Consider the following 85,707-nt stretch of genomic DNA (forward strand, 5'->3'; position numbering starts at 1 on the left):
ATGGTGGCCGCAGCAAATAAAACGCTTGCAATTGCACTATAGGCCGCTAACCCATGCCGTAAGCCAGCCAAGGCTGCGGATTTCATCGAGAGTGCTAATTGTTTGCTCAACTCCTCTCGCCGCTCAATAAACTTATCGTATTTCGCCTCAAATTCTTCTACTAACGATGTCTGCGTATGAAAATCGCTCATGGAGGCATCCAGCGCTTCTCTTGAGCCGGTTTGCACGAAGATGGCGTTAATTGCATCGGTACACAAAGCTTCTAATTCTTTTGCGCAAATTGCAAACTCAACTTTAGCCTGACTTTGCTTTAGCTTTTGTTGATAATCATACTCCTCATACATTCGCGTGAAGATACAAGCGATGGTAAACACAACACAAATCACAGCCATCGCTATAAAAAGCTGTGGTGCCAACACAGATAACCCTAAAACGCCCATGTATAAATAAAGTCCATCAACAACGCCACTATAAAACTGGGAAGCTAATCCTTTGTAGCAAATCGATTTTAAAAACTGATTTTGCTCATTAAACGCTGATTCAATCGTGACATGTTGATGATTTGAGGCTTGTGAAATAATCTTTAATTCTTCTTCAGATAATAACCTTGCCTCAGCTTGAGGATTAAGACGAGCTTCAAGAGCTAAACATTGTTCGGTGGTTAGGTTTATTTCAATACACTGGTCAAATAATTTATTAATATAAAAAAGCTTTTGGTCGCAAAAAATATAAGCCGCGTTTTTCTTAATCGGCAAATTCTTTAAAGAATCTTTATTGGGCGGCTTATCTACCACTAAGATTTGACAACCTTCGGGCTCCCAACGAGCCTGCAATTTGATGTTTTTAAGTAGCGTATCATTTATATCCATCATCGCTTTACGTTGGCTAATCATTCGCCGATACCATAAGCGATTTAATACCGAAAGACCTCCAAGAAGCACGCCAACTGGAATGATCATGAACGCCATACTCTGACCAGAAAGCAGGCTCGCAGCAATCATGGTGCTGCGCACCCCTTTATAGCCGTTTTTCAACCCTTTCATAGCATCGCGAAAGTACGGCCATAAGGTGGCGATGTAGCGTTTAAACGCATTGGGATCTTCATCACTGAATTTATTAGCCAGCAATGAAAAACCGATGATGGTTACTGCCTCGGTTGCGGCTATCAAAGCACCGCCCGGAGTACACATCCAGTCATGCATTAAATCAGAGGTTGATGCAGCATTATCGGCACACAACACATCAAAACTGTACTTGATCATGCTGTAGGAAAGACTTAGACCATCCAGTGCGCCATATAATGCATAAATATAAGCGTTTTTATGTAAAAATTGGGCGAATTCTTTATAGAGCAGGGTATTATTATCGCTCGCAGATTGGCTTTTAGAGACAGATGCATCCCTTTGAGAAGAACTTGATGTGGTATCGCCTTTCACACCATCACTCATGTGCTTTGCAGGTAGGGGCCAAGATGGTGCAAATTGTAACGTGTTAAGCCTCACATGGCAAGTAAATTTTCAAAATGAATCAAAATGAAACAAAAAATCATCGGCCATCATTAAGTTTACCATAGGTATATAGAGAAAATAAAAAATAAAATGCATTTGCGAATATGAATTGCCTTCAGGTGTCCTGTTTAGCGAAGAAAATTTAACTCTCAATTTAGCGGATAGGAAGCTGTGCCAAACGTCTTAAACCTGATACGATTAGTTATTTTTGAGTCGTGTTTTGGAGGGTAAATGCGATTATTATTTTTTTTTCTTTTTAATCTATTAACCTTTGGATCTGCAATGGCTGATAATGATAAAACCGTCTATGGCTATGTTGAAAAAGTCGTATTAGTCGATCAAAATCTTCCTGTTTCTGCCAAATTAGATACTGGAGCTAAATCAGCTTCATTAAATGCAACCAACATTCGTGAAATCACAGAGAATAATAAAACCTTTTTAAAATTTACTGTTCCCTCAAAAGAGGGGGATATCGAATTTATGGGTGAATACGTCGGGAACGTTAAAATAAAAGTTCGAACCGGGGAAAAGCAGGTTAACCCTTTGTTAAGAAATACACATAAACGTCCGCTGGTGCTCATGAAAATGCGGCTAGGAAATAAAGAGCAATTAATACGTGTTAACCTCACCAATCGAAAAAACTTCATATATCCTTTATTGTTGGGGCGCGAAGCCATCATTGCATTTGATGGACTGGTTGATCCAAGCTTAAGCTTCACCGTTAAAACAAAAACAACCGTGGAAAAAACATGACTTCTAATAAACGTCATTTATATGGATTAATTGTCGTATTATTTATGGTTGGCTTTAGTATCTTTTTTTATCGTTATGCCATATTGGGTGTTCCATTGACGGAAACAGAAGATATAAATACGTGGACGGTTGAAGCCAACCTTAAATTCATAGCCGATAAAAACGTCCCCGTAAAAGCAAGTTTTACCATCCCCTATATGCCTCCTTATTACTCAATATTGGATGAATATTTTGTTTCGCAAAACTATGGGGTTACCACCAATTTAGTGGGCAATAACCGAGTGGCAGTCTGGTCTTTGCGACGTGGTAGCGGTGGACAATCTTTATATTATCGAGCAATTTTTCGTGAATCCGGCATGCCAGATACCCCCCTTTCCAAACCACCCGTAATAAAACCACAACCCTTAGCTGAAAACCAAAAAGCAGCGGTAGAAACGATCACCAACAATGCGCGTGAAGCCTCTGCCGACATTCAAACCTTTGCCCAAAGTACGATTAAAGAACTCAATAAGAAAGAAGGAAATGTCAAACTTTTAACAGGGAATAAGTTTGATGATGAAAGTCTTGTTTCAGCAGCCATTGTCATTTTAAATCAGGCTCGAATTTTTGCCATGCCCGTTAAAGGAATTTCCTTAACCCAGCAAAATAAAGCCGAATTTAATACGATGCTTGTCGTCTATAACGAAAAAGAATGGGTTTATATAAACCCCCGAACCGGTGCTGCGGGCCTACCAAAACATTTTTTGGTTTGGCAATACGGTGATAGACCCGTGTTTGAAGTCAGTGGTGGAAAAAAAGCACAAATGAATCTTACGGTTTCAGAAACGCCAATCAATGCATTAAATCTAGCAAAAGCGCGTGGATTGCAAACTGAGTCCGAGTTGTTACGATTTTCATTACTGCAATTGCCAGTAAGTGCCCAGGAAACGTACAAGATTCTTTTAACTATACCAATTGGCGCTTTTATCATCTTGATTTTGCGAAATTTTATTGGCATGAGCACGTTCGGTACGTTCATGCCTGTGTTAATTGCCCTGGCATTTCGCGAAACCCATGTGATTTGGGGGATTACGTTGTTTACCCTCATTGTTTCATTTGGATTATTAGCAAGATTTTACTTAGACCAATTGCGTTTATTGCTGGTGCCACGATTAACCGCAATTTTGACGGTGGTTATTTTAATGATGATGGCCATCAGTGTTTTCAGTCAAAACTTAGGACTTGAATCCGGGTTATCGGTAGCCTTATTCCCGATGGTAATTTTAACCATGACGATCGAGCGCATGTGCATTACCTGGGATGAACGTGGTCCTTATGAAGCCATTAAGTCCGGTATTGGAAGCTTAATTGCCGCTGTAATCTGTTATTGGGCTATGAGTTATCCACCTTTACAATATTTGGTTTTTGCTTTTCCAGAGCTATTATTAATCTTATTAGCTTTTGTTCTTTGGTTTGGGCAGTATCGTGGTTATCGGTTGTTTGAGCTGTTTCGTTTTAATGTATTAGCGGGCAAATAGTTATGTTTGGACGTTATAAAAACTTATTAAAAAAAGGGGTATTAAGCATTAATCGCCGTAATAGCGATTTTGTGTTGCGTTACAATAAGCGTAAACTTTACCCCTTAGTTGACAATAAGTTAAAAACCAAGCAATTAGCCATTGAAGCCAATATCCCAACACCTCCTTTGTATCAAATTATTGAACGTGAGCATCAGCTTAAAACTCTGGATAAAAATTTAGAAGCTTATTCTGATTTTGTGGTCAAACCGGCACGTGGCGCGGGTGGTGATGGAATTTTAGTGATAATGGATCGTGTCATGGGTCGCTATCGCCAAATTAATGGGAAATTGTTAACCTCCCAGGAATTAAGCTATCACATTTCATGCATCTTATCTGGTGCTTACAGTCTAGGTGGCCATCCTGATGTGGCTTTCATTGAGCATCGCGTGGTGGTTGATCCTGTCTTTGCCCCAGTTAGCTATGAAGGGATCCCAGACATACGGGTGATTGTTTTATTAGGTTATCCTGCTGTTGCCATGCTGCGATTACCAACCCGACTCTCAGGGGGTAAAGCAAATTTACATCAAGGCGCTATTGGTACAGGCATTAATCTTGCCACCGGAAAAACATTGGGGGGCGTTTTTCATAATGATACCATTGATTATCACCCTGACACGCTCAATTCAATCGTCGATATTGCACTACCTCACTGGGATAAGATTTTAGAGATTGCCGCCAAGTCTTATGAACTAACAGGTCTTGGATACATTGGCGCAGACATCGTTTTAGATAAAGATCATGGCCCTTTACTCTTAGAGCTTAATGCAAGGCCAGGACTTAACATTCAAATCGCTAATCGTGAGGGCGTTTTACATCGTTATCACGCAATAGAAGCGCGTTTCGCTGAACAAGGCAATGAGACACCCGAAGAACGCATTGCCTTTAGTAAAGATACCTTTGCTTAGAGCCAATAAAGTAAGAAATAGCCTAAGGCTGTGAGTCCAATTTTCGAATACGCTGCGCTTCTAAAAGCAACACTTTAAAATAATCATAAGTCATATAAAAATCGCCTTGATTACCCACGTTCGTGCCCCAAGAATTTCTTAACGTGAATAGACCTTGATATCGCCGACCCTGATTATCTACTGCGATCGCACCATCGTCATAACCTGTAATAATCATTTCATGACCACCCGCATTATTAAAGGCTTGATTTGATTTTATGTCATTTACAATTTCTGGTGTGAGTACCCACGTATCACTGACCACTTGGTGCTTACCTACTGCACCGATTAATCCTAACTGAATATCAACCAACAAAACACCAAACGTCACGCGATCGCCTTCGCGGATAGAACGTTTCACATCTGCAAGTGTTGTGCTTGTGTCTGTTTCTTTCAAAATAGCCTGCCAGACGTCAATTAAAGAAGACCAGGCTACGCGTTCATCCAATCGTTCACTCAGCGTGTGATATTCAGGCAGTGACATTTCAGAAGCAGGTTCCCCTTTGAATCGTGGATACTCCGTTTCTCCACCACAGCCATAGCGTTGTTGGTTGCTTTTGGTAATCATTCCAAATTTATCCAGTTGGCTTAACACCACAGGACCAAATGAACCTTTCCATCCACTAGGGCTGTAAGCAACGTTAGCCAAATGGCGGCCAAGCTGTAAATGACAAAGCTGGCTGATGTAATCACCCTGCCCAAGAAGCGCATCAATAGCTGCGGTATTCGCAAACGTAGCGCAGGTTCCATGACTGCCTTGATCGAGTACTGGAACATTGTTCATACCTAATTGCACTCGTTGCGTGTCATTCGCTAACGCTATGTCCATACTATTGGAAGAAGTTGAAGCCATTTCAACCCGATGTTTAAGCGTTTCTTTGGCATTATCGGATAAGGCTAATTGTAAGAGTGTGATTTCACGAGGTGGCTCAAGCAGAAGTGTTCTCTTTATGCGCTCTTTATTTGCCTGTGGAAGAGGTTGGTGAAGCTCACCAATCATATCAATCTCTGCTGCAAAAACCGGTAAACTTAAACTGAATACAACATATAACCAAAGTCGTTTCATAAACACTTTCCCAAATGAATAAGGTCGATTTTAGAGTTTATGAACTATATCATAATGATCGCAATTTGGTCACTTAAAATCCATTGCCGCCAGCCTGATTAATAAAAAACCTTTTTATTACTGGCAATTGATTGCATAAATTCAACCCAATCCCTCTGGCCATTGCAATAGGAGGCAAAGGATTAGCAAATAGAGTTTTTAAGCCTTGCATCATTCCAATCACTTTCCACACCTCGTATTTACGAGCGCGTTGATATTCCCGCAAATAGCGACTGCGCCAGATTGGTGCTTTTGCTCTATCTATAATATCTAACCAGCAAGCCACATCCTCTAAGCCAAGATTCAAACCTAATCCTGCTAAGGGATGGATAGTATGCGCAGCATCACCCATTAAAAGCCATCGCGTTCCTTGATATTGATTAGCATGGCGCATCACCAAAGGAAATTGATGCCGTTTATCTATGAGCTCACATAGGCCGAGTTTTGCTGCAAAGGCCTGGGTGAGTTCCTGATTAAATTGTGCTTCATCCAGAGTTAACAAACGCTCAGCCCGTTTTGGGGTGGTGGACCAAACGATTGAACAAGTATGGGGATCTTTTAACGGTAAAAAAGCCAGTGGGCCATCCGCATTAAATACTTGATAGGCTGTTGCCTCATGAGGATACTCCACACAAACCGTCGCCACTAAAGCATGTTGATGATAAGGCCATGTGGTAAGCGTTACTCCGAGTTTATCGCGTGTTTTGGATAAGCCACCATCTGAAACAATTAAAAGTTGGGCCTCGAAATCTCCTTCTTCACACGTTAAACGAACACCCGAATCTAAATGTTGTATAGAGCATACTTTATTATTCGGAATTAAGGTTATCCCTAATGCCACTGCACGCTGTAAAAGGGCATGTTTAATAACGTCCTCCCGAATTATATTTCCTAACCTAGCTTCTCCAATCATTCGAGCATCAAAATCAATGCAAGCGCCGTTTTGAGCATCCCAAATATGCATGTGACGATAAGGCGATACATCGCTTTCAGAAATCTCAGGCCATATGCCAAGATGAGCAAACAAGTTTTCTGAGGATTGATTCACTGCATAGACACGAGTGGTTTTATGCTTTAAATCCGGTGACAAAGATTGAGCATCGATTATAGCTACAAGATAGTGACGTTGTGCTAAGGCAATCGCAACGGACAACCCAACAATCCCGCCACCTACTACAATAACATCCCATTGCTTGCTCATCATAAATTCTCTGCAACTAAAGGAATTTGACAAACGAGATCTGGAATAACTCCCGCAAAACCGCTGGCATAACGCGATAGAATGCGTTTAGCGCTTGGTAAATTATCCAATGCAATTAAGCCTACATTTCTCGCAAAAGATAAACCAAGTCGTTTCGAGGTAAATACATCCACTAAACCGTTTGTGAAAAAAGTAATCGCCGTTTGATCATGTTTTCGATGTTGCTCGTAAATGTCTAAAGCATTGGTGTTGATACCGTACTGAATGAGGCACTGTGCCAATAATGCCACATCACGAAGCCCCAAGTTAAAACCTTGCCCCGCAACTGGATGTAATGTATGAGCTGCGTTCCCAATAAACACCGTCGAACCAAATGTTTGCTGCTTCATGATCACTTGCTTTAAAGGATAAAGCCCTCGTCGACCAATTTTTACAAGTCGGCCCAAGCGATAACCAAATTCTTGATAAAGAGCATGGATAAATGCATCATCGCTTAATTGAAGAATTTGGTTAGCCTTTTCTCTGGGTAAAGACCATACTAAGGAGGAACGATTTTCAGACATCGGAAGCAGGGCCAATGGTCCCGAGGAGGTAAATCGTTCATAAGCATAACCTCGATGAGGCCTTGCCAAACCAACATTAGCCACAATCGCAGATTGATGATAATTTTTAATTTCCGCCTTTAGTCCCAAAAGCTTTCTTACAAAAGAGTCCGCTCCATCGGCTGCAACAATAAGCTTGGCTTTAAGAGTTACAACGTTACCGCCTGACTCCTCAATGGTAGCCACATTGTGCTCTTGATCCAATGCCATTAAAGAGGCGGGGGCAAGAAGAGAATCCATCGCAAGTAAGGGCCAAACCGCGCTATACATATCTTGCATCTCAACCACAAACCCTAATGGTTGCTTGGTTTGACTGCTTAACCGAGCTACCCCAAATCGTTTTTGCTCAGAAACATGGATGTTATTTATGGCTGTGGCCTTTGTCGCGAGCGAAGGCCATACTTCTAACATAGATAAGATGCGCATACTTGCTAAAGATAAAGCAAGACTTCGTGAATCAAAATCAGCTTGCATTTTGATGTCAAAAGAGCTTGCATCAATCAAGAGCGCACGATAACCCGTTTGCTTTAAAGCCAACAAGAGCAAGGCCCCTGTGAGGCCACCACCAATAATTAACACATCCACTGCTTCATCAGCCACGTACAATCGCCTCAAGTTCATCTACTTCCACTGCCAGTGCCGCTGTTAAATTATGATGGCCCATTCGGGTAACCTCTATATCATCTTCAATGCGAATTCCAATGCCTAACCAGCGTTCATCCACATGAGGGTGATCAGGACGAATATAAATTCCTGGCTCAACGGTTAAAACCATACCTTCCTCAAGCATTCGCCAAGAACCATCTCGTTTATAAGCCCCACTGTCATGAACATCAAGGCCTAACCAGTGACCTGAATTATGCATGTAAAATTCTTTATAAGCCCCTTCTTCAATAAGACTATCCACTTCACCATGCAATAGCTTTAAATCAATGAGCCCTTGGGTTAAAACACGCACCATATTCATTTGAATCTCATTCCAAGCTTGGCCAGGGCGCACTTGCTCAAGGCCTGCTTTTTGTGCTTTTAACACCAATTCATAAAGAGCACGTTGTTCTGCGGTGAAAACACCATTTAAAGGATAAGTTCGAGTAATATCGGCAGCATAATTTTGATATTCACCACCCGCATCAACTAACAAAAGCTCACCGCGTTTAAGAGGAGCATTATTCTCGGTGTAATGAAGAATACAAGCATTCTTACCGCCAGCAACAATCGGATCATATGCGTAACTACGACAACCTTCTCTTATAAACTCATAAATAAGTTCCGCCTCAAGCTCATATTCATACTGAGCTTGGCTGCATCGTTTCATAACCCGTTGATGAGCAGCCACGGAAATGCTCGCTGCTTTTTGCATGAGGGAAAGCTCCGCTTCGCTTTTGAATAATCGAAGCTCACTGATAATGGGCGTAATATCACAAAATGCATCGGGAGCCTGAATGCCTTTGCGAATTTGTCCTTTAACTTGATGCCAAGCCTGTTTAATTCGTTCATCCCAATGAGGATAGCGACCAAGGGGAAAATAGACCGCTTTTTTTCCTGATAGTAATTCGACTAAGCGATCATTACATTCTTTTACAGAAAACGCGGCATCAACTCCTAGCTCTGATAAAGCATCCTCTTGACCAAGTCGAAGGCCAGTCCATAATTCTTGAGCGGGATCTTTAGGGCGATTAAACAAAATGCTTTCCGGTGCTCGACCAGAAGTGATAACCAACAACGCGTCGGGTTCATTAAACCCAGTTAAATAATAAAAATCGCTGTCTTGGCGAAATCTGTAATGCGAGTCACCACTGCGAAGTGCTTCTCTAGCGGCAGGAATCAATGCTACAGAGTCGGGCTCCAATTGCATGGCCACGCTTTGACGACGTGTGACGTATTCTTTTTTGGATATCATAAACGATCCTTCTCGAATCAACTAATCTGGCTCACGAGTTTATCCTTAATGCGCTTTCTGAGTCGCATCTTCATGGTGATGATTTTCTTTTAAATCACCGTATATCCTAAGCACCGCCATGCGAGCATATTCACTCACCTCCATTAAAGCTCGTTCATCTTCTTCATCAATATTTAGGCTGTCATAATCTAACTTAGCAAACTCTGCTATGTGTTGAATGGCGTCTTGTACTTCTTCTTCCTCAATTTGCTCCACATCAACACCGGCCATGACTAAGCCCTGTATAAACCCATCACACCATTCGCTAAATGCTTGTGCGCGGGTGGATAACGATTCATCCTCTTCCGGCAACATAAGTTGGAACTCAAAATCAAGGTTCGAAATTTGCTGTTGGCTAACGGCATATACATCAAATAATGCCAAAATAGCTGCGCGCGAAGAGTCATCTTTATTAAGCATCAAAGCTCGGAAATATTCCTCTCCTTTATGGGTGGCTCCTGCAGAAAGATAACCGCACATCATTCCATGCAGTTCACTCCCTGAAATGGGTAGGTCAAGAGAGGAGATGGAATCGATAAACGTTTGGTATTTGGGCAGGTGTGATGACACACGACTTGCAGACATAAGATAACCTATTGCAAAAAATATCTATAATAACTGATTTGCTCACACAAACCAAAATTGTTACCATTTGAACAATCGTTCCCGTCTTATCTTAGGATTTTATTTAGATGGGAATGTCTGCCATTAGAATGTGGCTGTAACATCTTGCATGAGATGACTATGATGAAAACAAAATCCTGTACCATACGCTTGCTCAATAAAGTCTATAACATCAAATGCCCAGAGCATGAGGTGGAAAATCTGACCCATGCTGCCGCGCAATTAAATAATCATATGACTGAAACGAAAAAAAAATTCAAGCAACTAGATGATTTTCAAGCCTTATTGCTTGCAGCACTCCACATCAGTCATGACTTAATTCATTGTCAAGCCAAGCAAGAAGAGCGGCAAAAGCAACTCGCTCAGTTCATTCATTCTTTAGAGACAAAAATTAGTCAAGCAACAGAAGAAGTCTAACGTAAATGCTTTCACACGATTTGGATAGGACTAGGTCAAGTTAGACCTAAATTTTAGCGCGACACAGCGAGGTGATAATGGCTACGTTTACGACGTTTGCGTTTGGGACTGGTGAATCCAGCACCATGAAAAAAAAGAATATTATTTCGCAGTTTTCTGAAGCGTGTACAAATGACAAGCTTGTCCTAGAAGGCCCTGGCATGCTTGGCAAAGAGGTGAAAGCAAACACCAAACTAGCAACCCGCACCATACTCGACTGGCTAGCACAACAACCCTCTCAACAAAACACTCTTAATTTAAGTGGCTTTAGCCGGGGTTCCGTCACCTGCATTCAAATTGCTAATCGCCTTAAGCGTTATGAACGATTTTTAACGGCTCGTGAAGCCCGTTTAACTGCCGAAGGTAAGACGCTTTTAGAGCGTTTACGTGGTTTAGAAATCCATATTTTTGCTATGGATCCAGTCGCAGGATTAGGCGATAAAAATCAGCGTTATGCCAGGATTATTCCGGATAATGTAAAAAGCTATGTCTCTGTATTACAAACCGATGAAATGAGGCGAGATTTTAAACCTCAAGACATCACCCGCGCTATTATCGCATCACCTCAAACGAAGGTATCCATGTTGCCAATGTTTGGCAATCATTCCGATACCACCAAAATAAAAAGTAACACCATGCAAAGCGGAGCAAAACTGTGTTGGTATGCATTGCATGAATTTTTAACCGAGCACGGTACAACGTTTAACGGCAATGTTATGCCACAATTGGTAGATAAAGATATGAATTTATCTACTTTGCCAACAAACCCAAGTACGAAAGACTTATTAAACCTATTTAGTGACCATCATCTAGAGCGCGACCATTATTTGAAATCTGGACAACGAATTAAACTGGTCGATGGAATTCCTCTGCCTCGAAAACAACGAAGCTTAAATAAACATTTGGATTACTATGTTAAAAATGCCGATTTTTTTGTGAATCAACTTGAGCGAGAATTATTTAAGCTTTCTTATCCAAAAACATTTAATTACTTATTCGAACAAAACTTACCTGATCTTCGTTTTCCACAAGCGAGCCACTGTGAAAAAGAAGACGTAATTGCTGAGCTTTTGACGATAAGAAATGAAAACCCAACATTATTTACTAAGCTTTTGACACGCGGTGTAGGTGAAACAGATGAAGGTCTTACTTTAGATGAGCCTGCGGGTGTGTTTTGTCTTGAACCTTCTGAAACCATGCTGCAAGTATTTCCAAATTTAGTGCCCGATGAAGTTAAACTTGGAAACCCTGGCCTTAATAAATTGTGCCACCTAGAACAAGACGTGTATCGCTTAACGTTTCGCTATGAGCGAGAAAAATCAGAATTTTCGCCTTTTTCTCATCGCCACCAAGCGCATCGTTCTCATGCCATACGCCAAGAAATCCAACATATCGTAAACCATCAAGAAGAAGATGCAGCCACGAAATATCATCGAATATTAGATACCTTAGAATACCATTATCGCTATCTCGTAAAAGCCAATAGTGAGAGTGAACTAAGTGCTCTATTAAAAAATGAGCTTAAAAAGCATGGACGCACGTATCAAGTTCAAAGCGTTTCTGTTTCTCGTGAAATTCTGGCGAGTGTTGTGCATGGTTCATTGAGTTTATTAAAAGAAACCATAAGCTTCATTGGTCATCTAGGGTATGTAGGTGGAGGCGTGTTAACGGCCGTTGGCTCTTACATTCAAGATATTGGCCGACGAATCAATGAATCATTAGGTAAGCTTGGGTATAACCCATTAAAATATGTCACTTCAGCCGTTGGATATTTGCTTGAAGGCGTTGGTTTTGCCATTAAACATAGTTTTGGTTTAAAAGATCTAACGAATTTTATCACCAACGGCATTCGAAATTTCCGTGATGCCGTCGTTAACGCGATTGGCCCTAAAACCGTTGAACGTCAACAACCTGTTCCAGTTCAACCGAATGATCTACATGATGTAGAAGCTGATCCTGTGCATCAGTTTAAACAACAAGTTCAAGAGTTACGTCATGAACGAGACGCGAAACTAGAATTGAATCAGCAACCCATTCATGAAGAACGTTCACCTGAACTGATTTAAGGCGATAGGTTCGTGCAAACCAGAGCCGTTGGGTTCTGTAGACCTCGGGGTAATTTATTTCCACGTCGTCCTCTGTCACCTTGATAATGGGCAAGATCATCTTCTTTCAGTGTAAAATGACGTTTGCCAGCATGCACCGTGAGCACATCGCCTTTCTCTAACACTTGAATATCCACAACGTATTCTTCTCTCGCGGCCGCTTTAGGAGCAGGAATATGAATCAGTTTATTACCTTTACCGCGAGAAAGTTCTGGTAATTCGGTAATGGAAAAAATTAAGAGCCGACCCGTATTGGTGATGCATGCGACTCTTGCTTCTTCCTTCACTAAAATTGCCCTAGGCGGCAAGACCTGGCTATGATGAGGGAGCTTCAAACATGCTTTACCGTTCCGGCTTTTAACATAAAGTTCTTTGAGTTGTGTTAAAAACCCATATCCGGCATCGCTCGCTAAGATTATCCACTCTTCGGGTTCACCGCTAATTAATGCGGTAAATGATACACCATCGGCTGGGTTAAGCTTCCCAGTTAAGGGTTCTCCTTGGCCTCGAGCCGACGGTAACGTGTGGCCAGGAAGGCTGTAGACCTTGCCTTCCGCGTCAAAAAATAATACTTGCTGATTGGTGCGAGCGTTAGCTTGGGCTTTAAATTCATCTTGGGCTTTATAATTGAGCTCCTTCCCATCCACATCATGACCTTTTGCAGCGCGAACCCAACCCTTTTGCGAGAGAACTACCGTAATGGGTTCGTTTGGAAGTATGTCTTCTTCTTTTAATGCTTGAGAATCTTGTCGCTCAATAATAGGTGAGCGTCTAGGGTCGCCAAAACGAGAGCAGTCTGATTCGATTTCTTCTTTAACGAGTGTTCGAAGTTTTTGATCGCTTGCTAATACGCTCTCTATAAAATCGCGCTCTTCTTGTAATTCATCCCGTTCTGCTTTTAATTTAAATTCCTCAAGCTTCGCTAAATGTCGTAATTTAGTATCTAAAATGGCATCCGCCTGGCGTTCGGTTAGATTAAAGCGCTTCATTAAAGCCGCTTTCGGCTCATCAGACTCACGAATAATATGAATGACTTCATCCAAATTTAAATAGGCAATGAGCAAACCTTCCAGCACATGAAGTCGGTCTAAGACTTTATCCAGACGAAACTGAAGCCGTTTTTTAACCGTGCTTAACCGGAAGGTAAGCCATTCTTTTATCACAGCAAGAAGATTTTTTACCTGAGGCTTACCATCAAGCCCAATCATGTTAAAGTTGACGCGATAACTTCGCTCAAGATCGGTCGTTGCAAACAAATGAAGCATCACACCTTCAACATCCACACGACTCGAGCGAGGAATAATCACTAAACGCGTAGGGTGCTCATGATCCGACTCATCGCGAATGTCATCAATCATTGGCAATTTTTTCTGCTGCATTTGAGCTGCAATTTGTTCCACCACTTTGGCTCCTGAAACTTGATAAGGCAAAGCGGTAATGACAATATGATGCTTTTCTACGTGGTAGACAGCGCGCATTTTAATGGAACCAAAGCCCGTAGCATATAAGTTTCGAATGGCTTCTTCCGGTGTGATAATTTCCGCTGTGGTTGGGAAGTCCGGACCTTTAATGTAGGTTAAAATATCATCTAAATCGGAGTTAGGATGCTCAAGTACGCGAATACAGGCATTCGCCACTTCTGTGAGATTATGCGGCAGGATATCAGAAGACATACCAACGGCAATTCCTGTTGCACCATTGAGCAACACATTTGGCAATCTGGCTGGTAAAAGGGCAGGTTCTTGTAACGTGCCATCAAAGTTATCGACCCAATCCACCGTTCCTTGTTGTAATTCGGATAAGAGCAAGTCTGCGTAATTAGAAAGACGGGCTTCCGTATAACGCATCGCCGCAAACGACTTGGGATCATCGGCTGATCCCCAGTTTCCCTGGCCATCCACTAGAGGATAACGGTATGAAAACGATTGGGCCATTAAAACCATCGCTTCATAACAAGCCGAATCACCATGAGGATGAAATTTACCTAATACATCCCCGACTGTGCGAGCAGATTTTTTATATTTGGCACTCGCCTTTAACCCAAGCTCACTCATAGCATAAACAATTCGACGCTGCACTGGTTTAAATCCATCAGCAATGCTAGGCAATGCCCGATCTAAAATGACATACATCGAATAATTAAGATAAGCTTTTTCGGTAAATTCGGTTAGCGGCTTTCGTTCAATTGCGTCATTCATCGTCATAGGAGTTTGGGGGGTTAAAATTAATAAGAGAAATTAATTGGATATTGTCACGTTCTAAAATAACCTATTTTAGCAGAAAATGACATAAATAACCCCTCTTAGTTCCCACACCGAGCTCGGGTCGCTTTTAGAAAAAGGTACGCTTCGTCGCGAGCGTAGAAAGAATTTGACTTTTAGACGAGACCGTATCCATACAATCGGTTCTTATCGTTTTGTGCATAACTTATGAAAAATTAATAAACTTTAAATTAAGTTTTTTGTAACCAATTGATTATTAATTGTTTTTGTTTAATTTATCATAAATGAAACTTATTTTATACTGTGGATAACTCTGTGAATGTTACGTTTATTTCTTTTTAATTCGATAGCAGTAATGAATTCGCTTGCTGCGCTTGAAGTCTTCATCAATCGTATCCAACGTTATATCCTCTACCTCATAACGCTCTAATACCTCTGGAGCTATTTTAAAGCGCTTAAAATTGGTTGAAAAATACAAAACACCATTATCTTGGAGTAACCGCATAGCAGAGGCAATCATCGATACATGATCACGTTGAATATCTAACGTTGATTTCATCCGCTTTGAATTAGAAAAACTTGGCGGATCTAAAAAAATCACATCGAACTTGTCTTTGCATAAGTTTAACCATTCCAAACAGTCATATTGAATAAACTGATGACGAGCTAAATCTAAATTATTTAATGCAAAGTTGTCTTTTGCCCAATCCAAGTACGTTTTGGATAGATCTACATTCGTTGTGATAGCCCCAGCCAAAGCAGCATGCACACTAGCCGATGCGGTGTAACAAAAACAATTTAAAAATCGCGTTTTTTCTGGGAGCTTTGCAAAGGTTAATCGAAGCGGGCGATGATCTAAAAATAAGCCTGTATCCAGATAGTCATATAGATTCACTTTAAACTTAGCTTGACCTTCTTGGACCGTAATAAAGCGGTCTGTCTTGCTCATTTTCTCATACTGGCTTTTTCCCTTTTGCATCCGACGCTGTTTCACCACCATATGGTTTGGAGAAACATTTAGGATAGTCGGTACAACTTGCATCACCTCTAAGCTTCGTTGCTCTGCTTTGTGTATTGGTACTGAAGCAGGAGGGGCGTACTCCTGTAACACCACATAACCGTCATAATAGTCAATGGCGAAAGCATATTCAGGGAGATCCGCATCGTATACCCGATAAGAGCTCACTTGATTTCGCTTAGCCCATTTTTTTAGGTGGTTGACATTTTTTTGCAAACGATTTGAAAACATTTGTGCGTTTTCAGACAATCGCCCGCCTGGCTGACCTTTGAGTTGATTATCCCGAATAGACATACAATAGAGTTTACATTCGAGGGCACCATTGAAGAGTGTGTATTGTTTGCTCGAACGAAGCCCAGTTGCCTTAGCAAGCATTGGATTAGAAGTTATAAAAGCCGCTTCCCATCCTTGAAAATGCTCATACATCACATGTCCAAACTTCTGATATAAGGGGATTAATTGGGTGGCATCGCTTAAACGCTCACCATAAGGAGGATTAGAAATCAGTAATCCTTGATCAGCAATGGCTTTAATTGCTTCAATCGGTTTACTCTCAAAGGATACGAGTTTTGCAACGCCTGCACGTTTTGCATTTTCTTCTGCGATTTGAATCAAACGCGCATCAACATCTGTGCCCAAACATTTTATTTTAACCGGTTTAACTTCACTTAATGCTTGGGAGCGAATCTTTTCCCACAGTGAGGACTGATGAGATACCCAATGAATGAGCGATTGATCCGTTCGTAGAAGTCCTGGAGCAATGCGAGCAGCCATCATTACGCCTTCAATGAGTAACGTTCCTGAACCACAAAAGGGATCTTGTAAAGCATAACCACTGGCCGCAAGCTTTGGCCAGTTTGCTCTAAAAAGCATAGCCGCAGCCACATTTTCTTTTAACGGGGCGATGCCTGCTTCTTTTCGATATCCTCGTTGATGTAGGCTATAGCCAGTTAGATCAAAGCTGACCGTTAGTGTGCTTTGCTTTAAGTAAGCATGCAAAAGAATATCTGGCTTATGCCGCTCAATACTTGGGCGCTTATTTTGCAGTTTATGGAAATGATCCACAATTGCATCTTTGACAACTTGTGCACCATACATTGAGTTTCTTATTTGAGAAGACGAGCCATGAAATTCGATGGCAAAGGTTTTGTCGGACGTAAACACCGTTTGCCAGGCAAATTCGCTGCATAATTTATAAATAGTCTGTTCATTATGAGCCTGGCCATTAAAGAGTATCAATTGCACACGATTTGCAAGTCGTGACCAAAGACAAATATGATAAATGATGGCCAGATTCGCCTCACCATACACTCCTTGAGGGCTAACGCGCGTAACATGGAGCCCTAGAGATTTCAGCTCTTCTTCCAAAAGGTATTCCAACCCTCTAGGGCAACTGACAAAGAGTGAATAATTCATGACATGGTTGCCCTTAAATAACGAAACAACGCTTTGCTAGCTCCGGTATTTTTTTGTTTTTGCTGCTCTTCAATAACTTTTTTAATGAGTTGTCTTAAGCCTTGCACATCTTCAGGCTGATAACTTTCGACAAACTCTGTTAATGCCTCGCGGCCACCATGAATTAAACGGTCTCGCCAAAGCTCAATTTGATGAAATACTGCGGTTTTAGCTTTATCTTCAGCCAATAACTGCTCATATTCAGCAATAATCTCTTCGCTGTTGGCTACACGCATTAATTTTCCAATCAACTGCGCTTGACGACGTAAGGCCCCATGACTTTTAATCGTTTTCGCCGTTAAAATCGCTTGTTTTAAAGGCTCAGAAAGAGGTAGCTTATCTAGCTTTTCCGCACTTAATTCTACAAGCTTTACGCCGATCTTTTGCAGCGCTTCGGCTTCGTTTTTAAGTTGTGTTTTACTTTTGGGTTCATCCATAGGTTTTATTCCGCCATCGCCAGATCAGTTGATTATAGTTCTATTCTAATAAATTAAGGATTATGTATCTAAGCACTAACACCATGTTCTAAATCAAAGTGCAATGAGTCTTTGTTTGCGCGGGTGCGAAGATAGGTTCGTCCAATCGCGAAAAAGTTATAGATAAGAATGCAAAGGAGTAGAGAATGAAGCCAAGTCACGGTTAATTTAGTGAATAAGGGAATGGTAATAAAAACCCCGATGCAACCCGACAAGCTTAGAATTAAGGTTTTCTTTAACGGGATTTTATCATGTTTTAAAAACACCAACGTCGTTAAAGGCTGCTGTAATGCACCCGCTGTGGTCATAATAGGAAACGCCACAACAGGAGAAACATTTAAAACAAACAAAACACCTTGTACCATAACAAACAAACCAATCCCAACAGAAGTCAGTGCTCCACAAACAATCATGGCAAAAAAACCAATCACAAGCTTCCAAGAATTCAAGGCAGCAAGCTCACCACCAACCGGAATAATTCGAAATTGATGACATAGCAATAAGGCAATTAATATTAAAAAACAACACACCATCGCAAAACGAATGGCTTGTTTACTTAATCGACTCACAATCGTCCCACCCAGCAGTCCACCAATGCAGGTTCCAATCACTAAGGTTAGAAGAGTGGTCATATCCACATCAATGATCTGCATAAAAAACAACGATTCGATGGTGCCTGGGATCACCTGAGCCCCATTATTGACCGCTGGCAACTCATCGTCTTTAAACGTACCTAACATCTTGGCAAGGGCCACATTTACAGCAAAACTACCAACCCCCACTGTATCGGCAATAAAAGCAATCACACCGCTAACCCCTAGTTTTAAATAGTGCGATGGTGTGAGCGGAACTACAGGTTGATGCCTAACCTTATAAAGCATGACCGCCACACAAATCAGGGTCAAAAGGATAATTGAGAAAATAATTAAAGTGATGGCCATTTTAAACTCATAAAAATTTTAAGCCTTAAGGTAAAAGTAAGTAGAAGCGCCTACGGCTACGGCGTGACCACTGGACCACTACGATTCTAATCATTCACTTCGTACTACTGGATACCTCGGTCAAGCCGAGGTACGTAGGGGATTTAGTCGCCTAGTCTTACATAGGAAATTGGCCCTACGTCCTGTGGCTTGACTACAGGACCCACTACGACTCTAATCACTCACTTCGTACTGCTGGATACCTCGGTCAAGCCGAGGTACGTAGGGGATTTAGTCGCCTAGTCTTACATAGGAGATTGGCCCTACGTCCTGTGGCTTAACTACAGGACCCACTACGACTCTAATCACTCAATTCATACTACTGGATACCTCGGTAAAGCCGAGGTACGTAGGGGATTTGGTCGCCTACGTCTTACATAGGAAATTGGCCCTACGTCCTGTGGCTTGACCACAGGACCCACTACGACTCTAATCACTCACTTCGTACTACTGGATACCTCAGTCAAGCCGAGGTACGTAGGGGATTTAGTCGCCTAGTCTTACAGAGAAGATTGGCCCTACGTCCTGTGGCTTGACCACAGGACCCACTACGATTCTAATCACTCACTTCGTACCACTGGATACCTCGGTCAAGCCGAGGTACGTAGGGGATTTGGTCGCCTAGTCTTATGTAGGAGACTGATTCCTACGTCCTGTGGCTTGACCACAGGACCCACTACGATTCTAATCACTCACTTCGTACTACTGGATACCTCGGTCAAGCCGAGGTACGTAGGGGATTGGGTCGCCTACGTCTTACGTAGGAGATTGGCCCTACGTCCTGTGGTTTGACCACAGGACCCATATTAAGTAATCCATAATTTATAAGTGCAGTTCGAGCTAACGTACGGTCACCCTATAAAGCGTCAGAGTCTAACAAACAAGATGATAATTAAGCAAGTAGAAAGTTTAATAAATGAACAAAAAATACCTTTTAACCAAAGAGCTTCTTAGCTAATTTAGCGACATGCTCTCCTTGCGCCCGCGCGAGTCCTTTTTCAAGATCGCTAGGCGTTCGGCTCCCGTCTGCGCCTGCAATAGTGCCAGCCCCATAGGGTGATCCTCCCCGAACTTCGCTGATATTAGTCAACCCTTTTGCAGAATATGGAAGCCCTACAATGATAAAACCATGATGAGCCAATGTGTTCCAAAACGAAGTAATGGTGGTTTCGTTCCCCCCTCCTGTGCCGGTTGAGGTAAAGACACTGCCTACTTTGCCAATCAAATCACCATTCATCCACATTTTTCCAGTTTGATCGAGATAATTACGCATTTGAGCTGCCATGTTGCCAAATCGCGTCGGTGTACCAAAAATAATCGCATCATACTCTTTCAAATCTTGTGGTTTTGAAACAGGAGCATCTTGATCTAGTTTTACCCCAGCCTCTTTAGCCACATCTTCAGGCATGGTTTCCGGTACACGCTTTAAATCCACTGTAACACCATCCACTTTTGTGACCCCTTTAACCACTTCTTTCGCTAGGGTTTCGACATGTCCATAACTTGAATAATAAAGCACCATTACCTTGGCCATAACATCCTCTCTTTTGAGTTTTGTCTCTTGATTTTTGGTTCATCTCGCCAGTATGTCAAGGGAACGAGTGATCTTATACTGAGATTCTTATGGTACAATCGTAAATCTTGATTATTTTCGACAGCTCATATGATTTTTCTTAGAATGCTCAAAACGCTTGGTATGTTATTGGTTCTTATCTATAACAACACGGTATTTGCCGCTCATACACTTCGTGATATTCACGGTCATGAAATTCCTTTAGCGTCTTTAAAAGGAAAATGGGTTTATATCAATTATTGGGCAAGCTGGTGTGGGCCTTGCCTTGAGGAAATTCCAGAACTTAATCGATTTTATAATCGCTATAAATCTCAGAATGTTGTGATGCTGGGAGTCAATTACGATGCTCTTCCTTTGTACGAACAAAAGCAATTGGTTCGAGAAATTGGTATCAAATACCCTAATTTAAGCGAAGATCCATCCTCATTTTTTCACATAAGAGACATTCGAGGGGTTCCTGTGACGTTCGTGTTTAATCCTGATGGAAAGCTTCGAAAAACCTTATATGGCCCGCAAACGATAGAAACATTACAACGAGTCATGTCTTGATGAAGAAGTGCGGGATAAGCTAAAGTAAATTCCTAAAGCTTAAACACCACCTCGCAATAAGCGCTCTTTTTCATCCCGAGTCAACCTAACGGTGATGCGCCAACCGCCCTCTTGAATTTCTTCCTCCGCTAAAACTGCATCCAACTGGTATAACTTCGCACGTAACTTTGCTTCTTCTGGCTTTAATTCAAGCGTCTCTTCCATCACCCCGCCATGAAGCTCTTTTGCGATGGCTTCTTTTAATAATTCAAGCCCTTCGCCTGTAGCTGCTGAAAGCCAAACTTTGCAACCTCCTTCACCACAATCTAATTTTGGCTCCCAACCTTTTTGTCTATCAATTTTATTAAAAACAAGAATGCGCTTTATTTCTTCAGCACCAATTTCTTTTAATACGTATTCAACAGCCATAACGTGATCACGCCAAATGGGATCTGAAACATCAATGATATGCAATAATAAGTCTGCTTCTTTAGTTTCTTCTAATGTTGCGTGAAACGCATCCACCAATTTGTGTGGTAGATCACGGATAAAACCAACCGTATCAGCCAAAATAACGGAAGCGGAACCTGGGAGGTCCAATTTACGCATCGTGGGATCGAGCGTTGCAAATAATTGGTTTGCAGCATAAATTTTTTCACCTGTTAACGCATTAAAAAGAGTAGACTTTCCAGCGTTAGTATAACCAACCAAAGAAACCGTCGGCATGGATGCGCGACGCCTAGCGCGTCGGCTTTGATCGCGGTTTTGACGAACTTTTTCAAGACGTTTGAGAATTGATTTAATCCGCTCTCTTATCAAACGGCGATCCGTTTCTAGCTGCGTTTCCCCCGGGCCTCTTAAACCAATGCCCCCCTTTTGGCGCTCCAAGTGAGTCCAGCCACGAACTAATCGAGTGGATATGTGTTCAAGCTGCGCCAATTCCACTTGTAATTTACCTTCAAAGGTTCGCGCACGCTTTGCGAAAATATCAAGAATTAAACCGGTTCTATCCACCACCCGGCATTTGAACAATTTTTCTAAATTTCTTTCTTGAGAAGGGGATAGTTCATGATTGATTAATACCAATTCTGCGTCAAGCGCTTCAACCTGAGCTCGAATTTCTTCCGCTTTACCTAACCCAATAAAATATTTCGCTTCAGGCGATGCACGTGAACCTTTTATACTCGATACGATCTCTGCATCCGCAGAGTGTGCAAGTTCTTTAAATTCCGCCAAAGCTGTTTCATAATCAATTTCAGGGAGAGCCAGTTGCACTAAAATAGCCCGCTCTCCCCCTTGTGGACGTTCAAACAAGATTTATTTCCAATCAACGTAAAAATTGCGTCAGTCTGCCATATTTTTAATTTAGTCACCAGAGGACAAATTTAGGGCCCTTGAAGGCACTACGGTAGATACGGCATGCTTAAACACCATTTGCGTTACAGCATTTTTAAGCAAGATGACGTGTTCATCGTAATCATCTACGATTCCATGTAATTTGATGCCATTGACTAGAAAGATAGATACGGGCATTTTTTCTCGCACTAATGCCTTAAGAAACGACTCCTGCAACACATGATTGTCAGACATTGCCTGCTCCTTGTAATTATTATTTTGGCAACAACTTGTATTGTATTGTCGAACAAACTTGGAAAAACTTTAGGCTAAACAGTAAAACTAGGTTATGCGTCTTCGTATCGCTGGCTTAGCTGGTCTATTCTCATAATTCTTTCTACACTAATGAAAAGGACGAATGATTAATTAAGGACAGATCATGAACATCACCCTATTTCTTGCAGAAGTCATTGGCTGGTATTTTGTCATTGTCAGCTTATTTGTTCTTGTCCGAAGACGAAAAATGGAAGCAATCTTGTTAAATATCGCAAGCCAGCCTTCGCTGATTCTTATACTTGGCATTATAACGATTATCCTCGGACTATTAATGGTGGTCAGTCATAACATCTGGGTCATGGATTGGCCGGTTCTCATTACACTAATATCTTGGCTAGTGCTCTTAAGTGGATTATTTCGCCTACTTATGCCCGAATGGGGGGTGAATATAGCGAATTGGTGGTTTACTCATCAACCTTATTTGATTGCAGTAACCGTCCTGTATCTTTTAATCGGGTTATTTTTACTTTATAAAGCTTTTACCGTGTAATGAATAAAAAAATCCTTTGAAATTTCACATTTTTATAAAATGTTGACTATCATTACAATCACCAACAACACCAAAAACAAAGGACTGGAAAATGGCAACTACAACAAAAAAAAGAAGTAACAATACCGAAAAAGCACACGTTGCAGAAGCAGCAAATGCACTATTGCATGAGAGCAAAAAATACGCTCATGAGCTTTATGAAGAAGGCGTAAATAAAGTTAATGACGCCCAGCAACAAGCGAAAGAATACAGCGACGAGCTTGCTGAAAAAGTCAAAAAAAATCCAATGACATCGGTTTTAATTGCAGCAGGTGTAGGATTTTTACTGTCTTCTTTACTTCGTAAATAATGAGAGCAGTTGATGAATTAACCGGGCTTGTTTCTAGCAAATACGAGGCAATAAAAACCTTACTTGCCATCGTGAAGCTAGAAACAAAGCTTGCCGGTTTAAGTGTTTTTCCCTTGGTTATGAACGTTGGCATTTTAATTGCTATTGCAATAACCTCGTACTTTACGGCCATGATTTTATTTGGTTATGGATTTTACACCTTGTTTCAAAGTGTGCTCATTGCTCTAGCTGGGGTATTCATTCTGAACCTTATTTTTTTAGGGATCTCAGTAAAATACTTGTTGTATACCTTAAAAAATATGAGCTTTGAGCGAACCAGAAGGTTATTATCCCAACAAGAAGGTAAAGACCAATATGACGACGAGAAGCGAAGTACTCAACACCTTAAAGAGGATGGAAAAGAAATATCATCACGAGCAACAGGAAGCGATGCGTCATAAACAATATTGGATGCAAGTATTTAACCAATACAAGCCTTGGATCATTGCGGCATCCATTCCACTTGCTTTTCTTATCCTCCGCTCAACCAGTAAACAATCAAACATTCAACAAGCCAAACAATACGCCCGTTATATCATTCTGACCATTTTAGCGAGTGTGCAAACCAGAGTTTTGTCGGCCTTGATCAATAAAGCAATTTGAGAGATTTCTTACAAGATTATAAGTCCAAGCTTAGATGACACACTCTGTGAAAAAGTTATACTTGCATTACAGGGATTGACACGGAGTGTCTGACAAGAAGTCAACTAAGGACCAGCACACATAATGCTTTACCGCAAGGAAGCGGGCTTTGAGTAAAATATAAGCTTGTGCACTGGTTTTCATTTCTTCGTTTACCTAATTACAACACTAAAATTTAATAAACCTCAACTCAATTTAATACTCACAGCTTTAGTCATTTTTATACGTTCGAATTCTCGCGATTGATAACAGAATTTATACCATGCTTCCCATCGATACCGCAGTCTAGACCGCGGTAATTCGACGAAAGGGTTATAATTGAAAAAAAAGCCTTTCAACCAATATAAAGAGACTTCTTAAACATCAATATTTTCAGCATCCAGAGCGTTTTCTTCGATAAACTCTCTTCTCGGCTCAACCTGATCACCCATTAAAGTGGTAAAGATTTCATCTGCGGCCACAGCATCTTCAATGGTGACTTGCATCATACGGCGGCTGGCAGGATCCATTGTCGTTTCCCACAGTTGATCTGGATTCATTTCTCCTAAGCCCTTATAACGTTGAATGGTTTGGCCGCGCTTGGCTTCATCCATAAGCCAACTCAAGGCTTGATCAAAGCTTTCCACGGCTAATGTTTTATCATTACGCTTGATGTAAGCACCTTCTTCCATGAGCTCCCCAAGGCTCTTACCAATTCGCACCAATTCTTTGTAATCTTTGGATAAAAAGAGTTCCGTATTTAAATCAACCGGCACATCTACCCCATGCTGAGTGATAATAACACGTGGTAAATAATGATCATTTTCTTGATCATGGATCACTTTTACACGAAACTGATGCGTTTTGGTATTGCATTGTTGGATACGTGTACTTAATTGGTTTACCCATTGCTGAATGATTTCTTCGCGATTGAAATCATCTTTCTGCACTAAAGGCATGTAAGCTAATTGTTTCAGAATCTCAGGATGATAACGCCTGGAGTATCGCTTCACGATTTTTTCCATTTGCCTTATATCGTTCACCAACGTTTCAAGCGCTTGAGCTGTAATTGGCGGTGCGTCTTTAGAAGGATAGAAAGCAGCCCCATCCAGTGCATTGTTCGTAAGATAATCAAACAACGCGTCATCGTCTTTTACGTATTGCTCTTGTTTACCGGTTTTCACTTTATAAAGAGGTGGTTGGGCAATATAAATATACCCTCGTTCAATAAGTTCTGGCATTTGGCGGTAAAAGAACGTTAATAAGAGTGTGCGAATGTGAGAACCGTCAACGTCCGCGTCCGTCATAATGATGATGCGGTGATAACGTATTTTATCAGGATCGTATTCATCCGCCCCAATCCCACAACCTAACGCGGTGATTAATGTAGCGACCTCTTGCGAGGATAACATTTTATCAAACCGTGCTTTTTCCACATTAAGGATTTTACCTTTAAGAGGTAAAATAGCCTGGAATTTACGATCGCGGCCTTGTTTTGCTGAGCCTCCCGCTGAGTCACCCTCTACAATATACAATTCTGATAAAGCAGGGTCCTTTTCCTGGCAATCCGCTAATTTACCTGGAAGGCCCGCGATATCTAACGCGCCTTTTCGTCTTGTCATATCGCGTGCGCGCCTTGCGGCTTCGCGAGCTCTTGCCGCATCAATCATTTTGCCAACGATGGCTTTAGCGGCTGCAGGTTGCTCGAGTAAGAAATCGTTAAATTTTTCTGAAACCAACGATTCGACAACGCCTTTTACTTCGGATGAAACCAATTTATCTTTCGTTTGCGAAGAAAACTTAGGATCAGGGACTTTTACCGATAAAACCGCCGTTAACCCTTCACGCGCATCATCGCCAGTTGTTGCGACTTTTGCTTTTTTAGCTAACCCTTCCGATTCGATATAGTTATTCAACGTTCGAGTCAATGCACCACGAAATCCTGCCAAATGGGTCCCACCATCACGTTGCGGAATATTGTTGGTATAACAGAAAATATTTTCTTGATACGAGTCATTCCATTGCATGGCGACTTCGACGGTTACGCCTTCTTTATCACCGCTCATCGAAAATACGACCGAGTTGATGGGATTCTTATTGCGATTAAGATGCTCAACAAAGGCTTTTATACCCCCCTCGTAACGAAAAGTATCGTGTTTATCGGTGCGTTCATCGTGCAAATGAATGCAAACACCTGAATTTAAAAAAGACAACTCTCGCAAGCGTTTCGCCAGGATATCGTAATGAAACTCAATATTGGTGAAGGTGTTTGCACTGGGTTTAAACCAGACTTGCGTGCCAGTGCTATCCGCTTCTCCGGTGACCGTTAAAGGGGCCTCAGGCACCCCATTCAAGTAATGTTGCTCATGGACTTTTCCATGGCGGCGAATCAGAAGATGTAGCTCTTCAGATAACGCATTCACCACAGAAACCCCAACCCCGTGCAATCCACCAGAGACTTTATAAGAATTATCATCAAATTTACCGCCGGCATGAAGCACTGTCATAATCACTTCAGCGGCTGAGCGGCCTTCTTCTTTATGAATATCAACCGGAATTCCTCGCCCATCGTCTTTAACGGTAATGGATTCATCAGCATGAATTGTGACGTGGATTTCTTTACAATAACCTGCCAATGCCTCATCAATGGAGTTATCCACTACCTCAAAAACCATGTGATGCAAGCCCGTTCCATCATCGGTATCGCCAATATACATACCAGGACGCTTTCGAACGGCATCCAATCCTTTTAACACCTTAATATTACTTGAATCGTAACTGGTCTCAACACTCATAGGGATTCCTCGTATGAAAACCGGGGGGGAAATCGTAGAATTATACCATAAACTAGGGCTATAAAGTAATGCCTTCGTGGGTAGCGCTAATTCAAAGAGTTTAAGATCATCCACACAGACTCTCTTTAGTTATTAAGAATTTTCTTCACTATTCAGCCAGTATTTTTGCTTCTCCCTCAGGGAGCTATCTCTTGATCACATCTCTGCCTACGCCACATGGCTTGACCGAGTAGCCCAGTGTGTTTAGCGCAGTAATTATGGAGTCTGTGGTCAAGTCAAAGAACCTAGAAGACTAGAGCTTGACTAGATTTTGAGTGTTGTGTAGAAGATTCAGCTCAGGAAGAAGGGCGGATGAGGGATCAAAGAACAGGAGTTTCATATATTTGTTACATCTTTTCATCAAAGATGAAATTACCAATGCATGCACCCATAGGACATGGCCTTCAAGTTTTAACTGTATAAACGTCGTGCATGTATAATGGCAAATCTGTTTCACGTGAAACAATTTGCTGAAATTCATGTATTCAGCAACTGGAGCGTGTTTACAATACATCTCTATCATTTAATATATAATCAAAAAACTAAATTATACTTATTAGGAACGTGTCTTTTATGACCATTGTAACTAATTAGGCGATCGTTATGAGCATGAGGCTTATCATTTCTATGTTACTGACATTAGGTATTTGTTGTCTAGCCATTGCTGATAGTAGCAAAGATCATCAAATGACTATCTTTAAAACCAAAGAGGGAAAAGAAATTCGATGCTTCGTGTATCCCAAGGATCAGACGGTCTTAAAACAACTGAAACAAGGAGAACGTGTTCAGATGGATGGCGGTTTAACTTTTCCTAATATTACTCCTAGTAATAATCCTGTAAACTTCACTGATTAACCCTTTATAATAATTTTTGCTTCATAATCATTCTTATAGGATAGTGCCTCATTGGATTCCATTTCTTCAACTTGCCCATGGCGGACAGTAAACACTTTATAATCGCGACCAAGCTCATCCAAAGGCAAGTGGTTAATATCAATAGCCGTGAGAATGAGTTGCCCCTTGACTTCTCTAAGATACTGGAAAATTCGTTGTAAATGGTTACGATCCAGTTCGGCGGCTAGATCATCGAAGAGAAAGACACATTCATTAGGCATTAATGTGGCTTGGGCTAACTTTAAGGCAATAAGAATTATTTTTTGCTGGCCGCGGGAATAGAGCTGCTTAGCTTTTCCTGAGCCCTCAAGCTGAAACAAGAGGTCGGCCTGGTGAGCGCCCGATTGCGTGTATTGGCGTAAGCGATCCGATGCAAATTGCTCGTTTAGAATCGTAGATAAATCGTGCGTGCCTTGTTTTTTCCCCCACCCTTTAAAATACTGAACTGCAGCAGGCGTATCGGTTAATTGCGCTAAGATCGACTGAAACGCATTCATCCATTCACAAACGTAGGGCTCTCGAAACTGGTCCAATTGTTCAGCAAGTGCCACAAGTTGCTTATTCCAGGGGATGAATGCTTTAGGTTCGGCTTTTAGACGCAAAAGTGCGTTTCGTTGTTTAAGCACGCGACGATAGTCTTTCCACAACGAAAGATACTCTTGTTTCACGTGAAACATTCCCCAGTCTAAAAGCGAGCGACGTATGGAAGGGCCAGCATCGATGATGTTAAAAATGTCTTGGTAAAATACCTGGCAAGGAAGAAAGCGAGCTAACTCGCTGCTGCTGTGACAAATCTTACGGTTTATATGCACAACCGTAGGCCCTGAGATTGATTTCTGTATACTTAGGGTTTCATCTTGGGCAAGCTTTGCAAACACAGTGAGCTTAGAGTGCCCTTCATGAATCAATGGATTGGTTTCTCGTGTTCTAAAGGAATGCCCTGTTGCTAGGAGGTAAATGGATTCTAAAAGAGACGTTTTACCACTGCCATTTTCTCCCACAATGAGATTACAGCCTGGATGAAGTTTAAGCCGAGCTTCAGAAATATTGCGCAGATGATGAACATCAAGTTGATTGAGGTTCATGAATGACAAGGTCCTAAATTTTCATCGGCATGATGATGTATTGATACGTCTCATCCTGTAATGACTCCACTAACACACTGCTATCACTATTGGTCATAGACAATTGCAAAGGACCTTCCGGGACAGAGTTTAAAACGTCTTGTAAATATCCAGCATTAATACCAATTTTTAACTCATCGCCCTGGGTTTTAGCTTCTAGATGTTCCATCGCCTCTTCGTGCTCTTGATTATTGGCAACTAGCGTTAATTGCGAGTCTTGCATATGCAGCAATACCGCGCGCGATTTTTCATTGGCCAATATGACAATGCGTGACAGGGCTCGTTTTAACACATCACGTTCCAGCACTACGTGCTTATCTTGCTCTTTAGGAATAGCTTTGGCGTAAGGGGGAAAGCGTGCTTCTATTAACTTTGAAACAAACGTGTATTGCTCAGTCATGACTTTAAAATGGTTTTTGCCAGCAGCGAGTGTCACGCGATCATCCGTGATATTACCAAGCAGTCGCAATACTTCTTGAATCCCTTTTCGTGGAATTAAAAGACGTTGCGATTGTCCCCCAGTATCACACGCTAATTTGCAAATCGCCATACGGTGCCCATCGGTGGCTACAGCGGTGATCTGCTGACCTTCCAGCTCCAATAACAACCCATTTAAAAACACACGAACGTCTTGTTGCGACATCGAAAAGTGCGTAGACTGCAATAAATGCACTAAATCCGTTCGTGCTAAGGTTAATTCCAAATCACTGACTTCATCTTCGCTGTTGGGATAATGATCCGCAGGCAATGTAGCTAATTTAAACTGGCTTCGTCCAGCTTTAATCACAACCCCTTTCTCACCACAAGAAATAATAGGGCTCGCCGTATCTTCAAGCGATCGCATAATATCAACGAATTTTTTAGCTGGAACAGTGATAGCACCGGAAGCTTGATTGGCCTGGCAAGGAATCGTTGCGGTGATCTCAATTTCGAGATCCGTTGCGGTTAATAAAACATGCTCACCTTGTAATGTGATTAAAATATTCGCCAAAATCGCCAAAGACTGCTTTTTATCAACCGCACCAGCAACGGTCAGCAGCGGCGTTAAGAGATGTTGTTTACTAATCGACAGTTCAAACATGGCATTCTCAAATTAAGACGATAAGGTGCGCATGAGATTTTTATAATCTTCTGCAAAATCACCAGCTTCTTGTAATAATTCTTTTACCTTACGGCAAGCATGAATCACGGTGGTATGATCGCGGCCGCCAAAATGATCCCCAATTTCAGGTAAACTATGGTTCGTTAATTCTTTAGCTAATGCCATGGCCATTTGCCTTGGCCTTGCGATTGAACGACTACGTCGCTTTGAAAGCAAATCAGCAACCTTCACCTTATAATATTCTGCTACGGTTTTTTGAATGTTTTCAATGGTTACTAATTTATCTTGTAAAGCTAAAAGATCACGGAGCGCTTCATTCACAAACTCAATGGTAATTGGTTTACCAGTAAAATGTGCATTGGCAATGACGCGTCTTAAGGCTCCTTCCAATTCACGAACGTTGGAGCGAATGCGTTTGGCAATGAAAAAGGCGACTTCATAAGGTAGCTCAATATTGGATAACTCGGCCTTACTGATTAAAATTGCAACGCGCGTTTCCAATTCAGGTGGCTCTACCGCAACGGTTAATCCCCATCCAAACCGTGATTTAAGCCGTTCTTCAACGCCTTCAATTTCTTTAGGATAGCGATCACTTGTTAAAATAATCTGCTGTTGGCCTTCAAGTAAGGCATTAAAGGTGTGGAAAAATTCTTCCTGAGAGCGGTCTTTACCTGCAAAAAATTGAATATCATCAATTAGTAATGCATTGAGTGAGCGATAAAATCGTTTAAACTCATTAATGGAGTTGGTTTGTAACGCTTTGACCATATCCGCAACAAAACGCTCAGAATGCAAATATAACACTTTGGCTTCTGGGTTATTCTTAAGAATAGAATTTCCAATCGCATGCATTAAGTGGGTTTTACCCAATCCAACACCACCATAAATAAATAATGGGTTATAGGCATCCCCCGGGCGCTCAGCCACTTGCAAGGCGGCCGCTTTTGCCAATTGGTTTGAGTTTCCTTCGACAAAGCTGTCAAAAACAAATTTTTTATTAAGATAACTGTTTTTATAATGATCCGCTGTTTTTTTGGGGGAAACTTTTACCGCTGGCGCATCCGATATCTTTTTTTCGTCAAGAACAACAGGGTTCGCTAATTTGCTGCCAATCTCAATACTGACAAGCTTTATTGCATCTGCGCTGAGTTGACCGACCAATTCTAAAATTCGACTATAAAAATGCTTTTTGACCCAGTCCACGACAAAACGATTGGGCGCTAGCAACACCAACGTGCTATCGTCCGCTGCTTCCGCCTGGAGAGGGCGCAACCAGGTATTAAATTGCTGAGCTGGATACTCTTCTTGTAAATACTCTAAACACTTCTGCCAGACAGTTGCAGACACAGATAACTCCTCAAACATGTTTTCTATACGCTTTCTCGAGGTATATGCTAGCGCTAGGATATGCAATACAGTATTTGACACTCAAGCAGGTCTATCAGGCATACAGGCAAACCAAAGAAGCGTAAATCCATCCCTCATACAACCCCATTCAATCTATAAGCTACTTGAAGACGAAACGATTTTAAAGCCCCCCTAATAGAACACAATAGGATCGTGTTAAAAAGGCTCCAGTCGTTACCTCATGTATGTTCATTAAGCACCATTAAAATAGTGCCATTGAATGCGCCTCCAGGGCAAGAAAAAACTGCGAAGAGGTTTTAGGGATGGTTATGAAATGCAAAAAAAATAACCAAACAAAGATTATAACGGAACAAGGACATGAATCGTAGCATTTATTCACAAAAAATAGTGGATAAAGTACAAAAAAGTATAGGAATAGTTAGGGTATAACCCTTAGGAAAAAAGAAAAGACTGGGTTATCCCGATCTTACACGCGCTTACGTTAAGAGATTACAAACAAGAAGAAAGTAAGATTATATGATTGATTTTATTGATTTTTTAAATGTTATCAACTGATTTTTTTGTGCTTATAATAAGTAATAAGTTAAGAAATTAAATCATTATATTAATTACAGCAGACCTTCAGAAACATTTAGCCCATCAAGATGAAGGTATTTCGTTTTTTGTGCTTTAGCATGCTTTTTCTCATTCATCTATTAACTCAACTCTATCAATTTAAAAAATACATCTAGAGGTGAACTGTTATTTAACATTTAATAATAATGTGAATGGATGGGATCTAAAACTACGTGTTAGTGGTGTATAAAACTAAGAATTAAAGAGCAGGATAAACTTATCCAGGATCTAATCCTGAGTAAAAACAGGGCTTTTAAACAAGGTTTGCCTTTAGATAACCATATGATAAATAATACAATATTATAATGATTAACAGGTAAACGCAGACTTATAATAAATATCAAGTAAAAAATATTAAATGATAATAATTACTACGCTTCTGCATAACTTTAAATCTTGAAAAAAAACCTGTTTGACACCTAGTTGAAAGTTATCTATCATTGCCCACTTTGAAAAATTATTTGCAGGTTCATCATGAAACGCACTTTTCAACCTAGTAATCTAAAACGAAAAAGAGATCACGGTTTCCGTGCTCGGATGGCGACTCGCGGTGGTCGTTTGGTCATTAATCGTCGTCGTGCGAAAGGCCGTAAACGTTTGTCCGCCTAAGTGTATTGTTTTAGTAAACGAAGACGCCTGTTAAAAAAGAGTGATTACGATCACGTGTTTGCACAGGCGAAAAAAATGATAACCCCTGAGTTCATTTTTTTATACCGAACAAATTGCCTAGATCATGCGAGGCTTGGTTTAGCTTTATCGAAGAAAGCTGTTCCTAAATCGCATGATCGCAATCGTTTGAAGCGATTGCTTCGTGAGAGCTTTCGAACATGTGCGTTGCCGGCAGTTGATGTGGTTGTTTTGGCCAGAAGCGGTGTGGCTCAATTAGATAAACCAACGCTTTCAATCAAATTAGGTAAAGCATGGGACAGGTTATTCGCTTTATGCAACAAGTAATTTGTGTTCCTATTAGGCTTTATCAGTATATTATAAGCCCTCTTATTAAACCCTGTTGCCGCTATTACCCAAGTTGCTCTCAATACGCACTAGAGGCTATTGATCACCACGGGGCATGCAAAGGGCTTTTAATGACCGTTCGCCGTCTTTTACGCTGCCATCCATGGTCGCCTGGCGGTTATGATCCTGTATTACCAAACACCAAAGAGAAACATTGATGGATACTCGACGATTTATATTATATGCGGCACTAGCCCTGGTTGTTTATTTGTTATGGACAAGCTGGCAAGCTGATTATCCGCCACCCGCTGCTGTGACCCAAACGGCTATGAGCGGAGCTGCTAAACCTCAAGCGGCCGATGATCGCTTATTGCCTAAAATGAGTCCACATCAAGAAGAGCCTGTTGCCCCAACAGAAAGTTCGCCCGTAGAAACCAAGTCAGTAAAAGATATTTCGGTTAAAACGGATGTGCTTGACTTAGAGATTGATCTTAAACATGGAGACATCGTTCAAGCTAAATTATTGGATTACCCCGTAAGTGTTGAAGAAGACCGCCCGATTACCTTGCTTCAAGATAATAAAAACGAACAATATGTAGCCAATAGTAGCTTATTTGTGGTTCGTGGTCATGAGGTCGATAATCTCGATTTTAATTTTACGGCTGAAAAAGATTTTTATCAGTTGGCTTCGGATGAGAAAAAATTAACGGTAACCTTAAACGGCCAAGCGAATGGGCTGCACGCTAAAAAAGAATTTATCTTCACAAAAGGCAGCTATTTAATTGAGGTTCGCTATCACCTGACCAATGAAGAGGATTCTCCCTGGAAAGGGCATATGAATGCGCAATTGTTGCGTAGCTCTCCTAAAGAAGATAAATCGAGCATTTTTCATATTGGATCATATACGGGCGCTTCATATTCCGTTCCTGGGCAACATCGTTATCAAAAAGTACCCTTCAGCAACATGGCAAAAAGCAACCTGGATGTTAAATCCGAAGGCGGCTGGGTAGCTATGCAGCAGCATTATTTCTTAAGCGCTTGGATCCCATTAGTCGATACCACCAATCGCTTCTATACCCGTTCATTAGATAATGATTACACCATTGGCATGGTGACAAAACCCATTGTCGTTTCTCCTAATGAAACGGAAACAGTAGGTGCTAATTTATACGTTGGGCCTGAATTGGATGACCAATTAAGTGCAGCCGCACCAAGCCTTGATTTAACCATTGATTACGGGTGGTTATGGTTTCTTTCCTCATTCCTTTTTTGGATCATGAAAGGGATTCATTCGGTAGTTGGAAACTGGGGTTGGACCATTGTCTTGGTGACGGTATTGATTAAATTAGCGTTTTATCGCTTATCAGCCACCAGTTACAAATCGATGGCGGCCATGCGAAAATTACAGCCTAAGCTTCAGGCGTTGCGTGAGCGATTTGGTGATGATAAGGCTAAAATAAGCCAGGCTACCATGGAGTTGTATCGTCAAGAAAAAGTGAACCCATTGGGCGGTTGTTTGCCTATTTTGATTCAAATTCCAGTCTTTATCGCGCTCTATTGGGTTTTATTAGAGAGTGTGCAATTACGTCAAGCACCGTTCATTTTTTGGATTCATGATTTAGCCTCAGCAGATCCTTATCATGTGCTTCCCATCATCATGGGCGCTACCATGTTAATTCAGCAAAAACTAAATCCTGCGCCACCGGATCCAACTCAAGCAAAAGTCATGATGTTTTTACCCATTCTGTTTACAGCGCTGTTCTGGAATTTCCCAGCAGGTCTTGTGCTGTACTGGATTGTGAATAACACGCTATCGATTTTGCAACAATGGTACATCACTCGTAAATACAGTGATGAAAAACCCAATAATAAGAAGTTAGCCGCTGCCAATAAATGAGCACCGAAACCATTGCAGCCATCGCTACTCCGCCCGGTCGAGGCGGAGTGGGTATTATCCGACTTTCAGGGCCTAAAGCCACAGCTATTGCAAACGCCTTAACAGGAAAAGCAGAGCTTACTCCGAGAATGGCTCATTTTTGTTTGTTTCATGACCGTCATCAAACGTTGGTGGACGAAGGATTGGTGCTATATTTCCCAGCTCCACATTCTTTTACCGGGGAAGATGTGGTGGAATTTCAAGTGCATGGTGCGCCCATCGTACTTGACCGTTTACTCGCCGAAGCTTGCCATTTTGGTGCCCGTCTTGCTCGCCCTGGTGAATTTTCTGAGCGTGCATTTTTAAACGACAAAATGGATCTCACTCAAGCTGAAGCCATTGCGGATTTAATCCACGCAAGTTCCGAGACGGCTGCACGGATGGCTGTTCGCTCTTTGCAAGGAGAGTTTTCACAAACGATTCATGCGTTGAATGATAAAATTATTCATCTTCGGCTTTATGTGGAAGCAGCCATTGATTTTCCTGAAGAAGAAATCGATTTTTTAGCGGATGGTAAAATCGAAACGATGCTTCATGAGATTATGGCTGATCTGTTTCATATCCGTAAAAACGCAACACAAGGTGCTATGCTTCGGGAAGGGTTATCCATTGTGATTGCCGGTCGCCCAAATGCAGGAAAATCCACGTTAATTAACGCCTTATCTGGCCGCGACGTGGCCATTGTTACCGATGTGGCAGGAACCACCAGGGATGTCATGCGAGAGCATGTTGTCTTAGATGATATCCCCGTTCACCTCATTGATACAGCAGGGCTTCATGAAAGTTCTGATCTCATCGAACAAGAGGGCATTAAGCGCGCTTGGCAAGAAGTAAAGCGCGCTGATTGTGTGTTATTCATGATTGATACGAAAGCAGCAGAGCCTGAAGTGAATCAATTGGATGCTGATATCCGAGAAGCTTTGCCCAACCAGGTTCCTATTATTCGTGTGTACAACAAAATTGATGCGCTTGGCTTGGAGCCCAAAACGGAGCCTAATGCGGTGTATCTTTCAGCCAAATCAGGTGTTGGACTTTCGCTTTTAATTGCAAAAATTAAAGACGTGGTCGGTTATCATCCCAATGAAGGACAATTTTTAGCACGCAGAAGACATCTTAAAGCGCTCGAGGATGCCGAAGCGTTCTTAGAATCCGGCCGTGAGCAATTAATGACTTATCGAGCAGGAGAACTCTTAGCGGATGATCTTCGTCAAGCGCATCAAGCGCTATGTGAAATTACCGGCGAATTTACTGCGGATGATTTGCTTGGCAAGATATTTTCGAGTTTTTGTATTGGTAAATAACAACACTGATTATTTATTTCCCTACTGCTCAATCACTCAATGTGAAAAAAATAAATACAAAAAGTCTTGATCTCGAATTAAACAAGATGTAATTTAATAAGCTTTAGCTGATTATTGTTATGGGTTGGGGTAGGATATTATGCCGGAATCACAAGGATTAACTTATCGAGAAGATAAGCAAAGCTTCTTTAAAACAATTGCCACGCCAACGACCACCCCGACCATACATCTAATTCGAGAAGAGGCAAAGAAAAAGGATTATGCTTTTGCTGCAACCTATCTTTCAGACATTGAGCAAGATTTTAATGATTTATTTAATGCATTGCAGCAAAATGGCGAAAATCGCGATAAATTTTGGTATTACTGCTACTACTGCGCGTTAATTCTTCAGTTTTATTATAAAGCCTACGGGAAAAAAGAATTAACTGAAAAATATAAGCAGCTTGCCGAAGAAATAAGTACGCGTTATGAAGATCAAAAATTCGCTAAACCAACATTAGCAAGTGAGTCCTATTTAAATACCTTAGGTAAGCAACTGGCTTCAGATTTAAGCGCTCTAGCCAAAACACCGCTTCATTCCTCAAAAATCAAAGATATGGCTGCATTGGCCAATATAACCAGGATGCAAATTGTTTTTTCACGTATTTTTTTGCAACAAACGCTCATCGTTTTAAAAGAGTCTGAGCTAATCGGTAAGCTTATAGGCAGACGGGGAGCCATTGACGGCATGCTCAATATGCTCGATAAGCCAACGGGCGTATTTAATGTGCTTAGTGTAGGTTTATTTGCTATTCGATTCACCATGAATGTCGGCACACTGCTTAAGCACACATTCTTTCCTAATACCGAAGAAGCTAAGCTTCCCATGGCAGAGCGATTTCGAAAGGAATTTAATAAACGTCATTGCGAAATGCTAAACGATTTAGTCTGGGGAACAGTGAATGGGTTAACCAACTACGCCCATTATTTCAAAATTTCTGCCTCGGCCGCTGGTTGGACCATGGCTGCGTTTTTAGTGTTTGATGTGGCATTACTTATGTATCGTCGCCGCTTAGCGGAAGAAGACTATTTTAATCGCCGAGCGCAATACATTCAGGAATTAGAGAACTATAAAGACGATCCTGACCATCAAGCCGTGATTTTTGAACAAATGGATCTGCTTGATATTCGCTGGCAGGCAACGAATGCGACCTTCTGGTTTAATATTACCGCCGCTATTTTATTGATGGGAGGCTTTTCAGCCGCCCTCATGTTAGCATCCCCTGTGGCCGTACCCGTTTCATTTTTTGTTTGCTGCTTTGCCATTGCGATGTATGTTTCCGGCGATATGTATGGAAAGTACAAAGAAAAAGCTCTCGTTTATGAATATAAAGAAGAGAAAGCGTTAGCCACAAAAGACGATATAGCGGCTGTAAAAAATGCTTGGTCTGATTTTATTATTCACATGGCAAAAAGTGCTATTGTGCCCATGGTCATTATGGGCGTTTTTGCAGTATCATGGCCCGCAGCACTTGCATTAGCAGTCTTATATATTGGCTATGAGTTTGGTAAAGGGTATTTAAACTTAAAAAAGGCACCGGAAGAGCCTAAATTGCCTAGTCCTGAATCAATGAGCCTTGATCATGACTTGGATAAAGAAGAAGATGCGATTTCTGACCAGGAGGAGACCGCACTTCTACTTATTAACTCGAGCTCTTCTTAGAATGCTTCTAATATGCATTGTTGGATTAGACCGCTAGATGGCCCGAACAAGTCGGGCCAAGTGGGCGGGATTGGGTCAAGTAGGTGAGTTCGGGGTGTTAATTTTTCTCCCCCTCAGGACTCTGTCTCTTGATCACATCTTTAGCCTACGCCACACGGCTTGACCGGGTGGCCCAGTGTTTTAGCACAGTGCTTATGGATTCTCTATCAAGCCACATAACCTAGAAGACTAGAGCTGGACTAGATTTTCAGAGATGTGTAGAAGATTAAGCTCATGACTAGCGCGCCACACGGCCCGCTACCCCCAAGTGCCCATTCCATTCATATGGCCCGACTCGTTCGGCCATCCAAAAAGGACTGACCCTCAATTTTTTTTCTCTTTATTTAACCTTAACGCCAAATCATACAATTCATTTTTATTTTTTCCGGTGATATTGCAAGCCAATTTCACAGCTTGTTTGAGAGGCATTTCTTCCATTAAATGTGTTAACAACGTTTCTTCTTCTTGGATATCTTTCTTTGCCAGACGAGGAGGAATGATTAAGACAAACTCGCCCCTGACATGTCCTTTGTCGCTCAACAACCAGTTTTTCACCTCAAGGCACGAGCCTGTCACAAAACGTTCAAACGTTTTGGTCAGTTCTTTAGCCAATACCAGTTCACATGATTCACCAAAAATGTCTGCAATATCTGAAAGGCAATCTACAATCCTGTGAGTGGACTCATAAAAAACTAAGGTATGGAGTGTCTTGCTATATTTTTGAAGTGCTTGCTTACGAGCTGAAGATTTAGCGGGCAGAAAACCTGCAAAGGTAAAGACATCGGTTGGAACACCGGCAGCACTTAATGCACTGATTAAAGCACAAGGACCTGGTATGGGAACTACGGAAATATCTTCTTCTCGAGCAAGTTTCACTAAAGGATAACCGGGATCACTGATTAATGGGGTTCCTGCATCGCTGATTAAGGCGTAACTTTGACCTTGTTGCAGCTGTTCAATAATCACCTTGCTTTTTTCCGCTTCATTAAAGGCATGCAAAGAAACTAAAGGTTTTTTAATGCCCAAGGCAGTCAATAATGGTTGTGAATGGCGCGTGTCTTCTGCCAAAATCACATCCACAGCTTGTAAGGTGTCAATGGCTCTTTTGCTAATATCTTCGAGATTACCAATGGGAGTTGCAACAATATAAAGCGTACCAGGGGTTATTGCTGAAGAGGCTGTCATAGTTTATTCTCTATCTCTTCTTATTTAGGGGTATGGGTTAAATAGGTCAAGCGAATGAAATCCTCAATCTATAAATTAAGTGTATTGTATCTTTGTTTTTTATTGCTGACCGGTTGCGCTAATGTGTCAGATACCCCAATGCAAGTCAACCAACAATTAGCGAGCCCTTACACCATGCCCGCTGCTACTTACTTGGCCCAGGCTAAAGAGAGAAGCGGTGAGGAAGAACAACGTTTGCGGATCATGGCAGCTGGCCGCTTGATTCATGAAGGCCAATGGCAGCAAGGCCAGGCTATATTATCTCGAGTGAATCATTTATCTTCCGATTTAGCGGATAAAAAGAATCTTTTGTTAGCCAAAATTGAAATCATTCGAGATAGGCCTCAATCAGCGGTTAAAACGTTAGCTAAAATTCAAAACATTCAGAATTTACCGATATATTATCAGGCGCAATATCATGAACTCTTAGCAGAGGCGTATAAAAATACCTCAAAAGTTTCTCTGGCCGTGGAAGAACGCATTAAACTCTCAAGACTTTTACCGGATGAGCCTTCTAAAGCCAATAATTTACGTGCCCTTTGGCTTGCCTTAGCAACAGAGCCCACCCAGGAATTAAATACATTAGCTTTGGAAGAAGAAGACGGTTCAGAGCTTAAAGGTTGGATAGAGCTAGCCTTACTCTCTCGCGAGGACTATAGCAACCCAGGTGATATGGTCAAAGCCATTCAAAACTGGAAATCTCAATATACAGCGCATCCTGCCCATTCTTTATTAAATGCCTCAAGCCTTGATCAAAAACTCATTTCTCATCCTCGCCAAGTGGCTTTACTATTGCCTTTGTCGGGTTCTCTAGGAGGGCCTGGGATGGCGATTCGTGATGGATTTATGGCAGCTTATAAAAGAAGTCAAGATTCTGGTGGGTTAACGGTTCGCTTTTATGATACGAACCAATCCGATCCTATCGTTTTATATCAGCAAGCACTTGATGAGGGAGCGGATTATGTGGTTGGACCATTAACTAAATCCGATGTGGCCAAGGTGGCTTCGTTAAATCATCCTGTTCCTACTTTATTTTTAAATGATCTCAATGGTCATGTGAAAGAGAATGCATACCAGTTTGGTCTTTCCCCGACGAATGAGGCTCGCCAGGTGGCTTCTAAAGCGCGACTAAATGGCCATACGCGCGCACTGGTGATAGCACCAGAAGGCGGTTGGGGTGATGAAGTGGTGGCAGCGTTTAGCCAACAGTGGCGTGCCAATGGTGGTCGCGTGGTGGATACCTTACAATATGGATCCAACGATAATTTAAACCAGTCAATCCGCGATTTTTTACATATTTCAAACAGTGAAGCAAGAAAAAAAGCCATAAAAGAAGCCCTTGGACGAAACATTGAAGCCACACCAAGACGTCGCCAAGATTTTGATATGGTCTTTTTATTAGCTTATCCTAGCAAAGCTCGTCAAATCATGCCCTTGTTACGGTATTATTATGCGGGTGATGTTCCTGTTTATTCCACATCAAGTGTGTATGGCGGCCATCCTAACTCATTAAAAGACCGCGATCTAAATGGGATTATGTTTTGCGATATGCCTTGGGTGTTTGAGCATAACTTAGGGTATAAAAGCTGGCCCGAACAATTAAACAGTTATAATCGTTTATATGCACTAGGAATGGATAGTTATGAGCTTTCCAACCAATTGAACCAACTTTTAGTCTTCCCAGCTATGGGTGTTCGCGATAAAAGCGGTATTTTGTATCTTAACCCCAACGGCCAAATTGCTCGCATTTCTGCTTGGGGGCAATTTAAACAAGGCTTGGTTGAGCCGATGAATAAGTTATCGGTGACTTAGGCCCGCTAATGAATCCTTGAAATTGTATTCCTTCTTAAAATACCCCTATACTGATCATTAAAGAGAATAATTCTAATCGCTCTGGGTCATACCATGCCAGATTTTCAATTTACAGCGCGTGATGCGAGTGGCAGCACTGTTCGAGGGGTGCGAAAAGCGCGCTCGGCTGAAGATTTGGCTATGCAATTGCAAAAAGAATCGCTAATGCCTTTGGATATTGAGCAGGCTACTAAAGCGAAAATCCAAGCTGCACAGCCCGCTGCTAAATCATCCGGACTCTTTAAAAAACAAGTCGCGAAAGAAGAGTTACAAATGTTTTGCCGACAGATGTATACGCTTATTAAGTCGGGAATTCCATTAGCCATAGCCATCGCAAGGCTTGCTGAATCTACCCATGATAAAGAGCTTGCAAAAACGCTTCAGCAAATTTTAGTGGGTTTAAATGAGGGACAAAGCCTACATGCCTCGATGAGGCGCTTTCCGAAAGTTTTTTCTGATTTTTTTATTAATCTTGTTAAGCTCGGAGAGGAAATTGGAAAATTAGATGAGGTCTTTTATCATCTATCTGAATATATGTTATTAGAAATTGAAACCGGTAAAAAGTTAAAAAAGGCTATGCGTTACCCTTTAATTGTTTCTTTTGTGACTTTTTGTGCTGTCATTGGAGTTACAGTATTTGTTATTCCTGCATTCGCTAAAATGTTTGAATCATTTCATGCAGAGCTTCCTTTGCCAACACTAATTTTAGTATACGTTGCCAATTTTTTTATTAATTACTGGTATGTCGTATTGATAGGCTTAATTGCTCTCATTTATGGCTTTAGATATTACATAAAAACGCCCGATGGGGCAATCGCGTGGTCTAAGTGGCAATTAAAAATACCTATTTTTGGCTGGCTCATTCATCGCATTATTTTGTCGCGTTTTACACGGCTTTTTGCTTTAGTTTTAAGAGCGGGGTTAAGTGCCGTTGAAGGGATTAATTTGGTTGGTAAGTCTACGAATAATGCCTACTTTGCAGCAAAAATCCAATCGGTGACTCAATCTATTGGACGAGGCAATACCATTGCAACCTCTCTTGCGCAAACCAAACTTTTTCCTCCGTTGGTCTTACAAATGATATCACTTGGAGAAGAAACAGGACGTATTGATGAGCTATTAAATGATGCGGCTGATTTTTATCAACGGGATATTGAATATGATTTAGCTCGATTTAATGATTACATTGAGCCAATTATGATAGTCATTGTGGCTGGTATGGTTCTTATTTTGGCCTTAGGCGTATATATGCCAATGTGGGACTTCGCGGGCAAGGCATTAAAACGATAGAAGGTTACCTACCGCACAATAGAACAAATAACCAAAAAAATAACTGTGGTTTACTTGTATAATTTTTAAACATGTACTATTTTTATTATATATAGATGTTCCTATCTATATGTTTTCATTTTGGAAGGGGATTTGAAGATGAAAATGAAAATGAAAAAAAGCCTTGGTTATGGGTTAATGGAAGTAGCATTAGGTATCGCTATTGTAGGCGCAATAGCCGTAGGTACAGCAGCGACTTATAACAACATAGGCACCGATGCTGAAGCAAATGTTTTAGCAAAATTAGCATCTGATATAGCTGAAGCTGCCAAAGTCAATTATTACGCTTGTCAAAGTGGTGGAGGCACATGTGCGACTTTAGCGGATTGTGATGCTCACAAAACGTTATTTGTCGGTGGGGCTTGGCCATCAGGTGTAACAGTTGCTGATGGAACTACTTCCGGATGCAAGATAACGTATGGAAGTTCTTCATTAGATAATTATGCAGTTCCGGGTGTATAAGTGGGCGCATAAGTTAATTTTAATTATCTAATTATAAAACTCTTGCTTTCTCTCTTTTGGACAAAGCAAGAGTTTATAGGAGATTTTTAAGTTACTTGAATAATATGGAAGTCCGTACTAAATTTATAGTATGGAATCAACATATTTAGAGGATCACTACAATGAAAAGACAATCTGGTTTTACTTTGATGGAACTTGTGGTAGTGATTGTGATTCTTGGAATCCTTGCGGCAGTAGCCGTGCCAAACTATATTGACCTGACCGATGAGGCCGGCGAAGCTGGAGCGAAAGGCGTCGCAGGAGGCTTGACTTCAGCTAGTGCAATCAATTTGGCAGCTTGTAAAGCTGGGTCTGCGAGTTGTTTCACAACTACGGGTCAAACTTGTACACAAATTGCTACTGGCGTATTAGCTGGTGGATTGCCAGATGGCTATACCAGTGGTACAACCGCGGTTACCTTCACCGGTGGCGTTGCTACTTGTACGATTACTGAAGCCACATCTGGAAAAACCGCTACAGCAAGAGTTCATGAAACTTAATCGCTATAATGCATAACTATTTTAAGCCCCGCTTTTCAAGGCGGGGTATTTTTATTCTGGCTGCTTAGCCCAGATCTTTAAGGATAAATGAATGATCGCGTTGTTAGTCGTAGGAGTACTCATCATTGCAATAGGACTCATGATGATTTTTGCACCGGCAACGCTTTATAAAATCAATGCGGCTTTAAATAAAAAAATATTTACCGATAAGGAAATTTTCAAAAATAAAACCACCGTGGCGGTTATTTATATCGCCGTTGGGTTTCTTCTGGTGTTTACCTATTTACAGTATTTTTTTCGATAAGAGAGCGCCCTCGAATAATATTCTTAATATGGGTCCCCGATTGGATTGCAAATTTGTTGATGCGCAGGCCTGGAGATGGCCCGAACGAGTCGGGCCATGTAGGGGTATATTAGTCGGGCCAGGAAGGATTGGGCAATCGGCCAGGTAGGAAGGATTAATCCGGTTAGGTAGAAGGGTGATCTCAGAACCCCCGCCTACTTGGCCTGACTTGTTCAGGCCATCTCTTAGGTGACCCGAATAAATCGGATTAGGTCGGGGGCAGTCGGGCTGGTTTGGTCAAGCGCTCCAATAGAATTATTGATACTCTTGCTGTAATTCTAAGGGCACGACATGATGGAGTCTTGAGTACAGTCCCATCGCTTGCTCGCAAAATACTTGCAGTTGCTGACGATTTTCCCAAATCATATAATCCACACCCTTACGAAACGCTTGTACACGACATAAGGTGGTGACTAATTCCATTTCGTGCTTTGAAAGACCGAGATGATCGTTTAATTCTATCAGCTCAATTAGTTTTACATGTTGTCTAACGGGACGATGTTCATGGAGTAAAAATGCTTTTAAGGTCAACTCAAAAGCAAGGTAGATAAGCGATGTTACAGGCAATAAAGCATCAACACTTAAATGATCATCAAAGGAAACTTCAGCGTTTTGCTGTAATAAGTGCTCAGCGCAATAAGCATGCTGGGCTGCTATTTCTAGCATAGATACCGCCTCAAGGTAATGCTTTTCCATAGTATGCTCCTTTAGTTAGGAGGTTATAAACATACCCTAGCTACACAATACTCCGACCGCCATCAACGCGCAAGATTTCACCCGTAATAAATGGATTATCAATCAGCGAGCACACTGCTTGAGCAATATATATAGGGTCACCATGTTGTTTTAGTGGGGTAGCATTAATAATCTTCGCTTTTAAATCAGGTGTGAGTGTATTGTCTTCTTCTGGCCAGACAATGGCGCCAGGTGCGACGGCATTGACTCGAACAAGAGGCGCAAATTCTCGTGCAAGCGCTTTCGTTTGCATGTTTAATGCCGCTTTGGTTTGGCAATAAACCGCATACCCTTTTAAAGGTTTGTCGCTATGAATGTCAGTAATATTAATGATGCATCCTTTCGTTTCTGAAAGATAAGGATAAGCCTCAAGGCTAAGCCAAAAAGGGGCGCGCACATTGGCGACAAACAACGCCTCCCAATCGCCCTCATTCGGTTTGCTAAAGTCAGTAGGCTTAAAAAGTGACGCGTTATTCACCAACGCATCCAATCGGCCAGCCCAGTCCATGGCTTCCTGAATTAATCGTTTCGCTGTTTCTTTGACAAGAAGATCGCCTGAAACTATCTTTGCACTGTTATTTCTTGTATCATTCAGTCTTTTTGATAGGCTTTCTGCTTCTTTTTTTGATTGCAAATAATGAATGAGCACACGAAAGCCTTGCTTATGCAAATACTCAGCAGTGGCTGCTCCAATTCGTCGAGCCGCCCCCGTGATTAACGCAACAGGTGCTTGTATATGGGGTTTAACCAAGGTATGGTCCTGTTTTTTTTGCATGGTTATATCTCTTAATTGCCATTAAGTTACAGATTTAATATTGTGCTACTTGCTAGGGTCTACGCATGAAAAAGGTTGTTTTTAACTCAATACGGAAAATAACTCGTCTTTGCGAGCACTAGCGAAGCAATCCAGATCGATGCTCCGTTGAAATCCTGTACTGGATTGCTTCACTTCGTTCGCAATGACGGTATATTTTTTCATGCTTAGCCCTGCGCGACTCGGTTAACATAAACTTAATGTAGAGTTGATAGTTTAATTATATGAGCTTAATTGAACGAATTTCCAATCAAATCCGAGAAAAAGGGGATATCTCCTTTGCGGAATATATGCATCTTGCGCTCTATCATCCTAAATTTGGTTATTACAGCGCCGGTTTGCCAAAATTTGGTCGTGGTGGTGATTTTGTAACGGCACCTGAATTAACACCGTTCTTTGGCTATGCGTTGGCTAATCAGTGTGAACCCATTTTACGTGAGCTCGAATCACCTAGTATTCTTGAATTTGGCGCGGGTTCAGGCCGACTGTGTGTGGATATATTGACTCGCTTAAACGCATTAGTTTGCTTACCAGAGGTTTATTATATTCTTGAAGTTAGCCCCAATTTACGCTACCGCCAAGAAGTACTTATTCAAGAACAACTTCCTGACTTGGCTTCTCGCGTGCAATGGCTTTCTAAATGGCCTGAAAAGCCCTTTAACGGGATTTTGATAGCCAATGAGGTACTTGATGCCATGCCGGTTAATCGCTTCGTAGTGGAGAAATCTCAGCTATTAGAGAGCCATATTAGCCTTGATTCAGAGGGAAAGTTGAAAGAAATATATAAACCCTCTGAAAACGAGCGATTAATCCATCATATAGAAACTAGGCTACCATCCGTATCCAATCCTTATCAGTCCGAAGTTAATTTGTTTATCAATGGGTGGATAAACGCTGCTTCAACGATCCTTCTGCATGGCGTAGTCCTCATCTTGGATTATGGCTTCCCAAGGCAGGAATATTACCATCCTGATCGCCAAATGGGTACATTGATGTGTCATTATCAGCATCAATCACATACAAATCCTCTGGCGCATCCAGGCGAAGAAGACATCACAGCGCATGTGGATTTTACGCACGTAGCGGAAGCAGCGGTTGACGCGGGGTTTCAAATCTTAGGATATACTAATCAAGCGGCGTTTTTATTGGCCAATCGAATCCTTGATTTTTTAACCGACGTAGCCAGTGAAACGGAACGCGTTAAACACACCCAAGCCGTGAAGCTCTTGTTGCAAGAGAGTGAAATGGGTGAGCTTTTCAAAGTGATGGCATTGGGGAAAAGATTTGATGAGCCATTATCTGGCTTTCAGTTATTTGATAAGCGAAGCAGTCTTTAAAGAGGCATACGAACATGGGCAAATATTTAACGACGGTTGAATTGCAGAAAGAATCCATGAAATTTTCTGCCGGCCACACAACCATTTTTTCCGCTACAGAACGTGAACCCCTTCACGGGCATCATTACGGCGTTTATCTGGCTTTAACCACGTGGGTTGAAGACAACGGCATGACGTTTGATTATCGCTATTATAAAGAACGAATTCATAAATTATGCCGCCACCTTAATCAAACGTTTCTGATGCCAGAATTCTCCCCGTTTATGACCAAGGAGGAGGATGAGGAATATTTTTATTTCACCTTTAATCAAAAGCGCATTCCTTTTTTGAAAGAAGATGTGACCTTAATGCCTTTAAGCAACATTACCGTAGAAGAACTTTCACGTTGGTTTGTGAATGAATTAATTAAAGACGAAGCCGAGTTGCAACGACATCGCATTGAAAAAATCGTGGTTAAAGTATTTTCTGCCCCAGGCCAGTCGGCTAGCCATGAGTGGGTTCGTGTGGCGTAAAATTGAGCTAGACTCAATGAAGCCCTTCACACCACAATATACGATGGCTAACGATTTTTCAGAACACTCCCTTACAGTCTTGGCTCAGTCACACCGTTTGGAAAATCCTCGGGACTTTGTGCTTCAGTCGATTGATCATTTGAATCGCTTCTCTTATCCCCACTAAAAAGTCCATTTGACGTGATGGAAGTGTCAGACGACTTGACTGGAGCGATCGTTGGGTTTTTTAGAAACGCTTGATATTCACCCTCATCAAATTCAGGAAGGCTTCCTTCTTTAGGTTTATAGCGATTAAGCAGCATGCCAGATAAAGCGGCTAGTGCAAACCCTGCGGCTAATACGCCAAGTCCTATCGGTAAGGGTAAAAACAATAATGTCGTTAGCACCAAAGCAGGAATCATCAAATCAATAAATACAGCTCGGATCACTTGTTTTTTCTGAAAACTGACTACATTGGCGCTGTGCTCGGAGCTAGCCGTAAGGCGCTTGATTTCTAAATACAAGAGTTTTTTATACGATTCATCTTTGGAGCCCTTAAATTCCTCTAAGAGAGCCAAACATTCCTCTTTGGCGGTTTTTCCTTTCGCCTTGCTGTGAAGAATATCAATAAAACCTGAAACAGCCGAGTAGGCAACCGTTAAAGCAAAACAAATTGCCGCTCCTGCTAACATAATAACAAGAGCCGTAGGAGCCACTAAAATACCTGGAGGAATTAAGAAAGCACAGGCCACAAAAAATCCTACCACTAAGGAAACTGAATACGTGAGATCTAAGGACCATCGATACTTTTGATACTTCCAGTCTAAAGTCCGTTCTTTGATGGTGCGCATTAAGCGTTTTTTGTGGTGCTCAAGTTTTTCTTTTTCGTCACCACTCGCTTTATCAATTTTTGAATTTAGATTAACTAGTTCTTGTTGATATTGAAGCATTTCTTTATTAAATCGTGTGCTTTCTTCGTATATTCTCCATATAGTCAGCGACGCATCCACCAAAAGTAAACCAACCGTTAAGGCATTTCCCCAGTACCCCAGCATGCCACTACCGACAAGCCAAGCAAAGGTAACTAAGTTGACCGTTGCCCAGACTAAATCATTTAACAAAGTATATTTTCGCTGGTTCCACTGAGTTAGAAATCGTTCTCCTGCGGGGATATGTTCTTTTTCTCTTTTACTCATCCATGGCCCTTGTAAGGTGTGCTTGAGTAAGAGAGACAAATTTAAGCCAAAACGAGCGTAATAGAGAGACCAGCTTAAGGTTCCAAGGTAATAATCAGGCCTAGTTAATACAAATTGCGCTTGATCCCGTTGTGCCATGGTTTCGGGTAAAACGCTTAAGATGCTTGCGGTCATCCCTTCGCCCCAAACCCAATAAAGTCTGCGCTCATTGATATCATTCATGAAATTTCTAACGGCCACCGCTTGCCCGCCAGTAAACTCATGCACTGCTTCTCCTAACTTATAGCCCATGCTTAAACCCAAGTATTTGCAATGGGTGCCGTAAAACTGGTCTCGTAATTCTCTTAACATGGTTTCTGGGGAATGCGCTTTTGCACTAAAATTCAGTGCGGATATAAGCATTGAGCAAAGAAATATTTTATGACTCAATTCTTCTAAACTGCTTTTACGACCTTCGGTTTCATCCAAATGGTATTGGGCAGAGAAGATGTAAAAAGCAAATAATAGCTCTTCTTCTAGCGCTAGTTTTTGTGTTTGTGATAAAAATTTAAAGCTGGCTGGATTAATTTCAGCAAGACGATTACTTTTTGTAGCAACGGCTTCTCTTAAGGGTATTCGATTTCTAAAAATGGACAGTGTTTCTTTTTCAAAAAGCTCAGCCAGAGAGGATTTTCCTTGTTGCTGAAATAAGGAAACAACCGCTTCTCGACTCTCATCGCTTAACGACGCAAAGATCGCCGTGGTTAATTGTTCGACGATTACCTTATTGGCGCCATGCTCAGGGCTGCTCTTTGAATCCAAAACGTTTTTCCTTTTTGCTTTTATGTTTGAAAAGTACAAAGTGTACTAATTTATAACATAGCATGAGGTGGAAAAACAATCCATTGGTTATAATTAAATCAAATTGACCCCTGGCTTGGTCAGGTTTCAGGTTTCAGGTTTCAGGTATCAAGTATCAAGGCGTTAGTCTGATGTTTAATTAGTCCAACTAGCATCTTGGCTATCTGTTCATATTCATCTCTCCAGGCTTGCCAAATAGACTTCTCTATGTATCCAAGATCAAAACAGTATCTTAACCATATCCGCATCTCATCAGTAGAACCTAATGAAATGTAGATATATCGCCTAAATTCTACTTTTGATTTTTGTTTCGCAAACCCTTCAGCAAGATTAGAGCATATGCTTTTGCTTGCTCGCCTTATTTGGTCTGCTAATGAAAATTGTTCTATTTGTGGAAATTGCAAGCTTACTTTATGTATTTCCAACGAAATCTTATAAGCACGCTGAAATACTTTAAGTTCTTCAACTCTTTGTACCACCCGACCTCCTGATCCCTGATCCCTGATCCCTGATCCCAACTAAACCACTTCCACTTGACGATGATAAGCATCGTCATAGCGAGTAATGTCATCCTCTCCAAGATATTCGCCGCTTTGGACTTCAATCACATACAACGGCTCATGATGGGGATTACTTAACCGATGTAAGGTTTTTTGAGGAATGTAGGTTGATTGATTAACGCTTAGTTGCATTGTTTCTTGTCCATTGACCACTTCGGCAATTCCACCTACCACGACCCAATGCTCAGCTCGATGCTGGTGCATTTGTAACGATAATCGGGCACCTGGCTTTACCATTAAACGTTTTACTTTAAAGGTAGGTCCTTCAGCCAATATTTCATAAAATCCCCAGGGGCGAGAAACACATAAGTGATCGTCTGCCAATTGGCGATGTTCTTCTGATAAAGAATGAACGATGTCTTTGACTTGTTGTGAGTAGCGCTTGTCGGCGACCAAAACGGCATCTCCTGTGGCTACAATAATTTGGTCTTGAATTCCTAATGTGGTAACTAAGGTTCGCTCACTGCTGATGAGGCAGTTTTTACTTTCTTTTGCGATCACATTTCCTTGTAACGCATTGCCATTTTCATCTAAGACATTCGTTTCAGCCACGGCCGTCCAATCCCCTAGATCACTCCATTGCAAGTCAACGGGAATAACGCAGGCTTTATCCGTTTTCTCCATAATCGCGTAATCAATGGATTCACTGTGGCATTGGCTAAATGATTGGGCATCTAGACGCAAAAAATCATGCGCAACCTGGCCTTTGGCAACCGCTTCGAAAGAAGCATCATAAATATCCGAAGCATGAGTCTTAAGCTCATCCAGCCAAATCCCAGCGCGACCTGCAAACATGCCACTATTCCAGTAAAAATTTCCGGATTCAATAAACAGTTTTGCAGTTTGCTCATTAGGTTTTTCGCAAAAGCGCTTAACACGAAACGCTTCATTACCAAACACTTCTTGGGCTTCAATATAGCCATAACCCGTTTTAGGACTAGTGGGTTTAATACCAAAGGTGACAATGGTGTCATGGTGTTGAGCAATTTGAGTGCCTTTAAGAATGGCATCTTGAAAGGCGTTAGCATCACTTATCCAATGATCGGATGGCAAAAGAATCATCATGGCATCGCGACCATATTTTTGACTTAGAAAGTGAGCAGTAGAGGCAATGGCCGGTGCGGTATTTCGGGGGCAAGGTTCTAATAGATAAGTGGGAGATGCATCAAAACTTTGTAATTGCTCTTGTGATAAAAAATAATGCGCTTCATTGCAAACCACAACGGATTGATTTATCGGAAGATTCATGACTCGCTGCATTGTTTGTTGTAGTAGCGAGGTGTCGTTTTGTAAGTTTAGAAACTGCTTAGGAAAGTTTTTTCGTGACAAAGGCCAAAGTCTTGTACCAGAACCACCTGCTAGAATCACCGGGAAAATGTCAGCCATCATATAGGTCTCATCCTGTGGAATTTGGGGGTTCATTTTAGCCTTAATTTGTGATAGGTGGCAAATGTGGTGAAGACTATGCCGTGCTTAATAAATACCTTTTGGACAATTTTGGCAGAGCCTGGATCCCTCACATAAAGCCTGGTCTCTTGATCACATCTTAAACCTACGCCCGTGGCTTGACCCGGGGTCCAGTGTTTTAACGCAGTACCCCTGGATTCCATGGAACGTCGAAGAGTAGAGCGGGACTTGGTTTTCAAAGATGTGTAGAAGATTTAGCACATTAGCTGCTCTCGCGACGATTCAATTGCCGAATTTAGGATAAATTCGCTATAATGGTAAAATTATGCGCTTAATGAACGAACAATGAAAAAAGCTGTTATTTTATTATCTGGTGGATTGGATTCTGCAACGTGTCTTGCTATTGCAAAAGACTCAGGATTTCAGTGCTATGCATTGAGTTTTTCATATGGGCAAAAACATAGCCCTGAATTAGAGGCTGCTCGAGACATTGCAGCCACAATGGGAGTAAACGAGCATAAGATGGTTCATCTTGATCTGGGCCAGTTTGGCGGCTCAGCCTTAACCGACGATGCGATTGCTGTCCCTTCGTTTCAAGAAACCACATCCATCCCTGTAACGTATGTCCCGGCTCGAAATACGATCTTCTTGTCGATTGCACTTGGTTATGCAGAAGTGTTAGGGGCTTATGATCTATTTATTGGTGCGAATGCCGTTGATTATTCAAATTATCCTGATTGTCGTTTCGAGTTTATCGAAGCGTTTCAAAACCTTGCGAATATTGCTACCAAAGCAGGTACTGAGGGGCAACGATTCACCATTCACGCCCCATTACTGACGATGACCAAAAGTGACATTATTAAAACGGGGGTGAAGCTCGGTGTTGATTACGGATTAACGGTGTCTTGTTATCAATTAGATTCTCAAAAAGCAGCCTGCGGCGTGTGTGATAGTTGCACATTTCGTGCGCGCGGGTTTCAAGAGGCAAATGTGCTAGATCCTACATTATATCAATAGCTTATAAGTTTTTTTGTTCTATTTGATTACTTTTCTTTCATTTTTGTAATCATAATGATATATTTTCGCCGAGTTTTTTAATTTAACCCGGAGGGAATTATGTGGGAAAAAATGAAATCTTTTTTTACAAAAGATCTACCAGAGGGCTTTGATCGCTTTGTAGCGAAACCTTTTCTAAATAATTGGAAGTCGATTACAACGGTTGTAGTAGCGGCAACTGCAGTTGCTTTATGCTTGGTTTATCCGCCGATGATTCTATCCTTAGCTGTGTTTGCTTTGGCTTCTAGCCCTGCTATGGCTGCATTCGGCAGCGGTGCGGTTATGGCTGCAACCGCATTGGTGGCGTCAGCCGTAGCACTCACTGTGGCTTCTGTGTTTGGTTTGGCGTTTGGCGCTAAAAAATTGTTCGATACCTTCTTTAAAAAGGGTAGCGATGAGCAACCCGATGAAGAATTCAGCGATAGCGAAGATTCGACCGTTTCACCATCCTTAAGTAATTTAGGAGGTAGAAAGAAGTCTGCTAATGATGAAACACTAGACGCTGAAGAAGGACAACACGCATCGCCTTTGGATTCACATAAAAAATCGCCAGAAGTTAAGCCTGAAACTACACATGTTGCTTCTCCTTCAGCATCGTCCTAATTTTTGTAAGTTTAAAACGCGGCGTTTGCCGCGTTTTTTGTTTGAAGAGCAGCAATTTCAGTGATTTTGCGTTATAATTCGCCATTTTTAGCAATGGATATGGGGTTATGACAAAGGTTCGTACAATGCTGGTTACCAGTGCTCTTCCGTATGCCAATGGCCATTTGCATTTAGGCCATTTAGTGGAGCATATTCAAACCGATATCTGGGTGCGCACGCATAAAATGCTCGGTCATCAATGCATTAGTGTTTGTGGCGATGACGCTCATGGCACACCGATTATGCTAAAAGCAGAACAAGCGGGCATGACCCCCGAAGTGCTCACCGCTGAAATTAAACAAAGCCATGAACGCGATTTTATGGCGTTTGGTATAGCTTATGACAGCTATCATACTACGCATTCCGAAGAAAACTGCAAACTCTCAGAGTTAATATACGAACGGTTGAATGCTCGCGGCGATATTGTTAAAAAAACCATTCGCCAAGCGTATGATCCAGTCAAAGAAATGTTTTTACCCGATCGTTTCGTAAAAGGAACTTGTCCCAAATGCAAAGCGCCGGATCAATACGGGGATAATTGTGAAGCGTGTGGCGCTACGTATCTGCCAACGGACTTACTTGATCCAGTTTCCGCTATATCGGGCGCGAAGCCGATTGAAAAAGAGTCCGAACACTATTTCTTTGATTTGCCTCGTTATGAGACGCTATTAAGAAAGTGGACAAAGAGCGGTCATTTGCAGCCTGAAGTGGTGAATAAGTTGGATGAATGGTTTGAATCCGGCTTAAAACAATGGGATATCTCACGTGATGCACCCTATTTTGGCTTTCTTATTCCAGGAACATTAGATAAATATTTTTACGTGTGGCTTGATGCCCCCATCGGCTATATGGCGAGCTTTAAAAAATACTGCGATGAGCAAGGCCTTTCATTTGATGCATTTTGGGGAGAAGGCAGTGAGGCGGAGCTTTATCATTTTGTTGGTAAAGACATTGTTTATTTCCATGCTTTATTCTGGCCTGCGATGCTTGCAGGAAGCGGCCATCGTCTACCCACAGCCATCTATACCCACGGGTTTTTAACCGTGAATGGTCAGAAAATGTCGAAATCGCGTGGCACGTTTATTGAGGCTCGTCAGTATCTTGAATACCTTAATCCAGAATACTTGCGTTATTATTTTGCCGCGAAACTCAATAGCCGCGTAGATGATTTAGACTTAAATTTTGAAGATTTTATTAATCGAGTGAACGCAGACTTGGTGGGTAAAGTCGTGAATATTGCCAGCCGGTGCGCGGGATTCATCAATAAGCGCTTTGACAACCAATTGGCTAAAGAACTCAGCGAACCAAAGTTGTATGAAGCATTATTAGCGAAGCGCGAGCAAATTATTGAATCCTACGTCTCAAGAGATTATGCCCAGGCCATCCGCTTAATCATGGAAGCCGCTGATCGGGTTAATCAATACATCGACACCGAAAAACCTTGGGTTCTTGCAAAAGATTCTGAAAAACTTGCCGAAGTGCAAGCTATATGCACTATGGGTTTGAATTTATATCGCATGTTGATTACGTATTTAAAACCTGTTGTGCCGCAGATGGCAGCTGCTTCCGAAGATTTTCTAGATTGTGAATCCTTAACCTTTCAAGCGCTTGATACTCCATTGCTGAATCATCGCATTAATTTGTTTAAACCATTAATGGTACGCGTAGAGCGCGAAAAAATTGATGCGCTCTTGGCCGAGGGTCGTTAGATGCCAACGGTTAGCGAGATTGATGCACTTCTTCCACAAACCCAATGTGGGGAGTGCGATTTTAAAGGGTGTCGTCCTTATGCCGAAGCATTGGCAAATGGGAGTGTAACAATCGATCGTTGCCCGCCGGGTGGCGTGGAAACCCTAAAAGCCCTTGGTCGTTTATTAGAGGTAGATTCAACCCCCTATGTAGAACGTGTTTCTAAAAATACTCGTCTCCCTTCTCTCGCCGTGATTCGAGAGCCCGAATGCATTGGGTGCACCAAATGCATTCAGGCGTGTCCTGTGGACGCAATTATCGGCGGCGCGAAACAAATGCATACCGTTTTGGAGCATGAGTGTACGGGTTGTGGGTTATGCGTTGAGCCCTGTCCTGTGGATTGTATTGATATGGTATCTTTACCCGCCCCACAGTTTGATAAAACGATTTCACGAGAGCGTTTTCAGGCGCGAGAGGTGCGATTATTACGCGAGCAGCACGAAAAACAACAGCTTTATCGCGAAAAAAGAAAGCTTGCAGCACTTAAAGCAGGAGAAGAGCAAGATAAGCAGGCTAAGAACCATTATATTTTACAAGCTTTGGCCCGCGTTCAGGCGAAGAGAAATGAATAAAGAAAAACGAACGGCAATTTTCGAGCGCTTTCAAGAGAAAAATCCTCACCCTACAACGGAATTAAACTTTAGTACCCCGTTTGAATTATTAATAGCCGTTATTTTATCGGCTCAAGCAACGGATATCAGTGTAAATAAAGCTACGGAAAAATTATTTTTCGTAGCCAATACACCGAAAGCAATTTTAGAACTCGGTGAAGAGAGACTAAAAGAATACATTAAAACCATCGGGCTTTATAACAGCAAAGCGAAACACATCCTCAGTACTTCTGAGCTATTGCTTGAGCGCTACGATGGTGAAGTACCAGAAGAAAGAGAAGCCTTGGAAGCCTTACCCGGTGTGGGGCGAAAAACGGCTAATGTGGTTCTCAATACCGCATTTGATAAACCCACCATTCCGGTGGATACCCATGTGTTTCGCGTGGCCAATCGGACTGGCCTTGCCAAAGGGAAAACACCACTAGAAGTCGAGAAAAAATTACTCAATAATACCGAAAAGCGATTTTTACACAATGTGCATCATTGGCTCGTGTTGCACGGTCGTTATGTTTGCATCGCTAGAAAGCCTAAGTGCCCAGAGTGTTTGATTAATGATTTATGCGAATATAAGTATAAGACTCAGGGGTCGTAAAGACTCAAAAATTCCTGAACTAATAAAAATTGACCCATGATCTGAGTAAACCGCTAACTCCCAGAGTGGGTGGTGCGGTCAAAGCCGCACCACGTAGGCGAGTTAACCACCATGCGCTATTCCTACGTGCTGTGCTTTAAGCACAGCATCCATGCTAGGAGTTTGGATTTTCAATGAATGCTGTGGTCTCATAGAACATTACTCTAGCGGTCTACATTCGTGAATTTGAACCTAAGATCAGCCAGTTCATCGCAGCTCAGGGAATGTTAGGATTCCTTAACCGGTCGTTTCCAGCCTGAAATGGTTTTTTGTCGATTCTCGGTCAAGGTTAATTCGCCGGGAGGGGCGTCTTTCCGTATGGTGCTGCCCGCGCCGATGGTAGCATCTTTTCCTACCGTTACAGGAGCAACGAGCTGGGTATCAGAGCCGATAAACGCGCCGTCTTCAATTACAGTTTGGTATTTATTGGCTCCATCATAGTTACATGTAATTGTTCCTGCACCAATGTTAACGTGTTTACCAATCGTGACATCCCCTAAATAACTTAAATGGTTGGCTTTGCTGCCTTCATCAAAAACGGCGTTTTTGACTTCGACAAAATTACCGATCTTACAGTTTGAGGCTAAAATCGTGCCTGGTCTTATGCGGGCAAAAGGTCCAATTTGGCAATGATCCCCAATTTGACAATTTTCTAATACTGAATTTGCTAAAACTTGGCAATGTTCACCAATTTTAACGTTTTTAAGTACACAATTGGGGCCGATAACACTTCCTTCGCCGATAGATACTGAGCCTTCAAATACAGAATTTACATCGATGCAAACATCAAGACCGCATTCTAAAATCCCTCGTATGTCAATGCGCGCTGCATCCACGACATGAACTCCCTGTATCAATAATTGTTCGGCCAAGCGTTTTTGGAAAGCGCGCTCCAGCATCTGAAGTTGCTTACGATCATTGACCCCTAAAATCTCTAAGGGATCACTCGCTTCCATGGAGGCAATCTCTACCCCTTCATTAGAAGCCATGGCAATGATTTCGGTAAGATAATATTCTTCCTGAGCATTTTGATTGCTAAGCTTAGGAAGCCATCGGTTTAATGCTTCTCTGTGAGCGAGACAAATTCCACTATAGATTTCATCAATTTTCTTCTGATTGGCAGAAGCATCTTTTTCTTCAACGATGGCATGGATGCGCTCTGCCCCATCGCGCACCACACGACCAAATCCATAAGGGTCATCCACACACGCAACAAGTAATCCTAAATCTGTTACCGTAGAACCGATAGTGCTGGCAATAAGGCCGTGTAACGTCTCAAGTTGGATTAAAGGAACATCTGCTGAGAGGATTAAGACATGGCTATTTTCTGATAAATGAGGCAATGTCTGCAATACCGCATGGCCTGTTCCAAGCTGCATATCTTGCTTTACCCAATTGACCTTGAGATGGGATAATTCATCTTGAATCATCTCGCTATGATGGCCAACAACCACATGAATCGCATTGGGATTAAGCCGTGTTGCGGTGTCTACTACGCGCTCTAACATTGTTTTCCCAGCGAGCTTGTGCAGTACCTTCGGCTTTTTTGAGTGCATTCGTTTCCCAAGCCCTGCTGCAAGAATCACAATATCTAATAACATGATAATTTTATTTCCTGGATGATTACGAAGTGATTAAAATAATGATACTGTTTGAATCAAAATATATTGTATACCCTTTGTAAAAAATTGCGACCAAGGAGTTTTAAGATGACGATTTTTCTAATATTAGCCAAAAAAATCATTTTAGCCGAGCTAAAAGAATTAAGAAATCAATCGATAGGCTCCGATCAAAGTTTACCCAATCGTGTTTTTTCAACCTTTTGGCTAGGCCGCGATGCAGAAGTTTCCGATGCAAAACGCGATATTCTTGATGAGTTAATTCAAAATATCCGATCGTTTAAACCCAAAGAAACAGATGAAGACAATTTAGAAGCGTTGCTTCATCTGATTGCAGAAGGGAAAGAAATGGCTAAAAAAGTGAGTGATGAAAAAGGATTTGTTAATGAAGGTATGACGGGACCTGCTTTAGAGAGCCTTATGAGATTATTAAATTCAGTGCGGGATAAATTGCAGGAACACCAGCTCACCGATTTGGAGTGCAAAAATGATCCTTATGGAATTTTTTGCTTTTTTGCCGCCAAATATTTAGCTACTAAATTGGTAGATGATTTAAAAAAAGGGAAAGTTGCAGACATGCTGGATAACCCAAAAGTTTCCAGTGCTGCGCTAATTTCCAGCAAAAAAGACCTTATCCTAAGGAGAAGGTTATTGCTATGCAAAGTCATGATAGAACGAAGGGACCTATCTATAGATGAATTATCGATCAGAGAATGCGTAAAATCTGCGATTGACAATATTCTTGCTGACAATAGAACTCTGTGTGAGGAAGGAGCTAAGGTCAGCTTACCCTTTGGTGTAACCCTTTTTCGTTCGCTTCATTTAGGTCCAACACTTAACCCTTCCTTAGGAAGGCTGGCTGTTTTTATGAACGCTGCCATGGCGGCTCTTGAAAATCCAGCGTTGTATGATGCCGAACTCAGGGTGCGGAGAGATTCACAAGCAGCCCCGGCTCCAGCCTCTCCCGGTTAATTCACCACGCAAATCCGTTTCTAGCAAGGATTTTATGTGGGAAATATCCGAATATTTGCTCAGCAAATACATTAGCTTACAGTGAGCGGCTTCGGGTGTCATATCATGGCCGCTAATTAATCCCGCTTGTTTTAACGTATAACCTGTCGCGTATTGACTCATTTTAACATGCCCATGCTGGCATTGGCTGCAATTGACAATGATGATGCCGCGTCGGCAGGCGTCTTCTAATAGATTTAAAAAACGGGGATCATTATTTTGCGCGTTTCCAGCACCATAGGTTTCTAAAACCAAACCTCGTATGGGTTGTTCTAGGATATAAGATAACACTTCGGTTGCAAATCCAGGAAATAAACGAACATTTGCAATAAAATGCGGGAGAATGGTTTGAAAACGAAAGGGCTTGGATTTCGGCTTAAGTAATAAGCGTTCTTTTAAATTAATGGTGATGCCTGGCGTAGCTAAAAAGGGAAAGTTGGGTGAATCAAAGGCATCAAATCGTTGCGCACTGACTTTCTGGGCACGATTTCCGCGCAATAGTTTTTGATTAAAAAAAATACATACTTCTTTGATGGGTTCATGAGCACAAAGCCATAATGAGGTAATGATGTTATCAATGGCATCATTTCGCACTTCCGACAAAGGAATTTGAGAGCCTGTCAGAATAACGGGTTTATCGAGGTGTTCGAGCATGAATGATAAAGCGGATGCAGTATAAGCCATGGTGTCTGTTCCATGAAATACTACAAAGCCATCATATTGTTGATAGGCTTCATTAATGTCACTGGCTATTCGATTCCATTCACTCAAAGTCATGTTTGAGGAATCCAGTAAGGGATTATATTCTTTGATAAAAAACTTAGGCATATCTTTGTGTCGGAGAGCGGGAATATCTTGCAATGCTTTCTCAACATAACCCGGTGCAGGTTCATAACCGTGTTTTGTTTTGATGCTGCTAATGGTGCCGCCTGTGTTGATGATTAGTATGTTCTTCTTCATTCCAACCTGATCCTCATCAGACCTTTTATATACTTATCTTTATATCATTGTAATCGTTCTTACCAAAAACCGTGTGATTTATTTGCCAAAGTCTCGTATTTTGTGGAAAAATCAGGGTATTAATGGTTAGTCTAAGCAGTATTGAATGGTAATTGATAGAGCCGGATACCGGTTAAATGTTGGAATCATTCTGGTGAATGATTCGGGTCGTGTTTTTTGGGGTCGTCGCCATGGTCATGATGCTTGGCAGTTTCCTCAAGGCGGCCTTGTCAGCGGTGAATCTGCAACCGAAGCCATGTATCGTGAACTTCGAGAAGAAATAGGTCTCGATCGTGAAGATATTGAAGTGCTTGGGTTTACAAAACGCTGGTTAAAGTATCGCTTACCGAAGCAATATATTCGCCATGGTAGTAAACCTTTAGTGATTGGTCAAAAACAAAAATGGTTTTTGTTAAAGCTTGTGGCCAGTGAACAAAAATTGCGACTGGATCTAAGTGATTCTCCTGAATTTGATAGCTGGCGATGGATTGATTATTACGAGCCGCAAGATCATGTGATTTTTTTTAAAAAACAAGTCTATGCTCAGGCCCTGAAAGAACTTGAGCCATTTCTAAAAAAGCGTAAAACTCCTTACGGGAAGCGCAAAAAGCGAGGTAATCATAGTCATTAGATGTTGAAAGTACTAAACCGCATAGTCCAGAGTGTTACTACGGCTCCTTCTTTAAGTGATGCGTTACACATTTTGGTAGAAGAGCTTCGAAAAGCCGTCGTTGCTGAAGCGGTATCGGTCTTTCTCATTGATAATAAAAGCAGTGAATATGTATTGATTGCCACTGACGGACTTCAGCAAAAAGCCGAGTCACGCGTTCGTGTACCTCTAGATAAAGGTCTAATTGGTCTTGTTGGGCGTCGCGAAGAGCCTATTAACATCGATCAGGCATTTCTGCATGCAGATTTTTATCATAACGCGTTACTGGGTGAAGAAGAGTTAAATTCCTTTTTGGGTGTTCCGATTATTCAGCATCGTAAATTATACGGTGTGTTAGTAGCTCAAAGAGCAGAAGCGCGGTTTTTTGATGATGCTGAAGAAGCGTTTATGATTACGCTCGCCGCACAATTGGGAGGAACTCTATCCCATGCTGAAGCAACGGGCGAGCTTAGCCAGCTTACCTACCCTCAACCAGTCGGATTAGCAAGACCCGAAGTTCATCAATTATCTTTATCAGGAATTGGGTGTGTTCCCGGTGTAGGTATTGGTACGGTGGTTACGGTGTATCCTCCTGCTGATATTGATGCGGTTCCAAAACGGATTGTTGATGATGTGGAAACAGAAGTCGCCATTTTTTATGATGCGCTAGAAGCTGCCCGTGGCGATATGGAGCGTCTTAGTCGGCGTATGAAGTCTAGAGTGTCTGAAAGCGAGCATGCTCTTTTTGATGTTTATCTTAGGATGTTGGATAAGGAAAATATAGGGAAAGAAGTTGAAGAGGTCATCCGAGAAGAACGCTTAAGTGCGCAGGCCTCTTTGTCTTCGGTCGTCAAGAAACATGAAATGCACTTTGAGAGCATGAAAGACGAATATCTTCGTGAGCGAGCGAGTGATTTCCGTGATTTAGGGCGCCGGATCCTAGCCGAATTACAATCTTCCCAAGTTGAAGAAATTGAATACCCTAAGCGCACGATTTTGGTAGGAGATGAAATTACCGCTTCCGCCTTAGCGGAAGTGCCAGAAGGCCAGTTAATGGGCATTGTTTCTGCCAAAGGCTCCAATAATTCCCATGTAGCTATTTTAGCACGTGGTATGGGAGTGCCTACGGTGATGGGCGTTCGGGGATTAAACATTGAGCAGTTGTCCCGCCGTGCTGTGGTGGTGGATGGCTATTATGGCCAAGTATATATCTCGCCTTCTAAACGTTTAGTTGCAGAATATAAAGTCTTAGCAGAAGAAGAAGACGAGCTCAATCAAAGCTTGGTTAATCTTCGTGAAAAGCCTGCTGAAACCACCGATAATTATCGTATCTCTTTGCAAGTGAATACCGGACTTGCAATGGATGCTGGGTTTTCTATGAGTGTTGGTGCAGAAGGGGTTGGACTTTATCGCTCTGAAGTTCCTTTTATGAGTCGAGACCGCTTTCCTTCTGAAGACGAACAATATGTAATTTATCGCCAAATTCTTAAAGCCTTTGCGCCTCGCAAAGTAACCATGCGAACGCTAGATATCGGTGGGGATAAAAAGTTGACCTATTTCCCCGTAGAAGAAGATAACCCTTATTTAGGTTGGCGTGGGATTCGAATCACGCTGGATCATCCCGATGTGTTTTTATTGCAAGTTAGAGCCATGATGCGCGCGAATGAAGGATTAAATAATCTTCGCATTATGTTGCCGATGGTTACAACGCTTGGTGAATTAGATGAAGCCATTTTTTTGGTGGATCAGGCTTTTATGGAATTACTTGAAGAGGGATGCGTGATTGAAAAACCCCAGATTGGCGTTATGATTGAAGTTCCTGCTGCGGTGTATCAAGCGCGCGAGTTTGCCAAGCGGGTGGATTTTTTATCTGTTGGAAGCAATGACTTAACGCAGTATCTTTTGGCAGTAGACCGAAATAATGCTAGAGTGGCAGGGCTTTACAATTCATTTCACCCAGCCATGATACGAACCTTAATGAAGGTTGTGGAAGGTGGGCATGCTGCAGGCGTTGAAGTCAGCATTTGTGGTGAGATGGCCAGTGATCCGTTAGCGGTAATCTTACTCATGGCAATGGGTTTTGATACGTTAAGTATGAACTCGTTCAGTTTGCCGCGAATCAAATGGGTGATTCGCAGTTTTTCCATCGCAAACGCCCGAAAAATATTAGCCGATGTTTTAGAGTTTGAGCATGCAGAAGAGATCCGATTGTATTTGCAAAAAGCGATTGAAGAAGCGGGTCTTGGGGGATTAATAAGGGCGGGAAAATCATGATTTTAACGAGTTTAGTGGAGCATGGTACAGCTTACGCCTTGACTGGAGCATTTACCGGATTTATGTCTGGAATTTTAGGGATTGGCGGCGGCATGATTGTTGTGCCGGCGCTGCTTTATATATTTCATCATGCGCATGTGATTCCCCCAGGCGTGGAAATGCATGTGGCGGCAGGTAGCTCATTAGCTATTATGATTTTTACCGCCATGTCTTCCATTCGAGCTCATCATCGTCAAGGTGAAATTCTTTGGGGGATTTATCATCGACTTTGGCCAGGCATTATTTTTGGAACGATTGTCGGGGCACTCTTGGCTGATCAATTATCGACGAATGTGTTAAAAATTATTTTCGGGGTTTTTTTATTGGTTATCGGGCTTAAGATGTTAGCGGACGTACATGTAGAGCGCCCACAACAAATGCCTAGTAATAAAATCACAGGCGTGGTGAGCTCTTTGATAGGGTTGTTATCGGGGTTATTAGGGGTTGGGGGTGGTACCTTGGTTATTCCCTATTTGAATTTTTGTGGGATTAATACTCGTAAGATCCCCGCTATTTCCGCATTATGTACCCTAGCGGTTTCTATGATTGGTACCATTGTATTTATTATAACTGGCAGCAATGAGTCAGGTTTACCTCCTTTCTGCACGGGGTATGTTTATTGGCCGGCCGTCATTTGGGTGGCAATTCCAAGTATTTTATTCGCGCCTATTGGCGCACATCTGACTTATGCGTTACCGGTGCAGCAATTAAAATATGGCTTGGTTGCGATTTTACTGTTAGCTGGGGTGGATCTGCTCATTTAAGGATTTTGTCGCATGCGAATACTCGTGTTTCCACACATTGATCCCGTTGCTTTTTCTCTAGGTCCCGTGCGTGTGCATTGGTATGGCTTGATGTATTTGGTGGGATTTATCGCTGCTTGGCTTTTAGCTCATTGGCGAGTAAAGCGTTACCATTTAAATTGGACCTCTGAGCAAATTGGCGATTTAATTTTTTATAGTGCGTTGGGCGTTATTATTGGTGGGCGTCTTGGTTATATGGTGTTTTACAATTTGCCAGAGCTCATTCATCAGCCGTTGTCCCTTTTCAAAGTATGGCAGGGGGGCATGTCGTTTCATGGGGGGCTTTTAGGCGTTATCCTCGTGTTGTGGTTGCTGACCTATAAATTTAATAAACGTTTTTTAGAGATTACTGATTTTGTGGTGCCTTTAGTACCCATCGGTTTGGCTGCGGGTCGCTTAGGAAATTTTATCAACGGCGAATTATGGGGGAGACCCACTGATATGCCGTGGGGAATTGTGTTTCCTCATGTTGATCAACAACCTCGTCATCCGTCGCAACTATATGAATTTGGACTAGAAGGCGTTGCGTTATTTATATTGGTCTGGTGGTATGCTTCAAAACCACGTCCTTTAGGTTGTGTTTCCGCAGTGTTTTTTGTAGGGTATGCAATCGCAAGGCTTATCGTTGAATTTTTCCGAGCGCCTGATCCTCAGTTAGGTTATTTAGCATTTAACTGGTTAACTATGGGGCAATTACTTTCTATCCCTATGTTAGTTATAGGGCTTGTATTTTTGTGGATGAAGCGAAATGAAAACGTACCTAAACCTTCTTGAACATATATTAACTCATGGCAGCGAAAAAACGGATCGTACAGGTGTGGGCACTCTTTCAGTTTTTGGATATCAAATGCGGTTTAATCTTGCCAATGGTTTTCCCTTGGTTACGACCAAAAAACTACATACCCGAAGTATTATTCATGAGTTGCTCTGGTTTTTAAAAGGTGATACCAATATTGCCTATCTAAACGAACATGGTGTTCGGATTTGGGATGAATGGGCTAACGAGCAAGGCGAACTTGGGCCTATTTATGGCAAACAATGGCGCAGTTGGCCTACAGCAGATGGTCGTCATGTTGATCAGCTCAGTGACGTGGTGAATCAAATTAAAACCAATCCTCACTCTCGTCGACTAGTGGTGAGCGCTTGGAATGTCGGTGAGCTGGATAAAATGGCGCTATCGCCTTGTCATGCGTTGTTTCAGTTTTATGTGGCAGATAATCGTTTATCTTGCCAGCTTTATCAGCGTTCCGCGGATGTGTTTTTAGGGGTTCCTTTTAACATCGCCTCCTACGCACTTCTCACGCATATGATTGCTCAACAATGTGATCTTTCTGTGGGGGATTTTGTTTGGACCGGGGGTGATTGTCATTTGTATCTTAATCACCTTGAGCAAGCCAAAACACAGCTGCAAAGAACGCCTCTGCCTCTACCAGAATTAAAAATAAATCGTTGTCCAAGTTCATTATATGAATATCGGTACGAGGATTTTGAATTTGAAAATTACGAGTCGCACCCGGCTATCAAAGCGCCGATCGCAGTCTAACGTTTATGTCTTTGTGTTTTCTAACCCCACATAAGCGACCGGTCTCCTTTGATCATACGCTTGACCGAGGTATCCAGTAGTACAGAGCGAATGATTAGAATCGTGGTGGGTCCTGTGGCCAAGCCACAGGACGTAGGCAATTAGTTCTATGTAGACAACCAATCCTTTGCGTAGGAAACTGATCTCCCATGCGTACCAACCAATCTCTTATGTAAGCAATCACCCCCCTACATACGCAATCAACACTCTACGTACACAACCGCCGGCCTACGTATGCAACCAACCCCCTACGTACCTCGGCTTGACGAGTTATCCAGTGGTAAGCGTAAATGATTGGAATCGTGGTGGGTCCTGTGGTCAAGCAACAGGACGTAGGCAATTAATTCTACGTAGGCAACCAATTCTTTGCGTAGGCAACTCATCTCCCCATGCGTATGCAACCAACCACTTAAGTAAGCAATCAACCCCTTACATACGCAATCAACATTCTACGTACACAACCGCCTGCCTACGTATGCAACCAACCCCCTACGTACCTCGGCTTGACCGAGGTATCCAGTGGTAAGCGTAATGATTAGTGCCGCAGTGGGGTCTAGTGGTCAAACATAGGACGTAGGCAATCTCTGTCGGTTAAACTGCAGCACGATTAGAGATATAAAAGCGTGACATCATGACCGTATTTGTGATTTAATACAAGCCTCTTTGTTTGTATTTTGTGTATTTATGAAAAAAATATTTCTTCTTGTGCTTTCATTTGTCTGTATATTCATCCTATCCAGCGCACATGCCAGCAAACTCAGCGACTTTTTTAATAAAATGGAAGCGCGTGATAAAGCTCGTAAGGAAAATGAGATCAAGCAAGATATGAATTTTAGTGATTTTGCATACAAATACGAGCGTCGTTTTACCAATGCCAAAGGTGAATCGTGTCGCGAATATACTTTCCGTTCAAAAAGTAATCCTTACCTGCATGGTACTCATACGATCTGTAATGAGGGTTAAGCACCTCGAGTGTATTATTCGTGGTGCTCAAGTTGTCGCTGTGTCTTTTGGGTGAATTCAAGGCAGCCAGGCTGACGTTTTTTGAAGTGTTCTCGGCATGTTGAAATATACATGTTGTTGCCGCCGATAAGCACTTGTTCGCCTTCAGATAGTACATTTCCTTCAGCATCTAAGCGAAGAATCATGGTTGCTTTCCGGCCGCAATGGCAAATGGTCTTAATTTCAACCAGCTCGTCTGCCCAGGCGAGCAAATATTGACTGCCTTCAAATAACTCACCTCTGAAATCCGTGCGAAGTCCATAAGCGAGAACGGGAATTTTCAATTCATCCGTGATGTCAGTTAATTGCTGCACTTGATTGCGCGTTAAAAATTGGGCTTCATCAATTAATATGCACGCGTAGTCTTTTTTTTCTTTTTGAACAATTGTATATAAATCGTCGTGGCTATGAAACATAATCGCAGGTTCTGATAAGCCGATGCGAGAACTGACGGTGCCTAATTTGAATCGGTTATCAATTGCGGGAGTGAATAATAAAGTATTCATGCCTCGCTCGCGGTAGTTGTAACTGGATTGCAATAAAACCGTGCTTTTGCCGGCATTCATAGCCGCGAAATAAAAATAAAGTTTTGCCATGTGCGTTATCCATAATGATGAGTACGCTCCGTAGTAAAACGTTTGTACGAAGTTAAATCAATTGCCAGAAACTATACACACCCCAATCACGAATGTGAATTCTATTTCTCAATTTTGCGTTCAAAAAGGGAGCGAATTTCCTCAGGCAGTGGGTGGGATTTATTGCTTTGGTAATCCACCCAAACGATTCGGCTAATGCCTTCAGCCATTAAAGTAGCCCCTTGATAAAGCTCATGATGCATTTCCATGCTTGAGCGTCCCATGTGCTGTAAGTTGCTTTTGATGGTTAAGGTAGCTGGGTAAACCACGGGCTTTAAGAAGGTGCAAGCCACGTGAACCACAACAGGGCCTTTATCTTGTTTTAAATCAAAATTAAGACTTTGCAACCATTCGATACGCGCTTCCTGAAAATAATCGAAATATTTGCCGTTATTAACATGCCCTAAGGCATCCATATCGCCCCAGGCTATGGTAAAGGTTTTTTCATGCACATAATTAACTTGATGATTCATGACAAATCCATAGGATCAACGTCTATGTTCCAGCGAACCCGGTTATTCTTATTGTTGATTGTTAACCAGGATCGCAACTCGGTCAATGTAGTTTGCAGTGCTTTTCGAGAAGGTGATTTAATTAATAATTGCATGCGATGATAATCTGATTTTCTAGCTAATGGCGCAGGCGCTGGCCCCAATGTGAGTAATCTTGAATCTTGAAGTTTAAATTTTGCTTTGTGTAAAAACTCTAAGACGCTAGGTAGAGTTTTGCTTTGTGCACGAATGAGCGCTAGAAATTGATAGGGTGGGAGACTAGCGAGACGTCGCTGTTCCAATAACGTTTCAGCAAACGCATCATAGCCTTCTTGGATTAAGCAATTTAGCAAAGGATGATGAGGCAAATGGGTTTGAATCAGCACTTTGCCTGGCTTATCTTCTCGCCCTGCTCGTCCTGCTACTTGAGTGATTAACTGCCCAAGTCGCTCTAATGCACGAAAGTCTTGATTATAAAATCCTTGATCCGCATCTAAAATAACCACAAGCGTTAAATTGGGAAAGTGATGTCCTTTAGCAAGCATTTGCGTACCCACAATCAGCTGCGCATCGCCTTGGTTTATCTGCGCTAAGCAATCGTGCAAAGCATGCTTTCGCCGCACTTCATCGCGGTCTACTCGCAGAAGGGTCGTATTTGGAAAACGCTGAGATAAGTAATCAAAAATCCGCTGAGTGCCTACACCGACAGGGATGAGCTCTGAACTTTTGCAGGCTTTACAGCATTTGGGGATAGGTTGTGCCAGCCCGCAATGATGGCAAATCAATTGTTGAGTGGTTTGATGCAAGGTCAAATGACTATCACAGGCCCGACAGTCCGCCATAAAACCGCATTGGTGGCAAAGAAGAACGGGGGCATAGCCGCGACGGTTAATAAACACCAATACTTGATTACCTTGGTTAAGGTGCGATTGAATCTGTTCTAAGGTGGCCTCGGATAACCCATGATGAAGCAGTTTGCTGCGAATATCCATGATCTGAAATTCTAAGGGAGTAGTGGCGGCTGCCCGATTAGGCAGTAAAAGTCGCTTGTACTTTTGATTGAGGCAGTTATGCAAACTTTCAAGACTAGGGGTTGCTGAGCCCAAAACAATTGGGATTTGATTATCTCGTGCGCGAATTAAAGCGGTATCTCGAGCAGAATAGCGAACGCCATCCATTTGCTTTAAGGACGAATCATGTTCTTCATCGATAATGATTAAGCCGAGTTTAGGTATCGGGGTAAATACAGCGGTTCGCGTGCCGATAACTAACTTTGCAAGCCCTTGATGCGCAAGCTGCCATGCGTGTTGTCGCTCCGTATCATTTAAATTCGAATGAATGACGACCATCGGCTCATTAAGTCTTGCATAAAAACGAGCTAATAATTGCGGCGTCAAACCTATTTCAGGCACCAAAACCAAAACTTGTTGATTACAGGAAAGCGCGCGTTCAATAACACGAAGATACACCTCCGTTTTACCACTCCCCGTGACGCCTTGCAGTAAAAAACACTGGAAACGATTAAAGCTCGCTAAAATAGCGTCAACAGCCGTTTTCTGAGCGTTATTTAATTCTAAGATGGACGTTGAAGTTAAGTTAGGAACATAAGGGAATGCCACTCGCTCTTCTTTAACCAAAATACCCCGCTCCAAGAGTGCATGAATTTGCGTGGTAATAAATCCATTATTCAACAGGGTTTGTTTATCAACAGCGTTGGGTGAGGTGGCCAAAAAATCAATTAAGGCGTGTTGTTTAGGCGCATTAGCGCGCAATGTTTGGTGAGCCGTTGATTGCGACATGGCTAGAGAATAGAACGCTTTTGTTGATAAAGATTCGGCTTTTCCTTCGCGATAGCGTTTGGGCAACATCAACGGTAACACTTCGGATAAAGGGGATTGATAATAGTCCGCCACCCAGCGACATAATGATAATAAATCAGAGGGAATTAAAGCTTCTTTGTCCAGCACGGCATCTATGGCTTTGGTTTTAATGATGCTCGATTCTTTAAGATGGTGTCCAACCACCACGCCTAGTCGTTGCTTATTTCGGAAAGGAACCAGTACCCGAGCGCCTAGGGCCGGACATTCTTCCAGGCAATGGTAATCAAAAAAATCTCGGTTAGTATGGGGAATACAAACCTGAGCGACTTGCCCCATCTATAAATCTCTTTTGTTTGTAGAATAAGAGGTACGGTAACGTTTTTTTATGAATACGGCAATTATTGTCATAGTTGGATCGCCAGATCAGGGCAAGTAAATTATTTTTTTGGCTATAATTACAATAGACCAATTAAGGCATGGGGCAGCCAATGAATCATTATGAAGTATTAGGTGTTCGTCAGGGCGCATCACCAGAAGATATTCGTAAAGCTTATAAAAAGCTGGCACTACAATATCATCCAGATAGATTAGCTGGTAAACCTCAAAAAGAAATAGATGAAGCAACGGAAAGGTTTAAGCACGTTCAATCGGCATATGAAGTATTATCTGATGATGAGAAACGTCGGCTTTATGATCAAGAATTAGCCAATCCAAGAGTCGACTTATCAAGATATAATTTAAAAGAGCGCCACGGACTTTGGGAAGCAGCTAAAGCCTATAAGCAGGAGTATACAAGCGTTGCTGCAAGGCAGCGTGTTGAACCACATATATTGGAGACAATTAATTTCATTGAACAGAGTAGCAACCCACATAACCATAACAGGCCTGAGGAAGTTTTAAGCAAACTAAATAAAATGGGACCTTATCGTGGAAGATTAGGTGTCTTGATTCAACATTTACATCGGCAGCTTGAGGAGAGAATAGCTCAACAAAAAGCCGCAGGGGGGCGTGTCGAGCCGGAAATCCCTCCTGTGCTGCGTACTCTCTTGGATGAATATCAAGCCGCAGATAATAAAGCAAAGTTTTTTCTTAACAAAATAAAACGAGGAGTTGGTGAAGTAGACGCGTTGAGGATGCTTTTAGATGAAACATTGCAAGTACCTGCAGCACAACGTGAGCTTCGGGCTGAAGCGCAAAGGACTTATTTGCAGGCAATGATGGGATGGAATCAAGATCAGTTGAGGCAAGCACTTCATGAATCTAGGTTCGAAGCAGGCAGTGGAGTAGATAGCGCCCACAAGAATAATGGTCCATAAATTTGAATGCTAGGTGCGTTGGCTAGTTAATTTGGCTGGTTGAGTCCTTTACTCCCTTAAATCCGGATTTGTCTCGGCCATCCTCACTGCCTACCTGACCCGGCTTGTCCGGGTCATCTCTAATAAACCCACAGTAATCGGCTCTAATTTTTTGAATTATGTAATCTTGATGCGGTGGATTATAAGAAAATCCATTAGATGACCCGGACAAGCCGGGTCAAGTAGGGATAAGGCCGGTCAAGTGGTGGCCGGCCAAGTCCCAGGTACTAGCTGGTGCCAAGTAGGAGGTAGTAATCGAACCAGAGAATAGTATGCTCCTTTTGATAAAATCTATTTTGTTGAATAAAGGGTACGATAACGTTTGTTACGAATACTGCAATTTTTGTCAAGGTCAGATCTACTACTAAATCCGGATTTGTCTCGGCCATCCTCACTGCCTACTTGACCCGGCTTGTCCGGGTCATCTCTAATAAACCCACAGTAAGTGTCTCTAATTTTTTGAATTATGTAATCTTGATGCGGTGGATTATAAGAAAATCCATTAGATGACCCGGACAAACCGGGTCAAGTAGGGATAATGACCGGCCAAGTGGTGGCCGGCCAAGTCCCAGGTACTGGCTGGAGCCAAGTAGGAGGTAGTAGTCTTGTTAAGTAGACTAATAGTCGAAGCATTATAAGGTCATGTTCATGTTATATCAGTGGATAGGATCTATCAAAAATTGGTAAAAAAGTGTATAATTGCGCGATTTTGTTCATGATGATTACCAACGATGAATCTTGAGAAATGCTATGATGTAATTGTGGTTGGTGGCGGGCATGCTGGCACTGAGGCAGCGCTGGCGGCCGCTCGTATGGGCGTTGAAACCTTATTGCTGACCCACAACATGGATATGCTTGGCCAAATGTCTTGTAATCCGGCCATTGGCGGGATTGGGAAAGGTCATTTGGTGAAGGAAATTGATGCATTAGATGGTGTGATGGCGAAAGCCGCGGATTTTGCAGGCATCCAGTTTCGTATCTTAAACGCGTCTAAAGGCCCTGCTGTTCGAGCCACTCGCGCACAAGCGGATCGCGTGCTTTATCGCCAAGCCATCCGACAAGCCTTACAATCTCAACCGCATTTAACCATTTTTCAACAAGCCGTTGATGATTTGGTGATTGAAAACGACATTGTTACAGGCGTTCGCACTCAAATGGGGTTTTACTTGCGTGCACGGGCGGTGGTGTTGACCGTAGGGACTTTCCTTGGTGGAAAAATACACGTAGGCGCTAGCCAATCCGCAGGCGGGCGTGCAGGTGATCCGCCCGCTATTGCTTTAGCTGAACGCTTGCGTGAACTCAAACTACCTGTTGGGCGGTTAAAAACAGGAACACCTCCTAGAATTGATGGTCGCACGATAGATTACAGTCAAATGACCGTCCAGCCTGGTGATACGCCAGTGCCTGTCTTTTCTTATCTTGGTCATGTTAAAGACCATCCCCAGCAGGTGCCATGCCACATTACCCATACTACCGCCGCCACCCATGATATTATTCGCGAAAACCTCCATCATTCGCCGATGTATGCGGGCGTCATTGAGGGCGTAGGACCTCGCTATTGCCCTTCTATTGAAGATAAAGTGGTGCGTTTTGCCGATAAGTTATCGCATCAGATTTTTGTGGAGCCTGAAGGGTTAACCACGGATGAAATTTATCCTAACGGCATCTCGACTAGTTTGCCTTTTGAAGTTCAGGTTCAATTTGTCCGCACCATTAAAGGGTTCGAACAGGCACACATTACTCGCCCTGGCTATGCCATTGAATACGATTATTTTGACCCCCGTGGTTTAACGCCTTATCTACAGACGAAACCTTTGTCTAATCTCTTTTTCGCAGGCCAAATTAACGGCACAACCGGTTACGAAGAAGCAGCGGCTCAAGGCTTGGTGGCGGGCATGAATGCGGCATTACAGGTGAAAGACCAACCGCTCTGGAGCCCTCGTCGCGATGAAGCTTACATAGGAGTTTTAATCGATGATTTGGTTACTTGTGGCACGCAAGAACCCTACCGCATGTTTACAAGCCGTGCTGAATATCGCTTGCTACTACGCGAAGATAACGCCGATTTGCGATTAACCGAAAAAGGTCGTGAATTAGGTTTAGTGGGGGATGCGCGTTGGAAAGCATTTTCTGAAAAACAAGAAGCCATTGAAAAAGCCAACCAATTACTAAAAAACACATGGATTAGGGTAAATCATAACAACGCCTTAAAAGACGTATTAGAAGCGCCCTTGCTTCATGATTGTCGTGCCTCGGATTTATTAAAACGACCAGAAATTCAATATGATCATTTGCAGCAATTAGACGATACGGCTTTGCCCTTGCTTTCTTTGGAAGTTTCTGAACAAGTCGAAATTCAAACCAAATACGCAGGTTACATTGACCGACAACGAGAAGACATTGAAAGACTGCGAAAGCATGAGCATACAAAATTACCTGATGCCTTAGATTACAGCGAGGTCACAGGTCTTTCTTCGGAAGTGGTTCAAAAGCTTAATCAAATAAAGCCCCAATCTATTGCCCAAGCTAGTCGTATCTCAGGCGTTACCCCTGCGGCTTTGTCTTTATTATTGGTTCATTTAAAAAAGCAGCGGTTATTGGCATGAGTCTTCCTAGAAGCATTCAAGATGAATTGGCACATGGATTAAAGCAATTAGGACTTACACTTCCTATCGAACCATTCTTGGCTTATTTGCAGTTGTTGCACAAATGGAATCAAGCTTATAATCTAACTGCGGTAAGGGATATGTCGGAGATGGTTTCTCGCCATATTTTAGACAGTCTTGCCATCCTACCCTGGGTAAAAGGAAAACGTTTGATTGATGTGGGCACAGGCCCAGGATTACCTGGGATCCCCTTAGCCTTGGCAAGGCCTGATCTCGAGGTGGTATTATTGGATAGCAATGGCAAAAAAATTCGATTTTTACAGGAAGTAAAACGCATGCTTTCCTTAACTCAAATTGAAGTGGTGCATAGCCGAGTTGAGAACTACCACCCAACGCAAGGTTTTGATACAGTAACTAGTCGGGCATTTAGTGATTTAAGTCAAATGCTGACTTGGACAAGCCATCTTATTGCTCTGGATGGGATTTGGCTTGCCATGAAAGGACGAGTCCCTGAAATTGAATTGCAAACCCTCCTGCATCCCTATCAGGTCGAGCCTTATACCGTTCCGGGCCTGGAAGGTCAGCGTTGTTGTGTGATCATTAACCCGAAATAATAATTATTGTAAGTTTATACAAGGAATCATCATGGCGAAAGTCATAGCCATTGCCAATCAAAAAGGTGGCGTTGGGAAGACCACCACAGCTATTAATTTAGCTGCATCTCTGGCGGCACTTCATCAAAACGTGCTGCTTATGGACTTAGACCCTCAGGGTAATGCTACTATGGGATCAGGGGTCAATAAAAACGATCTAGTTCATACCAGCAATGACGTTTTGCTACGCGATTGCTTAGCTGAACAAGCGGCAATTACGACCCATGCTGGGTTTGACCTAATTCCTGCTAATAAAGATTTAACGGTTGCGGAAGTTAGCTTAATGGAACAGAACCATCGTGAGACCTTTTTATTTAAAGCCTTACAACCCCTCCAAAGTCAATATGATTTTATCTTGTTGGATTGCCCTCCCGCCTTAAATACACTAACCATCAACGGATTAGTGGCAGCGGATTCGGTATTAGTTCCTATGCAATGCGAGTATTATGCATTAGAAGGATTGGCGGCGTTGCTCTCAACCATTGAGCAAATAAAATCTTCGGTTAATCCACGGCTTCAAATTGAGGGGATATTGCGCACGATGTATGATGCTAGAAACCGTTTATCATCCGAAGTTTCTAAGCAATTGCTAGAACATTTTGGCAATAAGGTATATCGGACTGTAGTTCCTCGAAACGTTCGACTTGCCGAAGCACCGAGCCATGGTTTAGTGGCCATGCATTATGATAAATCTTCTGCTGGCGCCGCAGCGTATATGGTTTTAGCATCGGAAGTGATGGGTAAGCAGGAAGTAATGAGCACCAGTCATTAGGCGTTCTTTCATACTAAGTAATTAAATTGAGGTATCTACAATGGCAAAACGCGGTCTTGGGCGAAATTTATCAGTGCTTTTGGGTCAAAGTAGCCAGGCTGTTGCAGAAGAACTGAATGAACAAACACTCACAAAGATGCCTTTAACCCAATTGCAACCTGGAAAGTATCAACCGCGCAGAGGTATCGAAGAATCTGGCTTGATGGAGCTTGCTGAGTCGATAAAAAAACAAGGCTTATTACAACCCATTGTAGTTCGAGAAGTAGGTTCAGATCACTATGAAATCATTGCAGGTGAGCGTCGCTGGCGAGCATGTAAATTAGCAGGTTTAACTGAAGTTTCCACCATAATCCGCCAAGTAGACGATGAAACCGCTACGGCCATGGCGTTGGTGGAAAATCTCCAGCGCGAGGATTTAAATGCAATGGATCAAGCCCGTGCGATGCAGCGTTTAATTGATGAGTTTGATTTGACGCATCAGCAAGTGGCTGAACTCTTGTCCAAATCCCGCGCAGCCGTAAGCAATTTTCTAAGATTAATGCAACTGTGTGATGAGGTTAAAACGTTACTTGAACATGGTGATTTAGATATGGGGCATGCGCGTTGTTTGCTCATGTTAACTGCGGAGCAACAACGCCAGGTGGCACTGCTCGTGGTGGCGAAAAGTTTGTCCGTTCGAGAAACCGAAGCCTTAGTCGCTCGTGTAAAATCCGGTGGGTTAGTAAACGATAAAGCTAATCCTAGAAAAAGTGTTTCTCCGCAGTTTGAAGCGAAGTTGCATGATTTGGCCAGGCAATGGAAAACCAAAATTCAATTAAAGCCTGGTAAAGCAGGAAAGGGCTCTTTGGTGATTCATTATGAAGATGAGGACAGACTTTCTGAGCTCTTAAACACTTTACAAGAGCGTGTTAAACGCGTTTAGTAGGATTAGGATAATAACGGATGTCACAACAAATTGGATTTGCCGCTGAAGAAGAAGCAAAAGAGCATCTTATTTCTCAAGGATTAAAGCTCATCGAAACGAATTATCGCAGCAAATTGGGCGAAATCGATTTAATCATGCGGGATAAGGATTATCTGGTGTTTATAGAAGTCCGTGCACGGGCATCGAAAGCTTACGGAGGGGCGCTAGCCAGCGTGAATTATCAAAAGCAGCAAAAATTGATTAAAACCGCCTTATTTTATTTAATGCAGAAAAAAATACACCATAATCTCCCAATTCGTTTTGATGTGGTATCGCTTGAGGGAAAACCCTATCAAATCAATTGGATAAAAAATGCCTTTGGCGTAGGTCTGTAACGTTTCAGAACACCCTGAAAAATAATGAGGTAAGCATGATACAGCTGGAAGAGCGCGTTAAGCATTTATTTGGTGCGAGCATCGAAGCGAAAATTGCCGTTGCCGATACCATGGCCACCGTAATTGCCAAAGCCGGAATGCGTCTTGCCAATTGTTTATTAAATGATGGTAAATTAATACTTTGTGGCAATGGAGGATCGGCTGCCAATTGTCTGCATTTTTCTGCAGCCATGTTAAACCGCTTTGAAGTGGAGCGACCGGCTTTACCTGTGATTACACTCACCTCTGATCAAGGTGCATTGACTTCTGTTGGCAATGATGGTCATTTTGATCAAGTATTTGCAAGGCAAATTCAGGCATTAGGTCATGAGGGTGATGTGTTGGTGGCTATGACGACCTCAGGCAATGCAGATAACATTTTACAAGCAGTGAATGCCGCAAATGATCGTGGCATGGATACGATTGCTTTAAGTGGCCGCGATGGAGGCGTTTTAGCGAATCATTTAGGTCCTGAAGACATCGAGCTTCGCGTAGCAGGGGATAACGCTGCTCGAATTCGAGAGACGCATTTATTTATTTTACATTGTTTTTGCGATTTAATTGATCAGTGCTTGTTTGGACAAATGGTGGGTTAATGCTATGAAAAAAATATCGATTTTATTTTTATCTGCACTTCTATCCGGATGCATCGCAGTCGTTGCGGCTGGGGCTGCTGGAGGGTTAATTGTTTACGATAAACGCAGCGTGGTCATGATTGAAAAAGATGCAAGAATTTTTCACGTGGTGCATAAGACCATTGTGACCAATCCTAAATTTAATGATTCTCACATTGACGTAACCAGCTTTAACCAAGTTGTTCTATTAACGGGCCAAACGCCCGCTGCTTCCTTGAAGGTGTTGGCAGAAAAAATAGCAAGACAAACGCCAAACGTCGAGCGTGTATACAATGAAATCACCATTGGCTACCCCACTTCGCTTTCACAACGAAGCCAAGACACTTGGATCACAAGCCAGGTTCGCACACAAATGCTAACTAAAAAAGGACTTGAGTCAGGCTCTATCCGGGTTGTTACTGAAAACTCGGTGGTGTACTTAATGGGAATCGTCACCCACAAACAAGCCAATTTGGCCGTAGACGTTGCAAGGCAAGTCAATGGGGTTACCAAGGTAGTCAAAGTATTTCGTTATATTACTTAACATGAAACGCAAAACCGCGGTGATTATAGGCGTTCTTCTGTTTAGCTCGGCATTGACTGGCTGTGTCGGTAATATTTTAACGGGTGCCACGTTATTTTACGATCGACACACCTTGTACAAACAGGCGGGTGATTTTCAATTGGGCGCAAACGTGGGTCGCACGCTTTATAAAGATACGACCTTCAAATGCGATCATTGCGCGATTGATTACGCAGTGTTTAATGGTGACATTTTATTAGCTGGTCATGTGCCGAATCGCGCCTTAAAGCAGGAAGCCGAACGTCGTGTAAAGCAACTTAGTGGTTATCGTAGGTTATTTGTCCAAATAAGCCTTGAACAAGCGCCAAGAGATACGCTAGAAGATAGTTGGATCACCGCTAAAATTCGCAGCGGCATCCTTGCGGATTCAGACATTAATCCTAAAAAATTTAAGGTGATTACGTCGGACCAAATTGTTTATCTTATGGGAGATGTGCTTCCTGAGCAAGCAAGAAAAGTAATTTTAATTGCTAGAGAAACCTCAGGTGTACGGCGCGTTGTCAAATTATTTAAGTACTTTCATCTAAGCGACCAGCCAGATCAGAATTAAGTCACATAGAACCTGAGACAATTACCTAAAAAATAAAAGGCCTGAGCATTCTCAGGCCATTTGCTGCTGTTCCCAATCAGGAAAGTGGCAAACCTGATGTGGATACTTATACTTTATCAATTGATGAAACTATTATCCAGTTGTTTATCGGAATTTCTAAAAAAATTATGAGAGAAAAAGCAACAGGTTGGAGGAAATGTTTAGTTGATTGGTCTGATTGCGGGCATCCGTCTCGCAGGTGCGCAAATACTAAACACTCACGATTATCCATTTTTAACGTTGCCAGTTAAAAATGTTTAGATAATTAACGTAAGCTCGACAGAAAAGGTATTTGTGACGTTTGTACGAAATCCATTCAAAGTAAGCTCGCATTAATTAAAACACTGGGATCGATTATCGATTGATCCTGGTATGAGAATGCTGCAAAGCAATCCGTAAACAGATGGTTATATTTATCAAAGTTCTACCAATCACTTGTAAGATTCGTATCATGTTCTCTTTGGGTCATTCACGCAGTCGATGGTCGATGACTTAAATAGATTCCGACTGCGCGAGAATACCAAAAAATCGTTTAACTCACTGTTACCTAGTGGAAACTTCCATTATTTATGCGCTTTCGAACTTTTTTTAATTTATGCGCGCGCAAATGTCCGGTGGATTCACTTAGTTGCGATGTTTCTTCTTTAAAAGATTGTCCTGCTGGGTGGGATCGGTAGTGTTTGCGGTAAGGGTTGTGAGACTTATCGTGTTTATGATCCAATCCGTCTCCATATCGATTGGCCATCTTTTCCCGCATATGAGCCGCGGTGCGCTGTTGCTTTTCTGACATAATGCACATTCCTTCGATTAACTTAGTTAGAATAATGCGAGTAGATGAATGAGTTTTGGGGTTTGATGTTTCTCATCATCTACCTCCCCGATGCTTGGCATCGATATTTAAATTATAGAATACTTAAAGAGTCGTGAACAAATATTGGACAGTAAAGTCTCTGTAAAGAGGAGAATACGTTTAAATTTTTTACGGTTGATTACGGTCGTTGGCGTTGATTATCCATTTTGTTTACTTTATAATCCGCGCCAAAAGATGGGTGTAATCGTGAAAAATAAGCAAGGTGTGCGAGGCGCACGTCGCCTTCTGGCGTGCCAGACTGGGCTAACCTTAATCCTAGCGATAGCGTCTGCTGTTTTTGGCGGATGGGTTGCTGCTCAATCTGCCGCTTTAGGCGGCTTAGTCAGCATCATTCCCAATGCTTATTTTGCTTGGAAAGTATTTCAATACCAAGGTGCAAGAGCCGCCAGGAAAATCGTGAACAGTCTTTATCAAGGCGAAGCGATAAAGATATTCCTGACGCTGGTTCTCTTCGCGTTGGTTTTTGTGCTTTTTTCCGTAAAGCCCTTATTGTTTTTTATGACGTATATAGTGGTGCAAATGGTCTTTTGGTTTGCTCCGCTGATTTTTGATAATAAACACAATAGGCCAGAAAGTGACTGAAATGGTATCAAACACCGAATACATTAAGCATCACCTTACCTACCTAACCTACAATTTGAAGACCAATACACTTGGCGCAAATGGCGGGTTTTGGACTATCAATCTGGATACGTTATTCTTTTCCGTCGTCTTAGGCGCGCTGGCTGTGTTGTTTATGTATGCAGGGGCCAGACGCGTTTCAACCGGCGTTCCTGGAAGGCTGCAAAATTTTGCAGAGATGATGCTGACCTTTGCCGATAATCAGGTGAAGGATTGTTTCCATGGCAAAAACAAAGTCATTGGTCCGCTGGCATTGACCATCTTTATCTGGGTGTTTTTAATGAACTTCATGGATATTGTTCCCGTGGATGTTCTGCCGGCAGTCGCTCAAGCGTTTGGCATTCATTATCTCAAAGTGGTTCCAACGAATGATTTGAATTTAACGTTTGCCTTATCCCTAAGCGTATTTCTTCTGATTATTTATTACAGCTTAAAAATCAAAGGCGTTAAGGGATTTGTTAAAGAGTTGACGCTTCAGCCGTTTAATAACCCTTTATTTATTCCGTTCAACCTGTTGCTAGAGTTGGTTGGTTTAATCGCTAAGCCCATTTCATTGGCACTTCGTTTGTTTGGTAACCTATACGCTGGCGAATTAATTTTTATCTTAATTGCTCTGCTGACACTGCATGCTTCAGCAGATCATATGGCTAGTACGGCGACGTTAGGAGTTGCGCAATTTTTATTATCTCTTGCATGGTCTATTTTCCATATTCTGGTTATAACCTTGCAGGCTTTTATCTTTATGGTCTTGACCATTGTTTATCTGAGTCTCGCTCATGAAGACCATTGATGATGGTTTTAGTTTTTAATTTTTTAATCAATATCCATTAAGGGGAAATTTATGCAAGCTGCAAGTTTAATAGCACAAGTTCAAGGCATGACAGTCATCGCGGTTGCGCTTTTGATTGGTCTAGGTGCTCTAGGTACAGCAATTGGTTTTGGTTTATTGGGTGGTAAATTCTTAGAGGGTTCGGCTCGACAACCTGAAATGGTTCCTATGCTCCAGGTTAAAATGTTTATCGTTGCAGGTCTTCTTGATGCGGTAACCATGATTGGTGTTGGTATTGCACTATTCTTCACATTCGCCAACCCATTCCTAGCCAACTTGGGTTCTTAAGAACGTACAATAGGTAAATAACTGTCCGAATGCTACAGGAGAAAAGACCTTGGATATCAATTTAACCCTGGTCATACAAATGCTGGTGTTTGCCACATTTGTTTGGTTTACCATGAAATTTGTCTGGCCTCCCCTCGCTAAAGCGCTGGAAGAGCGCCAAGATAAGATAGCAGATGGGTTGGCGGCTGCTGAACGTGGCCGCAGAGAGCTTGAGCTAGCGCAGCATCGTGTTAAAGACGAGATGAAGCAAGCCAAAGCCCAGGCGGCTGAAATTATCGAAAAAGCTAATCGTCGCGCTAATCAAATCGTTGAAGAGGCCAAAGAAGAAGCGCGCATAGAAGCGCAAAAACTGGCTGCCATGGCAGAAGACCAGATTGCGCAGGAAGTCAATCGTGCTCGTGATGATTTACGTAAGCAAGTGGCTTCATTAGCGGTTGCCGGTGCTGAAAAAATTCTGAAGCAGGAAATTAACGAAAATACAAACCGTGCACTGCTGGATAACTTGATCGAAGAGATTTGATATGGCTGATACAACAACAACTGCCAGACCTTATGCTAAAGCGGTATTTGAGTATGCCCTGGACGCTCGCGCATTAAGCGCCTGGTCTCAGATTTTGCAAATCTTGGCTGGCGCGGTGCTAGACCGAGTTGCTACGGATTTTATTACGAACCCAACTAGCACGATTGAGCAGCAAACCGAGTTGCTGGTGGCAACCACCGAAGGCACTCAATTTAAAGAACAGCAGCAGGCCATTCAAAACCTAGTGGCGTTGCTTGCTGAAAACAAGCGTCTTTTATTGTTGCCCGATATTTATGCTCAATACGAAGCGCTCCGTGCTGAGCAAGAAAAGACGTTAACGGTTAAGGTTCGCGCATTTGCTCCGTTGACTGAAGCGCAACAGCAACAATTAATCAAGTCTCTTAGTCAGCGTCTGCAACGGCAAATCACGTTAGATGTGACGATTGATGAGTCACTGCTGGGTGGTGCTGTAATCCATGCAGGTGATTTGGTCATTGATGGCTCGGTGAGAGGAAAATTGAATAAACTTCGCACCAGTTTGGCCGCATAATTATTGAGGATACATTCCATGTCAGAACAAATTGCATTAAATCCATCAGAAATCAGTGAGTTAATCCGAAATAAAATAGAGCAATTCAGCGTGGTTTCTGAAGCGCGTAACGAAGGCACGATCGTAAGCTTGAAAGACGGTATTGTTCGTCTGCATGGTTTGGCTGACGTTATGCAAGGAGAAATGATTGAGTTTCCAGGCGGCATTTATGGGTTGGCTCTTAACTTAGAGCGTGACTCAGTTGGTGCGGTAATTTTAGGCGATGCAAGCTCTTTGTCAGAAGGACAAAAAGGTAAGTGTACCGGCCGTATTCTTGAAGTGCCCGTTGGTCGTAATCTGCTCGGCCGCGTGGTAGATGCTTTAGGAAATCCTATCGATGGAAAAGGCCCTATCGAAGCCGATAAATTATCTCCCATTGAAAAAGTAGCTCCTGGAGTAATTTCGCGTAAATCTGTTGATCAACCCGTTCAAACTGGATTAAAAGCCGTGGATGCAATGATCCCTATCGGACGTGGGCAGCGGGAGCTCATTATTGGTGACCGCCAAACGGGTAAATCTGCCATTGCGATTGATGCCATCATCAACCAAAAAGGTACGGGCGTTAAATGCGTATACGTTGCTATTGGCCAGAAAGCGTCATCTATTGCTTCTATCGTTCGTAAACTGGAAGAGCATGGCGCAATGGAGCACACCATCGTAGTCGTGGCGGGTGCTTCTGATTCAGCTGCTTTGCAATTTATTGCACCATATTCAGGATGCTCGATGGGTGAGTATTTTATGGAGCGCGGCGAAGATGCTTTAATTGTGTATGATGATTTAACTAAACAAGCCTGGGCTTATCGTCAAATTTCATTGTTGCTACGTCGTCCACCAGGCCGTGAAGCGTATCCTGGAGATATCTTCTATCTGCATTCTCGCCTATTAGAGCGCGCTGCACGAATTAATGCCGAGGAAGTAGAGCGTTTAACCGGCGGTGAAGTAAAGGGTAAAACCGGTTCATTAACGGCATTGCCAATTATTGAGACCCAAGCCGGTGACGTCTCTGCATTCGTACCGACGAACGTTATCTCTATTACCGATGGTCAGATTTTCTTGGATGTGGATTTGTTTAACTCAGGTATTCGTCCAGCCATTAACTCGGGATTATCTGTATCTCGTGTAGGTGGTGCTGCCCAAACCAAAATTATGAAAAAGCTTGGGGGCGGTACGCGACTTGCGCTTGCGCAGTTTCGTGAATTAGAAGCGTTCTCACAATTTGCTTCAGACTTAGATGAAGCTACTCGTAAACAGTTAGAGCGCGGACAGCGAATTACAGAGCTGATGAAGCAAAAACAATACTCACCGCTTTCCGTTGCAGAAATGGCCTTGTCGTTGTTTACGGTTGAGAAAGGCTATTTGGACGATGTTCCAGTCGCTGAAGTCAGCAGCTTTGAAGCCGCGCTTCGTGATTTTATGCACAGCTCTTATGAGTCGTTGTTAATTAAAATCAATGAAACCGGTGCGTATGATGATGAAATTGAGTCTCAATTACGCAAAGCCGTTGAAGATTTTAAACGAACCGGTAGTTGGTAAGACTTGATGAAGGCCATCCTTGTTGATGGCTTAACTATTTCATGCGTGATGACTCACGCATGCTGTGATAAAGGTGAAGCAAGTTATGGCTGGAGCTAAAGAGATCCGTTCAAAAATTGCGAGCATTAAAAATACGCAAAAAATAACGCGTGCAATGGAAATGGTGGCTGCGAGCAAGATGCGGAAAACGCAAGAAAGAATGCGTGCGTCTAAACCATATGCCAGCAAGATCTACGATGTAGTAAAGCATATTGCGCGTGCGAATTCGGAATATCGTCACCCCTTTATGGGCGCTCGTGAAATAAAGCGCATTGGTGTGATTGTGGTTACCTCTGACCGAGGTCTTTGCGGCGGCTTAAACTCCAATTTATTGCGTGAAACCATTGGTTCGATGCGCGAGTGGCAATCCGAAGGCAAAGAAATTGATTTATGTGTGATAGGCCGCAAGGGTCAAGCATTTTTCAAACGCGTTGGAGGCAATGTGTTGGCCTCTGTTGATCATATGGGCGATACGCCGGGGATTAAAGATCTCATTGGTGTGGTTAAGGTGATGTTGGATGCGTTTTACGAAGGCAGTATTGATGCATTATATGTCGCGCATAACCTGTTTATTAATACCATGACGCAAAAGCCCGTAATGAAGCAACTTTTACCTTTGCCTGTATCGGAAGAAGATACCAAAGTACTGGGACATTACTGGGATTACATTTACGAACCGGATGCTAAAGAGTTATTGGATGAACTATTGGAGCGTTATATTGAGTTGCAAGTGTATCAAGCCGTAGTCGAAAATATTGCATGTGAGCAAGCTGCGAAAATGATTGCGATGAAGAGTGCAACCGATAACGCTGGAGAACTGATTAAAGAATTTCAATTGGCTTACAACAAAGCCCGACAAGCCGCTATTACGCAAGAGCTGGCGGAGATTGTCGGTGGTGCAGCCGCTTTATAAGAGGGTAAATAATGAGCATAGGAAACGTTGTTCAAGTAATTGGGGCCGTGGTTGACGTGGAATTTCCACGTGATGACGTACCAAAAGTTAACGATGCACTGAAATTAACCGATGGCGACTTAGTCTTTGAAGTGCAACAACAGTTAGGCGATGGTGTTGTTCGTACCATTGCGATGGGTTCCACTGATGGCTTGAAACGCGGTGTAAAGGCTAAAAATACCGGTGAACCTATCCAAGTTCCTGTCGGTAAGAAAACCTTGGGACGCATTATGGACGTCTTGGGTCGCCCAGTAGATGATGCTGGCCCAATTGAAGCGGAAGAGCAATGGGCGATTCACCGAGCTGCCCCAAGCTATGAAGAACAAGCGGGTAGCCAAGAGTTGTTGGAAACGGGAATTAAAGTCATTGATTTGCTTTGTCCTTTTGCTAAGGGTGGTAAAGTCGGTTTATTCGGCGGTGCTGGTGTAGGTAAAACCGTAAACATGATGGAGCTTATCCGTAACATCGCAATTGAGCACAGTGGTTACTCAGTATTTGCTGGAGTGGGTGAGCGTACTCGTGAAGGAAACGACTTCTACCACGAAATGAAAGATTCCAATGTATTAGATAAAGTATCGTTGGTGTATGGCCAGATGAATGAGCCACCAGGCAACCGTTTACGCGTGGCATTGACGGGCTTAACCATGGCTGAAAAATTCCGTGATGAAGGCCGCGATGTTTTATTGTTCATCGATAATATTTACCGTTATACCCTGGCTGGGGTAGAAGTGTCTGCGTTGCTTGGTCGTATGCCATCTGCGGTAGGGTATCAGCCTACCTTAGCGGAAGAAATGGGTATGTTGCAAGAGCGGATTACTTCAACCAAAACAGGCTCGATTACTTCGATTCAAGCGGTTTATGTTCCTGCGGATGACTTGACCGATCCGTCACCTGCAACCACGTTTGCGCACTTGGATGCAACGGTTGTATTGTCACGTCAAATTGCTGAGTTAGGGATTTACCCTGCGGTTGACCCACTTGACTCTACCTCTCGCCAGCTTGATCCGTTGGTGGTTGGTCAAGAACATTATGATACTGCTCGACGCGTCCAGCAAACGTTACAGCGATACAAAGAGCTTAAAGATATCATCGCGATTCTCGGTATGGATGAATTATCTGAAGAAGATAAGCGTGTTGTATCGCGTGCTCGTAAAATTCAGCGCTTCTTGTCGCAGCCATTCTTCGTTGCGGAAGTATTCACAGGCTCGCCTGGTAAGTATGTGTCACTCAAAGACACCATTAAAGGCTTCCAAGGTATTTTAGCGGGTGAATACGATGACTTGCCTGAGCAAGCGTTTTATATGGTGGGTAACATTGAAGAAGCTGTTGCCAAAGCTAAAACCCTATGAGAGAGTCTGACATGGCAATAACAACGCACTTGGATATTGTCAGTGCGGAAGAGGAAATTTTCTCCGGCGTGGTTGAACTGATTGTTGCCACCGGAGAAATGGGTGAGCTGGGTATTGTCCCGGGCCACGCTCCTTTGCTGACCTTACTCAAACCCGGCGAAATTCGTCTAACGCTACCCGGTGGTAATGAAGAAGTCTATTACGTTTCTGGTGGCATGCTTGAAGTTCAGCCGCATTGTGTAACGGTGCTGGCTGATGCGGTCCAGCGGGCTGAAAGCTTAGATGAAGAAGCAGCCCTTGCCGCTAAAGCACGAGCTGAAGAAGCCATCGCCAGTAAGGATTCTGATATTGACTACTCGGTAGCCGCCGCTGAATTAGCGCGTGCCGTAGCCCAGATCCGGGCCATTCAAAAAGTCCGCAAAAAAATTAAATAAATCATAATACGCCGTTTAGAATCCTCCTCTATACCCTACCTGCTGTGCTTAAAGCACAGCATCCATGCCAGAAGCCAGCAAGTTAAATGGATGCTGCGGTCAAAGCCGCAGCAAGTAGGCGTTGAGTGAGAGGATGTACTAGCTTATACCCTACCTATGGCTTTAAGCACAGCATCCACGCTAGAAACCAGCAAGTTAAATGGATACTGCAGTCACAGCCGCAGCAAGTAGGCGTTGAGTGAGCGCAAGCACCAGCTTACCCTACCTGCTGTGCTTTAAGCACAGCATCCACGCTAGAAACCAGCAAGTTAAATGGATGCTGCGGTCAAAGCCGCAGCAAGTAG

General features: G+C 42.4%; 84 protein-coding genes (1 of these 84 running past the window's edge). 54 read left to right on the forward strand and 30 right to left on the reverse strand.

Annotated elements, in window-relative coordinates:
- On the reverse strand, positions 1-1,448 hold the 5' portion of the coding sequence (locus tag E1O41_RS11780) for a hypothetical protein (protein ID WP_165481157.1). 892 nt of this gene lie to the left of the window's left edge; the window shows 1,448 of its 2,340 coding nt (coding positions 1-1,448); it begins with the start codon at positions 1,446-1,448; the stop codon falls past the left edge of the window.
- A gap of 291 nt (positions 1,449-1,739) precedes the next feature.
- Here E1O41_RS11780 and E1O41_RS08720 point away from each other — a divergent pair, with 291 nt between their 5' ends.
- Genes E1O41_RS08720 through E1O41_RS08730 form a run of 3 tightly spaced genes read left to right on the forward strand, consistent with a single transcriptional unit; the run spans position 1,740 to position 4,725 of the window.
- Positions 1,740-2,261 (forward strand): ATP-dependent zinc protease family protein, encoded by a 522-nt coding sequence (locus E1O41_RS08720; protein ID WP_131776930.1) that lies wholly within the window; start codon positions 1,740-1,742, stop codon positions 2,259-2,261.
- Positions 2,258-3,778 (forward strand): inactive transglutaminase family protein, encoded by a 1,521-nt coding sequence (locus tag E1O41_RS08725; RefSeq protein WP_131776931.1) that lies wholly within the window; start codon positions 2,258-2,260, stop codon positions 3,776-3,778. The genes E1O41_RS08720 and E1O41_RS08725 overlap by 4 nt, the downstream gene beginning before the upstream one ends.
- Before the next feature lie 2 nt (positions 3,779-3,780).
- On the forward strand, positions 3,781-4,725 hold the full coding sequence (locus E1O41_RS08730) for an alpha-L-glutamate ligase-like protein (protein WP_131776932.1): 945 nt from the start codon (positions 3,781-3,783) through the stop codon (positions 4,723-4,725).
- Positions 4,726-4,747: 22 nt separating this feature from the next.
- Here the strand turns inward: E1O41_RS08730 and E1O41_RS08735 are convergent, their stop codons facing one another.
- The 5 genes from E1O41_RS08735 to E1O41_RS08755 form a co-directional block, all read right to left on the reverse strand.
- Positions 4,748-5,830 (reverse strand): C1 family peptidase, encoded by a 1,083-nt coding sequence (locus tag E1O41_RS08735; protein ID WP_165481158.1) that lies wholly within the window; start codon positions 5,828-5,830, stop codon positions 4,748-4,750.
- Positions 5,831-5,903: 73 nt separating this feature from the next.
- Positions 5,904-7,073: an FAD-dependent oxidoreductase gene (locus E1O41_RS08740; RefSeq protein WP_229669356.1), complete on the reverse strand. Its 1,170-nt coding sequence runs from the start codon at positions 7,071-7,073 to the stop codon at positions 5,904-5,906.
- Positions 7,070-8,272, reverse strand: coding sequence for an FAD-dependent monooxygenase (locus E1O41_RS08745; RefSeq protein ID WP_131776934.1), 1,203 nt, complete (start codon positions 8,270-8,272; stop codon positions 7,070-7,072). The genes E1O41_RS08740 and E1O41_RS08745 overlap by 4 nt, the downstream gene beginning before the upstream one ends.
- Positions 8,265-9,572, reverse strand: a complete 1,308-nt coding sequence (gene pepP / locus E1O41_RS08750; RefSeq protein ID WP_131776935.1) for a Xaa-Pro aminopeptidase — start codon at positions 9,570-9,572, stop codon at positions 8,265-8,267. Before pepP ends, E1O41_RS08745 begins: the two co-directional genes overlap by 8 nt.
- Before the next feature lie 45 nt (positions 9,573-9,617).
- Positions 9,618-10,196, reverse strand: a complete 579-nt coding sequence (locus E1O41_RS08755; RefSeq protein ID WP_131776936.1) for a UPF0149 family protein — start codon at positions 10,194-10,196, stop codon at positions 9,618-9,620.
- 159 nt (positions 10,197-10,355) lie between these two features.
- Between E1O41_RS08755 and E1O41_RS08760 the strand changes: the two genes are divergently transcribed.
- The gene (locus tag E1O41_RS08760) at positions 10,356-10,652 is read left to right on the forward strand and encodes a cell division protein ZapA (RefSeq protein WP_131776937.1); all 297 of its coding nucleotides are present in this window, start codon (positions 10,356-10,358) and stop codon (positions 10,650-10,652) included.
- Between the two features lie 77 nt (positions 10,653-10,729).
- The gene (locus E1O41_RS08765; protein WP_131776938.1) at positions 10,730-12,757 is read left to right on the forward strand and encodes a DUF5621 domain-containing protein; all 2,028 of its coding nucleotides are present in this window, start codon (positions 10,730-10,732) and stop codon (positions 12,755-12,757) included.
- On the opposite strand, the gene parC is transcribed toward E1O41_RS08765, so the two are convergent.
- From parC to wrbA, 5 genes are all read right to left on the reverse strand, one after another.
- Positions 12,754-14,994 carry a DNA topoisomerase IV subunit A gene (gene parC / locus E1O41_RS08770; RefSeq protein WP_131776939.1) on the reverse strand — a complete coding sequence of 747 codons (2,241 nt, stop codon included), beginning with the start codon at positions 14,992-14,994 and terminating at the stop codon, positions 12,754-12,756. The genes E1O41_RS08765 and parC overlap by 4 nt on opposite strands.
- Before the next feature lie 352 nt (positions 14,995-15,346).
- Positions 15,347-17,452 carry a bifunctional 23S rRNA (guanine(2069)-N(7))-methyltransferase RlmK/23S rRNA (guanine(2445)-N(2))-methyltransferase RlmL gene (gene rlmKL, locus E1O41_RS08775; RefSeq protein ID WP_131776940.1) on the reverse strand — a complete coding sequence of 702 codons (2,106 nt, stop codon included), beginning with the start codon at positions 17,450-17,452 and terminating at the stop codon, positions 15,347-15,349.
- The gene (gene yjgA, locus E1O41_RS08780; protein ID WP_131776941.1) at positions 17,449-17,928 is read right to left on the reverse strand and encodes a ribosome biogenesis factor YjgA; all 480 of its coding nucleotides are present in this window, start codon (positions 17,926-17,928) and stop codon (positions 17,449-17,451) included. Before yjgA ends, rlmKL begins: the two co-directional genes overlap by 4 nt.
- A 68-nt stretch (positions 17,929-17,996) precedes the next feature.
- The gene (locus E1O41_RS08785) at positions 17,997-18,908 is read right to left on the reverse strand and encodes a sulfite exporter TauE/SafE family protein (protein WP_131776942.1); all 912 of its coding nucleotides are present in this window, start codon (positions 18,906-18,908) and stop codon (positions 17,997-17,999) included.
- Positions 18,909-19,881: 973 nt separating this feature from the next.
- On the reverse strand, positions 19,882-20,481 hold the full coding sequence (wrbA, locus tag E1O41_RS08790) for an NAD(P)H:quinone oxidoreductase (RefSeq protein ID WP_131776943.1): 600 nt from the start codon (positions 20,479-20,481) through the stop codon (positions 19,882-19,884).
- A 144-nt stretch (positions 20,482-20,625) separates the two neighbouring features.
- Here wrbA and E1O41_RS08795 point away from each other — a divergent pair, with 144 nt between their 5' ends.
- Entirely contained in the window at positions 20,626-21,069 is a 444-nt protein-coding gene (locus E1O41_RS08795) for a TlpA disulfide reductase family protein (protein ID WP_242603903.1), read from the forward strand.
- A gap of 39 nt (positions 21,070-21,108) precedes the next feature.
- Here E1O41_RS08795 and hflX read toward each other — a convergent pair whose 3' ends face one another.
- A complete protein-coding gene (gene hflX, locus E1O41_RS08800) occupies positions 21,109-22,362 on the reverse strand; it encodes a ribosome rescue GTPase HflX (RefSeq protein WP_131776945.1) in 1,254 nt (417 codons plus the stop codon).
- 51 nt (positions 22,363-22,413) lie between these two features.
- A complete protein-coding gene (gene hfq, locus E1O41_RS08805) occupies positions 22,414-22,638 on the reverse strand; it encodes an RNA chaperone Hfq (protein WP_131776946.1) in 225 nt (74 codons plus the stop codon).
- Between the two features lie 184 nt (positions 22,639-22,822).
- On the opposite strand from hfq, the gene E1O41_RS08810 reads away from it, so the two are divergent.
- From E1O41_RS08810 to E1O41_RS08825, 4 genes are all read left to right on the forward strand, one after another.
- Positions 22,823-23,209, forward strand: a complete 387-nt coding sequence (locus tag E1O41_RS08810) for a hypothetical protein (RefSeq protein WP_131776947.1) — start codon at positions 22,823-22,825, stop codon at positions 23,207-23,209.
- Between the two features lie 91 nt (positions 23,210-23,300).
- Positions 23,301-23,558, forward strand: a complete 258-nt coding sequence (locus tag E1O41_RS08815) for a DUF883 family protein (RefSeq protein WP_131776948.1) — start codon at positions 23,301-23,303, stop codon at positions 23,556-23,558.
- A complete protein-coding gene (locus E1O41_RS08820) occupies positions 23,558-23,998 on the forward strand; it encodes a hypothetical protein (RefSeq protein WP_131776949.1) in 441 nt (146 codons plus the stop codon). The genes E1O41_RS08815 and E1O41_RS08820 overlap by 1 nt, the downstream gene beginning before the upstream one ends.
- Entirely contained in the window at positions 23,988-24,200 is a 213-nt protein-coding gene (locus tag E1O41_RS08825) for a hypothetical protein (RefSeq protein WP_131776950.1), read from the forward strand. The genes E1O41_RS08820 and E1O41_RS08825 overlap by 11 nt, the downstream gene beginning before the upstream one ends.
- Positions 24,201-24,595: 395 nt before the next feature.
- Here the strand turns inward: E1O41_RS08825 and gyrB are convergent, their stop codons facing one another.
- Entirely contained in the window at positions 24,596-27,013 is a 2,418-nt protein-coding gene (gyrB, locus tag E1O41_RS08830) for a DNA topoisomerase (ATP-hydrolyzing) subunit B (protein WP_131776951.1), read from the reverse strand.
- A 642-nt stretch (positions 27,014-27,655) separates the two neighbouring features.
- Here gyrB and E1O41_RS08835 point away from each other — a divergent pair.
- On the forward strand, positions 27,656-27,907 hold the full coding sequence (locus tag E1O41_RS08835) for a hypothetical protein (protein ID WP_131776952.1): 252 nt from the start codon (positions 27,656-27,658) through the stop codon (positions 27,905-27,907).
- Here E1O41_RS08835 and recF read toward each other — a convergent pair.
- From recF to dnaA, 3 genes are read right to left on the reverse strand one after another with little or no spacing between them, the layout of a single operon-like run.
- Positions 27,904-29,031, reverse strand: coding sequence for a DNA replication/repair protein RecF (gene recF / locus E1O41_RS08840; RefSeq protein WP_131776953.1), 1,128 nt, complete (start codon positions 29,029-29,031; stop codon positions 27,904-27,906). The two genes, E1O41_RS08835 and recF, sit on opposite strands and share 4 nt — an antisense overlap.
- Positions 29,032-29,044: 13 nt before the next feature.
- Positions 29,045-30,151, reverse strand: coding sequence for a DNA polymerase III subunit beta (gene dnaN, locus E1O41_RS08845; protein ID WP_131776954.1), 1,107 nt, complete (start codon positions 30,149-30,151; stop codon positions 29,045-29,047).
- A gap of 12 nt (positions 30,152-30,163) precedes the next feature.
- Positions 30,164-31,519, reverse strand: coding sequence for a chromosomal replication initiator protein DnaA (dnaA, locus tag E1O41_RS08850; RefSeq protein WP_131776955.1), 1,356 nt, complete (start codon positions 31,517-31,519; stop codon positions 30,164-30,166).
- A gap of 1,110 nt (positions 31,520-32,629) precedes the next feature.
- On the opposite strand from dnaA, the gene rpmH reads away from it, so the two are divergent.
- The 6 genes from rpmH to E1O41_RS08880 all read left to right on the forward strand — a co-directional run bounded on the left by rpmH (position 32,630) and on the right by E1O41_RS08880 (position 38,048).
- A complete protein-coding gene (gene rpmH / locus E1O41_RS08855) occupies positions 32,630-32,764 on the forward strand; it encodes a 50S ribosomal protein L34 (RefSeq protein ID WP_131776956.1) in 135 nt (44 codons plus the stop codon).
- Positions 32,765-32,818: 54 nt separating this feature from the next.
- Positions 32,819-33,109, forward strand: a complete 291-nt coding sequence (gene rnpA / locus E1O41_RS08860; protein WP_229669354.1) for a ribonuclease P protein component — start codon at positions 32,819-32,821, stop codon at positions 33,107-33,109.
- On the forward strand, positions 33,097-33,327 hold the full coding sequence (yidD, locus tag E1O41_RS08865; protein ID WP_373288404.1) for a membrane protein insertion efficiency factor YidD: 231 nt from the start codon (positions 33,097-33,099) through the stop codon (positions 33,325-33,327). The genes rnpA and yidD overlap by 13 nt, the downstream gene beginning before the upstream one ends.
- Positions 33,327-35,006 (forward strand): membrane protein insertase YidC, encoded by a 1,680-nt coding sequence (yidC, locus tag E1O41_RS08870; RefSeq protein ID WP_131776959.1) that lies wholly within the window; start codon positions 33,327-33,329, stop codon positions 35,004-35,006. Before yidD ends, yidC begins: the two co-directional genes overlap by 1 nt.
- Positions 35,003-36,346: a tRNA uridine-5-carboxymethylaminomethyl(34) synthesis GTPase MnmE gene (mnmE, locus tag E1O41_RS08875; protein ID WP_131776960.1), complete on the forward strand. Its 1,344-nt coding sequence runs from the start codon at positions 35,003-35,005 to the stop codon at positions 36,344-36,346. Before yidC ends, mnmE begins: the two co-directional genes overlap by 4 nt.
- A gap of 139 nt (positions 36,347-36,485) precedes the next feature.
- Positions 36,486-38,048 carry a hypothetical protein gene (locus E1O41_RS08880; protein ID WP_131776961.1) on the forward strand — a complete coding sequence of 521 codons (1,563 nt, stop codon included), beginning with the start codon at positions 36,486-36,488 and terminating at the stop codon, positions 38,046-38,048.
- 363 nt (positions 38,049-38,411) lie between these two features.
- Here E1O41_RS08880 and rsmI read toward each other — a convergent pair whose 3' ends face one another.
- The gene (gene rsmI / locus E1O41_RS08885) at positions 38,412-39,272 is read right to left on the reverse strand and encodes a 16S rRNA (cytidine(1402)-2'-O)-methyltransferase (RefSeq protein WP_131776962.1); all 861 of its coding nucleotides are present in this window, start codon (positions 39,270-39,272) and stop codon (positions 38,412-38,414) included.
- A gap of 54 nt (positions 39,273-39,326) precedes the next feature.
- Between rsmI and E1O41_RS08890 the strand changes: the two genes are divergently transcribed.
- From E1O41_RS08890 to E1O41_RS08910, 5 genes are all read left to right on the forward strand, one after another.
- Positions 39,327-41,123, forward strand: a complete 1,797-nt coding sequence (locus E1O41_RS08890; protein WP_131776963.1) for a penicillin-binding protein activator — start codon at positions 39,327-39,329, stop codon at positions 41,121-41,123.
- 93 nt (positions 41,124-41,216) lie between these two features.
- Entirely contained in the window at positions 41,217-42,452 is a 1,236-nt protein-coding gene (locus tag E1O41_RS08895; RefSeq protein WP_131776964.1) for a type II secretion system F family protein, read from the forward strand.
- 138 nt (positions 42,453-42,590) lie between these two features.
- Positions 42,591-42,953: a type II secretion system protein gene (locus E1O41_RS08900; protein ID WP_131776965.1), complete on the forward strand. Its 363-nt coding sequence runs from the start codon at positions 42,591-42,593 to the stop codon at positions 42,951-42,953.
- Positions 42,954-43,114: 161 nt separating this feature from the next.
- Positions 43,115-43,492: a prepilin-type N-terminal cleavage/methylation domain-containing protein gene (locus E1O41_RS11970; protein WP_131776966.1), complete on the forward strand. Its 378-nt coding sequence runs from the start codon at positions 43,115-43,117 to the stop codon at positions 43,490-43,492.
- Positions 43,493-43,583: 91 nt separating this feature from the next.
- Positions 43,584-43,796, forward strand: coding sequence for a hypothetical protein (locus E1O41_RS08910; RefSeq protein ID WP_131776967.1), 213 nt, complete (start codon positions 43,584-43,586; stop codon positions 43,794-43,796).
- A 294-nt stretch (positions 43,797-44,090) separates the two neighbouring features.
- Here E1O41_RS08910 and E1O41_RS08915 read toward each other — a convergent pair whose 3' ends face one another.
- The 3 genes from E1O41_RS08915 to E1O41_RS11975 form a co-directional block, all read right to left on the reverse strand.
- Positions 44,091-44,531, reverse strand: coding sequence for a hypothetical protein (locus E1O41_RS08915; RefSeq protein WP_131776968.1), 441 nt, complete (start codon positions 44,529-44,531; stop codon positions 44,091-44,093).
- A 40-nt stretch (positions 44,532-44,571) separates the two neighbouring features.
- Positions 44,572-45,345: a pteridine reductase gene (locus tag E1O41_RS08920; RefSeq protein ID WP_131776969.1), complete on the reverse strand. Its 774-nt coding sequence runs from the start codon at positions 45,343-45,345 to the stop codon at positions 44,572-44,574.
- Between the two features lie 81 nt (positions 45,346-45,426).
- A complete protein-coding gene (locus E1O41_RS11975) occupies positions 45,427-45,549 on the reverse strand; it encodes a hypothetical protein (RefSeq protein ID WP_268237656.1) in 123 nt (40 codons plus the stop codon).
- Between the two features lie 59 nt (positions 45,550-45,608).
- Between E1O41_RS11975 and E1O41_RS08925 the strand changes: the two genes are divergently transcribed.
- Both E1O41_RS08925 and E1O41_RS08930 read left to right on the forward strand, forming a co-directional pair.
- Positions 45,609-46,721, forward strand: coding sequence for a class I SAM-dependent methyltransferase (locus E1O41_RS08925; protein WP_131776970.1), 1,113 nt, complete (start codon positions 45,609-45,611; stop codon positions 46,719-46,721).
- A 14-nt stretch (positions 46,722-46,735) separates the two neighbouring features.
- On the forward strand, positions 46,736-47,233 hold the full coding sequence (locus E1O41_RS08930) for a 6-pyruvoyl trahydropterin synthase family protein (protein WP_131776971.1): 498 nt from the start codon (positions 46,736-46,738) through the stop codon (positions 47,231-47,233).
- Positions 47,234-47,304: 71 nt separating this feature from the next.
- Here E1O41_RS08930 and E1O41_RS08935 read toward each other — a convergent pair whose 3' ends face one another.
- The 3 genes from E1O41_RS08935 to E1O41_RS08940 form a co-directional block, all read right to left on the reverse strand.
- Entirely contained in the window at positions 47,305-49,209 is a 1,905-nt protein-coding gene (locus E1O41_RS08935; protein ID WP_131776972.1) for a hypothetical protein, read from the reverse strand.
- A gap of 140 nt (positions 49,210-49,349) precedes the next feature.
- The gene (locus E1O41_RS11845; RefSeq protein WP_188668216.1) at positions 49,350-49,727 is read right to left on the reverse strand and encodes a four helix bundle protein; all 378 of its coding nucleotides are present in this window, start codon (positions 49,725-49,727) and stop codon (positions 49,350-49,352) included.
- A 39-nt stretch (positions 49,728-49,766) separates the two neighbouring features.
- Positions 49,767-51,197, reverse strand: coding sequence for a mannose-1-phosphate guanylyltransferase/mannose-6-phosphate isomerase (locus tag E1O41_RS08940; protein WP_131776973.1), 1,431 nt, complete (start codon positions 51,195-51,197; stop codon positions 49,767-49,769).
- A 363-nt stretch (positions 51,198-51,560) separates the two neighbouring features.
- Between E1O41_RS08940 and queC the strand changes: the two genes are divergently transcribed.
- The 5 genes from queC to nth all read left to right on the forward strand — a co-directional run bounded on the left by queC (position 51,561) and on the right by nth (position 55,865).
- Entirely contained in the window at positions 51,561-52,232 is a 672-nt protein-coding gene (gene queC / locus E1O41_RS08945) for a 7-cyano-7-deazaguanine synthase QueC (protein WP_131776974.1), read from the forward strand.
- A 99-nt stretch (positions 52,233-52,331) separates the two neighbouring features.
- Entirely contained in the window at positions 52,332-52,874 is a 543-nt protein-coding gene (locus E1O41_RS08950) for a hypothetical protein (RefSeq protein ID WP_165481159.1), read from the forward strand.
- A 107-nt stretch (positions 52,875-52,981) separates the two neighbouring features.
- Positions 52,982-54,622 carry a methionine--tRNA ligase gene (gene metG, locus E1O41_RS08955; RefSeq protein WP_131776976.1) on the forward strand — a complete coding sequence of 547 codons (1,641 nt, stop codon included), beginning with the start codon at positions 52,982-52,984 and terminating at the stop codon, positions 54,620-54,622.
- The gene (locus E1O41_RS08960; RefSeq protein ID WP_131776977.1) at positions 54,623-55,234 is read left to right on the forward strand and encodes an RnfABCDGE type electron transport complex subunit B; all 612 of its coding nucleotides are present in this window, start codon (positions 54,623-54,625) and stop codon (positions 55,232-55,234) included.
- Positions 55,227-55,865, forward strand: coding sequence for an endonuclease III (gene nth / locus E1O41_RS08965; protein ID WP_131776978.1), 639 nt, complete (start codon positions 55,227-55,229; stop codon positions 55,863-55,865). The genes E1O41_RS08960 and nth overlap by 8 nt, the downstream gene beginning before the upstream one ends.
- A gap of 266 nt (positions 55,866-56,131) precedes the next feature.
- Here nth and glmU read toward each other — a convergent pair whose 3' ends face one another.
- Entirely contained in the window at positions 56,132-57,505 is a 1,374-nt protein-coding gene (gene glmU / locus E1O41_RS08970) for a bifunctional UDP-N-acetylglucosamine diphosphorylase/glucosamine-1-phosphate N-acetyltransferase GlmU (protein WP_131776979.1), read from the reverse strand.
- A 108-nt stretch (positions 57,506-57,613) separates the two neighbouring features.
- Here glmU and E1O41_RS08975 point away from each other — a divergent pair, with 108 nt between their 5' ends.
- Complete coding sequence (locus tag E1O41_RS08975) at positions 57,614-58,495, forward strand: hypothetical protein (RefSeq protein ID WP_131776980.1); 882 nt, start codon at positions 57,614-57,616, stop codon at positions 58,493-58,495.
- On the opposite strand, the gene ansA is transcribed toward E1O41_RS08975, so the two are convergent.
- Positions 58,460-59,494 (reverse strand): asparaginase, encoded by a 1,035-nt coding sequence (ansA, locus tag E1O41_RS08980; RefSeq protein WP_131776981.1) that lies wholly within the window; start codon positions 59,492-59,494, stop codon positions 58,460-58,462. The two genes, E1O41_RS08975 and ansA, sit on opposite strands and share 36 nt — an antisense overlap.
- Positions 59,495-59,639: 145 nt before the next feature.
- On the opposite strand from ansA, the gene E1O41_RS08985 reads away from it, so the two are divergent.
- From E1O41_RS08985 to E1O41_RS09010, 6 genes are all read left to right on the forward strand, one after another.
- Positions 59,640-60,164 (forward strand): RNA pyrophosphohydrolase, encoded by a 525-nt coding sequence (locus E1O41_RS08985; protein WP_131776982.1) that lies wholly within the window; start codon positions 59,640-59,642, stop codon positions 60,162-60,164.
- Positions 60,165-62,456, forward strand: coding sequence for a phosphoenolpyruvate--protein phosphotransferase (gene ptsP / locus E1O41_RS08990; protein WP_131776983.1), 2,292 nt, complete (start codon positions 60,165-60,167; stop codon positions 62,454-62,456). It begins immediately after the preceding gene.
- A complete protein-coding gene (locus E1O41_RS08995) occupies positions 62,453-63,259 on the forward strand; it encodes a sulfite exporter TauE/SafE family protein (RefSeq protein ID WP_131776984.1) in 807 nt (268 codons plus the stop codon). Before ptsP ends, E1O41_RS08995 begins: the two co-directional genes overlap by 4 nt.
- Positions 63,260-63,277: 18 nt before the next feature.
- Positions 63,278-64,072, forward strand: a complete 795-nt coding sequence (gene lgt / locus E1O41_RS09000) for a prolipoprotein diacylglyceryl transferase (protein WP_131777018.1) — start codon at positions 63,278-63,280, stop codon at positions 64,070-64,072.
- Positions 64,047-64,841: a thymidylate synthase gene (gene thyA / locus E1O41_RS09005; protein WP_131776985.1), complete on the forward strand. Its 795-nt coding sequence runs from the start codon at positions 64,047-64,049 to the stop codon at positions 64,839-64,841. The genes lgt and thyA overlap by 26 nt, the downstream gene beginning before the upstream one ends.
- A gap of 723 nt (positions 64,842-65,564) precedes the next feature.
- On the forward strand, positions 65,565-65,843 hold the full coding sequence (locus E1O41_RS09010) for a hypothetical protein (RefSeq protein ID WP_131776986.1): 279 nt from the start codon (positions 65,565-65,567) through the stop codon (positions 65,841-65,843).
- Between the two features lie 14 nt (positions 65,844-65,857).
- Here E1O41_RS09010 and E1O41_RS09015 read toward each other — a convergent pair whose 3' ends face one another.
- The 3 genes from E1O41_RS09015 to E1O41_RS09025 all read right to left on the reverse strand — a co-directional run bounded on the left by E1O41_RS09015 (position 65,858) and on the right by E1O41_RS09025 (position 69,164).
- Positions 65,858-66,478 carry a thymidine kinase gene (locus E1O41_RS09015; RefSeq protein ID WP_131776987.1) on the reverse strand — a complete coding sequence of 207 codons (621 nt, stop codon included), beginning with the start codon at positions 66,476-66,478 and terminating at the stop codon, positions 65,858-65,860.
- A gap of 101 nt (positions 66,479-66,579) precedes the next feature.
- Positions 66,580-66,990, reverse strand: coding sequence for an acyl-CoA thioesterase (locus tag E1O41_RS09020; RefSeq protein ID WP_131776988.1), 411 nt, complete (start codon positions 66,988-66,990; stop codon positions 66,580-66,582).
- Positions 66,987-69,164, reverse strand: a complete 2,178-nt coding sequence (locus tag E1O41_RS09025) for a primosomal protein N' (RefSeq protein WP_131776989.1) — start codon at positions 69,162-69,164, stop codon at positions 66,987-66,989. Before E1O41_RS09025 ends, E1O41_RS09020 begins: the two co-directional genes overlap by 4 nt.
- A gap of 152 nt (positions 69,165-69,316) precedes the next feature.
- Here E1O41_RS09025 and E1O41_RS12035 point away from each other — a divergent pair, with 152 nt between their 5' ends.
- From E1O41_RS12035 to E1O41_RS09070, 9 genes are all read left to right on the forward strand, one after another.
- Positions 69,317-70,144 (forward strand): J domain-containing protein, encoded by an 828-nt coding sequence (locus E1O41_RS12035; protein WP_131776990.1) that lies wholly within the window; start codon positions 69,317-69,319, stop codon positions 70,142-70,144.
- A gap of 770 nt (positions 70,145-70,914) precedes the next feature.
- Positions 70,915-72,789: a tRNA uridine-5-carboxymethylaminomethyl(34) synthesis enzyme MnmG gene (gene mnmG, locus E1O41_RS09035; protein WP_131776991.1), complete on the forward strand. Its 1,875-nt coding sequence runs from the start codon at positions 70,915-70,917 to the stop codon at positions 72,787-72,789.
- Positions 72,786-73,403 (forward strand): 16S rRNA (guanine(527)-N(7))-methyltransferase RsmG, encoded by a 618-nt coding sequence (gene rsmG / locus E1O41_RS09040; protein ID WP_131776992.1) that lies wholly within the window; start codon positions 72,786-72,788, stop codon positions 73,401-73,403. The genes mnmG and rsmG overlap by 4 nt, the downstream gene beginning before the upstream one ends.
- Positions 73,404-73,434: 31 nt before the next feature.
- Positions 73,435-74,214, forward strand: coding sequence for a ParA family protein (locus E1O41_RS09045; RefSeq protein ID WP_131776993.1), 780 nt, complete (start codon positions 73,435-73,437; stop codon positions 74,212-74,214).
- A gap of 40 nt (positions 74,215-74,254) precedes the next feature.
- Entirely contained in the window at positions 74,255-75,136 is an 882-nt protein-coding gene (locus E1O41_RS09050; protein ID WP_131776994.1) for a ParB/RepB/Spo0J family partition protein, read from the forward strand.
- 20 nt (positions 75,137-75,156) lie between these two features.
- The gene (locus E1O41_RS09055; RefSeq protein WP_131776995.1) at positions 75,157-75,513 is read left to right on the forward strand and encodes a YraN family protein; all 357 of its coding nucleotides are present in this window, start codon (positions 75,157-75,159) and stop codon (positions 75,511-75,513) included.
- Between the two features lie 35 nt (positions 75,514-75,548).
- Positions 75,549-76,148: a D-sedoheptulose-7-phosphate isomerase gene (locus E1O41_RS09060; RefSeq protein WP_131776996.1), complete on the forward strand. Its 600-nt coding sequence runs from the start codon at positions 75,549-75,551 to the stop codon at positions 76,146-76,148.
- A gap of 4 nt (positions 76,149-76,152) precedes the next feature.
- Complete coding sequence (locus E1O41_RS09065; RefSeq protein WP_131776997.1) at positions 76,153-76,710, forward strand: BON domain-containing protein; 558 nt, start codon at positions 76,153-76,155, stop codon at positions 76,708-76,710.
- Between the two features lies 1 nt (position 76,711).
- Positions 76,712-77,299: a BON domain-containing protein gene (locus tag E1O41_RS09070; RefSeq protein WP_131776998.1), complete on the forward strand. Its 588-nt coding sequence runs from the start codon at positions 76,712-76,714 to the stop codon at positions 77,297-77,299.
- Positions 77,300-77,885: 586 nt separating this feature from the next.
- Here E1O41_RS09070 and E1O41_RS09075 read toward each other — a convergent pair.
- Positions 77,886-78,128 (reverse strand): hypothetical protein, encoded by a 243-nt coding sequence (locus E1O41_RS09075; RefSeq protein ID WP_131776999.1) that lies wholly within the window; start codon positions 78,126-78,128, stop codon positions 77,886-77,888.
- Between the two features lie 267 nt (positions 78,129-78,395).
- Between E1O41_RS09075 and E1O41_RS09080 the strand changes: the two genes are divergently transcribed.
- From E1O41_RS09080 to E1O41_RS09120, 9 genes are all read left to right on the forward strand, one after another.
- Positions 78,396-78,791: a F0F1 ATP synthase subunit I gene (locus E1O41_RS09080; protein WP_229669353.1), complete on the forward strand. Its 396-nt coding sequence runs from the start codon at positions 78,396-78,398 to the stop codon at positions 78,789-78,791.
- Between the two features lies 1 nt (position 78,792).
- The gene (gene atpB / locus E1O41_RS09085) at positions 78,793-79,620 is read left to right on the forward strand and encodes a F0F1 ATP synthase subunit A (RefSeq protein WP_131777019.1); all 828 of its coding nucleotides are present in this window, start codon (positions 78,793-78,795) and stop codon (positions 79,618-79,620) included.
- A 51-nt stretch (positions 79,621-79,671) separates the two neighbouring features.
- Positions 79,672-79,947, forward strand: a complete 276-nt coding sequence (gene atpE, locus E1O41_RS09090; protein ID WP_131777001.1) for a F0F1 ATP synthase subunit C — start codon at positions 79,672-79,674, stop codon at positions 79,945-79,947.
- A 49-nt stretch (positions 79,948-79,996) separates the two neighbouring features.
- Positions 79,997-80,467: a F0F1 ATP synthase subunit B gene (locus tag E1O41_RS09095; RefSeq protein ID WP_131777002.1), complete on the forward strand. Its 471-nt coding sequence runs from the start codon at positions 79,997-79,999 to the stop codon at positions 80,465-80,467.
- Between the two features lies 1 nt (position 80,468).
- Positions 80,469-81,017: a F0F1 ATP synthase subunit delta gene (locus E1O41_RS09100; protein ID WP_131777003.1), complete on the forward strand. Its 549-nt coding sequence runs from the start codon at positions 80,469-80,471 to the stop codon at positions 81,015-81,017.
- Between the two features lie 18 nt (positions 81,018-81,035).
- Positions 81,036-82,589, forward strand: coding sequence for a F0F1 ATP synthase subunit alpha (gene atpA, locus E1O41_RS09105; protein WP_131777004.1), 1,554 nt, complete (start codon positions 81,036-81,038; stop codon positions 82,587-82,589).
- 85 nt (positions 82,590-82,674) lie between these two features.
- Positions 82,675-83,541, forward strand: coding sequence for a F0F1 ATP synthase subunit gamma (atpG, locus tag E1O41_RS09110; protein WP_131777005.1), 867 nt, complete (start codon positions 82,675-82,677; stop codon positions 83,539-83,541).
- Positions 83,542-83,552: 11 nt separating this feature from the next.
- Positions 83,553-84,929, forward strand: coding sequence for a F0F1 ATP synthase subunit beta (gene atpD, locus E1O41_RS09115; RefSeq protein WP_131777006.1), 1,377 nt, complete (start codon positions 83,553-83,555; stop codon positions 84,927-84,929).
- 11 nt (positions 84,930-84,940) lie between these two features.
- Positions 84,941-85,363: a F0F1 ATP synthase subunit epsilon gene (locus tag E1O41_RS09120; RefSeq protein ID WP_131777020.1), complete on the forward strand. Its 423-nt coding sequence runs from the start codon at positions 84,941-84,943 to the stop codon at positions 85,361-85,363.
- The last annotated feature ends 344 nt before the right edge of the window (positions 85,364-85,707 follow it).

It is taken from the genome of Legionella impletisoli (assembly GCF_900639875.1).
Taxonomy (GTDB): Bacteria; Pseudomonadota; Gammaproteobacteria; order Legionellales; family Legionellaceae; genus Legionella_A; species Legionella_A impletisoli.

What these genes read in the sequence shown, in the direction of transcription:
- E1O41_RS08720 (WP_131776930.1), top strand. Translation starts at nt 1,740, where the DNA reads ATGCGATTATTATTTTTTTTTCTTTTTAATCTATTAACCTTTGGATCT.
- E1O41_RS08725 (WP_131776931.1), top strand. Translation starts at nt 2,258, where the DNA reads ATGACTTCTAATAAACGTCATTTATATGGATTAATTGTCGTATTATTT.
- E1O41_RS08730 (WP_131776932.1), top strand. Translation starts at nt 3,781, where the DNA reads ATGTTTGGACGTTATAAAAACTTATTAAAAAAAGGGGTATTAAGCATT.
- E1O41_RS08735 (WP_165481158.1), bottom strand. Translation starts at nt 5,830, where the DNA reads ATGAAACGACTTTGGTTATATGTTGTATTCAGTTTAAGTTTACCGGTT.
- E1O41_RS08740 (WP_229669356.1), bottom strand. Translation starts at nt 7,073, where the DNA reads ATGATGAGCAAGCAATGGGATGTTATTGTAGTAGGTGGCGGGATTGTT.
- pepP (WP_131776935.1), bottom strand. Translation starts at nt 9,572, where the DNA reads ATGATATCCAAAAAAGAATACGTCACACGTCGTCAAAGCGTGGCCATG.
- E1O41_RS08755 (WP_131776936.1), bottom strand. Translation starts at nt 10,196, where the DNA reads ATGTCTGCAAGTCGTGTGTCATCACACCTGCCCAAATACCAAACGTTT.
- E1O41_RS08760 (WP_131776937.1), top strand. Translation starts at nt 10,356, where the DNA reads ATGATGAAAACAAAATCCTGTACCATACGCTTGCTCAATAAAGTCTAT.
- E1O41_RS08765 (WP_131776938.1), top strand. Translation starts at nt 10,730, where the DNA reads ATGGCTACGTTTACGACGTTTGCGTTTGGGACTGGTGAATCCAGCACC.
- parC (WP_131776939.1), bottom strand. Translation starts at nt 14,994, where the DNA reads ATGAATGACGCAATTGAACGAAAGCCGCTAACCGAATTTACCGAAAAA.
- rlmKL (WP_131776940.1), bottom strand. Translation starts at nt 17,452, where the DNA reads ATGAATTATTCACTCTTTGTCAGTTGCCCTAGAGGGTTGGAATACCTT.
- yjgA (WP_131776941.1), bottom strand. Translation starts at nt 17,928, where the DNA reads ATGGATGAACCCAAAAGTAAAACACAACTTAAAAACGAAGCCGAAGCG.
- E1O41_RS08785 (WP_131776942.1), bottom strand. Translation starts at nt 18,908, where the DNA reads ATGGCCATCACTTTAATTATTTTCTCAATTATCCTTTTGACCCTGATT.
- wrbA (WP_131776943.1), bottom strand. Translation starts at nt 20,481, where the DNA reads ATGGCCAAGGTAATGGTGCTTTATTATTCAAGTTATGGACATGTCGAA.
- E1O41_RS08795 (WP_242603903.1), top strand. Translation starts at nt 20,626, where the DNA reads ATGCTCAAAACGCTTGGTATGTTATTGGTTCTTATCTATAACAACACG.
- hfq (WP_131776946.1), bottom strand. Translation starts at nt 22,638, where the DNA reads ATGTCTGACAATCATGTGTTGCAGGAGTCGTTTCTTAAGGCATTAGTG.
- E1O41_RS08810 (WP_131776947.1), top strand. Translation starts at nt 22,823, where the DNA reads ATGAACATCACCCTATTTCTTGCAGAAGTCATTGGCTGGTATTTTGTC.
- E1O41_RS08815 (WP_131776948.1), top strand. Translation starts at nt 23,301, where the DNA reads ATGGCAACTACAACAAAAAAAAGAAGTAACAATACCGAAAAAGCACAC.
- E1O41_RS08820 (WP_131776949.1), top strand. Translation starts at nt 23,558, where the DNA reads ATGAGAGCAGTTGATGAATTAACCGGGCTTGTTTCTAGCAAATACGAG.
- E1O41_RS08825 (WP_131776950.1), top strand. Translation starts at nt 23,988, where the DNA reads ATGCGTCATAAACAATATTGGATGCAAGTATTTAACCAATACAAGCCT.
- gyrB (WP_131776951.1), bottom strand. Translation starts at nt 27,013, where the DNA reads ATGAGTGTTGAGACCAGTTACGATTCAAGTAATATTAAGGTGTTAAAA.
- E1O41_RS08835 (WP_131776952.1), top strand. Translation starts at nt 27,656, where the DNA reads ATGAGCATGAGGCTTATCATTTCTATGTTACTGACATTAGGTATTTGT.
- recF (WP_131776953.1), bottom strand. Translation starts at nt 29,031, where the DNA reads ATGAACCTCAATCAACTTGATGTTCATCATCTGCGCAATATTTCTGAA.
- dnaN (WP_131776954.1), bottom strand. Translation starts at nt 30,151, where the DNA reads ATGTTTGAACTGTCGATTAGTAAACAACATCTCTTAACGCCGCTGCTG.
- rpmH (WP_131776956.1), top strand. Translation starts at nt 32,630, where the DNA reads ATGAAACGCACTTTTCAACCTAGTAATCTAAAACGAAAAAGAGATCAC.
- yidD (WP_373288404.1), top strand. Translation starts at nt 33,097, where the DNA reads ATGCAACAAGTAATTTGTGTTCCTATTAGGCTTTATCAGTATATTATA.
- yidC (WP_131776959.1), top strand. Translation starts at nt 33,327, where the DNA reads ATGGATACTCGACGATTTATATTATATGCGGCACTAGCCCTGGTTGTT.
- mnmE (WP_131776960.1), top strand. Translation starts at nt 35,003, where the DNA reads ATGAGCACCGAAACCATTGCAGCCATCGCTACTCCGCCCGGTCGAGGC.
- E1O41_RS08880 (WP_131776961.1), top strand. Translation starts at nt 36,486, where the DNA reads ATGCCGGAATCACAAGGATTAACTTATCGAGAAGATAAGCAAAGCTTC.
- rsmI (WP_131776962.1), bottom strand. Translation starts at nt 39,272, where the DNA reads ATGACAGCCTCTTCAGCAATAACCCCTGGTACGCTTTATATTGTTGCA.
- E1O41_RS08890 (WP_131776963.1), top strand. Translation starts at nt 39,327, where the DNA reads ATGAAATCCTCAATCTATAAATTAAGTGTATTGTATCTTTGTTTTTTA.
- E1O41_RS08895 (WP_131776964.1), top strand. Translation starts at nt 41,217, where the DNA reads ATGCCAGATTTTCAATTTACAGCGCGTGATGCGAGTGGCAGCACTGTT.
- E1O41_RS08900 (WP_131776965.1), top strand. Translation starts at nt 42,591, where the DNA reads ATGAAAATGAAAATGAAAAAAAGCCTTGGTTATGGGTTAATGGAAGTA.
- E1O41_RS11970 (WP_131776966.1), top strand. Translation starts at nt 43,115, where the DNA reads ATGAAAAGACAATCTGGTTTTACTTTGATGGAACTTGTGGTAGTGATT.
- E1O41_RS08910 (WP_131776967.1), top strand. Translation starts at nt 43,584, where the DNA reads ATGATCGCGTTGTTAGTCGTAGGAGTACTCATCATTGCAATAGGACTC.
- E1O41_RS08915 (WP_131776968.1), bottom strand. Translation starts at nt 44,531, where the DNA reads ATGGAAAAGCATTACCTTGAGGCGGTATCTATGCTAGAAATAGCAGCC.
- E1O41_RS08920 (WP_131776969.1), bottom strand. Translation starts at nt 45,345, where the DNA reads ATGCAAAAAAAACAGGACCATACCTTGGTTAAACCCCATATACAAGCA.
- E1O41_RS11975 (WP_268237656.1), bottom strand. Translation starts at nt 45,549, where the DNA reads ATGAAAAAATATACCGTCATTGCGAACGAAGTGAAGCAATCCAGTACA.
- E1O41_RS08925 (WP_131776970.1), top strand. Translation starts at nt 45,609, where the DNA reads ATGAGCTTAATTGAACGAATTTCCAATCAAATCCGAGAAAAAGGGGAT.
- E1O41_RS08930 (WP_131776971.1), top strand. Translation starts at nt 46,736, where the DNA reads ATGGGCAAATATTTAACGACGGTTGAATTGCAGAAAGAATCCATGAAA.
- E1O41_RS08940 (WP_131776973.1), bottom strand. Translation starts at nt 51,197, where the DNA reads ATGATGGCTGACATTTTCCCGGTGATTCTAGCAGGTGGTTCTGGTACA.
- queC (WP_131776974.1), top strand. Translation starts at nt 51,561, where the DNA reads ATGAAAAAAGCTGTTATTTTATTATCTGGTGGATTGGATTCTGCAACG.
- E1O41_RS08950 (WP_165481159.1), top strand. Translation starts at nt 52,332, where the DNA reads ATGTGGGAAAAAATGAAATCTTTTTTTACAAAAGATCTACCAGAGGGC.
- metG (WP_131776976.1), top strand. Translation starts at nt 52,982, where the DNA reads ATGACAAAGGTTCGTACAATGCTGGTTACCAGTGCTCTTCCGTATGCC.
- E1O41_RS08960 (WP_131776977.1), top strand. Translation starts at nt 54,623, where the DNA reads ATGCCAACGGTTAGCGAGATTGATGCACTTCTTCCACAAACCCAATGT.
- nth (WP_131776978.1), top strand. Translation starts at nt 55,227, where the DNA reads ATGAATAAAGAAAAACGAACGGCAATTTTCGAGCGCTTTCAAGAGAAA.
- glmU (WP_131776979.1), bottom strand. Translation starts at nt 57,505, where the DNA reads ATGTTATTAGATATTGTGATTCTTGCAGCAGGGCTTGGGAAACGAATG.
- E1O41_RS08975 (WP_131776980.1), top strand. Translation starts at nt 57,614, where the DNA reads ATGACGATTTTTCTAATATTAGCCAAAAAAATCATTTTAGCCGAGCTA.
- ansA (WP_131776981.1), bottom strand. Translation starts at nt 59,494, where the DNA reads ATGAAGAAGAACATACTAATCATCAACACAGGCGGCACCATTAGCAGC.
- E1O41_RS08985 (WP_131776982.1), top strand. Translation starts at nt 59,640, where the DNA reads ATGGTAATTGATAGAGCCGGATACCGGTTAAATGTTGGAATCATTCTG.
- ptsP (WP_131776983.1), top strand. Translation starts at nt 60,165, where the DNA reads ATGTTGAAAGTACTAAACCGCATAGTCCAGAGTGTTACTACGGCTCCT.
- E1O41_RS08995 (WP_131776984.1), top strand. Translation starts at nt 62,453, where the DNA reads ATGATTTTAACGAGTTTAGTGGAGCATGGTACAGCTTACGCCTTGACT.
- thyA (WP_131776985.1), top strand. Translation starts at nt 64,047, where the DNA reads ATGAAAACGTACCTAAACCTTCTTGAACATATATTAACTCATGGCAGC.
- E1O41_RS09010 (WP_131776986.1), top strand. Translation starts at nt 65,565, where the DNA reads ATGAAAAAAATATTTCTTCTTGTGCTTTCATTTGTCTGTATATTCATC.
- E1O41_RS09015 (WP_131776987.1), bottom strand. Translation starts at nt 66,478, where the DNA reads ATGGCAAAACTTTATTTTTATTTCGCGGCTATGAATGCCGGCAAAAGC.
- E1O41_RS09020 (WP_131776988.1), bottom strand. Translation starts at nt 66,990, where the DNA reads ATGAATCATCAAGTTAATTATGTGCATGAAAAAACCTTTACCATAGCC.
- E1O41_RS09025 (WP_131776989.1), bottom strand. Translation starts at nt 69,164, where the DNA reads ATGGGGCAAGTCGCTCAGGTTTGTATTCCCCATACTAACCGAGATTTT.
- E1O41_RS12035 (WP_131776990.1), top strand. Translation starts at nt 69,317, where the DNA reads ATGAATCATTATGAAGTATTAGGTGTTCGTCAGGGCGCATCACCAGAA.
- mnmG (WP_131776991.1), top strand. Translation starts at nt 70,915, where the DNA reads ATGAATCTTGAGAAATGCTATGATGTAATTGTGGTTGGTGGCGGGCAT.
- rsmG (WP_131776992.1), top strand. Translation starts at nt 72,786, where the DNA reads ATGAGTCTTCCTAGAAGCATTCAAGATGAATTGGCACATGGATTAAAG.
- E1O41_RS09045 (WP_131776993.1), top strand. Translation starts at nt 73,435, where the DNA reads ATGGCGAAAGTCATAGCCATTGCCAATCAAAAAGGTGGCGTTGGGAAG.
- E1O41_RS09050 (WP_131776994.1), top strand. Translation starts at nt 74,255, where the DNA reads ATGGCAAAACGCGGTCTTGGGCGAAATTTATCAGTGCTTTTGGGTCAA.
- E1O41_RS09055 (WP_131776995.1), top strand. Translation starts at nt 75,157, where the DNA reads ATGTCACAACAAATTGGATTTGCCGCTGAAGAAGAAGCAAAAGAGCAT.
- E1O41_RS09060 (WP_131776996.1), top strand. Translation starts at nt 75,549, where the DNA reads ATGATACAGCTGGAAGAGCGCGTTAAGCATTTATTTGGTGCGAGCATC.
- E1O41_RS09065 (WP_131776997.1), top strand. Translation starts at nt 76,153, where the DNA reads ATGAAAAAAATATCGATTTTATTTTTATCTGCACTTCTATCCGGATGC.
- E1O41_RS09070 (WP_131776998.1), top strand. Translation starts at nt 76,712, where the DNA reads ATGAAACGCAAAACCGCGGTGATTATAGGCGTTCTTCTGTTTAGCTCG.
- E1O41_RS09075 (WP_131776999.1), bottom strand. Translation starts at nt 78,128, where the DNA reads ATGTCAGAAAAGCAACAGCGCACCGCGGCTCATATGCGGGAAAAGATG.
- atpB (WP_131777019.1), top strand. Translation starts at nt 78,793, where the DNA reads ATGGTATCAAACACCGAATACATTAAGCATCACCTTACCTACCTAACC.
- atpE (WP_131777001.1), top strand. Translation starts at nt 79,672, where the DNA reads ATGCAAGCTGCAAGTTTAATAGCACAAGTTCAAGGCATGACAGTCATC.
- E1O41_RS09100 (WP_131777003.1), top strand. Translation starts at nt 80,469, where the DNA reads ATGGCTGATACAACAACAACTGCCAGACCTTATGCTAAAGCGGTATTT.
- atpA (WP_131777004.1), top strand. Translation starts at nt 81,036, where the DNA reads ATGTCAGAACAAATTGCATTAAATCCATCAGAAATCAGTGAGTTAATC.
- atpG (WP_131777005.1), top strand. Translation starts at nt 82,675, where the DNA reads ATGGCTGGAGCTAAAGAGATCCGTTCAAAAATTGCGAGCATTAAAAAT.
- atpD (WP_131777006.1), top strand. Translation starts at nt 83,553, where the DNA reads ATGAGCATAGGAAACGTTGTTCAAGTAATTGGGGCCGTGGTTGACGTG.
- E1O41_RS09120 (WP_131777020.1), top strand. Translation starts at nt 84,941, where the DNA reads ATGGCAATAACAACGCACTTGGATATTGTCAGTGCGGAAGAGGAAATT.